105 protein-coding genes, 4 tRNA genes and 1 riboswitch (1 of these 110 running past the window's edge) are annotated in these 110,705 nt (G+C 72.6%); of the genes, 50 read left to right on the top strand and 59 right to left on the bottom strand.

From position 1 onward, the window contains the following. From ACFWAR_RS12970 to ACFWAR_RS12960, 3 genes are all read right to left on the bottom strand, one after another. On the bottom strand, positions 1-957 hold the 5' portion of the coding sequence (locus tag ACFWAR_RS12970; protein WP_385776183.1) for an NAD(P)/FAD-dependent oxidoreductase. Its footprint begins 324 nt before the window's first position; only the first 957 of its 1,281 coding nucleotides appear in the window; it begins with the start codon at positions 955-957; the stop codon falls past the left edge of the window. Between the two features lie 93 nt (positions 958-1,050). After that, complete coding sequence (locus ACFWAR_RS12965) at positions 1,051-2,376, bottom strand: deoxyguanosinetriphosphate triphosphohydrolase (protein ID WP_385776180.1); 1,326 nt, start codon at positions 2,374-2,376, stop codon at positions 1,051-1,053. A gap of 88 nt (positions 2,377-2,464) precedes the next feature. Next, positions 2,465-3,226, bottom strand: a complete 762-nt coding sequence (locus tag ACFWAR_RS12960; RefSeq protein ID WP_385776178.1) for a sirohydrochlorin chelatase — start codon at positions 3,224-3,226, stop codon at positions 2,465-2,467. Positions 3,227-3,711: 485 nt separating this feature from the next. Between ACFWAR_RS12960 and ACFWAR_RS12955 the strand changes: the two genes are divergently transcribed. From ACFWAR_RS12955 to ACFWAR_RS12945, 3 genes are all read left to right on the top strand, one after another. Further along, positions 3,712-4,326, top strand: a complete 615-nt coding sequence (locus ACFWAR_RS12955; RefSeq protein ID WP_385776244.1) for a vancomycin high temperature exclusion protein — start codon at positions 3,712-3,714, stop codon at positions 4,324-4,326. 15 nt (positions 4,327-4,341) lie between these two features. Continuing rightward, positions 4,342-5,154, top strand: a complete 813-nt coding sequence (locus ACFWAR_RS12950) for a glucose 1-dehydrogenase (protein WP_385776176.1) — start codon at positions 4,342-4,344, stop codon at positions 5,152-5,154. A gap of 159 nt (positions 5,155-5,313) precedes the next feature. Further along, positions 5,314-7,488, top strand: coding sequence for a molybdopterin oxidoreductase family protein (locus ACFWAR_RS12945; RefSeq protein WP_385776174.1), 2,175 nt, complete (start codon positions 5,314-5,316; stop codon positions 7,486-7,488). Between the two features lie 4 nt (positions 7,489-7,492). Here the strand turns inward: ACFWAR_RS12945 and ACFWAR_RS12940 are convergent, their stop codons facing one another. Next, complete coding sequence (locus tag ACFWAR_RS12940; protein ID WP_385776172.1) at positions 7,493-8,566, bottom strand: nucleotidyl transferase AbiEii/AbiGii toxin family protein; 1,074 nt, start codon at positions 8,564-8,566, stop codon at positions 7,493-7,495. Further along, positions 8,563-9,168, bottom strand: a complete 606-nt coding sequence (locus ACFWAR_RS12935; protein ID WP_385776169.1) for a hypothetical protein — start codon at positions 9,166-9,168, stop codon at positions 8,563-8,565. The genes ACFWAR_RS12940 and ACFWAR_RS12935 overlap by 4 nt, the downstream gene beginning before the upstream one ends. Positions 9,169-9,321: 153 nt before the next feature. Here ACFWAR_RS12935 and ACFWAR_RS12930 point away from each other — a divergent pair, with 153 nt between their 5' ends. Continuing rightward, positions 9,322-10,404, top strand: coding sequence for an RNA polymerase sigma factor (locus ACFWAR_RS12930; RefSeq protein ID WP_354380146.1), 1,083 nt, complete (start codon positions 9,322-9,324; stop codon positions 10,402-10,404). Positions 10,405-10,490: 86 nt separating this feature from the next. Here ACFWAR_RS12930 and ACFWAR_RS12925 read toward each other — a convergent pair whose 3' ends face one another. The 4 genes from ACFWAR_RS12925 to ACFWAR_RS12910 form a co-directional block, all read right to left on the bottom strand. After that, positions 10,491-12,422 (bottom strand): ABC transporter ATP-binding protein, encoded by a 1,932-nt coding sequence (locus ACFWAR_RS12925; RefSeq protein WP_385776167.1) that lies wholly within the window; start codon positions 12,420-12,422, stop codon positions 10,491-10,493. Further along, a complete protein-coding gene (locus ACFWAR_RS12920) occupies positions 12,419-14,152 on the bottom strand; it encodes an ABC transporter ATP-binding protein (protein ID WP_385776165.1) in 1,734 nt (577 codons plus the stop codon). The genes ACFWAR_RS12925 and ACFWAR_RS12920 overlap by 4 nt, the downstream gene beginning before the upstream one ends. 130 nt (positions 14,153-14,282) lie before the next feature. Continuing rightward, positions 14,283-15,755 carry an FGGY family carbohydrate kinase gene (locus ACFWAR_RS12915; RefSeq protein ID WP_385776163.1) on the bottom strand — a complete coding sequence of 491 codons (1,473 nt, stop codon included), beginning with the start codon at positions 15,753-15,755 and terminating at the stop codon, positions 14,283-14,285. An 84-nt stretch (positions 15,756-15,839) separates the two neighbouring features. Then, positions 15,840-16,139 (bottom strand): YtxH domain-containing protein, encoded by a 300-nt coding sequence (locus tag ACFWAR_RS12910; RefSeq protein WP_385776161.1) that lies wholly within the window; start codon positions 16,137-16,139, stop codon positions 15,840-15,842. 153 nt (positions 16,140-16,292) lie between these two features. Between ACFWAR_RS12910 and ACFWAR_RS12905 the strand changes: the two genes are divergently transcribed. The 3 genes from ACFWAR_RS12905 (at position 16,293) to ACFWAR_RS12895 (ending at position 16,697) form a co-directional block, all read left to right on the top strand. After that, a tRNA-Asn gene (locus ACFWAR_RS12905) sits at positions 16,293-16,365 on the top strand. Between the two features lie 5 nt (positions 16,366-16,370). Continuing rightward, positions 16,371-16,443, top strand: a tRNA-Asn gene (locus ACFWAR_RS12900). Between the two features lie 180 nt (positions 16,444-16,623). Beyond that, positions 16,624-16,697: transfer RNA gene (locus tag ACFWAR_RS12895), tRNA-Ile, on the top strand. Positions 16,698-16,802: 105 nt separating this feature from the next. Here ACFWAR_RS12895 and ACFWAR_RS12890 read toward each other — a convergent pair. Both ACFWAR_RS12890 and ACFWAR_RS12885 read right to left on the bottom strand, forming a co-directional pair. Further along, positions 16,803-17,249, bottom strand: coding sequence for a CBS domain-containing protein (locus tag ACFWAR_RS12890; protein ID WP_385776159.1), 447 nt, complete (start codon positions 17,247-17,249; stop codon positions 16,803-16,805). 90 nt (positions 17,250-17,339) lie between these two features. Next, positions 17,340-18,506 carry a glutamate--cysteine ligase gene (locus ACFWAR_RS12885; RefSeq protein ID WP_385776157.1) on the bottom strand — a complete coding sequence of 389 codons (1,167 nt, stop codon included), beginning with the start codon at positions 18,504-18,506 and terminating at the stop codon, positions 17,340-17,342. 325 nt (positions 18,507-18,831) lie between these two features. On the opposite strand from ACFWAR_RS12885, the gene ACFWAR_RS12880 reads away from it, so the two are divergent. Further along, positions 18,832-20,148, top strand: a complete 1,317-nt coding sequence (locus tag ACFWAR_RS12880; protein WP_385776155.1) for an MFS transporter — start codon at positions 18,832-18,834, stop codon at positions 20,146-20,148. A gap of 13 nt (positions 20,149-20,161) precedes the next feature. On the opposite strand, the gene ACFWAR_RS12875 is transcribed toward ACFWAR_RS12880, so the two are convergent. Further along, positions 20,162-20,644, bottom strand: coding sequence for a cupin domain-containing protein (locus tag ACFWAR_RS12875; protein ID WP_385776153.1), 483 nt, complete (start codon positions 20,642-20,644; stop codon positions 20,162-20,164). Between ACFWAR_RS12875 and ACFWAR_RS12870 the strand changes: the two genes are divergently transcribed. Continuing rightward, a complete protein-coding gene (locus tag ACFWAR_RS12870) occupies positions 20,643-21,530 on the top strand; it encodes a helix-turn-helix domain-containing protein (protein ID WP_385776151.1) in 888 nt (295 codons plus the stop codon). The genes ACFWAR_RS12875 and ACFWAR_RS12870 overlap by 2 nt on opposite strands. Before the next feature lie 25 nt (positions 21,531-21,555). Here ACFWAR_RS12870 and ACFWAR_RS12865 read toward each other — a convergent pair whose 3' ends face one another. The 3 genes from ACFWAR_RS12865 to ACFWAR_RS12855 all read right to left on the bottom strand — a co-directional run bounded on the left by ACFWAR_RS12865 (position 21,556) and on the right by ACFWAR_RS12855 (position 24,056). Continuing rightward, positions 21,556-21,906: a hypothetical protein gene (locus tag ACFWAR_RS12865; protein ID WP_385776149.1), complete on the bottom strand. Its 351-nt coding sequence runs from the start codon at positions 21,904-21,906 to the stop codon at positions 21,556-21,558. 78 nt (positions 21,907-21,984) lie between these two features. Then, on the bottom strand, positions 21,985-23,325 hold the full coding sequence (locus tag ACFWAR_RS12860) for a carboxyl transferase domain-containing protein (RefSeq protein ID WP_385776147.1): 1,341 nt from the start codon (positions 23,323-23,325) through the stop codon (positions 21,985-21,987). Between the two features lie 38 nt (positions 23,326-23,363). Continuing rightward, positions 23,364-24,056, bottom strand: a complete 693-nt coding sequence (locus tag ACFWAR_RS12855) for a LysE family transporter (RefSeq protein WP_385776145.1) — start codon at positions 24,054-24,056, stop codon at positions 23,364-23,366. 69 nt (positions 24,057-24,125) lie between these two features. Between ACFWAR_RS12855 and ACFWAR_RS12850 the strand changes: the two genes are divergently transcribed. Further along, a complete protein-coding gene (locus ACFWAR_RS12850) occupies positions 24,126-24,563 on the top strand; it encodes an Lrp/AsnC family transcriptional regulator (protein ID WP_385776143.1) in 438 nt (145 codons plus the stop codon). Between the two features lie 45 nt (positions 24,564-24,608). Here ACFWAR_RS12850 and ACFWAR_RS12845 read toward each other — a convergent pair whose 3' ends face one another. Further along, a complete protein-coding gene (locus ACFWAR_RS12845; protein ID WP_385776141.1) occupies positions 24,609-26,279 on the bottom strand; it encodes a GAF domain-containing protein in 1,671 nt (556 codons plus the stop codon). Continuing rightward, positions 26,276-27,313 (bottom strand): rod shape-determining protein, encoded by a 1,038-nt coding sequence (locus tag ACFWAR_RS12840; protein ID WP_354381889.1) that lies wholly within the window; start codon positions 27,311-27,313, stop codon positions 26,276-26,278. The genes ACFWAR_RS12845 and ACFWAR_RS12840 overlap by 4 nt, the downstream gene beginning before the upstream one ends. A gap of 219 nt (positions 27,314-27,532) precedes the next feature. On the opposite strand from ACFWAR_RS12840, the gene ACFWAR_RS12835 reads away from it, so the two are divergent. Next, positions 27,533-28,255 carry an esterase/lipase family protein gene (locus tag ACFWAR_RS12835; RefSeq protein ID WP_385776138.1) on the top strand — a complete coding sequence of 241 codons (723 nt, stop codon included), beginning with the start codon at positions 27,533-27,535 and terminating at the stop codon, positions 28,253-28,255. Between the two features lie 36 nt (positions 28,256-28,291). Here ACFWAR_RS12835 and ACFWAR_RS12830 read toward each other — a convergent pair whose 3' ends face one another. After that, the gene (locus ACFWAR_RS12830) at positions 28,292-28,909 is read right to left on the bottom strand and encodes a hypothetical protein (protein WP_385776136.1); all 618 of its coding nucleotides are present in this window, start codon (positions 28,907-28,909) and stop codon (positions 28,292-28,294) included. A 78-nt stretch (positions 28,910-28,987) separates the two neighbouring features. On the opposite strand from ACFWAR_RS12830, the gene ACFWAR_RS12825 reads away from it, so the two are divergent. Beyond that, a complete protein-coding gene (locus ACFWAR_RS12825) occupies positions 28,988-29,740 on the top strand; it encodes a hypothetical protein (protein WP_385776134.1) in 753 nt (250 codons plus the stop codon). 26 nt (positions 29,741-29,766) lie between these two features. Here ACFWAR_RS12825 and ACFWAR_RS12820 read toward each other — a convergent pair whose 3' ends face one another. Continuing rightward, the gene (locus tag ACFWAR_RS12820; RefSeq protein WP_385776133.1) at positions 29,767-30,189 is read right to left on the bottom strand and encodes a MarR family winged helix-turn-helix transcriptional regulator; all 423 of its coding nucleotides are present in this window, start codon (positions 30,187-30,189) and stop codon (positions 29,767-29,769) included. A gap of 91 nt (positions 30,190-30,280) precedes the next feature. Between ACFWAR_RS12820 and ACFWAR_RS12815 the strand changes: the two genes are divergently transcribed. The 3 genes from ACFWAR_RS12815 (at position 30,281) to ACFWAR_RS12805 (ending at position 32,791) form a co-directional block, all read left to right on the top strand. Further along, positions 30,281-31,303, top strand: a complete 1,023-nt coding sequence (locus ACFWAR_RS12815; RefSeq protein WP_385776131.1) for an NADP-dependent oxidoreductase — start codon at positions 30,281-30,283, stop codon at positions 31,301-31,303. A gap of 65 nt (positions 31,304-31,368) precedes the next feature. Further along, complete coding sequence (locus ACFWAR_RS12810; protein ID WP_385776129.1) at positions 31,369-31,791, top strand: organic hydroperoxide resistance protein; 423 nt, start codon at positions 31,369-31,371, stop codon at positions 31,789-31,791. Positions 31,792-31,903: 112 nt separating this feature from the next. Further along, a complete protein-coding gene (locus tag ACFWAR_RS12805) occupies positions 31,904-32,791 on the top strand; it encodes an EI24 domain-containing protein (protein ID WP_385776127.1) in 888 nt (295 codons plus the stop codon). Here the strand turns inward: ACFWAR_RS12805 and ACFWAR_RS12800 are convergent. Next, the gene (locus ACFWAR_RS12800; RefSeq protein WP_385776125.1) at positions 32,781-33,677 is read right to left on the bottom strand and encodes an NAD(P)-dependent oxidoreductase; all 897 of its coding nucleotides are present in this window, start codon (positions 33,675-33,677) and stop codon (positions 32,781-32,783) included. The two genes, ACFWAR_RS12805 and ACFWAR_RS12800, sit on opposite strands and share 11 nt — an antisense overlap. A gap of 99 nt (positions 33,678-33,776) precedes the next feature. On the opposite strand from ACFWAR_RS12800, the gene ACFWAR_RS12795 reads away from it, so the two are divergent. Further along, entirely contained in the window at positions 33,777-34,121 is a 345-nt protein-coding gene (locus ACFWAR_RS12795; protein WP_385776123.1) for a winged helix-turn-helix transcriptional regulator, read from the top strand. Here ACFWAR_RS12795 and ACFWAR_RS12790 read toward each other — a convergent pair. After that, positions 34,118-34,711: a TetR/AcrR family transcriptional regulator gene (locus ACFWAR_RS12790; protein ID WP_385776121.1), complete on the bottom strand. Its 594-nt coding sequence runs from the start codon at positions 34,709-34,711 to the stop codon at positions 34,118-34,120. The two genes, ACFWAR_RS12795 and ACFWAR_RS12790, sit on opposite strands and share 4 nt — an antisense overlap. Positions 34,712-34,862: 151 nt before the next feature. On the opposite strand from ACFWAR_RS12790, the gene ACFWAR_RS12785 reads away from it, so the two are divergent. Continuing rightward, positions 34,863-37,337: a beta-glucosidase gene (locus tag ACFWAR_RS12785; RefSeq protein ID WP_385776119.1), complete on the top strand. Its 2,475-nt coding sequence runs from the start codon at positions 34,863-34,865 to the stop codon at positions 37,335-37,337. Between the two features lie 106 nt (positions 37,338-37,443). On the opposite strand, the gene ACFWAR_RS12780 is transcribed toward ACFWAR_RS12785, so the two are convergent. Then, entirely contained in the window at positions 37,444-38,343 is a 900-nt protein-coding gene (locus ACFWAR_RS12780) for an SGNH/GDSL hydrolase family protein (RefSeq protein WP_385776117.1), read from the bottom strand. A 249-nt stretch (positions 38,344-38,592) separates the two neighbouring features. On the opposite strand from ACFWAR_RS12780, the gene ACFWAR_RS12775 reads away from it, so the two are divergent. Beyond that, complete coding sequence (locus ACFWAR_RS12775) at positions 38,593-39,087, top strand: DUF3145 domain-containing protein (RefSeq protein ID WP_385776115.1); 495 nt, start codon at positions 38,593-38,595, stop codon at positions 39,085-39,087. A gap of 146 nt (positions 39,088-39,233) precedes the next feature. On the opposite strand, the gene ACFWAR_RS12770 is transcribed toward ACFWAR_RS12775, so the two are convergent. The 5 genes from ACFWAR_RS12770 to ACFWAR_RS12750 form a co-directional block, all read right to left on the bottom strand. Further along, on the bottom strand, positions 39,234-40,499 hold the full coding sequence (locus ACFWAR_RS12770; RefSeq protein WP_385776113.1) for a beta-ketoacyl-[acyl-carrier-protein] synthase family protein: 1,266 nt from the start codon (positions 40,497-40,499) through the stop codon (positions 39,234-39,236). A 79-nt stretch (positions 40,500-40,578) separates the two neighbouring features. After that, positions 40,579-40,830, bottom strand: coding sequence for an acyl carrier protein (locus ACFWAR_RS12765; RefSeq protein ID WP_373039061.1), 252 nt, complete (start codon positions 40,828-40,830; stop codon positions 40,579-40,581). A gap of 60 nt (positions 40,831-40,890) precedes the next feature. After that, a complete protein-coding gene (locus ACFWAR_RS12760; protein WP_385776110.1) occupies positions 40,891-41,895 on the bottom strand; it encodes a ketoacyl-ACP synthase III in 1,005 nt (334 codons plus the stop codon). Positions 41,896-41,914: 19 nt separating this feature from the next. Further along, positions 41,915-42,832, bottom strand: coding sequence for an ACP S-malonyltransferase (locus tag ACFWAR_RS12755; protein ID WP_385776108.1), 918 nt, complete (start codon positions 42,830-42,832; stop codon positions 41,915-41,917). 89 nt (positions 42,833-42,921) lie between these two features. Further along, positions 42,922-44,148, bottom strand: coding sequence for a PucR family transcriptional regulator (locus ACFWAR_RS12750; RefSeq protein ID WP_385776106.1), 1,227 nt, complete (start codon positions 44,146-44,148; stop codon positions 42,922-42,924). 95 nt (positions 44,149-44,243) lie between these two features. Between ACFWAR_RS12750 and ACFWAR_RS12745 the strand changes: the two genes are divergently transcribed. Further along, on the top strand, positions 44,244-44,963 hold the full coding sequence (locus ACFWAR_RS12745) for a pirin family protein (protein WP_385776104.1): 720 nt from the start codon (positions 44,244-44,246) through the stop codon (positions 44,961-44,963). 10 nt (positions 44,964-44,973) lie between these two features. On the opposite strand, the gene ACFWAR_RS12740 is transcribed toward ACFWAR_RS12745, so the two are convergent. Together ACFWAR_RS12740 and ACFWAR_RS12735 are read right to left on the bottom strand one after the other, a co-directional pair. After that, positions 44,974-46,128: a peptidoglycan recognition protein gene (locus tag ACFWAR_RS12740; RefSeq protein ID WP_385776102.1), complete on the bottom strand. Its 1,155-nt coding sequence runs from the start codon at positions 46,126-46,128 to the stop codon at positions 44,974-44,976. A gap of 149 nt (positions 46,129-46,277) precedes the next feature. Beyond that, positions 46,278-47,099, bottom strand: a complete 822-nt coding sequence (locus tag ACFWAR_RS12735) for a serine hydrolase domain-containing protein (RefSeq protein WP_385776242.1) — start codon at positions 47,097-47,099, stop codon at positions 46,278-46,280. Positions 47,100-47,169: 70 nt separating this feature from the next. Between ACFWAR_RS12735 and ACFWAR_RS12730 the strand changes: the two genes are divergently transcribed. Both ACFWAR_RS12730 and ACFWAR_RS12725 read left to right on the top strand, forming a co-directional pair. Then, positions 47,170-47,610, top strand: coding sequence for a MerR family transcriptional regulator (locus ACFWAR_RS12730; protein ID WP_385776100.1), 441 nt, complete (start codon positions 47,170-47,172; stop codon positions 47,608-47,610). Next, positions 47,607-48,641 (top strand): aldo/keto reductase, encoded by a 1,035-nt coding sequence (locus ACFWAR_RS12725; RefSeq protein WP_385776098.1) that lies wholly within the window; start codon positions 47,607-47,609, stop codon positions 48,639-48,641. Before ACFWAR_RS12730 ends, ACFWAR_RS12725 begins: the two co-directional genes overlap by 4 nt. A gap of 16 nt (positions 48,642-48,657) precedes the next feature. Here the strand turns inward: ACFWAR_RS12725 and ACFWAR_RS12720 are convergent, their stop codons facing one another. From ACFWAR_RS12720 to ACFWAR_RS12710, 3 genes are all read right to left on the bottom strand, one after another. Next, on the bottom strand, positions 48,658-49,518 hold the full coding sequence (locus ACFWAR_RS12720; protein ID WP_385776096.1) for a DUF4429 domain-containing protein: 861 nt from the start codon (positions 49,516-49,518) through the stop codon (positions 48,658-48,660). Positions 49,519-49,592: 74 nt separating this feature from the next. Beyond that, positions 49,593-50,732: an alpha/beta hydrolase gene (locus ACFWAR_RS12715; protein WP_385776240.1), complete on the bottom strand. Its 1,140-nt coding sequence runs from the start codon at positions 50,730-50,732 to the stop codon at positions 49,593-49,595. Between the two features lie 199 nt (positions 50,733-50,931). Further along, on the bottom strand, positions 50,932-51,630 hold the full coding sequence (locus ACFWAR_RS12710; RefSeq protein WP_385776094.1) for a TetR/AcrR family transcriptional regulator: 699 nt from the start codon (positions 51,628-51,630) through the stop codon (positions 50,932-50,934). 158 nt (positions 51,631-51,788) lie between these two features. Between ACFWAR_RS12710 and ACFWAR_RS12705 the strand changes: the two genes are divergently transcribed. Together ACFWAR_RS12705 and ACFWAR_RS12700 are read left to right on the top strand one after the other, a co-directional pair. Beyond that, on the top strand, positions 51,789-53,381 hold the full coding sequence (locus tag ACFWAR_RS12705; RefSeq protein WP_385776238.1) for an MFS transporter: 1,593 nt from the start codon (positions 51,789-51,791) through the stop codon (positions 53,379-53,381). 206 nt (positions 53,382-53,587) lie between these two features. Beyond that, on the top strand, positions 53,588-53,971 hold the full coding sequence (locus ACFWAR_RS12700) for a peptidase inhibitor family I36 protein (protein WP_385776092.1): 384 nt from the start codon (positions 53,588-53,590) through the stop codon (positions 53,969-53,971). Here the strand turns inward: ACFWAR_RS12700 and ACFWAR_RS12695 are convergent. Together ACFWAR_RS12695 and aceE are read right to left on the bottom strand one after the other, a co-directional pair. Beyond that, positions 53,952-54,743 (bottom strand): potassium channel family protein, encoded by a 792-nt coding sequence (locus ACFWAR_RS12695; protein WP_385776090.1) that lies wholly within the window; start codon positions 54,741-54,743, stop codon positions 53,952-53,954. The two genes, ACFWAR_RS12700 and ACFWAR_RS12695, sit on opposite strands and share 20 nt — an antisense overlap. A gap of 90 nt (positions 54,744-54,833) precedes the next feature. Further along, positions 54,834-57,566, bottom strand: coding sequence for a pyruvate dehydrogenase (acetyl-transferring), homodimeric type (gene aceE / locus ACFWAR_RS12690; RefSeq protein ID WP_385776089.1), 2,733 nt, complete (start codon positions 57,564-57,566; stop codon positions 54,834-54,836). A gap of 435 nt (positions 57,567-58,001) precedes the next feature. Between aceE and ACFWAR_RS12685 the strand changes: the two genes are divergently transcribed. From ACFWAR_RS12685 to ACFWAR_RS12660, 6 genes are all read left to right on the top strand, one after another. Then, positions 58,002-58,433 carry a DUF3052 domain-containing protein gene (locus tag ACFWAR_RS12685; protein WP_351044148.1) on the top strand — a complete coding sequence of 144 codons (432 nt, stop codon included), beginning with the start codon at positions 58,002-58,004 and terminating at the stop codon, positions 58,431-58,433. A gap of 143 nt (positions 58,434-58,576) precedes the next feature. Then, entirely contained in the window at positions 58,577-59,035 is a 459-nt protein-coding gene (locus tag ACFWAR_RS12680; RefSeq protein WP_330330218.1) for a peroxiredoxin, read from the top strand. A 125-nt stretch (positions 59,036-59,160) separates the two neighbouring features. Then, entirely contained in the window at positions 59,161-59,736 is a 576-nt protein-coding gene (locus ACFWAR_RS12675; protein ID WP_330330217.1) for a TerD family protein, read from the top strand. A 145-nt stretch (positions 59,737-59,881) separates the two neighbouring features. Then, a complete protein-coding gene (locus tag ACFWAR_RS12670) occupies positions 59,882-60,457 on the top strand; it encodes a TerD family protein (RefSeq protein WP_354381862.1) in 576 nt (191 codons plus the stop codon). Positions 60,458-60,482: 25 nt separating this feature from the next. Then, complete coding sequence (locus tag ACFWAR_RS12665; RefSeq protein WP_385776085.1) at positions 60,483-61,598, top strand: DUF475 domain-containing protein; 1,116 nt, start codon at positions 60,483-60,485, stop codon at positions 61,596-61,598. 92 nt (positions 61,599-61,690) lie between these two features. Next, complete coding sequence (locus tag ACFWAR_RS12660; RefSeq protein WP_385776083.1) at positions 61,691-62,440, top strand: Tellurium resistance; 750 nt, start codon at positions 61,691-61,693, stop codon at positions 62,438-62,440. An 82-nt stretch (positions 62,441-62,522) separates the two neighbouring features. Here ACFWAR_RS12660 and ACFWAR_RS12655 read toward each other — a convergent pair whose 3' ends face one another. Next, positions 62,523-63,290, bottom strand: a complete 768-nt coding sequence (locus ACFWAR_RS12655) for a TerD family protein (RefSeq protein ID WP_385776236.1) — start codon at positions 63,288-63,290, stop codon at positions 62,523-62,525. A gap of 206 nt (positions 63,291-63,496) precedes the next feature. Between ACFWAR_RS12655 and ACFWAR_RS12650 the strand changes: the two genes are divergently transcribed. The 4 genes from ACFWAR_RS12650 (at position 63,497) to ACFWAR_RS12635 (ending at position 68,771) form a co-directional block, all read left to right on the top strand. Next, positions 63,497-64,660 carry an HpcH/HpaI aldolase/citrate lyase family protein gene (locus ACFWAR_RS12650; protein WP_385776081.1) on the top strand — a complete coding sequence of 388 codons (1,164 nt, stop codon included), beginning with the start codon at positions 63,497-63,499 and terminating at the stop codon, positions 64,658-64,660. Between the two features lie 69 nt (positions 64,661-64,729). After that, positions 64,730-67,294, top strand: a complete 2,565-nt coding sequence (locus ACFWAR_RS12645) for a phosphoribosyltransferase (protein ID WP_385776234.1) — start codon at positions 64,730-64,732, stop codon at positions 67,292-67,294. Further along, on the top strand, positions 67,291-68,112 hold the full coding sequence (locus tag ACFWAR_RS12640; RefSeq protein ID WP_385776079.1) for an HAD family hydrolase: 822 nt from the start codon (positions 67,291-67,293) through the stop codon (positions 68,110-68,112). Before ACFWAR_RS12645 ends, ACFWAR_RS12640 begins: the two co-directional genes overlap by 4 nt. Next, positions 68,109-68,771, top strand: coding sequence for an O-methyltransferase (locus ACFWAR_RS12635; RefSeq protein WP_385776077.1), 663 nt, complete (start codon positions 68,109-68,111; stop codon positions 68,769-68,771). The genes ACFWAR_RS12640 and ACFWAR_RS12635 overlap by 4 nt, the downstream gene beginning before the upstream one ends. Before the next feature lie 45 nt (positions 68,772-68,816). Here ACFWAR_RS12635 and ACFWAR_RS12630 read toward each other — a convergent pair whose 3' ends face one another. The 3 genes from ACFWAR_RS12630 to ACFWAR_RS12620 form a co-directional block, all read right to left on the bottom strand. Beyond that, a complete protein-coding gene (locus tag ACFWAR_RS12630) occupies positions 68,817-69,032 on the bottom strand; it encodes a zinc ribbon domain-containing protein (RefSeq protein ID WP_385776075.1) in 216 nt (71 codons plus the stop codon). Between the two features lie 9 nt (positions 69,033-69,041). Beyond that, positions 69,042-69,647, bottom strand: coding sequence for a DUF4383 domain-containing protein (locus tag ACFWAR_RS12625; protein ID WP_385776073.1), 606 nt, complete (start codon positions 69,645-69,647; stop codon positions 69,042-69,044). 249 nt (positions 69,648-69,896) lie between these two features. Further along, a complete protein-coding gene (locus ACFWAR_RS12620; protein WP_385776071.1) occupies positions 69,897-71,141 on the bottom strand; it encodes a hypothetical protein in 1,245 nt (414 codons plus the stop codon). A gap of 115 nt (positions 71,142-71,256) precedes the next feature. Between ACFWAR_RS12620 and ACFWAR_RS12615 the strand changes: the two genes are divergently transcribed. The 6 genes from ACFWAR_RS12615 to ACFWAR_RS12590 all read left to right on the top strand — a co-directional run bounded on the left by ACFWAR_RS12615 (position 71,257) and on the right by ACFWAR_RS12590 (position 74,608). Next, a tRNA-Val gene (locus tag ACFWAR_RS12615) sits at positions 71,257-71,328 on the top strand. Between the two features lie 104 nt (positions 71,329-71,432). Next, positions 71,433-72,431: a hypothetical protein gene (locus tag ACFWAR_RS12610; protein ID WP_385776232.1), complete on the top strand. Its 999-nt coding sequence runs from the start codon at positions 71,433-71,435 to the stop codon at positions 72,429-72,431. Between the two features lie 99 nt (positions 72,432-72,530). After that, positions 72,531-72,890, top strand: coding sequence for a VOC family protein (locus tag ACFWAR_RS12605; RefSeq protein WP_385776069.1), 360 nt, complete (start codon positions 72,531-72,533; stop codon positions 72,888-72,890). After that, entirely contained in the window at positions 72,890-73,516 is a 627-nt protein-coding gene (locus ACFWAR_RS12600) for a nucleotidyltransferase domain-containing protein (protein WP_385776067.1), read from the top strand. The genes ACFWAR_RS12605 and ACFWAR_RS12600 overlap by 1 nt, the downstream gene beginning before the upstream one ends. Positions 73,517-73,578: 62 nt before the next feature. Continuing rightward, on the top strand, positions 73,579-74,316 hold the full coding sequence (locus ACFWAR_RS12595; RefSeq protein WP_385776065.1) for a hypothetical protein: 738 nt from the start codon (positions 73,579-73,581) through the stop codon (positions 74,314-74,316). Positions 74,317-74,359: 43 nt separating this feature from the next. Beyond that, positions 74,360-74,608, top strand: coding sequence for a DUF2277 domain-containing protein (locus ACFWAR_RS12590; RefSeq protein ID WP_385776063.1), 249 nt, complete (start codon positions 74,360-74,362; stop codon positions 74,606-74,608). Here the strand turns inward: ACFWAR_RS12590 and ACFWAR_RS12585 are convergent. The 5 genes from ACFWAR_RS12585 to ACFWAR_RS12565 form a co-directional block, all read right to left on the bottom strand. Beyond that, a complete protein-coding gene (locus ACFWAR_RS12585) occupies positions 74,598-75,500 on the bottom strand; it encodes a universal stress protein (protein WP_385776061.1) in 903 nt (300 codons plus the stop codon). The genes ACFWAR_RS12590 and ACFWAR_RS12585 overlap by 11 nt on opposite strands. A gap of 137 nt (positions 75,501-75,637) precedes the next feature. Next, positions 75,638-76,165: a hypothetical protein gene (locus ACFWAR_RS12580; protein WP_385776059.1), complete on the bottom strand. Its 528-nt coding sequence runs from the start codon at positions 76,163-76,165 to the stop codon at positions 75,638-75,640. A gap of 318 nt (positions 76,166-76,483) precedes the next feature. Beyond that, entirely contained in the window at positions 76,484-77,110 is a 627-nt protein-coding gene (locus tag ACFWAR_RS12575; protein ID WP_385776057.1) for a DedA family protein, read from the bottom strand. Between the two features lie 228 nt (positions 77,111-77,338). Beyond that, positions 77,339-79,027 (bottom strand): alkaline phosphatase D family protein, encoded by a 1,689-nt coding sequence (locus ACFWAR_RS12570; RefSeq protein WP_385776055.1) that lies wholly within the window; start codon positions 79,025-79,027, stop codon positions 77,339-77,341. 254 nt (positions 79,028-79,281) lie between these two features. After that, on the bottom strand, positions 79,282-79,926 hold the full coding sequence (locus tag ACFWAR_RS12565) for an HNH endonuclease family protein (RefSeq protein WP_385776053.1): 645 nt from the start codon (positions 79,924-79,926) through the stop codon (positions 79,282-79,284). Between the two features lie 502 nt (positions 79,927-80,428). Between ACFWAR_RS12565 and ACFWAR_RS12560 the strand changes: the two genes are divergently transcribed. After that, on the top strand, positions 80,429-81,010 hold the full coding sequence (locus ACFWAR_RS12560; RefSeq protein ID WP_354381844.1) for a TMEM165/GDT1 family protein: 582 nt from the start codon (positions 80,429-80,431) through the stop codon (positions 81,008-81,010). 554 nt (positions 81,011-81,564) lie between these two features. Here ACFWAR_RS12560 and ACFWAR_RS12555 read toward each other — a convergent pair. After that, positions 81,565-82,260, bottom strand: a complete 696-nt coding sequence (locus ACFWAR_RS12555; RefSeq protein ID WP_385776051.1) for an HAD-IA family hydrolase — start codon at positions 82,258-82,260, stop codon at positions 81,565-81,567. A gap of 217 nt (positions 82,261-82,477) precedes the next feature. Between ACFWAR_RS12555 and ACFWAR_RS12550 the strand changes: the two genes are divergently transcribed. Then, positions 82,478-84,529, top strand: a complete 2,052-nt coding sequence (locus ACFWAR_RS12550) for a DHA2 family efflux MFS transporter permease subunit (RefSeq protein ID WP_385776049.1) — start codon at positions 82,478-82,480, stop codon at positions 84,527-84,529. 89 nt (positions 84,530-84,618) lie between these two features. On the opposite strand, the gene ACFWAR_RS12545 is transcribed toward ACFWAR_RS12550, so the two are convergent. Then, entirely contained in the window at positions 84,619-85,155 is a 537-nt protein-coding gene (locus tag ACFWAR_RS12545; RefSeq protein ID WP_385776047.1) for a GNAT family N-acetyltransferase, read from the bottom strand. 119 nt (positions 85,156-85,274) lie between these two features. On the opposite strand from ACFWAR_RS12545, the gene ACFWAR_RS12540 reads away from it, so the two are divergent. Continuing rightward, positions 85,275-85,670 (top strand): nuclear transport factor 2 family protein, encoded by a 396-nt coding sequence (locus ACFWAR_RS12540; RefSeq protein WP_385776045.1) that lies wholly within the window; start codon positions 85,275-85,277, stop codon positions 85,668-85,670. 56 nt (positions 85,671-85,726) lie between these two features. Here ACFWAR_RS12540 and ACFWAR_RS12535 read toward each other — a convergent pair whose 3' ends face one another. Next, entirely contained in the window at positions 85,727-86,062 is a 336-nt protein-coding gene (locus ACFWAR_RS12535; RefSeq protein WP_385776043.1) for an antibiotic biosynthesis monooxygenase family protein, read from the bottom strand. Positions 86,063-86,171: 109 nt separating this feature from the next. Between ACFWAR_RS12535 and ACFWAR_RS12530 the strand changes: the two genes are divergently transcribed. Beyond that, positions 86,172-88,250: a bifunctional glycosyltransferase 87/phosphatase PAP2 family protein gene (locus ACFWAR_RS12530; RefSeq protein WP_385776041.1), complete on the top strand. Its 2,079-nt coding sequence runs from the start codon at positions 86,172-86,174 to the stop codon at positions 88,248-88,250. Positions 88,251-88,659: 409 nt separating this feature from the next. Here ACFWAR_RS12530 and ACFWAR_RS12525 read toward each other — a convergent pair whose 3' ends face one another. After that, complete coding sequence (locus ACFWAR_RS12525; RefSeq protein WP_385776039.1) at positions 88,660-89,913, bottom strand: cytochrome P450; 1,254 nt, start codon at positions 89,911-89,913, stop codon at positions 88,660-88,662. 231 nt (positions 89,914-90,144) lie between these two features. Between ACFWAR_RS12525 and ACFWAR_RS12520 the strand changes: the two genes are divergently transcribed. After that, positions 90,145-91,314 (top strand): steroid 3-ketoacyl-CoA thiolase, encoded by a 1,170-nt coding sequence (locus ACFWAR_RS12520; RefSeq protein ID WP_351044217.1) that lies wholly within the window; start codon positions 90,145-90,147, stop codon positions 91,312-91,314. A 136-nt stretch (positions 91,315-91,450) separates the two neighbouring features. On the opposite strand, the gene ACFWAR_RS12515 is transcribed toward ACFWAR_RS12520, so the two are convergent. The 7 genes from ACFWAR_RS12515 to ACFWAR_RS12485 all read right to left on the bottom strand — a co-directional run bounded on the left by ACFWAR_RS12515 (position 91,451) and on the right by ACFWAR_RS12485 (position 99,577). Beyond that, positions 91,451-91,855, bottom strand: a complete 405-nt coding sequence (locus ACFWAR_RS12515; RefSeq protein WP_354381836.1) for a transglycosylase SLT domain-containing protein — start codon at positions 91,853-91,855, stop codon at positions 91,451-91,453. Positions 91,856-92,192: 337 nt separating this feature from the next. After that, complete coding sequence (locus ACFWAR_RS12510; protein WP_385776035.1) at positions 92,193-93,050, bottom strand: ECF transporter S component; 858 nt, start codon at positions 93,048-93,050, stop codon at positions 92,193-92,195. After that, positions 93,047-94,918 (bottom strand): ABC transporter ATP-binding protein, encoded by a 1,872-nt coding sequence (locus tag ACFWAR_RS12505; RefSeq protein WP_385776033.1) that lies wholly within the window; start codon positions 94,916-94,918, stop codon positions 93,047-93,049. Before ACFWAR_RS12505 ends, ACFWAR_RS12510 begins: the two co-directional genes overlap by 4 nt. A gap of 1 nt (position 94,919) precedes the next feature. Next, on the bottom strand, positions 94,920-96,056 hold the full coding sequence (locus ACFWAR_RS12500) for an energy-coupling factor transporter transmembrane component T (RefSeq protein ID WP_385776230.1): 1,137 nt from the start codon (positions 96,054-96,056) through the stop codon (positions 94,920-94,922). Between the two features lie 38 nt (positions 96,057-96,094). Further along, positions 96,095-96,838, bottom strand: a complete 744-nt coding sequence (locus ACFWAR_RS12495; RefSeq protein ID WP_385776031.1) for an SCO2322 family protein — start codon at positions 96,836-96,838, stop codon at positions 96,095-96,097. Further along, positions 96,835-98,091: a prenyltransferase/squalene oxidase repeat-containing protein gene (locus ACFWAR_RS12490; RefSeq protein WP_385776029.1), complete on the bottom strand. Its 1,257-nt coding sequence runs from the start codon at positions 98,089-98,091 to the stop codon at positions 96,835-96,837. The genes ACFWAR_RS12495 and ACFWAR_RS12490 overlap by 4 nt, the downstream gene beginning before the upstream one ends. A 130-nt stretch (positions 98,092-98,221) precedes the next feature. Continuing rightward, a riboswitch (cobalamin riboswitch) is annotated at positions 98,222-98,301 on the bottom strand. A gap of 172 nt (positions 98,302-98,473) precedes the next feature. Continuing rightward, positions 98,474-99,577: an MBL fold metallo-hydrolase gene (locus ACFWAR_RS12485; RefSeq protein ID WP_385776027.1), complete on the bottom strand. Its 1,104-nt coding sequence runs from the start codon at positions 99,575-99,577 to the stop codon at positions 98,474-98,476. A gap of 227 nt (positions 99,578-99,804) precedes the next feature. Here ACFWAR_RS12485 and ACFWAR_RS12480 point away from each other — a divergent pair, with 227 nt between their 5' ends. Both ACFWAR_RS12480 and ACFWAR_RS12475 read left to right on the top strand, forming a co-directional pair. Further along, the gene (locus tag ACFWAR_RS12480; protein ID WP_385776025.1) at positions 99,805-101,310 is read left to right on the top strand and encodes an aldehyde dehydrogenase; all 1,506 of its coding nucleotides are present in this window, start codon (positions 99,805-99,807) and stop codon (positions 101,308-101,310) included. After that, positions 101,310-101,543 (top strand): ferredoxin, encoded by a 234-nt coding sequence (locus ACFWAR_RS12475; protein WP_354381829.1) that lies wholly within the window; start codon positions 101,310-101,312, stop codon positions 101,541-101,543. The genes ACFWAR_RS12480 and ACFWAR_RS12475 overlap by 1 nt, the downstream gene beginning before the upstream one ends. Positions 101,544-102,568: 1,025 nt before the next feature. On the opposite strand, the gene ACFWAR_RS12470 is transcribed toward ACFWAR_RS12475, so the two are convergent. Then, positions 102,569-103,189, bottom strand: coding sequence for a TetR family transcriptional regulator (locus ACFWAR_RS12470; RefSeq protein ID WP_354384267.1), 621 nt, complete (start codon positions 103,187-103,189; stop codon positions 102,569-102,571). Between the two features lie 229 nt (positions 103,190-103,418). On the opposite strand from ACFWAR_RS12470, the gene ACFWAR_RS12465 reads away from it, so the two are divergent. The 3 genes from ACFWAR_RS12465 (at position 103,419) to ACFWAR_RS12455 (ending at position 106,631) form a co-directional block, all read left to right on the top strand. Next, a complete protein-coding gene (locus tag ACFWAR_RS12465; protein ID WP_385776023.1) occupies positions 103,419-104,726 on the top strand; it encodes a glycosyltransferase family 4 protein in 1,308 nt (435 codons plus the stop codon). 94 nt (positions 104,727-104,820) lie between these two features. Further along, positions 104,821-105,555, top strand: a complete 735-nt coding sequence (locus ACFWAR_RS12460) for a class I SAM-dependent methyltransferase (protein ID WP_385776021.1) — start codon at positions 104,821-104,823, stop codon at positions 105,553-105,555. Continuing rightward, positions 105,552-106,631, top strand: a complete 1,080-nt coding sequence (locus ACFWAR_RS12455; RefSeq protein ID WP_385776019.1) for a prenyltransferase — start codon at positions 105,552-105,554, stop codon at positions 106,629-106,631. The genes ACFWAR_RS12460 and ACFWAR_RS12455 overlap by 4 nt, the downstream gene beginning before the upstream one ends. Positions 106,632-106,665: 34 nt before the next feature. On the opposite strand, the gene ACFWAR_RS12450 is transcribed toward ACFWAR_RS12455, so the two are convergent. Then, the gene (locus ACFWAR_RS12450) at positions 106,666-106,956 is read right to left on the bottom strand and encodes a hypothetical protein (RefSeq protein ID WP_385776017.1); all 291 of its coding nucleotides are present in this window, start codon (positions 106,954-106,956) and stop codon (positions 106,666-106,668) included. Between the two features lie 142 nt (positions 106,957-107,098). On the opposite strand from ACFWAR_RS12450, the gene ACFWAR_RS12445 reads away from it, so the two are divergent. Further along, entirely contained in the window at positions 107,099-107,731 is a 633-nt protein-coding gene (locus ACFWAR_RS12445; RefSeq protein ID WP_385776228.1) for a hypothetical protein, read from the top strand. Between the two features lie 80 nt (positions 107,732-107,811). On the opposite strand, the gene ACFWAR_RS12440 is transcribed toward ACFWAR_RS12445, so the two are convergent. The 3 genes from ACFWAR_RS12440 to ACFWAR_RS12430 all read right to left on the bottom strand — a co-directional run bounded on the left by ACFWAR_RS12440 (position 107,812) and on the right by ACFWAR_RS12430 (position 110,513). Then, positions 107,812-108,588 carry an ABC transporter permease gene (locus ACFWAR_RS12440; RefSeq protein ID WP_385776015.1) on the bottom strand — a complete coding sequence of 259 codons (777 nt, stop codon included), beginning with the start codon at positions 108,586-108,588 and terminating at the stop codon, positions 107,812-107,814. Then, on the bottom strand, positions 108,585-109,562 hold the full coding sequence (locus ACFWAR_RS12435; protein ID WP_385776013.1) for an ATP-binding cassette domain-containing protein: 978 nt from the start codon (positions 109,560-109,562) through the stop codon (positions 108,585-108,587). The genes ACFWAR_RS12440 and ACFWAR_RS12435 overlap by 4 nt, the downstream gene beginning before the upstream one ends. Positions 109,563-109,649: 87 nt before the next feature. Continuing rightward, positions 109,650-110,513, bottom strand: coding sequence for a DUF4097 domain-containing protein (locus ACFWAR_RS12430; RefSeq protein ID WP_385776010.1), 864 nt, complete (start codon positions 110,511-110,513; stop codon positions 109,650-109,652). Between the last annotated feature and the right edge of the window lie 192 nt (positions 110,514-110,705).

Below are 110,705 nucleotides of genomic sequence, written 5' to 3'. Positions count from 1 at the left end.
CCGGGCCGCGGCCGGTCCGCCGTTGAGCGCGTTCGCCCAGTGCTCGACCCGCAGCCGGGTCCCCATCAACGGGTGGTGGGCGGCGGCCACGTCACCGGCGGCGAAGACGTCCGGGTCCGAGGTCCGCAGCGAGGCGTCCACCGCGATGCCGCCCCCGTGCTCGCGGTCGACCAGGGCGAGCCCGGAGGTCTCGGCGAGCGCCGTGCGCGGCGCGGCGCCGATCGCGGCGAGCACCGCGTGCGCCGGGTGCTCCTCGCCGTCGTCGGTGTGGGCGGCGAGCACCATGCCGTCGCGGCCGCTGATCTCGGTGAGGCGGCCGCCGAAGTGGAAGCGGACGCCGTGCTCGGCGTGCAGGTCGGCGAAGACCCGGCCCAGCTCCGGGCCGAGCACCCCGTGCAGGGGGGTCGCCTCCGGTTCCACGATGGTGACCTCGGCGCCGTAGCCGCGGGCGGCGGCCGCGACCTCCAGGCCGATCCAGCCCGCCCCGGCGATCAGGAGGTGGCCGTTCTCCCGGCCCAGGGTGGCCAGCACCCCGCGCAGCCGCTCCGCGTGGGCGAGGCGGCGCAGGTGGTAGACCCCGGCCAGATCGGTGCCCGGGATGTCGAGGCGGCGCGGCTCGGAGCCGGTGGCCAGCAGCAGCCGGTCGTAGTGCACCACGGTGCCGTCGCCGAGGACGACCTTCTTGGCGTCCCGGTCCAGCTGGACGGCGGGCTGGCCGAGGTGGAGTTCGACGTCCGCACGGGCGTACCAGGCCGCCTCGTGCACGAAGACGCTCTCGCGCTCCTCCTTGCCCGCGAGGTACCCCTTCGAGAGGGGCGGCCGTTCATAGGGGTGGTCGCGCTCGTCACCGATCAGGATGACCCTGCCGGTGAACCCTTCTGACCTCAGCGTCTCAGCCGCTTTCGCTCCGGCCAGCCCTCCGCCGACGATGACAAACGTCCGGTGTGCGTCGACCACCTGATGCCTCCTCATAACCTCTCCGCCACATGCGACCACATGCGAGCGTCCCGCACTGAGCCTGCCGCGTGAAGGGGGAGTGGCCCGATCGGCTCACCTCCCGGCGCGTCGCGGGCGCAGCGCGATGCGGGAGTGCAAGGAGCGGGCCGCGGCGTCCGTGAGGCAGGCGATCTGGTCGATGACCGCGCGTTTGCGGGCCTTGTCGTCCGGCGCGGCGTCGAAGATCGCCCGGAACTGGGGGTCCAGTCCCTCGGGCGCGCGGGCACTGAGCGCCTCGGCGAGTTCGGCCAGGACGATGCGCTGGTCCGCCCGCAGGCGCTCCTGTTCGTCGCGCTGCATCACGTACAGGTCGGCGACCGCCTTCAGGACGGCGCACTCGTAGCGCGCCTCGCGGGGGACCACCAGTTCGGCGGCGTACCGGGTGAGCCGGCCGGTGCCGTAGGCGGCGCGGGTGGCGCCTTCGGCGGCCAGGCAGAAGCGGCCGATCAGCTGGCTGGTGGCGTCCTTGAGCCGGGCCTGGGCGACCGCCGAGCCGTCGTAGCCGTGCGGCCACCACTCCTGTTCCATCAAACGGTCGAGGGCCGCGCGCAGTTCCTCGGGATCGGTGTCCGCGGGGACGTAGCGCCCGATGGCGACCCGCCAGATCTCGTCCCGCTCGGGCTCGGCGAAGAGCAGGTTGGGGTCGAGGTGGCCCGCGTGCAGGCCGTCCTCGAAGTCGTGGACGGAGTAGGCCACGTCGTCGGCCCAGTCCATGACCTGGGCCTCGAAGCACTTGCGGTCGGCCGGCGCGCCGCGCCGCAGCCACTCGAAGACCGGCAGGTCGTCCTCGTAGGCGCCGAACTTCACCGAGCCGGGGTCGGTGGGGTGGTCGCCGCGGGCCCACGGGTACTTGGTGGCGGCGTCGAGGCAGGCCCGGGTGAGGTTCAGGCCGACGCTGACCAGTTCGCCCGTGTCCGGATGCGGGGCGAACCGCTTGGGCTCCAGCCGGGTCAGCAGGCGCAGGGACTGCGCGTTGCCCTCGAAGCCGCCGCAGTCCTTGGCGAACTCGTTGAGCGCTTCCTCGCCGTTGTGCCCGAAGGGCGGGTGGCCCATGTCGTGCGAGAGGCAGGCGGCTTCGACGAGGTCGGGGTCGCAGCCCAGCGCCCAGCCGAGCTCCCGACCGACCTGGGCGCATTCCAGGGAGTGCGTGAGGCGGGTGCGGGGGCTGGCGTCCCAGTCGTAGGAACGGGTGCCGGGGGTGACCACCTGGGTCTTCCCGGCGAGGCGGCGCAGCGCGGCGGAGTGCAGCACGCGGGCCCGGTCGCGCTGGAAGGCCGTACGGCCCGGGCGTTTGTCGGGCTCGGCGGCCCAGCGCTCGATCGCGGCGGGATCGTACGAGACGGGTGAGGGGACGGGGGTGGTGCCTTCCATGCCTTCCATGCTCAGACGTTAACCGGAGACACCGACAATCGGAGCAATCCGAACGAACCCGGTCCCGCGGTGGTGCTGCGGCGACCCCGTGGTGGTCCTACGCGGTGGCCAGTTCTCGCGGGTCCGGGCGGCCGGAGCGGTGGTCGGCGGCGGTGCGCGCGCGGTCCGCGAGCCGCCCGGCCAGGGCCTCGTCGTAGCGCCGCAGGACGAGCCGGGCGAGCGCCGGGTGGGCGCCCAGCGGGTCGGCGGCCGGGCCGGGGGCGGCCGCCGCGCACTGGGCGGCGAAGCGGCCCGGCGCGGCGAAGTACGAGGCCACGGCGGCCCGGTGGTGGCCGCGGGCGGCGAGGGCGCGCAGCGCCTCGGGCACGCTCGGCGCGGCGGCGGAGGCGTGGGCGGCGATGACGGGGACCCCGCCGAGGCGCTCGGAGAGCAGCGCGGCGGCGGCCCGGGTGTCGGCGGCCGAGTCCGGGTCGCGGGATCCGGCGGCGGCCAGGACGGCGGCGGTGCCCGGGGTCCAGCCCGCTTCGAGCAGCCGGTCGCGCAGCACTTCGACGAGCAGCGGGTGCGGACCGAGCGGGGCGGCGACGCGCACGTGCAGGTGGGGGGCGCGGGCGGCGGCCGCCGGCAGGTCGTGCTTGACGTGGTGACCGCGGCCGAGGAGCAGCGGTACGAGCACCGCCGCGCCGGGGTCGAGGGCGTCGAGCACGGTGTCCAGCAGGGGTTCGTTCAGTTCGATGTGGCCGAGCCGGACCCGCAGTCGCGGGCGGAGGTCGCGGACGCGGTCGAGCAGGGCCGAGACGGTGTGCAGGGCGCGGGGGTCGCGGCTGCCGTGGGCCACGGCGACGAGGGTGGGCTGCATGGGTGGGCTCCGTGGGGCCGGGCCCGCGGCGGTCGCACGCCGCGGAGCTGGGTGCCGAGCTGGGCCGTGATCCGGGTCAGCAGATCCGTGGTGGAGGCGGGGGGAAACGATTCGGGAGGGTGCGCGGGCTCCGTCATGGACCGATCCTGACGGGTGCAGGTTGCCGGGTCGTTGCGTCGGAGTGACGGACGTTTTCCAGGTGCTCACCCGCTCATTCGTACGAGTGAAAGGCGTGGTGGGCGGAACTGGGGTGCCGGTCCGGTTCGTCAACCTGTGCGAATGGTGTGGATCGCAGGGAGCGGCCCGCAGGGAGCAGATGGCACGGAGAGGGCACGGGGGGATCGGTCATGGGGTTCAAGGCGAGGTTCGGTTCGGGGTCGGGGTCGGGGTCGGGTTCGGGTTCGGGGTCCGGGGCGGGTGCCGGGTCGGGTGCCGGATCGGGATGGGGCGCGGTGCGGACGCGGCGCAGGGTGGTCCAGGGGGTGATGCTCGGGTGCGTGCTGGCGCTGTTGCCCTCGGCGTGGACCCACGCGGTGGCGGGGGACCGGCTGCGCACGACGGCGGACGCGCCCGCCGCCGAGGTGGCCGTGGTCTTCGGGGCGGGCCTGTGGGACGGGCAGCCGACGCCCTACCTGGCGAACCGGCTGGACGCGGCCGCCGCGCTGTACCGGGCGGGCCGGGTCAAGGTGGTGCTGGTGACGGGGGACAACAGCCGCAGCGACTATGACGAGCCGGACGCGATGCGCGCCTACCTCACGCGGCACGGGGTGCCGGACGGGCGGATCGTGAGCGATTTCGCGGGCTTCGACACCTGGGACTCCTGCGTGCGGACCCGGGAGATCTTCGGGGTGCACCGGGCCGTGTTGATCAGCCAGGGCTTCCACATACGCCGGGCGGTGGCGCTCTGCGAGTCGGCGGGCGTCGAGTCCTACGGGGTGGGGGTCGACCAGGCGCACGACGCGACCTGGTACTACGGCGGCGTCCGCGAGGTGTTCGCCTCGGGCAAGGCGGCGCTGGACGCCGTGTTCAAGCCGCAGCCGCACTTCCTGGGACCCAAGGAGGAGGGGGTGTCGCGGGCCCTGACCGCTCTGGCAGACTGACGCCGCTCGGCAGTTATGCCGATTAGTCATATCCCTATCTGTAAGAGGTGTGGAACCGTGGCTGTTGTGGATCTGAGCGGCAAGGTCGTCGTCATCACCGGTGGGGCCCGCGGGCTGGGCGCCGCGGCGGCGCGGGCCGTGGTGGACGGCGGCGGCCGGGTGGTGATCACCGACGTGCTGGAGGCCGAGGGCGCCGCCACGGCGGAGGAGCTGGGCGAGGCGGCGCGGTTCGTGCGGCACGACGTGACCAGCGAGAGCGACTGGCGGGACGCGCTGGACCACGCGCTCACCGAGTTCGGCCGGATCGACGGGCTCGTCAACAACGCGGGGATATCCACCGGCCAGTTCCTGGAACACGAGAGCGTCGAGCACTTCCGTCAGGTCGTCGAGATCAACCTGGTCGGCGTCTTCATCGGCATCAAGACCGCGATCCCGCTGCTCCGGGCCCAGGGCGGCGGCTCCATCGTCAACATCTCCTCGGCCGCGGGCCTCACCGGCCTCGCGCTCACCGCCGGGTACGGCGCTTCCAAGTGGGGGGTGCGCGGCCTGTCGAAGATCGGCGCGGTCGAGCTGGCCGAGGCGAAGATCCGGGTGAACTCCGTCCACCCCGGCATGACGCTCACCCCGATGACCGCCCCCGTCGGCATCGAAGCGGGCGAGGGCAACTACCCCGGCACCCCGATGGGCCGGGTCGGCGCCCCCGAGGAGATAGCCGCGGCCATCGCCTTCCTGCTCTCCGACGCCGCCGGCTACATGACCGGAGCCGAGCTGGCCGTGGACGGCGGATGGACGGCCGGGCTCACCGTCCGCTACCTCACCGGGCAGTGACCGGGCTGCGCTGATCGGGCCGTGGTGACCGGGCTGCGGTGCGCGGGCCGTGGTGATCGGGCCGCCTCACCGGGCGGTGGGGCGGGCGCTGAGGTCGACGTACCCGACGCGTAACGGGGAGCGGCGGCCCGCGTAACAGCCCGCCCGCAAGGTGGGCCCATGCACCCTCGGGAACCCGCCACCGCCACGCACTGTCCGTACTGCGCCCTGCAGTGCGGCATGAACCTCCGCCCCGGGCCGGGCGCGGAGGGCGAGGGCGCCACCGTGACGGTGGAGGAACGGGCGGACTTCCCCGTCAACCGGGGCGCGCTGTGCGGCAAGGGCCGCACCGCCCCCGCCGTGCTCTCCTCCCGGGTGCGCCTGACCCAGCCGCTCATCCGCACCCATGCCGGGCAGCTGGAACCGGCCACCTGGGAGGAGGCCCTCGACGCCGTCGCCGAGGGCCTGGCCCGCACGGGGCGTACGCACGGGCCGGACGCGGTCGGCGTGTTCGGCGGCGGCGGGCTCACCAACGAAAAGGCCTACGCGCTCGGCAAGTTCGCCCGGGTCGCCCTGGGCACCTCGCAGATCGACTACAACGGCCGCTTCTGCATGTCCTCGGCCGCCGCCGCCCACCAGCGCGCCTTCGGCCTCGACCGGGGTCTCCCCTTCCCCCTGGAGGACATCCCGCGCACCGGCTGCGTGATCCTGGTCGGTTCCAACCTCGCCGAGACCATGCCGCCCGCCCTGCGCTACCTCACCGAGCTGAAGGAGAACGGCGGCACGCTGATCGTCATCGACCCGCGGCGCACCCGCACCGCCGAACAGGCCGACCTGCACCTCGCCCCGCGCCCCGGCACCGACCTCGCGCTCGCCCTCGGCCTGCTGCACCTGGTCGTCGCGGAAGGGCGCACCGACGACGCCTTCATCGCCGCCCGCACCACCGGCTGGTCCGAAGCCCGGGCCGGTGCCATGGCCCACTGGCCGGAGCTGGTGGAGCGCCTCACCGGGGTGCCGGTGCCCCGGCTGCGCGAGGCGGTCCGGATGTTCTGCGCGCCGGAAACCGCCATGGTGCTCACCGCGCGCGGCCCCGAGCAGCAGTCCAAGGGCACCGACACCGTCGGCGCGTGGATCAACCTGTGCCTGGCGACGGGCCGCGCGGGGCGCCCGTACTCCGGCTACGGCTGCCTCACCGGCCAGGGCAACGGCCAGGGCGGCCGGGAACACGGCCAGAAGGCCGACCAGCTCCCCGGCTACCGCAAGCTCACCGATCCCGCCGCCCGCGCGCACGTCGCCGGGGTGTGGGGCGTGGACCCGGACAGCCTGCCCGGGCCCGGGCGCAGCGCGTACGAGCTCCTCGACGCGCTCGGCACCGACGTCCGGGCCCTGCTCCTCATGGGCTCGAACCCGGTGGTCTCCGCCCCGCGCGCCGCCCACATAGAGGAACGCGTGCGCGCCCTGGACTTCCTGGCCGTCGCCGACGTGGTGCTGTCGGAGACGGCGGCCCTGGCGGACGTGGTCCTGCCGGTCACCCAGTGGGCCGAGGAGAGCGGCACCACCACGAACCTGGAGGGCCGCGTCCTGCTGCGCCGCCAGGCCCTCACCCCGCCACCGGGGGTCCGCAGCGACCTTCACGTCCTGCACGGACTCGCCGGTCGACTCGGGGTGGAGAAGGGGTTCCCCACGGACCCCGAGGAGGTCTTCGAGGAGCTGCGCCGCGCCTCCTCCGGCGGCCCGGCGGACTACGCGGGCATCTCCTACGCCCGCATCGAGGCGGAACAGGGCGTCTTCTGGCCCTGCCCCGCCACCCCGGAACCGGACGCCGGGACCACCGCCACCGCCAACGCCGCCGACACCCCCACCGCGCCGCATCCCGGGACGCCGCGGCTCTTCCTCGACCGCTTCGCCACGGACGACGGGCGGGCGCGGTTCGTCGCCGTCTCGCACCGGGACGCCGCCGAGGTGCCGGACGAGGAGTACCCGGTCCTGCTCACCACCGGGCGGGTGGTGGCCCAGTACCAGTCGGGCGCCCAGACCCGGCGGGTCGCCGAGCTGAACGAGGCCGCCCCCGGGCCCTTCGTCGAACTCCACCCGCGGCTCGCGGCCCGCGTCGGCGCGCAGGAGGGCCGTCCGCTGGCCGTGGTCTCCCGGCGCGGCCGGGTGGTCGCCCCGGCCCGCATCACCGACGCCATCCGCGCGGACACCGTCTTCATGCCCTTCCACTGGCCGGGCGAGGGACGGGCCAACACCCTCACCAACGACGCCCTGGACCCCGTCTCCCGGATGCCGGAGTTCAAGGTCTGCGCGGTCCGCGTCGAAGCCCTCACCGACCCGCCGGCCGCGCGGACGGGTTGAGCCCCTACCGGGCCGCGCCCTGCGCGAACACCGGTGCCAGGAGGGCGAGCAGGCGCCGGGCGTGCCCCTGCGCGCTGGCGTCGGGTCCGGCGGTGAGCGCGGGGTACTCCGCGCGGAACTCGGCCCAGTCCGCCTCCGCGAGCCCCGCGAAGGCCTCCGCGGTGACGGGCAGCAGGACGCCCCCGGCCCCTTCCCACTCCCCGGACCGGCGGAGGACGTCCTCCAGCAGCGCGTGCGGCAGGGAGCAGTGCTCGGCCAGCAGCGTCGCGTCGTAGAGGTCCTTGCCCTGCGGGTACAGGTCGCAGGCCAGCCACATCAGCTTCCAGGCCAGCGAGAGTTCCTTGGTGGCCCCGAGCAGCCGCACCCCGGCGACCCGCACCGGTTCGGGTACGACCGGCAGCGCCTCGTTGAAGACGAAGTCCAACTGGACCTGCCCGCCGGGCAGGCCGGGCGCGGACCAGGGCAGCACCAGGCGGCGGCCCGGGACGCGTTCGTAGGTCCAGATGTACTCCGAGACGGCGTCGGAGGCCGCGATCACCGGTGCGCCGCCCGCTTCCCGCGCCAACTCCTCGGCCGCCGCCGCGACGGCGTCGAGCATCCGGTCCGTCCGCTCCTCCTCGATCTGCCAGTCGACCGGGACGACGACGAAGTCGAGGTCGTGCGGCTCCCGCGCGGCCGGGCCGAACCACTGCTTCATCAGCATGCTGCCGCGCAGGACGAGCGAGTCCGCCCACCCGCTGGCGCCGACGGCCCGCAGCGCGATCTCCATCGCGGCGCGCCGGGTCCCCTGCCAGGCCTCGTGCGCCGCGGGGTCGGAGATCCGCGGGTCGAGCGGGCGGAAGGCGCTCGCGAAGTGCTTGAGCGCCGGGTCGAAGCCCAGGCCGCGCTCGCTCCTGCTCCCGCCGGCGCCGATGCCCGCGTCGGCGCCTGCGTCGGTGCCGGTGCCGGTGCCGGTGTTCGAGCGTCCCGTCGCCAGCGTCCGGGGGTAGCTGTCCGCCCGTCGCCACCGCTCCGACTCCGGCTCCGCCGGGTCGTCCGGCCCGCCGCGGATCGACGGCTTCCACTCGGTACCGCTCATCGCGCGTCCCCTTCCTCGATCCACCCGTCGTCCACCGACAGGTCGCTGTCGTACAGCACGAACTCCCGCTCCCGCGCGCGGATCTCGTACCCCGCCCCGACCAGTTCGGCGGCCAGCGCGTCGCAGGCCGCCGCGGCCGCCCGCCGCGAGCCGCGCCACCGCTGGGTCACGAACCGCTCGTGGTGCTCCGCGTCGACCAGCAACTGCCGCGCGTTCCACGACAGGTGGGCCCCGTGCGGGACGACCAGCGCCTCCAGGGCCGGGCGGTCGAAGCCGGTCGGCAGGCGCAGCTTGAGGTGGTGCTCGAAGTACCCGCCCCCCGGGCCCGGGAGGTCGGTGGTCCAGGGCACCGTCTCCACCTTCACCCGCACCGGGTCGAAGCCGGCCGCCCGCAGCGCGGGCAGCAGGGTCCGGTGGCCCGTGCGGTCGGGCAGGGTCAGCATCGGCTGCGACACCATCCGGCCCCGGGCCAGGACGATGTGGGTCACCTTCAACCGCCGCTCGCCGGACCAGGTTTCGAGGCGGGCCAGGGTCGCCGGATCCGGGCAGCGCACCGTCACGTGGGTCTCGTACGAGGACATGGCGTCGATCATCTCGGACATGCGTCCGATCCGCATCGGGGTTCTCGTCGGGGGGTAACCATCCGGTCACGCACCGGACTCAGAAAGTGTCCGCACGCCCCTCGTGGCAGCGATGTGTCGTACCCCACACTGAGTTGCGGTGCCTGAGTCCTCGGAGCCCTGGAGGTCGCCCCCGTGCAGACCCAGACCCTGTCCGTGACCGAACCCGCGGCGGCGCCGGAAGCCGCAGGCGCCGCGGAAGAGCCCGAGCCCGAGGTCGAGGCCGTGGACGAAGAGCCCGAGGCGCCGGAGCTGATCGACCTGGTGCCGACGCAGCGCAGGCGCAACGACAGCAGCGCCGGAAGCGGGCCGTCCGCCGACCTGTTCCGGCAGTACCTGCGCGAGATAGGCAGGATCCAACTGCTCACGGCGGAGGAGGAGGTCGAACTCGCCCGGGCCGTGGAGGCGGGGCTGTTCGCCGAGGAGAAGCTGGGCACCGCGACCGGCCTCGACACCCGCCTCGTCCTGGACCTCGACAAACTCGTCGTCATGGGCCGGATGGCCAAGCGCCGCCTGATCGAGGCGAACCTGCGGCTGGTCGTCTCCGTCGCGAAGCGGTACGTGGGCCGCGGGCTCACCATGCTCGACCTCGTGCAGGAGGGGAACCTCGGGCTCATCCGGGCCGTTGAGAAGTTCGACTACGCCCGCGGGTACAAGTTCTCCACCTACGCCACCTGGTGGATCCGCCAAGCCATGTCCCGCGCGCTGGCCGACCAGGCCCGCACCATCCGCGTGCCCGTCCACGTGGTGGAGCTGATCAACCGGGTCGTCCGCGTGCAGCGCCGCATGCTGCAGGAGCGCGGGTACGAGCCCACGGCCGAAGAGGTCGCCGTCCACCTGGAGCTGACGCCCGAGCGGGTCCTGGAGGTGCTGCGGCTCGCCCAGGAGCCGGTCTCGCTGCACGCCCCCGTGGGCGAGGAGGACGACGTGGCCCTCGGCGACCTGATCGAGGACGGGGACGCCGCCTCGCCCGTGGAGTCCGCCGCGTTCTTCCTGCTGCGCGAACACCTGGAGGCCGTGCTCTCCACCCTCGGCGAGCGCGAGCGCAAGGTGGTCCAGCTGCGGTACGGGCTCGCCGACGGCCGCCCCCGGACCCTGGAGGAGATCGGGCGGATCTTCGGCGTGACCCGCGAGCGGATCCGCCAGATCGAGTCCAAGACCCTCAACAAGCTGCGCGACCACGCCTTCGCCGACCAGCTGCGCGGCTACCTGGACTGACGCGGCGACGCCCGGGACGGACGGAGGGGGCGCCCCGAAGGACGCCCCCTGGCCCACCGCACCCCGCGCCGGTCCGGCGCGCCGGGTCAGTCGACCTCGGCCACCGCCTGCGCGAACTGCGCCGCGTACAGGCGCGCGTACGCACCCTCCGCCGCCAGCAGCTCCTCGTGCGTGCCCTGTTCCACGATCGAACCGTTCTCCATCACGAGGATCACGTCGGCGTCGCGGATCGTGGAGAGCCGGTGCGCGATCACGAAGGACGTGCGACCGGCCGCAAGCCGGGCCATCGCCTTCTGGATCAGCACCTCCGTACGCGTGTCGACCGAGCTGGTCGCCTCGTCCAGCACCAGGATCACCGGATCCGACAGGAACGCCCGCGCGATCGTGATCAGCTGCTTCTCGCCCGCGCTGACGCCCGCGCCCTCGTCGTCCAGCACGGTGTCGTAGCCGTCCGGCAGGGTGCGGATGAAGCGGTCGGCGTGCGCGGCGCGCGCGGCCTCCTCGATCTCCGCGCGCGTCACCTCGCGGGCGGAGGAGGCGCCGTAGGCGATGTTCTCGGCGATGGTGCCGCCGAAGAGCCAGGTGTCCTGGAGCACCATGCCGATGCCGGAGCGCAGCTGCTCGCGGCTCATCTTCGCGATGTCCACCCCGTCGAGGGCGATCCGGCCGCCCGTGACCTCGTAGAACCGCATCAGCAGATTGACCAGCGTGGTCTTGCCCGCACCCGTGGGGCCGACGATCGCGACCGTGTGCCCCGGCTCGACGGACAGCGACAGGTTCTCGATGAGCGGCTTGTCCGGGTCGTAGCGGAAGGAGACCTTCTCCAGCGAGACCGCCCCGCGGACCTCCTCCGGAAGGTCCTGGACCACCGTGTCGGCCTCCTGCTCCTCGGCGTCGAGCAGCTCGTAGACCCGCTCCGCCGAGGCCACGCCCGACTGCACCAGGTTCGCCATCGACGCGAGCTGCGTCAGCGGCATCGAGAACTGGCGCGAGTACTGGATGAAGGCCTGCACGTCACCGATCGACAGGTTGCCCGAGGCGACCCGGAGCCCGCCGACGACCGCGACCAGCACGTAGTTGATGTTCGAGACGAAGAACATCACGGGCTGCATGATCCCGCTGACGAACTGCGCCTTGAAGGAGGCCCGGTACAGCGCCTCGTTCTGCTCGGCGAAGGTGGCCGCGGACTCCTGCTGGCGCCCGAAGACCTTCACCAGCGTGTGCCCCGAGTACATCTCCTCGATGTGCGCGTTGAGCGTGCCGGTGACCTTCCACTGCGCCACGAACTGCGGCTGCGACTTCTTGCCGATCTTCGCCGCGATGAAGATCGCCATCGGCACCGTCACCAGCGCGACCAGCGCCAGCAGCGGTGATATCCAGAACATCATCGCCAGCACGCCGACGATGGTCAGCAGCGAGTTCAGCAGCTGCCCCATCGTCTGCTGGAGCGTCTGACCGATGTTGTCGATGTCGTTCGTGGCCCGGCTGAGCACCTCGCCGCGCTTCTGCCGGTCGAAGTACGCCAGCGGCAGCCGCGAGAGCTTGTCCTGCAGCTCCTCGCGCATCCGGTACAGGGTGCCGTTCATCACGCGGTTCGCCAGCCGGGTCGCGACCAGCATCAGCAGACCGGCCGCCGTGAAGGCGGCCAGCGCCCAGAGCGCGACCGTGCCGACGCCGCCGAAGTCGATGCCCTGACCCGGCGTGAAGTCGGTCCCGGACAGCATGTCCGCCATGCCGCCCTCACCCTTGGCGCGCAGCCCCTCCAGGGCCTGCTCCTTGGTGATGCCGCGCGGCATGTTCCGGCCCACGAGCCCGGCGAACACCAGGTCGGTCGCCTTGCCGAGGATCTTCGGCCCGATCACCGAGCAGGCGACGCTGCCGATGACCGCGATCACCATGCCCCACAGCGGGGCCCGGTCCTTCGTCAGCTGCGCCAGCAGCCGCTTGCCGGAGTTCTTGAAGTCCAGGGACCGCGTCGTCGGCGGTCCCATCATCATCCGTCCACCGGGCCCGCTCATGCGGCCTCCGCCTCCGTCAGCTGGGAGAGCACGATCTCCCGGTAGGTCTCGTTGCCGGCCATCAGTTCGTGGTGGCGCCCCTCGCCCACCACCCGGCCCTCGTCCAGCACGATGATCCGGTCCGCGTCGCGGATCGTGGACACGCGCTGGGCGACGATGACGACGGTCGCGTCCTCGGTCTCACGGGCGAGCGCCGCGCGCAGCGCCGCGTCCGTCGCGTAGTCCAGGGCCGAGAAGGAGTCGTCGAAGAGGTAGATCTCGGGGCGCTGCACCAGCGTGCGGGCGATCGCCAACCGCTGGCGCTGGCCGCCGGAGACGTTCGTTCCGCCCTGGGTGATGGGAGCCTCCAGGCCGCCCTCCAGCTCGGACACGAACCCCTTGGCCTGCGCCACTTCCAGGGCCTGCCACAGCTCCTCGTCGCTCGCCCCGGGGCGCCCGTAGCGCAGGTTGGAGGCGACGGTTCCGGAGAAGAGGTACGGCTTCTGCGGCACCATGCCGACCGTCTTGGCCAGCAGCGCCGGATCGAGGCTCCGGACGTCCTCGCCGTCGACCAGCACCTCGCCGCCCGTCACGTCGAACAGTCGCGGTACGAGCCCCAGCAGCGTGGACTTGCCGCTGCCCGTGGACCCGATCACCGCGGTCGTCTCGCCGGGCCGCGCCACGAGGTCCACCCCGCGCAGCACGGACGCCTCGGCGCCCGGGTAGCGGAAGTCGGCTCCGCGCAGCTCCAACTGCCCGTGCCGGGCCAGCTCGCGCACCGGGTCGGCCGGCGGCGTCACGCTGGTCTCGGTGTCCAGGACCTCCTGGACGCGCTCCGCGCAGACCTCGGCGCGCGGCACCATCATGAACATGAAGGTGGCCATCATCACGGACATGACGATCTGCATCAGGTAGGCGAGGAAGGCGGTCAGCTGACCGATCTCCATCCCGCCGCTGTCGATGCGCATCGCGCCGAACCAGATCACGGCCACGCTGGAGATGTTCACGACGAGGATGACCGTCGGGAACATCAGCGCGAGCAGCTTGCCCGACGCCAGGGAGACCGCGGTCAGGTCGGCGTTGGCCTGCCGGAAGCGGCCCTTCTCGTAGTCGTCGCGGACGAAGGCGCGGATCACCCGGTTGCCGGTGATCTGCTCGCGCAGCACCCGGTTCACCGTGTCCAGCCGCGTCTGCATGAGGCGGAAGAGCGGACGCGTCTTCCAGACGATCGCGCCCACCGCGACGCCGAGCACCGGCACGACCGCCGCCAGCACGCTCGACAGCTTCAGGTCCAGGGACAGGGCCATCCCGATGCCGCCGACGCACATGATCGGCGCCGAGACCATCAGGGTGAAGGACATCAGGACCAGCATCTGGATCTGCTGGACGTCATTGGTCGTACGGGTGATCAGCGAGGGCGCACCGAAGTGGCCCAGTTCCCGTGCGGAGAAGCTCTGCACCCGGTCGAAGACCGCGCCGCGGATGTCGCGGCCGACGGCGGCCGCGGTGCGGGCACCGAAGTACACCGCGCCGACGTTGCACACCAGCTGCACGAGCGACACACCGAGCATCAGTGCGCCGAAGGACAGGATGTAGCCGGTGTCGCCGTTGACGACACCGTTGTCGATGATGTCCGCGTTGAGCGTGGGGAGGTACAGGCTGGCGCTGGTCTGCAGCAGCTGGAGCAGGACCAACAAGGCGATGGGTTTCCGGTACGGACCCAAATGGGTCCGCAGAAGTCGTATGAGCACGCGCAGGCTCCGGTCGGCAAGATCGAGGGGGTTCACTCCATCTTCGGCCAACCGGGGACGTGATCCCCACCCTTTTTCGCAAAGCCGGGTCAAAAGGAGTACGCCGGGGCCGCGGGCCCTACGCCGCCCCTCAGGCCTGGAAGGCTCCGGGGTGGATCTGCTCGCGCGTCGCGACGTACTGCTGGCGCACGGCCTGCCACACCGCGAGGTCCTCGCCCGGTTCGAAGACCTGCCCCGCGGGGGCGGGCCACACCGGCGGGGTGTGCGGGGCCAGCGTGCCCTGCGCCACACCGAGCGCCCACGCCGCCTGGCGCGCCGCACCCAGCGCCGCGTAGTCCGCGGGCTGCGGTACGACGACCTGCGTGCCGAACAGTCCCGGCGCGGCCGCCTGCACCGCGGGCAGTTCGGCCGCCGCGCCCAGCAGGAAGACCCGACGGATCTCCACGCCCCGCGTGCGCAGCACGTCGAGGGCGTCCACCAGGCCGCACAGCATGCCCTCGAAGGCCGCCCGCGCCAGGTGCTCCGGCTTCATCGAGTCGCGGCGCAGCCCCGACAGGGTCCCGGCGGCGTGCGGCAGGTTCGGGGTCCGCTCGCCCTCCAGGTACGGCAGGAGCACGAGTCCGTGCGCGCCCGGCGTCGACTTCAGGGCCAGCTCGGACAGCTCTTCCAGGTCGGTGCCCAGCATCTCGGCGGTGCCGCGCAGGGCCCGTACCGCGTTGGAGGTGTTCACCACCGGCAGGTGCATCCCGGCGGCGTCGGCGAGCGAGGTGATCAGGCCGTCCGGCTCGGACAGCGCCTCGTGGTGCACGGCCATCACGGAACCGGACGCGCCCAGGGAGACCACCGCGTCGCCCGGGCCGAGCCCGAGGCCGAGGGCGGCGGCCATGGTCTCGCCCGTACCGGCGGAGATCAGCAGGCCCTCGGGGGTGGTGCCCGCGGCGTCGGACGGGCCGAGCACCTCGGGCAGCATCGCCCGGTGACCGAGCGCCAGCTCGACGAGGTCCGGGCGGTAGGAACCGGTGGCCGTCGACCACCAGCCGGTGCCGGAGGCGCCGCCGCGGTCGGTGGTGCGCCGCGCCGGGCGGCCCAGCAACTGCCAGACGAGCCAGTCGTGCGGGGACATCAGGAGCGCGACGCGCCGCGCCGCCTCGGGCTCGGTGCGCGCCAGCCAGGCCAGTTTGGCGATCGGCTGCGCGGCGTGCGGGACGGATCCGACGGCTTCCGCCCAGACCCGGCGCCCGCCGTGGCCCTCGGTGGCGAGCGCCTCGATGAGATCGGCGGCGGCGACCTGGCCGCGCTTGTCGTTGCCGACGAGGGCCGGACGTACGAGCGCGCCCTTGTTGTCCAGCGCGAGCAGCCCGTGCTGCTGCGCGGAGACGCCGATGGCCTGGACCCCTTCGAGCAGCCCGCCGCCCGCGGCCTCGCCGAGCGAGAGCAGCCAGGCCTGGGGGTCGGTCTCGTGGGGGTTCGCGCCGTCGGGTTCGGCCCCGCCGTGCTGCGGATGGGGTGCGTACCCCTGGCGCAGCACGGCGCCCGTGTCGGTGTCGCAGACGACGATGCGAGTGAAGGTGGAAGAGCTGTCCAGCCCGGCGACTATCCCCATGGGCTGAATTCTGCCGCACCGCCGGACGGTCGTGTCCGGCGCGGTCCGGTGGGCCCCGCTCCGCTTCGGCCGCGGCGGTCCCCGTCAGGTGTTGCTGGTGCCCCACTCGTCGTCGGCGCCGGAGCCCCGGCCGCGCAGCCCCCGCACCCGGTCGGCCAGCGCGTCGGGCACGGCGCCCCCGACCTTGTCGCTCACCGCGGCGAACGCCTTGCCCGCGAACTGCCGGCCGCTCTGCCCGGCGGTCTCGGCCGCGTTGCGCACGGCGGGGTTCTGGGCGAGCTCCCGCGCCGACTTCTTGAGCTGCTCGTAACGCTCGCGCCCGGCCCGGGTGCCCAGCACGTAGCCGAGGGCCAGTCCCGCGACGAACGTGACCTTGTACCGCATGTCTGCCGCCCTTCGAAGTGTCGGTGCCCGGCCCGCCCGGCCCTGCGCGATACCGATTGGCGGAGCACCCCCCTGCTTGCGCTAATCTATGTCTCGCAACGAACGAGCGCCCCTCGGCAACACCGATGGTCGGCTGTTTGGCGCACGCAGCAATCCCCTGTAGCTCAATTGGCAGAGCAGCCGACTGTTAATCGGCAGGTTACTGGTTCGAGTCCAGTCGGGGGAGCGCGATCCCCTGTAGCTCAATTGGCAGAGCAGCCGACTGTTAATCGGCAGGTTACTGGTTCGAGTCCAGTCGGGGGAGCGATCAAGAAGAGGACCCGGTGGGTCCTCTTCTTTTTTGTCCCGATCGGGAACCGGGCAGCCCTCGGCGCGGTCTCTCTGAGCAGGCGAAGCCGATCATGCGAGGCATCCGAGGCAGGAGATCGTATGAGCGGCTATGCTGCGGCAGACGGCGCGTACAAATGTGCGCGACGCGCCGTGAGGGGCGGTAGCTCAGCCGGTTAGAGCAGCGGACTCATAATCCGTCGGCCGTGGGTTCGAGTCCCACCCGCCCCACTGCGAGCCGCAGGTCAGAAGAAACGTTCTGACCTGCTCAAGCGTTTTCCGTGCGGCCATGGAGCCGCGGTGCGCACCCCGAGGCGCCGTCGCGGCGGGACGGGTTCAGGTCGGCTTCGGGGCGGGGGGCCACACGCCCGGTGCCGCCGCCGAGATCGAGGACAGCGGCGACCCCGGGTCGCGTTCGACCTCCAGGTCGCCCAGGGCCACGATGCCGACCAGTTCCCCGGACGCGGTTTCCACCGGCAGGCGTCGCAGTGCGTGCCGGCGCATGAGATCGAGGGCGCGGTCGACGCCGTCGTCGGGGCCCACGGTGACCGGGTCGTCGCTGCACACGGCCCGCACCGTCGTCTCCGTGGGGTCCCTGCCCTCCGCCAGGGCGCGCACGACGATGTCGCGGTCCGTGAGGATGCCGCGCAGGCGCCCCTCCGCGACGACGAGCACGTCCCCGATGCCCGCGTCCCGCATCACGCGCGCGGCCTCGGCCAAGGAGGTCAGCTGCTCGACGGTCACCGGATTCCCGGTCATCACCTCGTGCACTCGCCGGATCATGGATCCTCCCGCTGGCCGGAAGCCGCACCTGCACGCGGCGCCTACCCGTCCTCGCACCGGGTAAGCGTCACGGGCGTCGAAGGGTGCTGGTCAGAAGTCCTCCGTCTCGTCGGCCAGCTGGCGCAGCACGTCGTCCAGGTTCTCGCGGCGGGCGAAGGCGACGCGCTGGCGCTGGGCGCCCGAGCCGTCGCGCAGGAGTCCGGCCAGGGCCTTGGCCGCGTGGTCGAGGTCGCCCGCGGCCGCCAGTTCCGGGGCGATCAGGTCGAGCATCGCCTCCGCCAGGTCGGCCGCCGGCACCTCCGCCCCGCTGTAGGGGTCCAGGCCGAAGCCCTCCAGCCCGTCGTGGGCCGCCCGCCAGCGCGCGAGGCGCAGTACGTCCTCCCGGACCACCGGGTCGGGGCGGCCCTCGGCCAGCTCGCGCAGGGCGGTGGCGACCAGGGCGCGGGCCAGCTCGGCCTGGAGGACGGCGCCGTCGACGTCCGGGGACATGTCGGGGGCCCGGATCTCCAAGGTCGGCCAGTTCCCCGAGGGGCGCAGGTCCCAATAGACCATCTTGGTGTCGAGGGCCGCCCCGGAGCCGAGCAGGGACTGGACCGAGCGCCGGTAGTGCGCGGTCGAGCTGAAGTGCGGGGGCAGCCCGGCCGAGGGCCAGGTGGACCAGGCCATCGCGCGCCAGCTGGCGTGACCGGTGTCCCGGCCGTCCCAGAAGGGCGAGTTGGCCGCCAGCGCGATCAGCGTGGGCAGCCAGGGCCGGACCCGGTTGGCCACCGCCACCGCCGTGTCCACGTCCAGCGTGCCGACGTGGATGTGGCGACCGCAGCTGACCAGGGTCTGGGTGAGGGAGCCGTAGCGGCGGGCCTGTTCGCGCTGGCGCGGCTCGTCGTCGCTCAGGTGCAGCGGACCCGACGCGGCCATGACGGGCGAGGGGCTGGCCAGCAACCGGCAGCCGTGCGCGCGGGCCGCCTTCGCGAGGCTGCGCCGCAGCGCGGTGAGGTCCTCGCGCAGCCCGGTGGCCGAGTCGGCGATCGGCGAGGAGATCTCCACCTGGTAGCGGGTGCCCTCGGCGTGCAGGTGGGTCGGATCACCGCCGGCCGTCGCGAGGACCAGAGGGGCGGTCGGGGCCAGTCGGAACGTGCGGGCGTCGACGAGGAGGAACTCCTCCTCGACACCGATCGTCAGGGGGACCGTCCCGGTGCGCCCCAGTACCCCGGGGCCGCGGACGGTGTTGCTCGGTGTGCTCTTGCCAGGTTCGATCACTGCGCCTCCCTGGACATTCGAGTCGTTTCATCATGAGCTGAACGACAGGGGGTGAGCGCACGTCGATTCGGTCAAATGTCCGGTGATAGTGGCGAGTTAGCGGCCGGGACGCGGGTCCCGCGGGGGCCCGGAGCCCGGTGGTGACGAAGGGGAGGGAGGGGCTCCGCGACGCCGTCACCGTGGCGCCCGGGCGGCGCGTTCGGAGTGCGGCGGGAGCGCGGCGGGAGCGCGGGTCGGCACCGGGGCGGGAACGGGGTGGACCCGGTGCGCGTCCACGGGCCGGAAATCGATCGAGCGCCGCGGGGGCGGGCGGTTAGCATCCGATGTGACCCGTACGACCCCACGGACCCAGTCCGAAAACGCGGCCCCCGACGGCCCGGGCCCCGGCCCCGGTCCCGCCGCGGGCCCGAAGCGGCGCATATTCGCCGACCTCACGCCCCTGCGGACCTCCCCGGACTACCGGCGGCTGTGGGCCGGCAACACCATCTCCTGGATGGGCCAGGCGATGACCGCCCTGGCGATCTCGCTCCAGGTCTACGACATCACCCGCTCCAGCTTCTACGTCGGGCTCGTCGGGCTCTTCTCGCTGGTCCCGCTCGTGGTCTTCGGCCTCTACGGCGGCGCCGTCGCGGACACCGTCGACCGGCGCAAGCTGGGCCTCTACAGCTCCTCGGCCGCCGCCGTCCTGTCGGTGGCCCTGGCCACCGCGGCGCTGCTCGACTACCACCGGGTCTGGTTCCTCTACCTGGTGGTCGCGCTCCAGGCGGTCTGCGGGGCGCTCACCTCGCCCGCACGGTCCGCGATGATCCCCAAGCTGCTGCCGCCGGAGCAACTGCCCGCCGCGAACGCGCTGACCTCCCTGACCACCACGTTCGGCTTCACCGCGGGCCCGATGCTCGGCGGCCTGATCGTCGGCTGGTGGGGGTACCAGGCGGCGTACCTGATCGACGCCGTCGCCTTCTCCGCCGCGCTCTACGCGATGTGGCGGCTGCCCGCCATGCGCCCCGAGCGGACGGACGACGGCCGGGGGCGCGCCTCCGTCATGGACGGGCTGCGCTTCCTCGGCACCCGCCCCAACATCCGGATGACCTTCTTCTCCGACCTGTGCGCGATGGTGCTGGCCCAGCCCAAGGCGCTCTTCCCGGCCATCGCCCTGCTCTGGTACGGCGGCGACGCCAAGACCGTCGGTCTGCTGGTGGCCGCGCCCGCGATCGGCTCGCTGCTCGGCGGGCTCCTGTCCGGCTGGCAGGGCCGGATCAGGCGGCACGGTCTGGCCATCCTGCTCTCCGTGGGCGCCTGGGGCCTGGCCATCGCCGTCTTCGGGCTCACCCGCAACCTCTGGCTGGGCCTGCTCTTCCTCGGCCTCGCGGGCTGGGCCGACACCATCTCGATGGTGTTCCGCACCACGATGCTCCAGGCCGCCACCCCCGACGACATGCGCGGCCGCCTCCAGGGCGTCTTCATCGTCGTCGTCGCGGGCGGCCCGCGCCTCGGCGACTTCCTGGCCGGCTCCGTCGCCCAGCTCACCTCGCCGGGGATCGCGATCACCGGCGGCGGGCTCGCGTGCGTGCTCGGGCTCGTCCTGCTGGGACTGCGCTGGCGCGGTTTCGCCCGCTACGACGCCCGCTCGCCGCAGGCCTGACCGGGACGACCCGTCATGCCGGGACCGGTTCGCGGGTGCGGTCGCCGCCCGTGCCACCGGTGTTGACCGTGGTCGACGGCTCGAACAGCAGGATCGAGACCTCTTCCTCGGCCACCGGGCAGTGCTCCGTCCCGCGCGGTACGACGAAGAGCTCGCCGGGACCGAGCACCACCGAACTCTCGCCCGTGCCCGCACCGTCCGCGTCCCGCAGCAGGAGCGTCAGGGTCCCGCTCACCACGAGGAACAGCTCGTCCGTCTCCTCGTGGGAGTGCCAGACGAAACGGCCGAGCAGCTTGGCCACCCGGACGTCGTAGTCGTTGACGCGGGCGATCCGCCGGGGCGCCCAGTGCTCGTCGAACCCGGCCAGCTTCGCCGCGACATCGACCTTCGCCACCGTCCCCACCTTCCCCACGTCCTCGGTCCGCTCCGCGTTCCCCACCGTCGTACCGGCCGAGTCGCTCGTGCCGGTCCGCTCCGAACTGCCCTGTGTCGTCATGGGGGAAGCCTGCCCGGGCCCCGCGGGAGCCGTCTTGTACGTTGCTGACGTGAGCGTCCACGCGTGGCATCCACCGGTCCCCGGCATCGCCGAGGTGTTCCACGCCCGGTTCACCGCGCACGCCTACCCCGCGCACGTCCACGACACCTGGGCGCTGATGGTCCTCGACGGCGGCCGGGTCGACTTCGCCCTGGAGCGCGAACGGCACGGCGTCGGGGTGCCCCGGGCCGGGGCACCGGACACGGTGGTCCTGCTGCCGCCCGGGGTCGCGCACGACGGGCGGACCGTCACCGAGGCGGGCTTCCGCAAGCGGGTGCTCTACCTCGAGGCCGACGTCCTGGCGCCCGCGCTGACCGGAGCCGCCGTCGGGTCCCCGCTGCTGCGGGACGCGGCGCTGCGGGAGCGGGTGCACGGGCTGCACCTGCTGCTGGGGGAGGCGGCCTCCGCGCACGAAGGTCCCACGGCCGAGCGGCTGGAGGCGGAGTCCCGGCTCGCCTTCATCGCCCAGCGGCTGCGGGAGCGGCTGACCGGGCGGCAGCAGGCGCCGTACGCGCCCCCGGGCGCGGGGCTCGGCGTGCGGTTGCGCGAGCTCCTCGACGCGCGCCTCGTCGAGGGGATCACCCTGGCGGAGGCGACCGCGGTGCTGGGGCACGTACACCCCACGCACCTGATCCGTGTCTTCCGGCAGGCCTACGGGCTGCCCCCGCACGCCTACCTGACCGGGCGGCGGATCGAGTCCGCGCGGCGGCTGCTGCTCGCGGGGATGGCACCGGCCGAGGTGGCGGGGGCGGCGGGCTTCTACGACCAGGCCCACCTGACCCGCCACTTCCGGCGGCACGTGGGGACCACCCCGGCGCGCTTCGCCCGTTCCGGCCGCGCCGGATGAAGCGGCGGCCGCCGTCCGCCGCGGGTCAGGCGAGCCAGAGGGCGCCGCGGCGGTGCCGGGCCGGTCGGACGTCCGGGTCGCCCGCCCCGGCCGTGCGCACCGCGGCGCGCAGGTCCGTACGCAGCCGGGCGCGGGCGCGCCGTTCCTCCTGGGCGGCCCAGCGGGCCACCGAGGGGTCGCGCAGCAGCCGCGGCAGCCGGCGGGTGACGGACCGGTGGCGGACGGCCTCGGGTCGCGCGCGGCGGCCCGCCCGCTGCGCCTCGGCGCGCGAGCGGGCGCTGAAGCGCAGGTCGTAGAGGGTGACGGTGAAGGTGAGCGGCCCGTCCTGGCGGAGGGCCGCGTCCAGGGACCTGCGGTGGTGTGCGGTGCGTGACATGGGGGCTCCCGGGTCGGAGCCGCCGGGCGGTTCCCGGCGGTACCTACCGGAAGCCGCGCGGGCCGCGGCCGGGGCGCGTCACGGCTTCGGGGCGACGATGCCGCGCGCCACGCCCAGGTCCACCAGGTCCTGCGGGCGCAGGCGCAACTGGTCCGCGGTGGCCGGGGCCTGCTCCGCGGGCCGCTTGAGGATGGCCGCCGCCAGCTCCGGCGCGATGACGGAGAAGTAACTGTCCGGGGTGACCCAGGTGTTGCCGGGCGCGGCCAGCGCCAGGGCCCCGCCCGAACCGCCCTCGCCGATCAGCAGGGTGGTCACCGCCACCGTGGCCGCCGCCAGCGCGGCGAAGACGTCCGCGATGGCCGCGCCCGCCCCGGCGTGCTCGGCCGCCGCGTCGTTGGCGGCGCCCGGGGTGTCGATCAGGGTCAGCACCGGCACCCCGAGCCGGTCCGCGAGGCGGATGACGCGGGCGGCCGTCCGGTACCCGGCCGGACGGGTCGCGGTGCCGCACTGGGCGGCGTAGGCGACGGCCCGGCCCGCGCGCAGCCCGAAGCCGCAGAGCATCCCCGGGTCGGTGCCGCCCGCCCGGTCCCCGGAGAGGGGCAGCCGCAGGTCGAAGTGGGCGTCCAGGTACGCGAGCGCGTGCGGCCGCCGCGGATGACGGGCCTGGCGCACGGCGTCCCACCCGGTCGCCGGAGGCGGTACGTCCGCCAGCGCGGCCGGGGGATCGACGGGCCCGGGGTGCGGCGAGCCGAGCAGGCGCAGCCAGTCGCCGACGGTCCGGGCCAGCTCCTCGGCCGGAACGACGGCGTCCACGTGCCCGGCGGCGTACTGGGCCTCGGCGGTGTAGGCCGCCGGATCCGCGTCCGGCGGGCGCACCCGGGACCCGGCGAACCCGACCTGCGCGCCGGGCAGGGCCAGCACGACGTCCGCCCCGGCGCCGAGGGTGGCCCAGCCGCCGCCGGTCGTCGGATCGCGCAGCACGGCGATCTGCGCCAAACCGGCGGCCCGGTTGAGGACGGACTGGCGCGCCACGCGCTGGAGTTGGGTCAGCGCCAGCATGCCCTCCTGCATCCGGGAGCCACCGGTGGCGATCAGGGAGAGCAGGGGGAGGCGGTGGGCCCGGGCGTGGGCGTAGGCGGCTTCGAGGCGGTCGCCGGTGCGCTCGCCGAGGGAGCCGCCGAGGAAGCCGAACTCGAAGGAGATCAGGGCGGTTTCGCGCCCGCCGACGCGGGCCGTGCCGGTGACGACGGACTCCCGCTCGCCGGTGCGGGCGGTCGCGCGGGCCCGGGAGTCGTCGTAACCGTCCCAGCCGAGCGGTCCGTCCGGGCGGGACTCCCGCTCGGGGACCGGGAGTTCGGTGAAGCTGCCGGGGTCGGCGACGGAGTCGATGGCGGCGCGGGCCGAGAGGCGGGTCGTCACGGCGCCAGCGTACTGGGTGGTCGGACGGTCGGGCGGGGTCAGGGGAGGGGCAGGGCGATCTTGACCGCGTAGAGGGCGATCAGGCCGTAGCCGAGCCGGAAGGTCCAGGCGCGGGCGGCGTCGGAGATCCTGCTCCCGGCGAAGGAGCCCACGGCGGCGAGCAGTTGCTGCCACAGGAGGGAGGCGAGGAGCACGCCCCCGACGAAGGCGGCTCCGGCGGGGCCGGTGCCGATGCGGGCGCCCTGGGCGGTGGTGAGGGCGGCGAAGTAGAGGGCGGTGGTGGGGTTCACGGCGGTGAGGCCGACGTACCGGGTGAAGGCCCGGCGCGCGGTGGCCGCGGCGGTGGCTGTGGCGGCTGCGGTGGCGGTGGTCGTGGCCGTGGGCGCGGCCGAGGTCGGGGGAGCGGGTGCTCCGGTTCCGGCAGGGCCCGGGGGCGCGGCGCCGCGGTGGTGGCGCCGGAGGCCGTGGGCGGCGATCGTCAGGAGGATCGCGGCGGACAGCAGGCGCACCCAGGCCTCGACGGGGGCCAGGGACGCCGCGACCCACGGGCCGACCGCCGTGGCCAGGGCGGCGTAGGCGAAGTCGACCAGGGCGATGCCCGCGGCGCCGGCGACCGCCGCGCGGCGCGAGCGCATCGCCTCCTGGAGCAGGAGCACGCTCATGGCGCCCATCGGCATCGCGACGCCCAGTCCGGCGGCCGCTCCGGCGAGGGCGGGGTTCATCAGGTCCATGGGCCGAGCATCGGGCGGCCGGGGTGCGGGACGGCGGTGGATATGGGCCGCGGCTGCGACAATCGCGGTATGGACCGCCTCGACAGGGAGATCCTCGGCATCCTGCAGCAGGATGCGCGGATCTCGTTCCGCGACCTCGGCGTCCGCGTCGGGCTCAGCGCCAACGCCGCCGCCGACCGGGTGCGCCGGATGCGCCGCGACGGGGTGATCCTCGCCTTCACCACCGTCGTGGACCCGGCCGCCGACACGCGCGGCGGCCTCGTCGTCTTCATCGACGTCACGCTGCGGCCCGACACCACCAACGAGGAGTTCGAGCAGCAGGTGACCCGGCTGCCCGGGATCACCGAGGTGGTGCACGTGACGGGCGAGCACGACTACCTCGTCCGGGCCAGGGCCGCCGACCCGGCGGCCCTGGACACCCTGCTGCGCCGACTCAAGCGGGAGGCCGGGGTGGCCCAGTCCAGCACCCGCATCGCCCTGCGCGCCGCCAGCCGGCCGCAGCCCTAGGGCGCATCTCCCTCCGGGGCCCCGCGCGGGGGGAGGGCTTCGGGGTCACAGCGCCGAGCGCCAGGTCACTTCCGTGCCGCGGGCGCCCGGGTCCGTGATGCCGTCGTCCGAGACCGTGAGGGTGACCCGGCCGGGCCCGGCCGCGGTCTCCGCCTCTGCCGTGACGGCGACCTCGATCGAGGTGACCTCGCTGCGCCGGTGCGCCGCCGCCAGCGCTCCGCGCAGGGCCGCCAGCAGGGAGCCCGCCACCGGGTCGGAGAGCAGCGCGTCCACCGCCCCGGTGAAGTGCACCGACGGCTGGAAGCCGAAGAGGACCGCCGCGCCGCCGGTCTCCCGCAGCACCCGGCCCCGGAAGGTGGTCGGCGCGTCGGTGGGCGGCTGCTGGAGGGCGAAGATGGCGGTCCGCACCTCCTGGATGGTGGAGTCCAGCTCGTCCACCGCCCGGCCCAGCTCCTCGCCGACCGTGTCCCCGGACGGCGCGGTGGAGGACCGGCGCCGGGTGCTCTCCAGCATCATCTCCGTCGCGAACAGCCGCTGGACCACCAGGTCGTGCAGGTCGCGGGCGATCCGGTCGCGGTCCTCGTAGACGGCCAGCTGCTCGCGGTCGTACTGCGCGTCCGCGAGGACGAGCGCCAGCGCGGCCTGGGAGGCGAACTGCGAGGCCAGCAGCCGGTCCACGGCGTCGTACGGCTTCCCGCCGCGGTGCCGGGGGAGGGCGAGGGTGCCGATCAGCTGCCCGCCGCTCTGCAGCGGGAGCATCATGCTCGGTCCGAACCGCACCCGGACGTGCGTGGTCATCCGGGGGTCGGTCGCCGAATCGTCTATGAAGACGGGTTCGCCGCCGAGCAGCTGTTCCAGGACGGCCGAGCCCGGCGCGATCGCCGTGCCGACCAGGTCCCCGGGATCGCCCTCGGTGGAGGCGGCCACGATCTCCATGCCGCCCACCGCGGTGGGCTGGAGCACCACACCGGCCGCCGCGTCCGCGAGGATCCGGGCCCGCTCGGCCACGCACATGAGCGCGTCGGCGGCCGGGCGCCCCGCGAGCAGGGTGGTGGTCACGGCGGCCGCGCCCTCGATCCAGCGCTCCCGGCGGCGCGCGGTCTCGTACAGCCGGGCGTTGCCGATCGCTATGCCCGCCTGCGCGGCCAGGACCCGGACGAGCGCGAGGTCGTCCTCGGTGAAGGCTCCGCCGCCGCGCTTCTCGGTGAGGTAGAGGTTGCCGAAGACCTCGGTGTGCACCCGGATGGGCACGCCGAGGAAGGTGCGCATCGGCGGGTGGCCGGGCGGGAAGCCGGCCGCGCGCGGATCCGTGCCGAGGTCGCTGACCAGCAGCGGGCGCGGATCGCTGATGAGCGTGCCGAGCAGGCCCGAGCGGCCGTCCGGCAGCCGGGGGATCGCGCCGCGCTCCGCCTCGGTCATCCCCGCCGTGAACAGCTCGGTGAGCCGGACGTGCTCGGGATCGACGACCCCGAGCGCTCCGTAGCGCGCCGCGCACAGCTCGGCCGCCGAGTCGACGATGTGCTGGAGGGTGGCGTGCAGCTCCAGGTCGGAGCCGACGCTGAGCACCGCCTCCAGCAGGACCGGGAGTCCCGCTTCCGGATCGCCCTGACCGTCCTGACTGCCCGGACCACCCGGATCGACCGGACCACCCGGACCGCCCGCCTGCTCCGGCTGGTCCGCCCGCTCCGGCTGGTCCGCCCGGCTCGTCCGGTTCATTCGGCCAAGGGGTTCAGAACCATGGGGGTGATCTTCCCTTCGAGCATCGCGCCGAGACCGAGTACGGCGCACACGTCCGGCCGTTCCGCGATGTGCACGGGCATCCCGGTGGCGTCGCGCAGCATCTGGTCCAGGCCGGGCAGCAGGGCGCTGCCACCCACCATCATGATCCCCCGGTCCGTCAGGTCGGCGACCAGGTCGGGCGGGCAGTCGCGCAGCACCTTGCCGATGCCGTCCATGACGGCGGTCAGCGGGGTGTGGATGGCGTCGCGCACCGCGGCCGTGTCCACCTGCACGGAACGCGCCAGTCCGGTCGCGACGTCGCGGCCGTGGATCAGGGTGGAGGCGGGGCCGTCCTGGGTGATGCCGTTGCCGTGCAGGGCCAGCTGGAGCGGTCGGACCGCCTGGCTCGGCAGCATCAGCTCGTGCGCGTGGCGCAGGTGCTGGACGACGGCGTGGTCGATGGCGTCGCCGCCCACCGGCACGCGCTCGGCGGTGACGATCGAGCCGAGCGAGAGCACCGCGACCTGGGTCGCCGCGGCCCCGCACACCATGATCATCGTCGCGGTCGGCTGCTCCACGGGCAGGCCGCAGCCGACGGCCGCCGCGATCAGGGTGTCCACCAGCTCGACCCGCCGGGCGCCGAGCCCGACCAGGGTCTCCACGGTCGCCCGCTGGGCCAGCGGGTCCGCGTCGTGCGGGGTGCAGGCGGCGGCGCGCAGCCGGGGCTTGCGGCGCAGGGCGCGGCGCAGTTTCTCGCCGAGGAGGTGACGCAGCATCCGCTGGGCCATCTCGATGTCGACGACGGTTCCGCCGGAGACGGGGCGGACCACCCGGATGTAGTCCGGTGTGCGCCCGGTCATCCGTTCGGCGAAGGTTCCCACGGCGATGAGGGCGCCGGTCCGCGTGTTCACGGCGGCGACACTGGGCTCGTCGACGACCAGGCCGGCGCCCTTGACGTAGACGCGGGTCCTGGCGGCCCCGAGGTCGACGGCGACGTGGCAGCGGCGCAGCTGCTCAAGACTGACGGTCACGACAGGTCCTCCCGAGAGCGCTGATGCGAGGGCCGATGAATACCGGCCGCAATCAGTATCTTCTGGGGTAATTCGGACATATTGCCCGTTGTGATGCTCCGGTCGGGGAGCGATCGAGGGGTTCGAGGGTGCTGCACGGGGGTGGTTTTCTGTACCGACAGGCGACACGATGCCCCCACATTCCGTGCTACCCGTGCGTAACAAGGTAAGGGGGACCCGATGCTGACGGCCCGCCAGAAGTTCCTGACCCTTCTGACGCTCTGCCTGACCTGCTGCCTCGCGCTCGTGGCGCCGCTCCCGGCCCAGGCCGCGCACCGGGCCGAGCGGATGGCCGCCGCACCGGCGGGGCAGCACGTGCCGGTGATCTTCGTCCACGGCTACAACGCGGACCCCGGGGTGTGGGGCGCGCTGCGCGAGGACCTGCGCGCCGCCGGGTACGCGGACTCGGAGCTCTTCTCGTGGGGTTACGACACCCACCAGTCGGTCAACGAGGTGCTCTCCGGCCGGTTCGCCGCCTACGTCGACCAGGTCCGCCGCCAGACCGGCGCCGCGCGGGTCGACGTGGTCGCGCACTCCTTCGGCTCGCTCGTCACCCGCTGGTACGTGAAGTTCGGCGGCGGCGCCCCCGTCGTCGACCACTGGATCTCGCTCGCCGGACCCAACCACGGCACCTACATCAGCTGGGGCTGCGTCATCTGGGATCAGGCCTGCCGCGACATGAGCCCCGGCTCCTACGTGCAGAAGAAGCTCGCGGAGAGCGACGAGACGCCCGGCGCGGTGAAGTACGCGACCTTCTGGTCCTCCTGCGACGAGGTCATCAACCCCGACAGCAGCGTGGCCCTCGCCGGAGCCCTCAACACCCACGCGGGCTGCCTCAAGCACAACGACTTCCTCGGCGACGACGGGGTCTCGGCCGGGGTCCGCGCCTTCCTCGCCACCTGAGGCCCCACCACCTGAGGCCCCGCCACCTGGGCCCCGCTACCCGGGGCCCAGGTCGGCCGGCGGCCCGTACGCGAGGCGCTGGAGCAGGCCGTACGTGAACTCCGCCACGCAGGGGCGCGGCGCCCCGGCGGCGTCGGCCCCGGTGAAGGCCAGCCGCCACCGGGTCGGCGCGGTGCCCTCCATCGGGCGGGCGGGCGCGAAGGCCGCCGCCACCTCGTCCACCGTCGCCGACCACGGCAGCAGGTCGTCCAGGGTCGCCAGTACGGGCCCGGGCGCGCCCGGCGCCCGGACCAGCCACTCGTTCCACACCGCCCCGTCCGGCGCGGCCAGCACCTCGAAGCGCAGGTCCGGCCAGAGCGGTACGGGCCACAGCAGCGCCTCGCACTCCAGGTCCCCGATGCTGCGCCGGGCCACCGACTCGGCCGGGCCCAGCACCGAGCGGTAGCGGGCCAGCGCCCCGCGCGTCCGGGGCGAGCGGACCATCGCCTGCCACCGCTTGTTCGCCTCCCGCTGCTCGGCGAGGGAGGCCCCGAGCCGGATCCGGGCCCGGTCGGCGAGGTCGGGCTGGAAGTCGGACATCCGGCGCAACAGCACCAACTGGAAGTCCTCCGGGCCGAAACGGGACGTCGGGCGGGAGGCGGGGGCGGCGGCCATGCGCCCCAGAATTGCACACAGGATCCTTACACCCCCGCGATACGGATGATGCGGATGACCACGTAGCCTGCGGGCGCCATGGACTATTGCCACGCATGCCGGAGGTACCTCAACGGCGCACTGGCGTGCGCCGGGTGCGGAACCCCGATCGAGCACCTGACCGACGCGTCCGCGCCCGCCGCCCCGCCCGGGGACGCCGACCGGACCGCCCGCTCCGGCGGCCCCGCCGACGGTCCCACCGCGCCGTTCGCCGCCGCGCCCGGCGCCGTTTCGTACGGCGCCCTGCCCTACGGCGCCGCTCCGACGGGGGCCGCGGCGGAGGGTGCGCAGGCGAGCCGCCGGGCCGGAGCCCGCCGTCGGGTGCACCGCCGTCGCCGCCGGACCGCCCTGACCATGGGGCTGGGCCTGGTGCTGGCGGTCGGGGTCACCTTCGCGCTGGCCCGGCTCACGACCGAGGGGCCGCAGGGCTCGTCCAACGTCATGCTCAAGGACGGCGCGGGCGCGCAGCAGCCGCTCTCGACCCGGGACCCCTCGGACACGGGCGCGCCGCAGCCCTCCGCGAGCGCCTCGGCGAAGCCCAGCGCCTCGGCCTCGGCCAGCCCGTCGGCCAGCGCCTCCCGCTCCGCGAGCGCATCGGCGTCGGCGAGCGCGTCGGCCTCGGCCCGGCCGTCGGCCAGCGCCTCCGGGCCGGGCGGCCCGGTGGTCCCGAGCGCGTCGACGCGGGCCCCGCAGAGCCCGTCGGCCTCCACGAAGCCCTCCAAGAAGCCGAAGCCCTCGCCGAGCCCGTCGCAGACCGAGCCGGACGAGTGCTGGCCCTGGTGGTGGTGCTGAGCCGATGCGCGGGGGCGGCCGGGAGGTCAGCCCAGCATCAGCTTGAGCAGGTCCCGCAGGGCCGCCCGCTCGGCCGTGGAGAGTCCGGCCAGCGGCTCCCGCGCGAAGTCGAGCGACTCGCGCAGCCGGTCGGCGGTCTGTAGTCCCTCGTCGGTGGCGGCGGCCAGCTTCACCCGGCGGTCGGCCGGGTCGGGGCGGCGCTCGACCAGGCCCCGGCCCTCGAGCCGGTCGATGATGCCGGTCACGTTCGACGGCTCGCACTTGAGCTTCTGGGCGATCCTGCGCATGGGCATCGGCTCCAGGGAGAGCAGCCCCAGGACGCGTGCCTGGGCGCCGGTCAGCTGGTGGCTGGCGGCCGCGTGCTCGTACTCCTCGTGGTAGCGGGCCACGACGGTGCCGATGAGTTCGACGACCTCGAGGGTCAGTGGGTCCGTGCGACGACTGGGCATGGAACCAGCGTACCCATTTACTTGACAACATGAAATATCCAGGAGCATGGTTGTTTCAGGTCGTTAAGTAATTTCTCTCCGGGAGCGCTTCATGTCTGAGATTCCTGCCGTCAGCCGCGAGTGGCATCTGGTCGCCCGTCCGCAGGGCTGGCCCGTCGCCACCGACTTCGCGCTGCGAGAGGTGCCGCTCTCGGCGACCCCCGGGGCCGGCCGCATCCTCGTCCGCAACCTGCACATGTCGGTGGACCCGTACATGCGCGGCCGGATGAACGACGTGAAGTCGTACATCCCGCCGTTCCAGCTCGACGCCCCGATGGACGGCGGCGCGGTCGGCGAGGTCGTCGCCTCCGCCGCCGAGGGCTTCGAGGTCGGCGACCACGTCCTGCACGGGCTGGGCTGGCGCGAGTACGCGGAGTTCGACGCGAAGCACGCCGTCAAGGTGGACGCCTCGCTCGCCCCGCTCTCCGCCTACCTGGGCGTGCTCGGCATGCCGGGCATGACCGCCTACGCGGGCCTCTTCGAGGTCGCCTCCTTCAAGGAGGGGGACTCCGTCTTCGTCTCCGGCGCGGCGGGCGCGGTCGGCAGCCTCGTGGGCCAGTTCGCGAAGATCAAGGGCGCCTCCCGGGTGATCGGCTCGGCCGGTTCGGACGAGAAGGTGACCACGCTCACGGAGAAGTACGGCTTCGACGCCGCCTTCAACTACAAGAACGGCCCCGTCGCCGAGCAGCTGAAGGAGGCCGCCCCCGAGGGCATCAACGTCTACTTCGACAACGTCGGCGGCGACCACCTGGAAGCGGCCATCAGCTCCCTCAACGTGCACGGCCGGGCCACCCTGTGCGGCGCGATCGCGCAGTACAACGCCACCGAGCCGACCCCCGGCCCGCGCAACCTCGCGCTGGTCATCGGCAAGCGGCTGCGGCTCCAGGGCATCCTCGTCGGCGACCACGCCGGTCTCCAGCAGCAGTTCGTCCAGGACGTGGCCGGATGGCTGCGTTCCGGTGAGCTGACCTACGACGAGACGGTCGTCGAGGGCGTGGAGAACGCGGCCGAGGCGTTCCTGGGTCTGCTGCGCGGTGACAACACCGGGAAGATGATCGTTTCCTTCACCGGTTAGGCTCACCCCAGACCGTCGCGGTCGTGGGCGCGAGCCGCGGCGACTTACCAGGAGGATTTCCTTACATGTCGATCCAGCAGTCCGACGTCGTCTACACCGCTGTCGCCACCGCCGAGAACGGCCGTGACGGCCGCGTCTCCACCAGCGACGGTCAGCTCGACGTCGTCGTGAACCCGCCGAAGGAGATGGGCGGCAGCGGCGCCGGCACCAACCCGGAGGCGCTCTTCGCCGCCGGTTACAGCGCCTGCTTCCAGGGCGCGCTCGGTGTCGTCGCCCGCAACGAGAACGCCGACATCTCCGGCTCCACCGTCACCGCCGAGGTCGGCATCGGCAAGAACGACGAGGGCTTCGGCATCATCGTCAAGATCTCGGCCTCCATCCCGAACGTGGACGCCGCCACCGCCAAGGACCTCATCGAGAAGGCCCACCAGGTCTGCCCGTACTCCAAGGCGACCCGCGGCAACATCACCGTCGAGCTGGCGGTCTGATCCCACCGCGGTGACGCGTGCCGCGCGATGCGATGCGCGCGGTACGCACGCGGTACGCAGCACGGGCCGCACCCCCGCCGAGGGGGTGCGGCCCGCGCCGTAAGCTGGCCCGATGAGTGATCTTGCGGGGGGATTCCGCTATCTGCTGGCCGGACAGCGCTGGGTGCTGGGACACGGGCGCTGGCTCGGCTTCGGCCTGCTGCCGGGACTGGTGTCCCTGGTCCTGTACGCGGGCGCGCTGGTCGGGCTCGGCTTCGGCGCCGACGACTTCGTCGCCTGGGTGACACCCTTCGCCGACGACTGGTCCTCGCCCTGGCTCGCGCTCTTCCGCGGCTTCCTGACGGCCCTGGTCTTCGGGCTCGGCCTCTTCCTCGCGGTGATCACCTTCACCGCGGTGACCCTGCTGATCGGCCAGCCGTTCTACGAGTCCCTCTCCGAGGCGGTCGACCGCGGCGAGGGCGGCGCAGTGCCCGAATCCGGCCTCTCCCTGTGGCGGGAGCTGTGGATCTCGGCCCGCGACAGCGTGCGGCTGCTCGGGCGGGTGCTCCTCTACGGGGTCCTGCTCTTCGCCCTCGGGTTCGTCCCGGTGATCGGGCAGACCGTCGTGCCCGCCATCGGCTTCTGCGTCTCCGGCTACTTCCTCACCCAGGAGCTGACCAGCGTCGCCCTCATGCGCCGCCGGGTGGAGCTCCCCGGGCAGCTCGCCCTGCTGCGCTCGCGCCGGATGCTGGCCCTCGGCTTCGGCGTACCGCTGGTGCTGGCCTTCATCGTGCCGCTGGTGGCGGTGTTCCTGATGCCCGGCGCGGTCGCGGGCGCCACCTTGATGGTCCGGGACCTCACCGCGGACCCGGAGTCCGACTCCGGCGCCGACGCGGGGGAGGGTTTCGGCCCGCCGCCCGAGGGCTACGGTCCGCCGGCCACGGCGTACGGCGCCCCGGCCGCGGGGTACGACCGCCCGACCGGGACCACCGGCGGGGTCGACCGCGGCTTCAACGGCTGAGCAGCCCGATCGCGCCGGCGGTGTCCTCGGCCCCGTGGGCGGGGTCCGCGGCCAGTCGGCGCGCCATCAGCTCCAGGTAGGGGGCGATCAGCTCCGCGCTGACCCCCTGCTCCTCGGCCGTGCGCAGCAGCGTCGGGGCGCCCGCCACCTGCATGGCCAGGTTCGAGACCACCCCCGAGGTGAAGTCGCCCGACTCCAGCCGCCCGGCCGCCCCCTGGACGAAGTGCCCCATCGCGCCCAGCCACTGCGACAGCAGCGGCGCCAGCGACGAGGGCGCGATCCCCTCGCTCCGCACCAGCGCGTAGGCGTGCGAGACCCCGGCGAACAGCCCGTACATCGCGCTCAGCAGTGCCACGTCGTGCAGGGCCGCGTGACCGGGATCCGTACCGACGAACCGGGCCCCGGCCGGGACCTCCAGGGCCGCGCGGTGCTCCTCGTACAGCTCCCGGGAACCGCTGTAGAAGACGTAGCCCCCGGCCCCGGGGACGCCGATCATCGGCGGCACCGCCATGATCCCGCCGTCCAGGTACCGGGCCCCGCGGGCGGCGGCCCAGGTGGCCCGCGCCCGCGCCGCCGCCGGGGTGCCGGTGGTCAGGTCCACCAGGTCCTTGCCCGCCAGGTCGACCCCGTCGAGGGCCTCGCGCACCGAGGCGTCGTCCAGCAGGCACAGGACCACCAGGGTGCCCGCGGCCACCGCGTCGGCGGCTCCGGCGGCCACCGCGGCGCCCTCGGCGGCGAGCGCCGCGGTGCGGGCGGGCGTGCGGTTCCAGACGGTCAGGGGATGCCCGGCGGCGAGCCAGGCGCGGGCCAGGGCGGAGCCCATGGCCCCGGTGCCGAGCAGGGTGACGGGGGCGGGTGCGGACGGTGCGGTGTGTGTCGTGGTCATGCCCCTTAGCCTTGGGGCGGGCCGAAAGATGATCAAGTACGCACTTCGAAGTGGGTGCTTACCCGCAGGTGCGTGCGCGGGCGAGGGGGAGGGCGCGGGATGGCGGCTACGAGCAGGCCGGGATCGAGCCACTGCGGGATCGACGCGGCGATGGACGTCATCGGCGGCAAGTGGAAGGTGCTCATCCTGTGGGCCCTGGGCGAGGCGCCGCAGCGCTTCGGCGCGCTGCGCAGGCTGATCCCCGGAGTCACCGAGAAGGTGCTCGCCGCGCAGCTGCGCGAGCTGGAGGCCGACGGCATCGTGCACCGCGAGGCGCACGACGAGGTGCCGCCCCGGGTCGAGTACTCCCTGACCCCGCTGGGCGTCGAGCTGAACGCGGCGCTGGCCCCGCTGGGCGCATGGGGCCGCAAGCACCTCGTACCGGGCGCCCCCGGAGGGAGCTAGGCCGCCCGGCCCGGCCCGGCTCCGGGCCCCCGCAGCAGGGTCAGGAAGGAGCGGAAGGCCGCCGGCATGTCCACCGATTCCGGGGCCAGCAGCCACTGGTACTGGAGGCCGTCCATGACCGCGGTGAGCAGGGGCGCCGCCTCCTCGGGGGTGAGCCCCGACGGCAGCCGGTCGCCGAACTCGGCGCGCAGCGCAGCGCCCATCTCCCTGCGCACCTGCGCGTAGCGCTCGGTGAAGAACTCCCGCGCCGGGTGCTCGTCCGTCACGCTCTCGCCCAGCAGTGCCGAGAAGGTCTGCACGATCCCCGGGCGCATCGCGTTGTACTCCACCAGCGAGGCCAGCAGGTCCAGGCGCCAGTGCTCGGGCGAGGTCCGCGAGCCGCCGCCGGTGTCCCAGCGGTCGCGCTCCTCCAGGACCGCGACCAGGAGGGACTCCTTGGTGGGGAAGTAGTGCAGCAGGCCCTGCTGGGTGAGGCCCACGCGCTCGGCGACGGAGGCCAGGGACGCGCCCCGGTAGCCGCGTTCCGCGATGACCTCGACCGCGGCGCGCAGGATGTCCCCGCGCCGCTCCTCGCTCCTGGCCCTGGCCATCCGCCCCGCCTTCCTCCGTGTCGATCGCGCCAGCAGGACCGTACGCCATGTCCGTAAAATAACGAACACATCACGAACCCTACCGTTCACCAGGGAACAGGTCCACGATGGGGTCACCCGCACCCAGCAGCACCCGACGAGGAGGCAGGCCGTGGCAGGCGACGCCCTCACCACCCCCCATGAATCCCGAGCCGACCGGACCCGCGAGGACGCGGTCGAAGCCGCACTCGGCAAGCTCGATCTCGACACCAAGGCCCGGCTGCTCGCCGGCCAGGACATGTGGACGCTGCCCGCCCTCCCCGAGATCGGGCTGGGCTCCCTGGTGTTCTCCGACGGACCGATCGGCGTCCGCGGCGTCCGCTGGACCGCGGACGACCCGTCCGTCGCCCTGCCCTCGCCGACCGCGCTCGCCGCCGCCTGGGACCCGGCGCTGGCCCGCCGGGCCGGTCGACTGCTCGCCCAGGAGGCCCGCCGCAAGGGCGTGCACGTCCTGCTCGCGCCCACCGTCAACCTGCACCGCTCCCCGCTGGGCGGGCGCCACTTCGAGTGCTACTCCGAGGACCCGTACCTGACCGGCGCCATCGGCACCGGCTACGTCCAGGGCGTCCAGGACGGCGGGGTCGGCACCACCGTCAAGCACTTCGTCGGCAACGACGCCGAGACGGACCGCTTCACCGTCGACAGCGTGATCGCCCCGCGCCCGCTGCGCGAGCTGTACCTGGCGCCCTTCGAGGCCATCGTCGCCAATGCCCACCCGTGGGGCATCATGACGGCCTACAACAAGGTCAACGGCACCTTCATGTCCGAGCACCGCTACCTCGTCAACGAGGTGCTGCGCGGCGAGTGGGGCTTCGACGGCGCCAACGTCTCCGACTGGATGGCCGCCCGCTCCACCACCGGCGACATCCTCGGCGGCCTCGACGTCGTCATGCCGGGACCGCAGACCGTCTACGGGCCCCCGCTCGCCGAAGCCGTACGGGCCGGAGAGGTCCCCGAGTCCGCCGTCGACGACGCCGTGCGCAACGTCCTGCGCCTCGCCGCCCGCGTCGGCCTGCTCGAAGGCGCCCCGGCCGTCGTCACCACGGCCCCGGCCGCCGTCGACGGCCACGCCCTGGCCCGCGAACTGGCCGCCCGCGGCTTCGTCCTCGTGCGCAACGAGAACGCCGCGCTGCCGCTGGCGACCGGGCAGCGCGCCAGGATCGCCCTGTCCGGAGCCGCCGCCCGCGACGCCCGGATCCTCGGCGGCGGCAGCGCCACCGTCTTCCCCGAGCGGATCGTCTCCCCGCTCGTCGGCCTGACCGCGGCCCTCCCGCAGGGCGCGCTGACCTTCAGCGTCGGCGCCGACCCCAGCGAGGAGCCCACCCCCGCCGACGCCGGTTTCGAGCTGCGCGCGGTCTGCCGCGACGCCTCCGGGGCCGTCATCGGCGAGGGCAGCCTGCCGTCCGGCCAGGTCCAGTGGATCGGCGACGACCTGCCCGCCGGGGTGACGTACGAGACGATGGCCTCCATCGAGGTCACCGGCACCTTCGTCCCCCGCGAGAGCGGCGAGCACGCCTTCGGCACCCGGGGCCTCGGCGCCTTCGACCTCGCGGTCGACGGCGCGCGGGTCTGGGAGGGCGTCCAGCTCCCGGGCGGCGAGGCCGACCCCTTCGAGGCGTTCTTCGGCGCGCCCAACGTACGGGCCCGCGCCGTCCTCGCGGCGGGCGAGCCGGTCGAGGTCTCGCTGACCTACCAGGTCCCGGACATGAGCACGCTGCCGCTGCGCGCGATCATGTTCTCGCTGCTCCACCTCGGGCCGCGGCGCGACGCGGACGAGCTGATCGCCGAGGCCGTGGCCGCGGCGCGGGAGGCGGACACCGCCGTCGTGGTCGTCGCCACCACCGAGCGCGTCGAGTCCGAGGGCTTCGACCGCACGGACCTGGAACTGCCCGGGCGCCAGAACGACCTCGTGCGCGCCGTCGCCGCCGTCAACCCGAACACCGTGGTCGTCATCAACACGGGCTCCCCGGTCGAACTGCCCTGGCGGGACGAGGTGGCGGCGATCCTGCTGACCTGGTTCCCCGGGCAGGAGGGCGGGGCCGCGCTGGCCGACGTGCTCCTCGGCGAGCGCGAGCCCGGCGGGCGCCTGCCCACCACCTGGCCCGCCGAGTTCGCGGACGTACCGGTCACCGAAGTGGTCCCGCAGGAGGGGCGGCTGGAGTACCGCGAAGGGCTCCACATCGGCTACCGGGCCTACGAGAAGGCCGGTGTGAGCCCCGCCTTCGGCTTCGGGCACGGCCTCGGCTACACCGACTGGGCGTACGAGTCCCTGGAGGTGACCGCCGACGCGGCCCGGGTCCGGATCCGCAACACCGGTGCCCGCCGCGGCCGCGAGGTCGTCCAGGTCTACCTGGCGCCCGTGGGCGACCCGGTGGAACGCCCGGCGAGCTGGCTGGCGGGCTTCGTGAGCCTGGAAGCGGAAGCCGGTGAGAGCGTCGAGGTCGACATCGCGCTGCCCGCGCGGGCCTTCGAGATCTGGGACGAGGAGGCCGGGGCCTGGCGGCGCGTGGGCGGGACGTACGAAGTGCGCGCGAGCCGTTCCCACGCCGACGCGCGGCTGACCGCCACCCTTGAGGTCGACGCCTGATTTCCACCGACGGCCGGCTGGCCGGAAATCATCCATGAACCGGACCGGGGGCGGGCCCTGACACCCGCCCCCGGTCCACTTGTCCGACCATCGCCCGGTCGTAGGATCAGATGGGCGGCTTGGCCGAGGTCACCTGGCGGTGCGCCAGCTCCGCCAGTCGCGCCTGGCCGTCCTTGCCCGGGTGGAACCAGTCCCAGTGGCTCAACTGCTCGGTCGTGAAGGGGTACTGGAAGACGGCGCCGCCGTCGTAGCGGCACAGCTCGTCCTTCGCGCAGACCTGCCGCAGCGCCTCGTTGTACTCCACCACGCGCGCCCGCACCTTCTCGCGCCGCGCCGTCGCCGCGGGGGTCACCGACTCGGCGTCCGCCAGCATCGACTGGCAGATCCCGAGCTTCCAGATCTGCCGGCCCATCGCGCTGCCCTTGCCCTGCTCCCACAGCCGTTGCAGGTCCGGCACGCTCGACACGTACACCTGGGTCGTGGGCGCGGCCGCGCGCAGCCCCGCCAGGGCCTTCTCGAAGCCCTCCCGGAAATCGGCGACCGAGGTCATCGACGAAGCCGTGGGCCGGCAGGCGTCGTTCGACCCCACCATCACCGTGACCAGGTCGGGACGGTGCGCGGCCGCGGCCGTCAGCTGCCCGCCCAGGTCCGCCATCCGGGCCCCGGTGACCGCGTAGTTCCAACTGCGCTCGGGGGTCAGCGCCTCGCCGACCAGCCGGGTCGCCAGCGAGTGCACCTCGGGATCGTTGCCGGTGGCCCACGAGACCTCGGGGCAGTCCGCCAGTACCGAACAGGCGTCGAACCCGCGGGTGATGGAGTCCCCGACGGCGGCGATCGACGCGGGGGCGGTGTTCCAGCGCGGCGGGGCCTGCGCCCCGCGCTCGCCGCCGGCGGAGTCCCCGCCGTCCTGGCAGCCCGCGGCGCCCAGGGTCAGCACGGCCGCCGCCGCGCCCGCGCGCAGAACGGACTTCCGACTGCGGCGGCGCGCGGAGGTGGTGGTGCGCATGGGTGAGGTCCCTCCCTCGTCGCCCGGCGTACCCGGGGGCGTCCTGCTGAGTGAAAGCTGTGTGATTACGGGGCTCGGAGCGACCGTACGTCACGCCACGACCCCCGGCGCACGGTAGCTTTTTCCCGTGGCGTTTCGGCCGCACGTCCCTTGCCGCAATGTCAGATCATTTCCGGTAAATTACATCACGTCACAATCTGTCCGTTTTCAGGAGTTTATTCCCGACCTCGTCCCACACTGGAGGTCCCGGTGACGACACGTGGAGTTCTGTACGTGCATTCCGCACCGCGCGCGCTCTGCCCGCACGTGGAATGGGCGGTCGCGGGCGTACTCGGGGTGCGGGTGAACCTCGACTGGATCAGGCAGCCCGCCTCTCCCGGCACATGGAGATCCGAGTTCTCCTGGCAGGCCGAACCGGGCACCGCCTCGAAGCTCGCCTCCGCGCTGCGCGGCTGGCACCTGTTGCGCTTCGAGGTGACCGCCGAACCCTGTCCCACCGCCGAGGGGGAGCGCTACAGCTCCACCCCCGAACTCGGCATCTTCCACGCCGTCACCGGCATGCACGGGGACATCCTCATCCCGGAGGACCGGCTGCGCGCCGCGCTCGCCCGGTCCGTCCTCGGCGAGAGCGACCTGGAGGCGGAGGTCGCCGCCCTGCTCGGCAAGGCCTGGGACGACGAACTGGAACCCTTCCGCTACGCGGGCGAGGGCGCTCCGGTGCGCTGGCTCCACCAGGTCGTCTGAGCCCCGCTCGGCGACCGCCACGCAGAAGGCCCACCCGGATACCGGGTGGGCCTTCTGTCGTTCGACCCGCGAACACCGCGACCATCAATCGAGCGGCCACGGCGGCGAGCAACCGGGTCCGCGCGAGCGGAGCCGGTCCAGCCGCACTAAACGGAACGGAAGGCGAGCGACACGTTGTGGCCGCCGAAACCGAACGAGTTGTTGATCGCGGAGATCGGACCGTCCACGGGCAGCTTGCGCGGCTCGTCGCGGACGATGTCCGCCGTGATGTCGTCGTCCAGGTCGTCGACGTTGATCGTCGGCGGGGCGATGCGGTGGTACAGCGCCAGCACCGTCGCGACGGTCTCGACACCGCCCGCGCCGCCCAGCAGGTGACCCGTCATCGACTTGGTCGCCGAGATCGCGATGTGGTCGAGGTCGTCGCCCAGGACCTTGCGCAGCGCCTTCAGCTCGGCCGTGTCACCCTGCGGGGTCGACGTGGCGTGCGCGTTCAGGTGGACCAGCTCGGCCGGGTCCAGACCGGTGTTGTCCAGCAGGTTGCGCAGCGCGGCCGCGACACCGCGACCGGTGGGCTCGGGCTGCGCGATGTGGTGGCTGTCCGCGGACAGGCCCTGGCCCAGCACCTCGCAGTAGACCCGGGCGCCGCGCGCGGCGGCGTGCTCGGCGGACTCCAGGACCACCACGCCCGCGCCCTCGCCGAGGACGAAGCCGTCGCGGGCCTTGTCGTACGGTCGGGAGGCCGTGGTGGGGTTGTCGTTGTTCTTGGACATCGCCATCATGTTGGCGAACGCGGCGATCGGCAGCGGGTGGATCGCCGCCTCGGTGCCGCCCGCGATGACCACGTCGGCGCGGCCGGTGCGGATCATCTCGACGGCGTAGCCGATGGCCTCGGCGCCGGAGGCGCAGGCGCTGACCGGGGTGTGCACACCGGCCTGGGCGTTGACCTCCAGGCCGACGTTGGCCGCCGGGCCGTTCGGCATGAGCATGGGGACCGTGTGCGGGGAGACCCGCCGCACGCCCTTCTCCTTCAGTACGTCGTACTGGTCGAGCAGGGTGGTGACGCCGCCGATGCCGGAGGCGATCACGGTGCCGAGGCGCACGGGATCGACCGCGGGGTCCTCACCGGCCGGGCCGGTGTACCCCGCGTCGGCCCAGGCCTCGCGGCCCGCGATCAGCGCGAACTGCGCCGAGCGGTCCAGCTTGCGGGCGAGCGGGCGGGGCAGTACCTCGCCCGGATCCACGGCGGCCAGCGCCGCGATGCGGACCGGGAGTTCGGCGAAGCGCTCGCCTTCGAGGGGCTTGACCCCGGAACGACCGGAAAGCAGACCTTCCCAGGTCGAAGCGCTGTCGCCACCCAGCGGAGTGGTTGCGCCGATACCGGTGACGACCACGGTGCGATTGGTCGGGCTCACAGGAATTCTTTCTCCACGTGTAAGAGGGTGCTGAATTGTCACGGCGCCACCGCCGGGTGGCGACAAACGCTCGTCAGGCTCAGGCAGCCTGGTGCTTCAGGATGTAGTCCGCGGCGTCGCCGACCGTCTTGAGGTTCTTGACGTCCTCGTCCGGGATCTTGACGTCGAAGCGCTCTTCGGCGGCGACGACGACCTCGACCATGGACAGGGAGTCGACGTCCAGGTCGTCCGTGAAGGACTTCTCGATGGCGACGTCTTCGGTCGGGATACCGGCGATCTCGTTGACGATCTCCGCGAGACCCTCGACGATCTCTTCCTGCGTGGCGGCCATGTGGCGCTCCTTCTTAGATAGCTAACTCTGGTGGTACAGGTCGGGAAAGGATCCCGGGCCCTAGGGGAGGGTAACGACCGTGGCTGCGTAGACGAGGCCCGCCCCGAAGCCGATGACGAGCGCCGTGTCGCCGCTCTTCGCCGCCCCGGTCGCCAGGAGCCGCTCCATCGCGAGCGGGATCGAGGCGGCCGAGGTGTTGCCGGTGGTCTCGACGTCACGGGCGACCGTGACGTGCTCCGGCAGCTTCAGAGTCTTCACCATCGAGTCGATGATCCGCATGTTCGCCTGGTGCGGGATGAAGACGTCCAGGTCGTCGGCGGTGATCCCGGCCGCGTCGAGCGCCTGCTGGGCCACCTTGGCCATCTCGAAGACGGCCCAGCGGAAGACCGCCTGACCCTCCTGCGTGATGGCCGGGAACTTGTTGCCGCCGTCCTTGCCGAGCCACTCGTCCCACGGCACGGTCTGCTTGATGGTGTCGGACTTGTCGCCCTCCGAACCCCACACGGTGGGGCCGATGGCCGGCTCGTCCGAGGGGCCGATGACCACGGCGCCCGCTCCGTCACCGAAGAGGAAGGCCGTCGCGCGGTCCTCCAGGTCGGTCAGATCGGACAGCCGCTCGACACCGATGACCAGGACGTACTGCGCCGAACCCTCGACGACCAGGCTCTTGGCCAGGGTCAGTCCGTAGCCGAAACCGGCACAACCGGCGGAGATGTCGAAGGCGGCGGGCTTGCCCGCGCCGATCCGGTGCGCGATCTCGGTCGCGACGGCCGGGGTCTGCTTGAAGTGCGAGACCGTCGAGACGATCACGGCGCCGATCTGCTCCGGCGAGACCCCGGCGTCGGCCAGCGCCTTGCCGGAGGCCTCGACCGACATCGCGGCGACGGTCTCCTGCGGCGAGGCCCAGTGCCGGGTCGCGATGCCGGAGCGCGAGCGGATCCACTCGTCGGACGAGTCGATCGTCTCCAGGATCACCTCGTTGGGGACGACCCGCGTGGGGCGGTAGCCGCCGACACCGAGGATGCGCGCGTACGGGGAACCCTTTGCAGGCTTGATCTTCGACATGCTGTGTGGGCTCCTTCTCTCAGACCGCGTGCTCAGCGATGAGCGCAGCGGCCTTCTCGAGATCGTCGGGCGTCTTCAGCGCCACGGTCGGTACGCCCTTGAGGGCGCGCTTGGCCAGCCCCGTCAGGGTGCCGCCCGGGCACAGCTCGATGATCCCGGTGACGCCTTGTGCGGCGAACGTCTCCATGCACAGGTCCCAGCGGACCGGGTTGGCGACCTGGCCGACGAGGCGGGCGACGACGTCGGCGCCCTTGGTGACGATCTGCCCGTCCTTGTTGGACACGTACGTCAGCACCGGGTCGGCCGGAGCGAGGGCCTGGGCGGCCTTCTCCAGCGTGGCGACCGCGGGTGCCATGTGGTGCGTGTGGAAGGCGCCCGCGACCTTGAGGGCGACGACCTTCATGGTGCCTTCGGGCTTGTCGGCCACCAGGGCTTCGATCTGCTCCGCGGTGCCCGCGGCCACGATCTGGCCGGCTCCGTTGACGTTGGCCGGGGTGAGGCCCATCGCGGTCAGGTGTGCGACGACCACGTCCGGGTCACCACCGAGCACGGCGGCCATGCCGGTCTCGGTGACCGCGGCGGCCTCCGCCATCGCCAGCCCGCGGGTGCGGACGAAGGACAGCGCGTCCGCCTCGCCCAGCACACCGGCGTACGCGGCGGCGGTGATCTCGCCGACGCTGTGACCGGCGACCGCGCCGAAGGCGGCCGGGGAGCCCAGCGCGGAAGCGGACAGCAGACCCGCCGCCACCAGCAGCGGCTGGGCCACGGCGGTGTCGCGGATCTCGTCCGCGTCGGCCTTGGTGCCGTAGTGGGCAAGGTCGAGCTCGATGGCGTCCGACCATGCGGCGACGCGGTCAGCGGCACCGGGGAGGTCGAGCCAGGAAGTCAGGAAGCCGGGCGTCTGAGCGCCTTGGCCGGGAGCGACGAGTACGAGCACCCTCACACTCTCTCTTGAGTTCGGCCTGCGCCGCCCGTGGGGACAGGGACGAAGAACCGTCGGGGTAATTGTTGATGTCCGACAAAAGTCTAGGACGGCTGTTCGCCGTCGGCCAGACGCCCCAGGATCAGGGCGATCCGCAGAGTGAACGCCGAGCGGACATCTGACGGCGACCAACCGGTGACGTCGGTCACACGTCGGAGCCGGTACCGCACCGTATTCGGGTGCACGAACAACATCCGGGCCGCCCCTTCGAGGCTGCTCGCCTGCTCCAGGTAGACGCTCAGCGTCTCCAACAGGGCGGATCCGGCTTCTTCGAGCGGTCTGTAGATCTCCTCCACCAACTGCTCCCGCGCAGAAGGGTCGGAGGCGATCGCGCGCTCTGGAAGGAGATCATCCGCGAGGACCGGGCGCGGGGCGTCCTGCCACGCCGTGCACGCCTTCAGTCCGGCCGCGGCGGCCTGCGCCGACTTCGTCGCGTTGAGCAGGTCCGAGACCACCGGACCGGCCACCACCGCCCCCGCCGCGAACGGCCCGATCAGGGACTTCGCGACCTGCATCGGGTTGTCGCTGCCGCCCGCGATCACGACCAGCCGGTCGCCGAGGACCCCGGTCAACACCTGGAGCTTGTGGTGCCGCGCGGCCCGCCGGATCGCCTCCACCGTCAGCTCGCTGTCCCCCTCCGGGGCGGTTCCCAGCACCACGCACACGTGGTCGGGGGAGCTCCAGCCGAGCGCCGCGGCACGCGAGAGCGCGCCCTCGTCCGCCTCGCCGGACAGCACCGCGTTGACCACGAGGGACTCCAGCCGGGCGTCCCAGGCGCCGCGCGCCTCGGCCGCCTGCGCGTACACCTGGGCGGTCGCGAAGGCGATCTCCCGGGCGTACACCAGCAGCGCCTCGCGCAGGATCGACTCGTCGCCCGGGGCGGCCACCTCCTCGATGGCGGCCTCCATGACCTCGATCGTCGTACGGACCATCTCGACGGTCTGGCGCAGGGTGATCGCCCTGGTCAGCTCGCGCGGGGCCGTACCGAAGACGTCGGTGGAGATCGCCTGGGGGGTCTCGGGGTGCCGGAACCACTCGGTGAAGGCGGCGATGCCCGCCTGCGCGACCAGGCCGATCCACGAGCGGTTCTCCGGGGGCATCGCCCGGTACCACGACAGCGTCTCGTCCATGCGGGCGATCGCGTTCGCGGCGAGGCGCCCGGAGGACTTCTCCAGCCGCCGCAGGGTCGCCGCATGGGGATGGGCGGGTTGCACCTGGTGGGCGGGATGCGTGGGATGCGCGGGGGGCTGCTCACGTTCGGGTTGGGGCACGGGACAAGACTGCCCTATCCGGACCCCGCCGCGGAGTGCCGGGTCGGCGGCCCGGCCCCGGGGCCGGGAGCGGCCGGGCCGCTACGGTGGCCCCCATGATGGAAGTACGACGCGGCGCGGACCGGTACCCGGGCGGGGACGAGGAGGCCGGGATCAGCACCCGGCACGCCTTCTCCTTCGGTGGTTTCTACGATCCGGACAACCTCGGCTTCGGCCCGGTCCGGGCCTGCAACGAGGAGTTCCTCGCCCCCGGCGCGGGCTTCGAGGAGCACTCCCACCGGCACACCGAGATCGTCACCTGGGTCGCCGAGGGCGAGCTCACCCACCGGGACAGCACCGGGCACGCCACCGTGGTGCGGGCCGGGGACGTGCAGCGGCTCAGCGCGGGCGACGGCGTCCGCCACGTCGAACGCAACGACGCGCAGGTGCCGCTGCGCTTCGTCCAGATGTGGCTGTCCCCGACGAACGCCTTCGACCCGGACGGCGCGGGCGACGGCGGGACCGGCGACCCGGACGGGCAGGGGCCCGCGTACGAGATCGTCCGCGACGTCGCCGACGACGCGCCCTACGCGGTCCCCGCCGCCGGTGCGGTGCTGCGGGTGCGCAGGCCCGGCGCGGGCGAGCGGATCGCCGTACCGGCCGCGCCCCGGGTTTACCTGCACGTGGTCCGCGGGGACCTGCGGCTCGACGGCGCGGACGACGGCGCGCCCGGCGTGGAGCTGGGCCCCGGGGACTCGGTGCGGATCACCAAGGAGAGCGCCCTGGAGGCCGTCGCGGGATCCCCCGGGGAGCTGCTCCTGTGGGAACTGCCGTAGGGCCCGCCGCTCAGCCGTGGTGCCCGGCGAGGGAACCGATCAGCCCGTCGAGCGAACCGCCCACCGGGTCCCCGGCCTGGTCGGCGGCGCGGGAGCGGATCGCCGGGAGCCGGCGGTAGAGGGCGGTGCCCGGGCACTCGGTGGAGAACGCGTCGCGGTGGCCGGAGATCCGCTCGAAGCGCGCCTGGACACCGGCGCGGAACTTGCCGTTGTCGAGCCCGGACGTCAGCGTGACGCTGCCCTGCGGGTCGTACCCGTACCGGCCCAGCTTCCAGGCGGCGAGCCGGGCCACCGCGCTCATCGCGGCGTCGGAGGGTTCCTGCGCGGAGTACTCGCCGATGACCGCGACGCCCATGGTGTCGGTGTTGAAGCCGAGGGTGTGCGCGCCGGTCACCGGCCGGTCGGCGCCGCCGCGACGGCCCTCGAAGACGGTGCCGCACTTGTCGACGACGAAGTTGTAGCCGAGGTCCTTCCAGCCGTTCGTGCGCACGTGCAGGGTCTGCAGGCCGCGCATCAGGGCCGCCGAGTCGGTGCAGTCGTAGGCGTTGGTCTGCGCGGTGTGGTGCACGAAGACCGCCTTGACCTCCTTGCCGTACACGGGGTCGTTGCCCGGCTGCTCCCGCGCGCCCCACGCGGAACGGGAGACCACGTCGGGGCGGGCGGCGCCGTCGCGCCGGGCGGCGCCGGGGGCGCCCGCCGGGTGCGCGGCGGGTACGGCGTCCCCCGCGTCCGGGTCCGCGGCCGCCGGGTCGGCGCCGGGGTCGACCAGGTCCAGTCGCAGTCCGTCGGGCAGCGCGGCGCCGTGGCCCGCGACCCGGACCTCGACCCCGGTGGAGGGCCCGGCCCACAGCGGCTCGGACACCCCGCGCACGCCCTCGCCCCGCTCGGTGCCCAACACGGTCCAGGGCGACCAGGCCCCGGTCCGCGCGGACTTCGTCCGGACCCGGATCTCCCCGTCGAGGGCCCGGTCGGGCTCGTCCCAGGAGACGGCGAGCATGCTGAAACCGGCGGTGTCCCCGTCCTCGAAGGAGGCGCCGGACCCGTTCGCCCGCAGGGGTTCGGTGCGCAGGGCGGCGCCGGGCGCCCCCCGTACGGCGAGCAGTCCGACGATGCCGGTGGTGAGGGCGGCGGTGGCGGCCGTCACCACGATGCTGCGGGTGCGCACCCGGTTCTCCCCGAAGATCAACGGTGGATGGGAACCGGAATCTATCGATGCGGCGGGGCCGGAACCGGGACGCGGGCCACGGCAATCGGGTCGGATGGGGGCATAGCCCCGGCGGCGTCACCCGTTCGACACCGCCGTCGAACGTCCTTTCAGCGGCGCCCGGCCAGCGCGGCGAGCACCCCGTCGGTGAAGGGCGGCCAGGCCTGGACCGCCCACGGCCCGAAGGGCCGGTCGGTCAGCGCCACGCAGGCGGCGCGGGCGTCCGGGTCCACCCAGAGGAAGGTGCCGGCCTGCCCGAAGTGGCCGAAGGTGCGCGGGGAGGAACCGGCGCCCGTCCAGTGCGGGGACTTCCCGTCGCGGATCTCCAGGCCGAGGCCCCAGTCGTTGGGGGACTGGTGACCGTAGCCGGGCAGGACGCCCTTGAGGCCGGGGTGCACCACGGCGGTGGCCTCGGCGACCGTGCGGACGTCCAGCAGCCGGGGGGCCTGGAGCTCGGCGGCGAAGCGGACGAGGTCGGCGACCGTGGAGACGCCGTCCTTGGCGGGGGAGCCCTCCAGGGTGGTCGAGGTCATGCCCAGCGGCTCCAGCACCGCCTGATGCAGGTACTCGGCGAAGGCGATGCCGGTGGCCTTGGTGATGTGGTCGCCGAGCACCTCGAAACCGGCGTTGGAGTACAGTCGCCGCTCCCCGGCCGGGGCCATCGCGCGGTGCTCGTCGAAGGCGAGGCCGCTGGTGTGCGCGAGCAGGTGGCGCACGGTCGACCCCTCGGGGCCGGCCGGTTCGTCCAGCTCGATCGCCCCCTCCTCGTACGCGACGAGCGCGGCGTAGGCGGCGAGCGGCTTGGTGACGGAGGCCAACGCGAAGCGGTGCTCGACCGGGCCGTGGGCGCCGGCGAGGGTCCCGTCGGCGCGTACGACGGCCGCCGCGGCGGTCGGTACCGGCCAGGTGTCGACGATCCGCAGGCTGTCCATGATCTCCGTGCTCTCCATGGGGCCGAGCCTACTTGCTTGGAGTGCACTCAAGGGTTTTAGCGTGGTGGTCATGAGCCTGACGCAGATGCAGTCGCAGTCGCAGACGCGGTACACGATCAGCGAGGTCGAGGCCCGGACCGGGCTGACCCAGCACACCTTGCGCTGGTACGAGCGGATCGGGCTGATGCCGCACGTGGACCGCTCGCACTCGGGCCAGCGCCGGTTCAGCGACAAGGACCTCGACTGGCTCGCCTTCGTGGGCAAGCTGCGCGCCACCGGGATGTCGGTGGCGGACATGGTCCGCTACGCGGAACTGGTCCGCGAGGGGCAGCACACCTTCCGGGAGCGGCGGGAACTGCTGGAGCGGACGCGCCGGGAGGTGCGGGCGCGGATCGACGAGCTGACGGACGCGCTGGCCGTACTGGACTACAAGATCGGCTTCTACGCGGACACCGCGGACCCCGCGGACACCGGGCACGCGCACAAGGGACAGGGGAAGGCACAGTCATGACGAACACCGCAGGCACCTCCGAGAACAAGATCGCCCGGGTCGAACTGGGCAAGGGCGGCCCGCTGGTCGGCGTGCAGGGGCTCGGCTGCATGGGCATCAGCGAGTTCTACGGCGACACCGACGAGGCGGCGGCCCGCGACACCCTGGGCGCCGCCCTGGAGGCCGGGATCACCCTCTTCGACACCGCCGACGTCTACGGGCGGGGGCGCAACGAGGAGTTCCTCGCGCCCTTCGTCGCCGCGCACCGGGACGAGATCACCCTGGCCACGAAGTTCGCGATCGAGCGCACCGACGACCCGCAGTACCGGGGCGTGCGCAACGACGCGGCGTACGTCCGCCGGGCCGTCGAGGACAGCCTGCGCCGACTCGGCGTGGACGTCATCGACCTCTACTACATGCACCGGCGCGACCCGCTGGTGCCGCTGGCGGAGTCCGTCGGCGCGATGGCGGAGCTCGTGGCGCAGGGCAAGGTCCGCCACCTGGGCCTGAGCGAGGTCACCGGCGCCGAGCTGCGCGAGGCGCACGCGGTGCATCCGATCACCGCGCTCCAGTCGGAGTGGTCCCTCTTCAGCCGGGACGTGGAGCGCAGCGCGGTGGCCGCGGCCGCCGAGCTGGGGGTGGCCTTCGTGCCCTACTCCCCGCTCGGGCGCGGCTTCCTGACCGGGGCGTTCGCGGACGCCGGGGCGGAGCTGGCGGAGGGCGACTTCCGCCGCTACCAGCCGCGCTTCACCGGGGACAACGCCCGCACCAACGCCGCGCTGCTGGAGCCGGTGCGCCAGGTCGCGGCGGCGCACGGGGCCACCGCGGCGCAGGTCGCGCTGGCCTGGGTGCACCAGCGGGCGTCGGTCCACGGCCTGACGGTCGTCCCGATCCCGGGCACCCGCAAGCGCAACCGCCTGGAGGAGAACGCGGCGGCGACCCGGATCGTCTTGACGGAGGCCGAACTGGCCCTGCTGGAGCCGATCGCCTCCCGCGTCGCGGGCGACCGCTACCCGGACATGTCCTCGACCTCGGCGGCCCGCGAGTCCTGATCGCCCTCCCGGCCGCCTACGCCTCCGACGCGTACCGGTCGCGCAGGGCCGCGTACTCGGCGTCGGTCAGCAGGCCCGCGCCGTGCAGCTCGCCGAGGTGGCGCATCCGGTCCGGCTCGGCGGGGGACGGGGCGGTCAGCGGCCCGGCCGCCACCGGCGTCCGGCTGCGCACCGCCGCCAGCACCGCGGCCGCGAACGGCAGCGATTCGTGCACGGCCCCGTAGCCCAGGGAGAACAGCACGGTCGCCGGGTCGTGCTCCGGCGCCCGCTCCTCCGCGTCGTCGTCGCGCGTTCTGAGCCGGAGGTATCCGCCGGGATTCTCCGGCGTGCGCCACTCGACCCCGGTCAGCGCGGCCAGCGGGTAGTGCCGGTCGCCCGACTTCCACTTGGTGCTGGAGGCGCCGGTGCGCGACCAGCGCAGGCCCACCCCGCTCTCGTCGAGGGTCGCCCGGGCGTCGTACGCCTTGAGGTGCAGCGGCGGCTTCGGCGCCTCGACCAGGAAGCGCGGGGCCGGCTCGGCGGGGTCCGGCCCCAGCCGGGCGCGCAGGGCGTCGGCCAGCGCGGTGGCCAGCGGCGCCCGGTCGGCGGGCAGCACCAGCCGGTAGGGGTCGCAGAGGTCCTTCAGCTGTCCCGCCGCGGCGTCCATCAGCGGATCGGCCCCGGGCCGCGGGACGGCACGCAGGACCACCGTGTCCCGCTTCCCCGCGGTCACGGTCACGCTCACCTCGGACAACGCCTCGTGGGGAATGCGGCGCTGGCCCAGCGCATGCCAGAGCCGCGGCATCCGCAGTGCGGACATCCCCCGTTCGAAGCGGATGAGCACCGAGTCCGAGTCGAACTCCCAGACGGCATGGTTTCCGGCCAGTACGTCACCCATGCGGCTCATCGTAAAGGGCGGCGGGCCTGTGCGTCCCCTGACTGAGGGGGTCGTTTTCCAGCCGTCTACGTGCTTCAGCCCGCTTCTGTGCTGGAAATTCCCCGTCGGCAGGAGTCGTCCCCGCTCGCGCACACCGCGGAAGCGTACGAACCGGTTCCGATGAGCGCGAAGTTCTCCAACGAGCCGGTACCCGGCTCGAAATAGCCCGTGTGGCTCTTGGCCCCGGCGGCCGAGAGCCGCCGTGCGCCGAAGGCGGCGGAGACCGGATCGGCCCCGTGGCCCACCCCGCCGAGCTCCAGGTGCGGTACGTCCGCGATCCAGTCCCCGGAGTCCCGCATCGCCCACACGCGGGCCGAGGTGTGCAGCTCGGCCGCGTTCTGCACGCGCATGCCCGGGCTGCCCGAGACCACCACGTCGGTCACCCGGCGCGGCAGGTCGGGGGCGGCGACCCCGCAGACCACCGAGCCGTAGCTGTGGCAGAACAGCGTCACCGGCGCCGCGCCGGGCAGCGCCGCGGCCAGCGAGCGCAGTCGTACGGCGCCCTGCGCGGCCAGTCGGCCGGTGGCCGCGTCCACGCCGAGCCCGTCGGGGCTGACGTAACCGGCCCAGGCGATGACCGCGGTCCGGGTGCCCGGAGCGGCGCTGCGCTCGGCCTCGTAGAGCGACTCGGCCATGCCGACCGGAGCGCTGTAGCGGCGCTGCGAGCGCTCGAAGGTGATCAGGTCGGTGTCGACGCCCGGCACGACGACCGAGACGCGCTGCGCCCGGTCCAGGTCGCCGAAGACCTCGGCCACCAGGCCCTCGCCGGTCGGATCGAAGACGAGGATCTGCCGCGAGGGGTCGGCCAGGGACTCCAGCCGGTGCAGCCGCCGGGTCGCCTCGTCCCGGTCGGCCGGGGTCAGCGCCACGTCCTGGGAGCGGACCTCCTCGGTCCGGCTGGCCTGGACGAGGGAGCGCCGGTTGGCCCGGAAGCGGGTCTGGGCGGGTACCCCGTCGAGGTTGCCGACGACCAGGGGATAGGTGTCGGCGAGCCGACCCCGCTCCGCCCCGTCGAGTTCGGAGAAGAACCGCGCGACGGTCCGTACGGGGGCGTCGGCGGCCGGTACCGGGCGGCCGCCGATCCGGGCTCCGGCCCAGGCGGCCAGGGCCGTCCTGCGGACGGAGACGTTCTCCTCGGGCCGGTGCACGGCCGTCCAACCGGTCGTCGCCAGCATGACGAAGACCACCACGAGCGCGAGCAGGGCGTGCACCGCGCCCGGGCTGGGCGAGGTGGCGGGGGAGGCGGGGCCGTGCAGGCCGGAGAGGTTCACTGGGAGACAGCCTAGGAGACCTTTCCGGCCCGCGGGACGCCGGGTGACAGGGGTCACGGGCCCTCGGGCACAACCGTCACCGAGGGGCTCCGGACCATCTCGTTCAGGTACGAATCGGGCGCCAGTCGGCGGCCATGGCGGGGCCGATCTGGTCGAGGTAGTCCTCGGTCATCCGGCGGATCGCGGCGACGCTCGTGTCCTCGCCCTGCCCCCAGAGCCGCCCGGTCACCCGCATCACCCCGGAGAACGCCGCGACCACGACCCGGGGCCGCGGGTCGGCGTCCACGTCCAGGCCCTCGCGCGCCGCGATCAGCCGGGCGGTGCGCTCCTCCAGCTCGGTGGAGCGGCGCAGGTGGACGGCGAGCAGCGCGGGCGTGGACTCGATGAGCTGGTAGGCCCGCATGTGCAGGTCGACCGGGACCACCTCGCCGACGGCCTCCTCGATGGTGTCCCAGGCGGTGAGCACCGCGTTGCGCAGGGCCGCCAGCGGACCCTCGGCGGCCGGCCGGGCGGCGAGCGCGGCCACGAAGTGGCCCTCCACCAGGTCCTGGACGGCGAAGGCGACCTCCTCCTTGCTGGCGAAGTACCGGAAGAAGGTGCGCTGGGAGACCTCGACGGCGTCGGTGATCTCGTCGACGGTCGTCTCCTCGTAGCCCTGCGTGGTGAAGAGCACGAGGGAGGCGCGCAGCAGGGCGTCGCGGGTGCGGCGCTTCTTGCGTTCGCGCAGGCCGGCGGGGGTGGGCGGCGGCGGGGCGGGGGGCGCGGGGCGCGCCGTCGGTGCGCCGGTCCGCTGGTCGGTCATCACCGCGGGGGTCCTCTTCTTCGGGTTCTTCGGGTTCTTCGGGCTGCTGGGCGGGGTGGGCGGTCAGGGTACCTGTGACCGACGTGACAGCGGCTGTCTTGTTGGGCCGTCTGTGAAGTGTCAGTCGCTGTCACTATCCTGTTCTCATGACTCGTCAGATCAGCCTCGACAAGCAGGTGCCCGACGGGGGCACCGCGGCGAAAAGGCCCTCAGGTCTGCGCGGCCACCCCTGGCTGACCCTCTTCGCCGTCGCGCTCGGCGTCATGATGGTCACCCTCGACGGCACGATCGTCGCGGTCGCCAACCCCGCCATCACCGACGACTTCCACGCCTCCCTCGCCGAGGTGCAGTGGATCACCAACGGCTACCTGCTGGCCCTCGCGGTCTCCCTGATCACCGCCGGCAAGCTCGGCGACCGCTTCGGCCACCGCCAGACCTTCCTCATAGGCATCGCCGGATTCGCCGCGTCCTCCGCCGCGATCGGCCTCTCCTCCAGCGTCGAGTTCGTCATCGGCTTCCGCGTCGCGCAGGGCGTCTTCGGCGCCCTGCTGATGCCCGCCGCGCTCGGCCTGCTGCGCGCCAGCTTCCCCGCCGAGAAGCTCAACATGGCCATCGGCATCTGGAGCATGGTCATCGGCGCCTCGACCGCCGGCGGACCCATCGTCGGCGGGCTGCTCGTCGAGCACGTCAACTGGCAGTCCGTCTTCTTCATCAACGTGCCCGTCGGCATCCTCGCCCTCGGGTTCGGCCTGTTCATCCTGCTCGACCACCGGGCCGAGAACGCCCCCCGGTCCTTCGACGTCGTGGGCATCCTGCTGCTGTCCGCGGCGATGTTCTCGCTGATCTGGTCCCTGATCAAGGCCTCCGAGTGGGGCTGGGGCGGCAGTCGGACCCTGCTCTTCCTCGCCGGGTCGCTCGTCTGCTTCGCGCTCTTCGCCTTCTGGGAGACCCGGGTCGCCGAGCCGCTGGTCCCGCTCGGCATGTTCCGCTCGCTGCCGCTCTCCGCGGGCGTCGTGCTCATGGTCCTGATGGCCTTCGCCTTCATGGGCGGGCTCTTCTTCGTCACCTTCTACCTGCAGAACGTGCACGGCATGAGCCCCGTGGACAGCGGCCTGCACCTGCTGCCGCTCACCGGCATGATGATCGTCGGATCGCCGCTCGCGGGCCTCGCGATCACCAGGATCGGCCCGCGCCTCCCGCTGATCGCGGGCATGGTCGCCACCGCCGTGGCCTGCTTCGGAATGTCCCGGCTCACCCCGGACACCGGCACCCTCACGATGTCCGTCTGGTTCGGCCTCATGGGCCTGGGCCTGGCCCCCGTCATGGTCGGCGCCACCGAGGTCATCGTCGGCAACGCCCCGCTGGAGATCTCCGGGGTCGCCGGCGGGCTCCAGCAGGCCGCCATGCAGGTCGGCGGCAGCCTCGGCACCGCCGTGCTCGGCGCGGTCATGGCCAACGAGGTGTCCTCCTCCTTCGCCGACAAGTGGAGCGCGGCGCAGCTGCCGCCGCTCACCCCCGAACAGGCCGAGCAGGCCGCGGGCGCCGTCACGGTGGGCGCGGCGCCGGTCCCCGAAGGGGCCCCCGAGGCCCTCGCGCGGGCCATCACGGCGGTGGCCCATGACACTTTCGTGTCAGGCATGCACACCGCCTTCGTCGTCGCCGGCTGCGTCGCCGTGGGCGCCGCGGTGGTCGCGGGCTTCACCCGGCGCGGGGAGAACGCGGGCGCGGGCGCGGGAGCGGCCCACATCTGACCCGCGCGGGCGTCAACTCCGCGGCCCGCCCAGCCCCGCCGGACCCGTCCGGCGGGGCTGTCGCCTATCCGGGTGGACCGGCCCGAGAGGTCTTCCGGCCGACCGTCGTCGCAGGTCAGCGTGGTGTCAGCGGCACTCGCCACGGACCTCTCGGCCCACCGGGCCACCCGTACGAGTGCCTTGTGACCACAAGGAGTTGACCCGTCATGCGTACGAGTTCCACCACCGTGCTCGCCGCCGTCTTCCTGGCCGCCACCACCCTGCTCCCCGGCGCGGCCTCCGCCGCCCACGCCGCCGGTCCGCCGCCGCTGGGGGCCTGCGCCACCGGGCAGCTCTGCTTCTGGGCCAAGCCGGACTTCAAGGGCACGAAGCAGATCCACGAACTGACCGACCTGACGACCAACGACTGCGTCTCGCTGCCGCCGGGCAAGAGCGCGCAGGCCCTCGCCAACCGGACCGGACGGCCGGTGACCACCTACCAGTCGGCCGAGTGCATCGAGACCGGCGAGTTCCAGACCTACCCCGGCGACGGCACCTGGCTGCCCCAGTCCCCCTACCAGGTGAGGGCGTTCAAGGTGTGGGAGCGATAGCCGCGGGCTCCGGGTGCGGAGCCGGTACGTCGGCCCCCGCGCCCGGGGTCGCCCCGCCGAGCCGGGCGACCTCGGCGCGCAGGGCCCGTACCTCCTCGGTCAGCTCGAAGAGGGCGGCCGCCTGGAGCCGCTCCGCCTGGTCGTCGCGCTCGAACCGGGAGATGAACCAGGCCGCGATGTTCGCGGTCACCACACCCAGCAGCGCGATCCCCGACAGCATCAGGCCGACCGCGACCAGCCGCCCCAGACCCGTCGTGGGGGAGTGGTCCCCGTATCCCACGGTGGTCATCGTGGTGAAGGACCACCAGACCGCGTCCTGGAGGTTGCGAATGTTGCCGCGCGGGGCGTCGCGCTCCACGCTCAGCACGGCCAGCGAGCCGAACATCAGCAGCCCCACCACCGCCCCCGCCACATAGGTGGTCAGCCGCACCTGCGGGGCCATCCGGGCCCGCCGCCCCACCAGCAGCAGCGTCGACACCAGCCGCAACAGCCGCAGCGGCTGGATCATCGGCAGCAGCACCGCCGCCAGGTCCAGCCAGTGCGTGCGCACGAACAACCGCCGGTCCGCCGCCAACCCCAACCGCACCGCGTAGTCCCCCGCGAACACGCTCCACACCACCCACTCCGTCAGCAGGCACGCCTCGTGCACGGAGCGGTCCGCGTCGGGAACGATGATCGGGACGGCGTACGCGACGCCGAAGGCCACCGCGCACACGAGCAGGGGGAGCTGGGTGCGTCGCTCCCAGCGGAGCTGCGCGGGCTGTTCCTTCATGCGGGGCATCGTAGGGAACGACGGCGGGGCGCCGGGGACCAGCCACCCAAAAGGTCCCCCGCGCCCCGCCGGACAACGCGCCCGTGACGGCTAGGCGTCCCCGCCCGCCGCGCCCGGGTCGGCCGCCGTGACGTCCAGCAGCTGGTAGCGGTCGATGGCCTGCTTGAGCACCGAACGGTCGATCTGCCCGGCCTTGGCCAGCTCGGTCAGCGTCGCCAGCACCACCGACTGGGCGTCGATGTGGAAGAAGCGACGGGCCGCGCCGCGCGTGTCCGCGAAGCCGAAGCCGTCCGCGCCCAGCGAGGTGTACGCACCCGGCACCCAGCGCGAGATCTGGTCCGGGACCGCCCGCATCCAGTCCGAGACGGCCACGAACGGCCCCTCGGCACCGGACAGCTTGCGCGTCACGTACGGGACGCGCTGGTCCTCCTCCGGGTGGAGCAGGTTGTGCGTCTCCACCTCGACCGCGTCGCGGCGCAGCTCGTTCCAGGAGGTCGCCGACCAGACGTCCGCCCGGACGTTCCACTCCGCGGCCAGGATCCGCTGCGCCTCCAGCGCCCACGGCACCGCCACGCCCGAGGCCATGAGCTGCGCCGGGACGCCGCCCTCGGTCCCGCGGGAGATCCGGTGGATGCCCTTGAGGATGCCGTCCACGTCGACGTCCGCCGGCTCGGCCGGGTGCTGGATCGGCTCGTTGTAGACGGTCATGTAGTAGAAGACGTCCTCGGCGGCCGGGCCGTACATCCGGCGCAGGCCGTCCTTGACGATGTGCGCGATCTCGTACCCGTAGGCCGGGTCGTAGGCGACGCAGCCCGGGTTGGTCGAGGCCAGCAGCTGGGAGTGACCGTCGGCGTGCTGGAGGCCCTCACCCGTCAGGGTGGTCCGACCGGCGGTCGCGCCGAGCACGAAACCGCGCGCGAGCTGGTCGGCCATCTGCCAGAACTGGTCACCCGTGCGCTGGAAACCGAACATCGAGTAGAAGACGTAGACCGGGATCAGCGGCTCGCCGTGCGTCGCGTACGCCGAACCCGCGGCGATCAGCGAGGCCGTGCAGCCAGCCTCCGAGATGCCGTCGTGCAGCATCTGGCCGGTCGGGGACTCCTTGTACGCGAGCAGCAGGTCGCGGTCGACCGCCTCGTACTGCTGGCCCAGCGGGTTGTAGATCTTGGCGCTCGGGAAGAACGCGTCCATGCCGAAGGTGCGGTACTCGTCCGGCGCGATCAGCACGAACCGCTTGCCGATCTCCTTGTCCCGCATCAGGTCCTTCAGGATGCGGACGAAGGCCATGGTGGTGGCGATCGACTGCTGTCCCGAGCCCTTCTTGGCGGCCGCGTACGTCTTGTCGTCCGGCAGCTGCAGCGGCTTGGCGCGCACGACGCGGGTCGGCACGTAGCCGCCCAGGGCGCTGCGGCGGTCGTGCATGTACTGGATCTCGGGGGAGTTGCGGCCCGGGTGGTAGTACGGCGGGGCGCCGCCCTCGAGCTGCTGGTCCGTGATCGGGATGTGCAGCCGGTCGCGGAAGCGCTTGAGGTCGTCGACCGTCAGCTTCTTCATCTGGTGGGTCGCGTTGCGGCCCTCGAAGTTCGGGCCCAGCGTCCAGCCCTTGACCGTCTGGGCCAGGATCACGGTCGGCTGGCCCTTGTGCGCCTTGGCCGCCGCGTAGGCCGCGTAGACCTTCTTGTGGTCGTGCCCGCCGCGGCCCAGGTGCTGGATCTGCTGGTCGGACATGTTCTCGACCATCGCGCGCAGCCGGTGGTCGCCGCCGAAGAAGTGGTCACGGATGTACGCGCCCGACTCGGTGGCGTACGTCTGGAACTGCCCGTCGGGGGTGGTGTTCATCTTGTTGACCAGGATGCCGTCGCGGTCCTGGGCCAGCAGCGGGTCCCAGGAACGGTCCCAGATCAGCTTGATGACGTTCCAGCCGGCGCCGCGGAACTGCGACTCCAGCTCCTGCATGATCTTGCCGTTGCCGCGCACCGGGCCGTCGAGGCGCTGGAGGTTGCAGTTGACGACGAAGGTCAGGTTGTCGAGGCCCTCGCGGGCGGCGATGGACAGCTGGCCGAGCGACTCCGGCTCGTCCATCTCGCCGTCACCGAGATACGCCCAAACGTGGGACTTGGAGGTGTCCGCGATCCCGCGCGCCTCCATGTACCGGTTCATCCGGGCCTGGTAGATCGCGCCGAGCGGGCCGAGGCCCATCGAGACGGTGGGGAACTCCCAGAAGTCCGGCATCAGCCGCGGGTGCGGGTAGCTGGAGAGGCCGTACGGCGCCTTCGACTTCTCCTGGCGGAACGCGTCGAGCTGCTGCTCGGAGAGCCGGTCCAGGAGGTAGGCGCGGGCGTAGATGCCGGGGGAGGCGTGGCCCTGGAAGAAGATCTGGTCGCCGCCGTCGCCCTCGTCCTTGCCCCGGAAGAAGTGGTTGAAGCCCACGTCGTAGAGGGAGGCGGAGGAGGCGAAGGTCGCGATGTGGCCGCCGACCCCGATGCCCGGGCGCTGCGCGCGCGAGACCATCACGGCCGCGTTCCAGCGGGTCGCGTTCAGGACCTTGCGCTCGATCTCCTCGTTGCCGGGGAAGAAGGGCTCGTCCTTGGTCGCGATGGTGTTCACGTAGTCCGTGCTGCGCATCTCGGGCACGGCCACGCGCTTCTCGCGGGCCCGCTCGATCAGCCGCAGCATCAGGTAGCGGGCACGCTCACGGCCCCGCTCGTCGACCGCTGAGTCGAGGGAGTCGAGCCACTCCTGAGTCTCCTCCGGATCGAAGTCCGGGACCTGACTCGGCAGGCCGCCAATGATGATCGGGTTGCGATCGGATGCGGAAGCCACGCTGTTCCTTCGCTGTCGGGGGAGTCGTGCCTTGGGGCGCCGGCTCCCATCGTCTACCGCTCGGCCGAAAACGTCATCTGTACCGCTGGGTAACAGCTGGAATATCAGGCCACACTCAAGGGGTGGGGAGCGGGTCCGGCCAAATCGCAACCTTACGCCCAAGTCGTTCGGCACCTTCGTAAGGCCGTTCGTCCTTCAAACAAGTGCCAAAGTCCCCATCGCGTGCCGAATGCGTCCCAATGGTGTGGGATGAATCACGAGGGGTTCGCGCGGGCAGGCTTAAAGTTGCGGCGAGACCGCCGCAATCGTCACCGTTTCGACGGTCTCGGCCACCGGGTACTTGCGCGATCCGCCGCGTCCGTGTGGACTACGCCCAATGCTGCGCGTACGCGCGCCGCCGAAGACATTCACCGATACATGAGCAGGAGGCACCCCGTGAGCGCGACCGCGGACCACGCGGAGACCAGTCTGGTTTCCAGGCTGGGTTTCGAGTCCGAACAGGTGGTCCAGGAGATCGGCTACGACGACGACGTCGATCAGGAATTCCGTGAGGCCATCGAGGACCACATCGGGGGTGATCTCGTCGACGAGGAGTACGACGACGTCGCCGATGCGGTGCTGCTCTGGTTCCGGGACGAAGACGGCGATCTGACGGACACGCTGGTCGACTCCATCAACTTGGTGGAGGACGGCGCACTGATCCTGCTGCTGACCCCCAAGACCGGTCGTCCCGGTTACGTCGAGGCCAGCGACATCAGCGAGGCCGCCCAGACGGCGGGCCTGGCGCAGACCAAGAGCGTCAGCGTCGGCAAGGAGTGGGCCGCCAGCAAGCTGGTCACCCCCAAGGCCGCCAAGTCCAAGCGCTAGCCACGCGCCCAGACAAGTGGAGGAACCCCGTCGGCCCCGGTCGGCGGGGTTTCTGCTGTTCCTACCCCCGGGCGCATACGGTCCTGTGGGGGCCTCGCCTAGGCTGGGCCTCACCCGAACGGCTCAATGAAGGGATACGAGAGATGGCGATCGAGGTCGGCACCAAGGCCCCGGACTTCGTACTGAAGGACAATCACGGCGCCACCGTGCGGCTCGCCGATTTCCGCGGCGAGAAGGCCGTGGTCCTGCTCTTCTACCCCTTCGCCTTCACCGGCGTCTGCACGGGCGAGCTGTGCGAGCTGCGCGACCAGCTGCCGCGGTTCCAGAACGACGACGTACAGCTGCTGGCGGTCTCCAACGACTCCGTGCCGACCCTGCGCGTCTTCGGCGAGCAGGAGGGCCTGGAGTATCCGCTGCTGTCGGACTTCTGGCCGCACGGCGAGACCTCCCGTGCCTACGGCGTCTTCGACGAGGAGAAGGGCTGCGCGGTCCGCGGCACCTTCATCATCGACAAGGACGGCATCGTGCGCTGGACCGTCGTCAACGGGCTGCCCGACGCGCGTGACCTGAACGAGTACATCAAGGCGCTCGACAGCATCTGAGCCGCTATCGCACGTTTCCGTACGAAAACCCCGTACGGGCGGGAACCCGTCACTAGGATCGAAGCGTTGATCCGGTAGCAACCGCACGACGGGGCACCGCCCCACACGAAACCAATGGAGGACCCGTGGGAGTCAGCCTCAGCAAGGGCGGCAACGTCTCGCTGACCAAGGCCGCGCCGAACCTGACGGCGGTCATCGTCGGTCTGGGCTGGGACGCTCGCACCACCACCGGTGTCGACTTCGACCTCGACGCCAGCGCGATCCTGACCAACGACCAGGGCAAGGTCGCCAGCGACGCCAACTTCGTGTTCTTCAACAACCTGAAGAGCCCCGACGGCTCGGTCGAGCACACCGGTGACAACACCACCGGTGAGGGCGAGGGCGACGACGAGGCGATCAAGGTCAACCTCGCCGGCGTCCCGGCCGACGTCAACAAGATCGTCTTCCCGGTCTCGATCTACGAGGCCGAGGCCCGCCAGCAGAGCTTCGGCCAGGTCCGCAACGCCTACATCCGCGTCGTGAACCAGGCCGACAACACCGAGCTCGCCCGCTACGACCTCTCCGAGGACGCCTCGACCGAGACCGCCATGGTCTTCGGCGAGCTGTACCGCAACGGCGCGGAGTGGAAGTTCCGTGCCATCGGCCAGGGCTACGCCTCGGGCCTGCGCGGCATCGCGCAGGACTTCGGCGTCAACGTCTGAGACCGAGCGTGAGCCCGGGCCCGCAGGGGGCCGGGTCCGAGGGGCAAGAGCAGATCACCGTCCGGCGCCGTGCACAGTCGTGTACGGCGCCGGATGTTCTTCATCGGCGTACCGTCGCCGGCACATCTCCGGGGAGGACCACATCATGGGCGTCACACTCGCCAAGGGGGGCAATGTCTCCCTCTCCAAGGCCGCACCGAACCTGACCCGGCTGCTGGTCGGCCTCGGCTGGGACGCGCGCTCGACCACGGGCGCCGACTTCGACCTCGACGCCAGCGCCCTGCTGTGTGCGGGCGGCCGGGTGCTCGGCGACGAGTACTTCGTCTTCTACAACAACCTGAAGAGCCCCGAGGGCTCCGTCGAACACACGGGGGACAACCTCACCGGTGAGGGTGAGGGCGACGACGAGTCGGTGCTGATCGACCTCACCAAGGTGCCGGCGGCCTGCGACAAGATCGTCTTTCCCGTCTCGATCCATGACGCCGATGCCCGCGGGCAGTCGTTCGGCCAGGTCACCAATGCTTTCATCCGCGTCGTGAACCAGGCGGACGGCCAGGAGTTGGCGCGCTACGACCTTTCGGAAGACGCGTCCAGCGAGACCGCGATGATCTTCGGAGAGGTCTACCGCTACGGCGCCGAATGGAAGTTCAGGGCGGTGGGGCAGGGGTACGCGTCGGGCCTGCGGGGCATCGCTCTAGACTTCGGGGTCAACGTTTCGTAAAGCCGTACAAGACGATGGGGTGCCCGTGGTTCTGAAAACCTTCGGCTGGTCGTTCGCAGTTACTGCGCTCGGTCTGGTCGCGGCGGTTCTCTACGGGGGGTGGACCGCGTTCGGGATCGTCGCGATCCTGTCCATCCTGGAGATCTCGCTGTCCTTCGACAATGCGGTGGTCAACGCCGGAATCCTGAAGAAGATGAATGCCTTCTGGCAGAAGATCTTCCTCACCGTGGGCGTCCTCATCGCCGTGTTCGGCATGCGCCTGGTCTTCCCCGTCGTGATCGTGGCGATCACCGCGAGCATCGGCCCCATCGAGGCCGTCGATCTCGCGATGACCGACAAGGACCGCTACCAGCAGCTCGTGACGGACGCCCACCCGTCCATCGCGGCCTTCGGTGGCATGTTCCTGCTGATGATCTTCCTCGACTTCATTTTCGAGGACCGCGACATCAAGTGGCTCGCCTGGCTGGAGCGTCCCCTCGCCAAGCTCGGCAAGATCGACATGCTGTCGGCCTGCATCGCGCTGATCGTCCTGCTGATCACGTCGTTCACCTTCGCCGCCCACGCCCACCAGCACGGCGGCCTGGAGGTCGACAAGGCGCAGACCGTACTGGTCTCCGGCATCGCCGGTCTGATCACGTACATGATCGTCGGCGGTCTCTCCGGCTACTTCGAGAACAAGCTCGAAGAAGAGGAGGAGGCCGAGCACGAGGCCGAGGAAGAGGCCAAGCGGACCGGCAAGAGCGTCTCGGCGGTCGCCATGGCCGGCAAGGCCGCGTTCTTCATGTTCCTCTACCTGGAGGTCCTGGACGCGTCCTTCTCCTTCGACGGGGTCATCGGCGCCTTCGCGATCACCAACGACATCGTGCTGATGGCCCTCGGCCTCGGCATCGGTGCCATGTACGTCCGTTCGCTGACGGTCTACCTGGTCCGCCAGGGCACCCTCGACGACTACGTCTACCTGGAGCACGGCGCGCACTACGCCATCGGCGCGCTCGCCGTCATCCTGCTCGTCACCATCCAGCACGAGATCAACGAGGTCATCACCGGCCTCGTCGGCGTGGTGCTGATCGCCTGGTCCTTCTGGTCCTCGGTGCGCCGGAACAAGCGCATGGAGCTGGAGGAGTCCGCCGCCGAGGCATGATCGCGGCGGTAATGCGGAACGCTCAACTGCGGGGCGGCTCGGGGTACTCCCGCGCCGCCCCGTCCCGTACCGGGCCAGCCAGGGGGATGGACATGGGCTTCACCGATTTCTTCGACGGTCTCAGGGGCGCTCGCGCCTCGCAGTTCCAGTCGGGCAGCGCCTCGTCGAACGCGATAGAGCTGACGAAACGCCACTCCACGGTCTCGCTCACCAAACAGGGGGCGGTGCACGGGAACCTGCGCGTCAACCTGTCCTGGCGGATGCGCACCTCGGACTTCGGGGGGGCGTCCGGCGCCGGGGGACAGCGCCTGCGCCATCCGTTCAAACTCTTCAAACCGGACATGGTGCAGGCGCACACCCAGGGCGTGGTCAACGTCGACCTGGACCTCGGCTGCCTGTACGAACTGACCGACGGCACCCGGGGGGTCGTACAGCCGCTCGGCAAGCTGCTCGGCGACATCAACGACCCGCCGTACGTCAAGCTCAGCGGCGACGACCGGTTCGGCTCGGCCTCGGGGGAGACCCTCTACGTCAACCTCGACCACGCGGACGAGATCAAGCGGCTCCTGGTCTTCGTCTACATCTACGACCAGACCCCGGCCTTCGACCGGACGCACGCCCTGGTCACCCTCTACCCGATCACCGGGCCCCGGATCGAGATCTCCCTCGACGAGCGGCAGCCGCAGGCGCGCTCCTGCGCGGTGGTCCTGCTGGAGAAGGTCAAGGGGGAGCTCGTCGTGCGGCGCGAGGTCAAGTTCGTCTACGGCTTCCAGGCCGAGCTGGACCGGCTGTACGGCTGGGGGCTCCAGTGGGGGCGGGGTTACAAGACCACCAAGGCGTGAGGGCGTCGCCCGCGACGCCCGCGGTGGCCGTGGCCGCCGCGGGGCCCGTGGTCGGAGCCCGGCCCCCGGTCGCAGCCGCGGCTCAGCGGCGGAGGAACTGCGGCCCCTGGACGGGCAGCCGGAAGGAGGGGTCGCCGACCGGCACCGGCGAGACGTGCTGCGGGTAGCCGTAGGCGGGCTGCGCGGCGGGCGGGGCCTGGGTGGGGCCCACCGGGGGCACCGTCGGCGCCGTGGCGGGCGTCTGCGGCCGCATCGCGGAGGTCCGGTCGTCCTGCCCCGTCGGCGCGGCCTGCGCCTCCCCCGCGCCGTCGTCCACCGAGATCCCGTGGTCGGTGGCCAGCCCGACGAGGCCGTTGGAGTACCCCTCGCCCAGCGCGCGGAACTTCCACCCCTCGCCCCGGCGGTAGACCTCCCCGCACATCAGGGCCGTCTCCGCACCCGTCTCGGGCCGCACGTCGAAGTAGGCGAGCGGCTCGGCGCCCCCGCTGACCGTGGCGTCGTAGAGCAGGATCCGCAGGTCCCCGACGCGCTGGAAGGGCACGTCCTCGGCCGAGACGACCACCAGCACCCGGTCCACCCAGGCGGGCACCGAGACCAGGTCCATCTGGACGGCGTCGGTGACCGCGTCGCCGACCCGCTTCTTGCCCAGCCGCCACACCGCGCCGGAGGGGTGCCGGGGCTGGTTGTAGAAGACGAAGTCCTCATCGGAACGCACACGGCCGTCCGCCCCCACGAGCAGCGCCGAGGCGTCCACGTCCGGCACCTCGGGTCCACCGGTCCAGCGCAGCACCGCCCGGACCGCAGCGGCGGTCACCGGGACGTTGGAGCCCTTCTGCATCGCGTGCGTCATGCCGGTCATCCTGCCCTCCCGGGGCGGGCCGGGACAATGCGGGCCCCCTGGAGTGTCGTGCGCGGCCCTTGTGAGCGCTCGTCGAGCTGTGCATGGTGCAAGAGGGTTACCCGAACTTCATGTGCTTGAGGAACTCTTGGAACTCATTCGTACGTACTATTACCGGCCATGCCACTGGGGCCGCCGAGGCAGTACGGGGGAAGCACATGCGTCATTTCGGGCACATATCGCCCACTGTCCGTGAGGGCCTCTTCCATCAGGAGCCGGTCGAGTTCACCGCGGACTCGCCCGCCCGTACCCTCGCGGCGGCGCTGGGGGCCACCCTCTACAGCCCCGCCACCCGACCCCACCTCGCGGCCGACGTGGCCAAGCAGGCGGGCCGCGGAGTCGTCTCCATGGTCCTCTGCCTGGAGGATTCCATCAGCGACGCCGATGTGGCGGGGGGCGAGGAGAACCTCATCCGGCAGTTCGCCGAGATCGACGCGAGCGCCGAGGAGCCCCCGCTGCTCTTCATCCGGATCCGCGAACCCGAACAGATATCCGATCTCGTGCGGCGGCTCGGCCGGTCGGCGCGCCGATTGGCCGGATTCGTACTGCCGAAATTCACGGAGAGTCGCGGAACCGCCTTTCTCGACGCCGTGCGGCAGGCCCAGGAAGAGGGCGGGCGCCACCTCTACGCCATGCCCGTCCTGGAGACCCCCGACCTGCTCCACCTGGAAACCCGGGTGGAGGCCCTCGCGGGCATCTCGCGCACGGTCAACGCCTACCGGGACCAGGTGCTCGCCCTGCGGCTGGGCGTGACCGACTTCTGCTCGGCGTACGGGCTGCGCCGCACCCCCGACATGACCGCCTACGACGTCCAGATCGTCGCGGGCGTGATCGCCGACGTGGTCAACGTGCTGAGCCGGGCCGACGGCACCGGCTTCACCGTCACCGGCCCGGTCTGGGAGTACTTCCGCAGCCAGCAGCGCCTCTTCAAGCCCCAGCTGCGCCGCAGCCCCTTCCTGGAGGAGGGCGTCGAGGAGCTGCGCACCGCGCTCATCGAGCACGACCTGGACGGCCTGCTCCGCGAGATCGAACTCGACCGGGCGAACGGCCTCCTCGGCAAGACCTGCATCCATCCGGCGCACGTCACGCCGGTGCACGCGCTGTCGGTGGTCTCCCACGAGGAGTTCAGCGACGCCCAGGACATCCTGCGCCCCGAGCGCGGTGGTGGTGGAGTGATGCGGTCGGCCTATACGAACAAGATGAACGAAGTGAAGCCCCACCGGGCCTGGGCCGAACGCACCATGCTGCGCGCGGAGGTCTTCGGTGTGGCCAAGGAGGAGGTCGGCTTCGTCGATCTCCTCACCGCCGGACTCAAGGTCTGAACCGGGGTCCGGCCGGTGTCGACGACGAGGAAGGGCAAGAAGATCGAAGCGGTGTGGTCGGGAGCAGGGATGCCGTCGGGAGCGCAGGAGCCGCCGGGAACCGCCGTGTGGTCGGGGACCTGGGTCGCGGACCGGCTGGGCGTCGCCCTGGAGGAGGCGCGGGCCCCGGCCGCTCCCGGCGCCCCGGACGCCCCCGCTCCGGGGCCCCGGCTCGACGAGCTGCTCGGGCTGGCGCTGCGCCGCAACCCCAAGCGGGCGCACCTGCTCGTGTCCCAGGTGCTCGGCAAGCACGTCCCGCAGTCCCCGGCGGTCGTCCACGGCGCCGGCCACGGGCTGGGGCTGCGGGTGCGCGAGCTGCTGGGCGACGCGGCCGCCTCCGCCGTGGTGCTCGGCTACGCCGAGACCGCGACCGGGCTCGGCCACAGCGTCGCCGACGGCCTCGGCGCGGCTCCCTACCTGCACTCCACCCGCCGCCCGGTGCACGGCGTCGCGCCCGCCGGGGGCTTCGAGGAGGCCCACTCGCACGCCACCTCGCACCTGCTGCTGCCGCAGGACCCCGAGCTGCTGGCGGGCACCGGGCCCCTGGTGCTGGTCGACGACGAGTTCTCCACCGGCAACACCGTCCTGAACACCATCCGCGACCTGCACGCACGCCACCCCCGCGGCCACTACGTCGTGGTCGCCCTGGTCGACATGCGCTCGGCGGCCGACCGCGCCCGGCTCACCGCCTTCGCGGAAGGGCTCGGCGCCCGGGTGGACCTGATCGCCCTGGCGAGCGGCACCGTACGGCTCCCGGAAGGGGTCCTGGAGCGGGGCACGCGGCTGGTCGAGGAGTACGAGTCCCGCGCCGCCGACGCGACCCCGGCGACCCCGGCGGCCCCCGCGGCCGCCTTCGCCCCCGCCGACCGGATCCGCCTCGACTGGCCCGCCGGGCTCCCCGACGGGGGCCGGCACGGTTTCACGCCCGCCCACCGGGCCCGCCTGGAGGCGGCGCTGCCCGCCCTCGGGGCGCAGCTCGCCCGCGCCCTGGGCCAGGGATCCGGTCGGGGCCCGGGCCGGGTCCTCGTACTCGGCAACGAAGAGCTGATGTACGCCCCGCTGCGGCTCGCCCTGGCCCTGGAGGAGACCGGCGCCGCCACCGAGGTGCGCTTCTCCACCACCACCCGCTCGCCCGTCCTGGCCGTCGACGACCCCGGCTACGCGATCCGCACCCGGCTGGTCTTCCCCGCCCACGACGACCCGGCCGACGGGCCCGGCGAGCGCTACGCCTACAACGTCGCCGCCGGCTCCGCCGGAGCGCGCTTCGACACCGTGGTCGTGGTCGTGGACTCGGTCGGCGACACCCCGGCCCTGCACGCCCCGGACGGCCTCCTGGCCCGTCTCGCCCCGCACACCGACCGGGTCGCGCTGGCCGTCGTACCGTCCTACACGCCCGTACCCGCCCCCGTACCCGACGACCGGCGGGAGCCGATCATGCTGCCCGAGCCCCTGCGCGGACCCGCGTTCTCCTCCTACCCGGCCGAGGACGTCGGCTGGCTGCTCCAGGACCTCTCGGACCTGGAGCTGGAGGCGCCCACCGAGGAGCGCGAGGAAGCCATCCAGGCGGGCGGCGCGCACTACGCCGAATCCCTGCCCGTCGAGTACCAGCCCAGCCCGCAGTACCAGGAGCTGTACCGGAGCGCGCTGAGCGCCTCCGCCGCCCGCATCGCGCGCGCGGTCGGCACGGTCACCGAGACGGTCCTCGCCGAGCGCTCCCCGCGCCCCGTGCTGGTCTCGCTGGCCCGCGCGGGCACCCCGGTCGGCGTCCTCATGCGCCGCTGGGCGCGGCACCGGCACGGCCTGGACCTGCCGCACTACGCCGTCTCTATCGTGCGCGGCCGGGGCATCGACGCCAACGCCCTGCGCTGGCTGGCCGCCCACCACGACCCGGCCGACGTCGTCTTCGTCGACGGCTGGACCGGCAAGGGCGCCATCACCCGCGAACTCAAGGCGGCCCTCGACGCCCACCGCGAGGAGACCGGCGGCCCCGGCTTCGACCCGGAGATCGTCGTCCTCGCCGACCCCGGCGGCTGCGTGTCGACGTACGGCACCCGCGAGGACTTCCTGATCCCCTCCGCCTGCCTCAACTCGACCGTCTCCGGGCTCATATCCCGGACCGTGCTGCGCTCCGACCTGGTCGGCCCGGACGACTTCCACGGCGCGAAGTTCTACCGCGAGCTGGCCGGGGCCGACGTCTCCGTCGACTTCGTCGACACCGTCGCCGCCCGCTTCGACGAGGTCGCCGACGCGGTCGACGCCGAGGTCAAGGAGCTGCTGGCCGCGGACCGTTCGCCGACCTGGGAGGGGTGGGCCGCGGTGGAACGGATCAGCGAGGAGTACGGCATCCACGACGTGAACCTGGTCAAGCCGGGCGTCGGCGAGACCACCCGGGTGCTGCTGCGCCGCGTGCCGTGGAAGATCCTGGCCCGGCGCGGCGCCGGAGCCGACCTCGACCACGTGCGCCTGCTGGCCGAGCAGCGCGGGGTACCGGTCGAAGAGGCCGACGGCCTGCCCTACACCTGCGTAGGACTCATCCATCCCCGCTTCACACGTGGCGCCACGGGCGCCGACGGAAAGGCCGTGTCCTCCAAGTGACCGTTCTGGTAGCCAGTGATCTCGACCGTACGCTCATCTACTCGGCCGCCGCCCTCGGGCTGACCATGCCGGACCCGGTGGCCCCCCGGCTGCTGTGCGTGGAGGTGCACGAGAGCCGTCCGCTGTCCTTCATGACGGAGACGGCCGCCGCGCTGCTCGCCGAACTCACCGCCGACTCCCGCGTGGTGTTCGTCCCGACCACCACGCGCACGCGCAAGCAGTACCAGCGCATCCGCTTCCCCGGACGCCCCGCGCCCTACGCGATCTGCGCCAACGGCGGGCAGCTGCTGGTGGACGGCGCGCCCGACCGGGACTGGCGGCGCCAGGTCGGCAAGCGGCTCGCGCAGGAGTGCGCACCGCTGGAAGAGGTGCACGGGCACCTGCTGGACACCGCCGATCCGCTGTGGCTGCGCAAGGCCCGGGTGGCGGAGGACCTCTTCGCCTACCTGGTGGTGGAGCGGGACCTGGTGCCCGAGGAGTGGCTCAAGGCGCTGACCGAGTGGGCGGGGACGCGCGGATGGACCGTCTCGCTCCAGGGCCGCAAGATCTACGCCGTCCCGCGCCCGCTGACCAAGAGCGCGGCGATGCGGGAGGTGGCCCGGCGCACGGGCGCCGAGCACACGCTGGCCGCCGGGGACTCGCTGCTGGACGCGGACCTGCTGGAAGCGGCGGACGAGGGGTGGCGGCCGGGCCACGGCGAGCTGGCCGACGCGCAGTGGCACGCTCCGCACGTGCGCGCGCTGACCACCAAGGGAGTCGTGGCGGGTGAGGAGATTGTCCGTCAGTTCGGCCGTGCGGTGGGCAGACTGAGCGCATGAGCAAAGGCAACAGCACCAAGATCACCGATGAGTTGTACGCGTACGTGCTCGCCCACAACCCGCCGCTGGACGAGGTCCAGCGCGGGCTGGTCGTCACCACGGCCGAGAAGTTCCCGGACGACGCCGGAATGCAGTCGGCCGAGGAGCAGGGGCCGCTGCTGGCCTTCCTCGTCCGGCTGACCGGCGCCCGTCACATCGTGGAGGTCGGCACCTTCACCGGGTTCTCGTCGCTGTCGATGGCCCAGGCGCTGCCCCCGGACGGCCGACTGATCGCCTGCGACGTCTCCGAGGAGTGGACGGCGTACGGGCGCGAGGCCTGGGCCGCCGCCGGCGTCGCGGACCGCGTCGAGCTGCGCATCGGGCCCGCCCTGGACACGCTGCGGGCGATGCCGTTCGAGGAGCACATCGACCTCGCGTACCTCGACGCCGACAAGCAGAGCCAGATCTCCTACTGGGAGGAGCTGGTCCCGAGACTGCGTCCGGGCGCCCTGATCGTCACCGACAACACCCTCTTCCACGGCACGGTGCTGGACGAGCACGCGACGGGCTCGGCGGCCGGGGTCCGCGCCTTCAACGAGCACGTGGTGGCGGACAAGCGGATGGAGTCCGTGATGCTCGGCATCTCGGACGGCCTGACGCTGTCGCGCAAGCGGGCCTGATCTTCCGAGGGATGCTGGGCGCGGGGTGCCGGGTGAGCCGGTGGCTCAGCCGCAGCCCCCGCCGCCGCAGCAACCGCCTCCGCCTCCCGCGCGCACCGGCGCGGGGGCGGAGCTGGTACCGCCGACGGCCACGGCCGACAGCAGCTTGACGGTGTCGCCGTGTCCGGCGGGGCAGCTCGCGGGCGCGGCGGACTCGGCCATGGGCCGGCTGACCTCGAAGACGTCCTCGCAGGTCCGGCAGCGGTACTCGTAACGGGGCATGCGCACAGGCTAAGCGCTCCGGGGCGCCCTCGGGGAGACCGGGACGTACGCCCGCGCCCGGTCCTCCCTGGCCGCCTGCTCGGGATGGCGGGCGCGCCAGTACGGATTGTCGTGCGGCAGGGCGCTGCCCACCCGCCCGTACATCCCGAACCACATCAGCATCACGCCGACGACGAAGCTGAAGAGCACGTTCTGGATCCGGAAGGCCAGGAAGTTCAGGCCGGTGTCCAGCAGCGCGAGATTGACGAACCCGCTCGCGATGAACAGCAGGCCCAGCGTGATGTTGAGGGTGGAGGCGAAGCTGCCGCCGATTACCATCCCGAGCACGAGCAGCGCGCCGATGCAGATCGACAGGACGCTCAGCGTGCCGTTGGTGTTCAGGGCGAGCACCGTGTCCCCGCGGGTGCCGAAGAACCCGATCCGGTTGATCAGCCCCAGGATCCCGAAGACGATCAACAACAGCCCGGTGAGCCCCGCGCCGACGCGGTAGACCTTGCTGAGCTTGTGGTCGGCGGGCAGGTGCTCGTCCAGCTGGGCGTTGACGGGATTGAGCAGCCGACGCGCCAGCCCGGGGGAGCCCTGTGGACCGTGGGACGCGTAGGGCTCGTGGGCCACGTACGGCGCGTAGTGCTCGTGGGCCTCGTGGCACCCGTAGAGCGCATGGGGCGCGTAGGACTCATGCGAACCGGGGGGCGCGGGGGACGGGGGTGGCGCGGCGGACGCGGTGGACGTGGCGGACGCGGGGGGCGTTACCTGGGAAGACTTGCGGGGCCTGTGGAAACCGTGGGCGGCCATGACGCCCTCCTCTGCTCCGTTGCGGCACCTCCAGCATCCATCGATGCCCACCGCCGGACAACCGGGGCCTCAGGAGGCGCCGCGCCGCCCCCGCATCTCCAGGACGACCCCGGCCACGGCCGCCCGTACGCCCTCCATCTCCTGGAGGAAGTGCCAGTAGTCGGGGTGGCGCCCCTCCAGCCCGGCCAGCGCCCGCTCCACCCGCGCCACCGCCTCGTCCAGCGGCCGCGCGTGCCGCGGATCGGGCACGCTGCGCCCCTCCATCGCCAGCCGCTGCGCGTCCCGGATCGCGAACCGGGTCCGCTGGACCTCGCCCTCCGGATCCTTGGCCACCGCCTCCAGCCGGGTCAGCCGGTCCTGGGCGGTCGACACGGCCTCGTCCACCGCGTCGAACAGCTCGCGCACCGTGGTGATCAGCGCGCTGGCATCCTCCCAGCGCTGCTCCTGCCGGGCCTGTCCCGCCTCCGTCAGCCGCTGCTCCGCCTGCCGTACGGAGGCCAGCGCCTGCTCCGGCACGTGCTGCAGGTCCTGCCAGCAGTCGGCACTGAAACGGCGCCGCAGCTCGCTCAGGACCGGATCCACCCGGTCCGCCCGGTTGCGCAACGCCTGCGCCCGGGTCCGCAGGCTCACCAGCCGGCGGTCCATCTCCGCAGCCCGCTCCGGCAGCCGCTCCGCCTCCGCCCGCACCGCCTCCGCGTCCCGCAGGATCCGGTCGGCGCGCTGCACCGTGGCGGGCACCCCGTGCTGCGCGGCGCCCTGGTTCAGCATGGTCAACTCCGGGCCGAGCGCCGCGAGCCGCGCGGCCAGATCATCGGCGCGCAGGCCACCGGCCCGTACGGCGTCCAGCGCGTTGGCCGCCGCGAGCAGCGCGGCCTTGGCCCGCTCCCGGGCGGGCGCGACCCGCGCCAGCTGCGACTCGGCGTTGTCCAACAGCGGCCGCAGCCCCTGGTCGAACCGCTCCAGCTCGCCCTTGACCCGCACCAGCTCGTCCCGGGCCCGCTCCAGCTCCCGCTTGGCCCGCGCGGCCACGGCGCCGTCGAGGTCGTCCCGGTCGAGGTCGTGCGCGTCGACGGCCTCGATGTAGACCTGACTGACTTCGTCGATCCGCCGGCCCAGCTCCGCGAACCCCTCGACCGCCCGCCGCCCGGCGGGAGACCCGTCCGCGGCCGTGATCGTCTCTATCGAGATCCGCAGATCCCGCTGAGCGGTGTCCAGCTCGTAGAACGCGGCGGCGGCCGCGTCCTTGGCGGCCTGCGCCTCCGCCCGCCGGCTCTCGTCCCGCCCACCGAACCACCGCCGGGAAGCCGTCGTCACAATCCCTCTCCCGTACCGCGTCCAACCGCGTCCACCATGCCCTCGCCCATTCTCCCCCACGAGATCGCGTTTGCGTCCGGGGTCCGCCCGCCATGTAGGCTGTCCACTCATCCACGGGTGCGTAGCTCAGGGGTAGAGCGCTGCTCTTACAAAGCAGATGTCGGCGGTTCGAAACCGTCCGCGCCCACCGGTCAAAAGGCCCCCCGCCGATCATGGCGGGGGGTCTTTTGCATCCACAAGTGACGGCAACGGCTTGCTGGGATGTCGGTCCAGGTGCTTATGGTCGTGGCCATGACGACGTTTGAGCTTGTGCCCGGAGTGATCACGACGCGTGACGAGGTCGTGGCAGCTTTCGGCGGTGGGAAGTTCCAGGGCATCGAGCCGGCCAGCGCGGCGAAGAAGGTGTTCGTCTACTCCGACCCGTCCGCGGGCGAGGCGTACGGGTACACCTTCGACGGCCGTGCCGAGGATGACGAGTACGGTCCGCTGTACCTGTACACGGGCTACGGCGCCAACGGTGACCAGCAGCTCAAGAGCCGCAACAGGTCCCTGCGCTACCACGTCGAAGACGGCCGTGAGCTGCACTTGTTCGTCGCGCAGGGCAAGGTGCCCGGGGGGAGCGGCGCCATGCGCCAGCGCTACATCGGGCAGATGGTGGTGGACCCGATCAACCCCGTGGAGATCCGCCGCGGACCGGGCCAGGACCACAAGATGCGCAACGCCCTGGTGTTTCGGCTGCGGCCGGTTCCGGGGTCGGCGCCGGCCTGGAAGGAAGAGGACTGGCTCAAGCCGGCAGCGGGCAACGACGTCGAGGACGTCGACACCGTCCCGGTGATCCCGGCGCAGACCAGCGTGAAGGACAAGAAGTCCGAGCAGCACACGACCTCGGAGACGATCGCTGATGTTCCCGGGGGGCCGCGTACCGTTCTGCGTCGCGAAGGCCTACTGATGGAGGCGTTCAAGAAGGACCTCGAAGCTGCCGGCCACGTGCACAAGTCGTTCCAGATCACCATCGCCGGTGAGGTGGGTGCGCTCACCCCGGACCTGTACGACTCCACCGACCACGTGCTGTACGAGGCCAAGGGGCTGACCACCCGCACCAACATCCGCATGGCGATCGGTCAGCTGGCCGACTACCGCAGGCACCTCCCCAATCCGGAGGGCCTGCGCGCCGCCGTGCTGCTGCCCAGTGAGCCGAGCAAGGACGTGAAGGACCTGCTGGCATCGCAGAACGTGCACCTCGTCTACCAGGTCGAGGAAGGCTTTGCCGGCTTCCCCTTGGGGACCTGAGGTCCGAGGGCGGGTTCAGCGTTGCCCGAGGCGTGCTTAGGGTGTCGTCGTAGTCCAGCGAGTGGATCGGTCCGATCGGTCCGGAGAGGTCACGCCCCCATGAAGTTGGTTGCGATTACGCTCGATTGTGCCGATCCGCTCGCTCTGGCGGCCTTCTACCAGGAGGCCACCGGGCTGGAACCGCACCCCAGGTCGGACGCCGAATTCGCGGGCCTCAACGGGGAGCACGGGCTCTTCATCGGCTTCCAGCGGGTCGACGACTACCGGGCCCCGAGCTGGCCCGACCAGGTCGTTCCGCAGCAGCTGCACCTCTGCTTCACGGTGGAGGACGGCCTGGACGCGGCCGAGGCCAGGCTGCTCGGGTTGGGCGCCGGCAAGCCGGAACACCAGCCCCTCGGGGACAAGGGGCGGGTCCTCACGGATCCGGCCGGGCATCCCTTCTGCATCGCGACGAGTTGATGCCGGACGGCGGTGTGCCGATCTCCGAAGCCGAGGCCGCGCGGCGGTGGGCGGGTGCGTGGACGCCCGCGGAAGTGGCCGGGCGGCTGGCGGGAGTTGCGGCGCCCTGGTACGTGGCCGGGGGCTGGGCCGTCGACCTGTTCGTGGGCGAGCGCACCCGCGACCACGCCGACCTGGAGATCGCCGTTCCGGCCGCTCGGTTCCCCGAGGTCCGCGACCGGTTCCCCGAGTTCGCGTTCGACGTCGTCGCCTACGACCGGATCTGGCCGTACGCACCGCAGGTGGCCGACCTGACCCACCAGACCTGGCTGCGCGATCCGTCGAGCGGGAACTACCTCGTGGACGTCTTCCGCGAACCGCACGACGGCTCGACCTGGGTCTGCAGGCGCGATCCGTCGATCCGGCTGCCGTACGCCGAGATCATTCGCCGCACGGCGGACGGGATCCCCTACCTCGCCCCCGAGTTGGTGCTGCTCTTCAAAGCCAAGGCGGTCCGTCCCAAGGACCAGCAGGACTTCACCCGCGCCCTGCCCCTGATGGACGCGGTCCAGCGGCGGACCCTGGCCGAACTCCTCGCCCGGGTGCACCCCGGGCACGGGTGGCTGACGCACCTGAGCCGTTCGTAGGGGGCGGGGCGAGCTCCGGTCGTGGGATTCCCTGCGCGGTTACGGCGTGGGATCGTCGGGGGATGGCCGGGAGCTTCGGATGGGCCGACGCGGGGCTGAGTGCCGCGTTGGTGGTCGGTGTCGGGGTGGGCGGGCTCGCGCTGGCCCTGCGCGACGGGATGCGCTTCGACCGCAAGCGGGACGAGGAGCGGGAGCGGCTGCTCGGCCAGGTCCGCCGGATCGGTCAGGCCGACCAGCCGGGCGGGGACGAGGGCGAGCGTACGGACGAAGCCGGGGCCGAAGCTGGAGACGAAGCCGGGGACGAGAGGCCCAAGTACACGGACGTCGGTGGCCGCCGGCCGGTCGCGCGCAGGCCGGCGGGTCGCCTCGGCGACCGGCGGGACGACTTCACCCCGCTCCTCGTCGAGTACTACGCCTACGGGCTGACCCAGGCGCGCAGCAGCTTCGCCACCAGCCAGCGGTTCGCCGGGTTCGGGGCGACCATCCTGCTGCTCGGGGTGGGGCTGGCGGTGTGGAAGGCCGAGAGCACCGGGGACCTGTACCTGGGGATCGTGACGAGTTCGGTCGGCGCGGTGGTCACGTTGATCGGGCAGCTGTTCCACCGGCGGGCCGACATCGCGCTGCGGCACATGTCCGAGCAGACCGCCTCGCTCCGGGACGACCGGCGGGCCGCCGAGACCACGCAGCAGGCCATCGGGCTGCTGGCGGAGGTGGCGGATCCGGCGCTCCGGGCGCGGTTGCAGGCCGGCTTGATCATGAAGCTGTCCGGCGCGGAGCTGCCGCCGTCGGAAGGCGGGTGAAGGACCCGCGGACATGGGGCTGGGGCGGGGGGATAGTGGAGGCATGTGCCGGAGTATCAAGACGTTGCGACCGCCAGCCATCCCCGAGAAGGCCACCGAGGAGGAGGTCCGGGCCGCGGCATTGCAGTACGTGCGGAAGGTGTCCGGCTTCCGGGTGCCCGCCGCGCACAACCGGGAGGTCTTCGACGCGGCCGTGGCCGCCATCGCCGAGGCGACCCAGGTCCTGCTCGACGGGGTGCACGTACGGGGCCGCCCGCCCCAGCAGCAGGAGGCGGCCGCCGTCACGCCGTGACCGGCACCCCGTCCTCCTCCAGCGGGACCACGGCCGCCGGGCAGGCCGTGTGCAGCAGCACCGCATTGGTCACCGACCCCAGATGCGGTGAGAGCAGCCGCTTGCGGTGGCGGCCGATGACGATCAGGTCCGCCGCCCGGGAGGCCGCGACCAGGTGACCCGCGGCGTCGCCCGGCGCCGTGACCACTTCCACGACCACGTCGGGGTACCGCGCCCGGTGCGGGCCCAGGTGCGCCTCGGCGAGCGCGGTGACCTCGGAACCGGCCGTCGTCTCGTCCCGCACCGCGGCGGCGGTGGTGAGGGTGCCGCCCGGGGCGAAGACGGGACCCGGCCACGTGTGAGCCACCACCACCTGGAGGCGGGCCCCGCGCCGGTGCGCCTCGCGGAAGGCGAAGTGGCTGGTGCTGTCGTCGGGGGCGGCACTGTTGAGACCGAGCACGACCTGGTCGTACGGGTCCCGCAGCGCGGGTTCGCCGCTCGGCACCACCACGACCGGGCAGGCGGCGCGGCTCGCGCACGCCAGACCGTTCGAGCCGAGCAGCAGACTGGCGAAGCCGCCGCGCCCGCGCGAACCCAAGACCATCATCTGCGCGCCCCCGCCCAGCTCCGGCAGCACGTTGTCGGGGGTGCCGGGGTGCGAGGCGTACTCGATCACCGGCAGCCCGGTGCGGCCCGCCAGGGCGGCGCGGACCCGGATCAGCACCGGGTCGTCGTCCTGCCCCGGCTGTTCGAAGGCGCTCGCCATGACCGAGCCGATCGAGGACGCGTAGAGGCGCGCGTGGACGATGCGCAGGGGCGCCCCGGACCTGAGGGACTGCGCGATGGCCCATTCCAGCGCCCTGTTGCCGTTCTCCGAACCGTCTACGGCGGCGATCACTGGGCGCTGGTCCATGGCGGGCTCCTTGCGAGTAGTGCGTGGCCTCAGCCTTGCGGAGCGCGGTGCGGAAGGGGAGGGGGGAAGGTCCCGAAGCGACGGGACCATCGGCCGTGTCCTGCCGGTGCGGGCCGTGCGTCGCCCGCGAGGTCGCTCTACGCTCCGGCTTCGGCGCGGCGCCGCATCACGTGGAACCCCGCGCCGAGCGCGCCCGCGACCAGTGCGCCACCGACCGCGATCTGGCCGGTGCTCGTCGAGCCGATGCTGCCGCCCGAACCGCCGCGCGCCGCGCCGGCGATGACGGTCAACGGGACGGTGACGCGGGTACCGCCCGGGCCCCCGCACTCGAAGGTCACCGGGTGGGATCCGGCGGCCGCGGTGCGCGGGACGTCGGCGCTGCCGACGAGGTTGCCGGTCTCCGGGTGGCCCGGGGTCAGCCGGACCTCGCCGAACGCCCGTGACGTGGCCCGGCCGGTCTTGGTGCCGCAGCCGCTGATGCCGAGGGTGATCCGCTGGCCCGGGGCGGGGGAGCCGGGGGACACGGTCGCGGAGGGGGAGGCGTGCGCGGGGGTGGGCGCGGCGGCGAACACGGCGAACACGGCGAGCGCGCACACGGAGGCGGCCGGGAGGACGGCCGCGGCGGTCGGCGGCAGACGGCGGTGCGCGGCGGGCATGGCGGGCATGTGGGGGGACTCCTCGGCTCCTGGCGCGGCGCAGCCGGTTGCGCACCGTGCTGTGGACGCTAGGAGCCGGGCCCCGGGGCGGCGATCGGGACCGGGTGAACGGGTGAGCGCACTGGTCCGCCCGAGGGAGCCGCGGCGGACGGAGCAGTTGGGGCGCACGGAACGTACGGAGTGGACGGAGGAGCGCACGGAGCGTCCGGAGCACCCGGGGGTGCTTCGGGCGCCCCGGGTGTGCTGGGCACTCCGGGTGCCTCGAGTGCTTCGGGCGCCCCGGGTGCGCGCGGTGGCTTGGGTGCGCCGCGTGCCTCGGTGGCTCGGTCAGGCGGCCGGGGCGTGGACCGGAGCGGGGCGGCGGACCATGTACGCGGCCAGGCCGCCCGCGCCGAAGAGGGCGATCACCGAGACCGCCGTGCCGAGCCAGGTTGCGCCGAGCCACTGGGTGCCGTAGTAGCCGAGCGAGACGCTGTAGCCGGCCCAGGCCATGCCGGCCAGCAGCGACCAGGGCAGGAACTCGCGCACCTCGCGGTTGCGCTTGCCCGCGCCCAGCGACACCACCGAGCGGCCGGCCGGGGCGAAGCGGGCGATCACGACGAGGGCGCCGCCGCCGCGGGCCAGTGCCACGCCGAGTCGCTCCTGGGCGCGGCTGAGTCGGCGCGAGCGGGAGATGGCCCGGTCGAGCCAGTCCCCGCCACGGCGGCCCGCCCGGTACGCGGCCAGGTCGCCCAGCACCGATGCGCTGGTGGCCACGGCGAGTAGCGGCAGGATGTCGGGCACCTGGCCCGGCATCGCCACGGGCGCGCCGCCTCCGGTCGCCGCCGCGGCGGCCGCGGCGATCACCAGGACACCGCTCGGCAGTACAGGCAGAAAGACGTCGAGCAGCACGGAAAGTGCCACCACGGCGTAGATCCACGGGCTCGTGGTCAGCGACCCCACAGTCTCAAACAAAACGGGACTCCCCAGTCCAGTGACGTGCTTCAGCGTTTGAAGCGCCGCGACGTCGCGGGGGAGCGGCAGGGGCGGCTGACAGCCATACAGCGTACGCCGCACGCTGGCACCATGTACCCCCGGGGCACCTCCTGTGTCATGTTTGCTGTCACACCCGTACGTGCCCCGCTGCCACAGAGGGCGTCGGATCCGCGTCAGGAACGGCGCCGGAACCTGGCCGCCACGCCTTTAGCCCCTGGTCGGCCCCGGCTCGGTCAGCTCGCGGTTCAGGACGGTCACCAGCTTGGGCTCGCCCCGCCGTGGCCAGCGCACCTTGTGCGCCTGGTCCAGCCGCAGCCGCGCGGTACGTCCCTCCAGGGCCAGGGTCATCAGCTGGTTGCCGAACCAGGGCCCGCCCGTACGCCGCCAGCTCAGCGGCGGTCGGCCCGTCCGCCCGTGCCGCGACAGCCCGCGCCCGAGCCACCGTCCCGTGCGGGACCAGCCGAGCCGGAAGCCGAGCTTCACCGCGGTGTGGATGGAGTTGTGCACCGGGGAGCAGGTCAGCTGGTAGACCCGGGACGTGGTGGGTATTCGGGGCTCGGCCACATACGCGTGATGTACGTCTCCCGACAGGACGCAGACCGTCGCCGGAGCCCGTGGCCCCGTCCCCACCTGCTCGATGAGGTCGCTCAGCGCCTCGAAGGAGGCCGGGAAGGCGGCCCAGTGCTCCAGATCGGCGCGCCGGCGCAGGTCCTCCGCGATCCGCGCCCAGCGCGGTCCGCGCTCGCCCCGGCACAGCGTGGCGTTCCACACCTCGGCGTCATGGATCAGCGGTGGCATCAGCCAGGGCAGCGAGGAGCCGATCAGGAGGTGGTCGTAGCCTCCGTGCCCCTCCGTCGCGTTGTCCCGGACCCACTCCTGCTCGGCCGGGTCGAGCATCGCCCGCCCGTCCTCCGCCAACACCCGCGCGGCCCGTGTGTCCACCATCAACAGGCGGGTCCGTCCGAAATCCCGGCGGTAGCTCCAGCGGACGGTGGACGGGTCGGCATCGGCCGCGGAGGCGAAGGCGCGCAGGGCCTCCGTTCCGTCAGGGGTCTGTCGAACGGCCGCGTAGAGCGGGTCGGCCTCCAGGTCGTCGGGTGAGAGGTTCCCCAGGTGCTGGTGCACCCAGTACGACATGAGCGCGCTCAGGATGCGCTCGCGCCACCACGGGGTGGCCCGCATCTGGGCGAGCCAGGCGGCGCTGGTGTTCCAGTCGTCGCAGACGTCGTGGTCGTCGAATATCTGGAGGCTGGGCACGGTCGACAGCAGCCAGCGGATCTCGGGGTCCAACCAGGATTCGTAGTAGAGCTGCGTGTACTCCTCGTAGTCGGCGACCTGGGCTCCGGGCGCCTCGCGCAGGTCCCGGCGGGCCGAGAGCCACTGTCTGGTCCGCCGGGACAGCTGGTCGGCGTAGACCTGGTCGCCCAGCAGGAGCAGGAGATCGGGCCGTTCCGCCGCGGGATCGGCGGCGAGCCGCGCGGCGAGGGTGTCGAGGGCGTCCGCGCCGTGCGGGCCGTGGCGGCCGGCGGGCGGGGCGGCCTGGCGGCAGGACCCGAAGGTGACCTTCAACCCGGGACCCGGGCCGGGGCGACCGCGGCCGGCGACGGCCGGGGTGCTGATGGTGCTCGGTGGGAAGCCGCTGTCGGGCTGCGGCCACACCTGGACGCCGTCGAGCACCACTTCGTACGCGGTGGTGGTGCCCGGGGTCAGGCCGGTCACCGGAACCAACGCGTAGTGGTGACCGGCTATCTGGAAGGTGCGCGCGCTCCCGCCCGCGCCGTCGGCGCAGCGCACCTCGGCAGTGGTCGGCCGGTCGGCTTCGACCCAGATCGTCGCCGAACCGCCCGTGTCCCAGTCGACGTACCGCAGCAATGGCCCCAGACGCAGTCCCGCCATCGAACTCCCCCTCCTCCATGTCCCCTTGGATCACAAGGTACGGCGTGGAGGAGGGCGAGCGGTTCCCCCGGGCGGGGGAGATCGATTCCCCGCACGGGGGAGGCGGGCGGTGGCGGCGACGGGCGACTGTTGAGGGACAAGAACGAGAGGTGCCGGGGAAGAAGGGAGGCGTTGGGCATGAGGTACGAAGTGCGCGGTGCGAAGCGCGGACGTGAGGCGCGAAGGGCGCGGGAGGAAGGCGGTGGGGCGAGGGCTCAGCAGCCGTTGAGGACGTTCGTGAGGGCGGTCTTCTCGGCGGAGTCGATGTTCAGACCCCAGTACTGCTTCACGTTCACCCACATACGGACGTAGGTGCAGCGGTAGGCGGTCCGGGACGGCAGCCACGCCGCCGGGTCCTTGTCTCCCTTGGCCTGGTTGACGTTGTCGGTCACGGCTATGAGCTGGGGGCGGGTCAGGTCATTGGCGAACTGCTGGCGCTTGGCGGTCGTCCAGGAGTTGGCACCGGAGCGCCAGGCTTCGGCCAGCGGCACCATGTGGTCGATGTCCAGGTCGGAGGCGGCCGTCCAGGTGGCACCGTCGTATTCGGAGTACCAACTCCCGCTGACGGCCGCGCAGGAGGAGTCCTGGACCACGTTCACGCCGTCGCGCTTGAGCACGACCTCGCGGGTGTTACAGGTACCGGACTGGGTGATCCAGTGCGGGAAGAGGTCGCGGCTGTAGCCGCTGGAGGAGCCTTCCGCCTTGGGGGTCACCGTGGCCAGGTACGCGCGGGCGGCAGCGGCACTGATCGGCGCGGGCGGGGCGGCCTGGGCGGTCGGCGCGTTCACGAGGGCGGCGAGCGACGCGAGGGCGGCGGCTGAGGCGAGCATGCCAATGCGACGCGCGTAGATGCTGGGCATGAGGGACTCCCTTGGTGTGGGGGGACTGGCCGTACGGCCCCGGTGGGGCCCGGCCATGGTTGCGGCGCCGGGTTTCGCGGGGATGGGCGCCAGGTGACAGCGTGGCGACATGGGCACGTCACATCAAGGTGTTCAACGGCCTTGATGGAAAAGGAGGTTGGGATTCCGGATGGGGCAGGAGGTGGTGCGGTGGCGAGAGAGGGGGGTGGTGCGTGCGAGGTGGCGGGGTCCAGAGAGGACCAAGGGCCTATTTCGGGCGGTGCCCGGGGTCGCGTAAGGTGTATCGAGCAGAAGGGGAGTAGCTCTTCGCCGGACCGTCGACATACTGCTGGGTCATCCCAGCCGGCGCCCGGAGGCAGGCCGCGTCAGCGGTCGGCCAGCGAGACCTTCGGCCGCAGTGTCCTGTTTGCACACAGGGCGCCGCCGTGCCGAAGCGACCCCTGAAACACCCCGGTCTCTCGGTTCCGATGGCGTCCTGCCCGACCGATTGAGGTTTCACCCCGTGATCAGCTTCAGCATTCTGGCGATCGCATTCGGCGTCGTCTTCCTCGCCGAACTCCCCGACAAGACGGCCCTCGCCGGACTGATGCTCGGCACCCGCTACCGGGCGTCCTACGTCTTCGTGGGCGTGGCCGCGGCCTTCGCGGTGCACGTGGCGCTCGCCATCGCCGCGGCCAGCGTGTTGACCCTGTTGCCGCACCGTCTCGTCCAGGCGGTCGTGGGCGTCCTGTTCCTGGCGGGCGCGGCGATGCTGCTCCTGAAGAAGAAGGAGGAGGACGAGGAGGTCAAGGAGCCCGCCGACCAGTCCTTCTGGAAGGTGTCGGGGGCGGGCTTCATGCTGATCCTGGTCGCCGAGTTCGGAGACCTGACGCAGATCATGACGGCCAACCTCGCGGCCCGTTACGACGACCCGGTCTCGGTCGGCATCGGAGCGGTCCTGGCGCTGTGGGCGGTCGCGGGCATCGGAATCCTGGGCGGGCGCACGCTGATGAAGTACATCCCGCTGCGCCTGATCACGAAGGTCGCGGCGTGCGTGATGGCCGCGCTGGCCGTGTTCTCGCTGTACGAGGCGATCGCCGGCTGACGGGGGTTCCCGTGGGGGCGGGTGACACGGCGGCCCCGGTCAGGCGCCGGGGCCGCGGCACCCTTGCGTCGGAGGGCCGGGCCTCGGGCCCGGTTCCGGCCCCGGGTGCGGGTCGGGCGCCGGGGCTGGGTCGCCGGGTGCGGGTCTGGCTCCTGGCTCGGCGTCGGCTTGCCGGGCTCGGCCTTCGCGTGGCCTCCGCATTGGAGTGTCGGGCTCGGCGTTGGCGTACCGGCTCGGCGTGCGGGGCCGGGTCTGCCCCGGCTCGGCGTTGGCTCGCCGGGCACCGCCTTGGCTTGCCGGGGCTGAGGCGCGCCTGCGTGCGGGGCCCCGGTGCGGGTCGCCGGGTGCGCGCCGGGCTTGGCCTTGGCTGGCCGGGCTTCATCTTCGCCTCAGCCCTGCCTTCGACCGGTTCGGGGCCCCCTCCGGCAGGGCCGGGTGAGGTTCCTGGGGTCTCGGCCCCGCCCCTGGGCCCGTTCCTGATCAGCTGCGCTTCCGCGCCCCTGGCCCTCACGGGCCGCCGCGACGGCGACCTGCGCGGGCCAGCGGTGGGGGCGTTACGGGGCGAGGGTGAGGGTGAGGCCTGTGGGGGTGGTGGTGAGGGTGAGGGCGGTGAGGTCGGGGACGTGGGCCGTGGGGCCGTGGGCGGCGGCGCGGGGGCCGACGCCGATCACGCGCATGCCGGCCGCGAGGCCCGCTGCGATGCCCGCCTCGGAGTCTTCGAAGACGATGCAGTCGGCCGGGTCGATGCCGAGCTCGGCGGCGCCCTTGAGGAAGCCCTCCGGGTCGGGCTTGCTGGCCGACACCGACTCGGCCGTCACCCGGATCCGCGGCATCGGGAGGCCGGCCGCGGTCATCCGGGCCGTGGCCAGTGCCAGGTCCGCGGAGGTGACCAGGGCGTGCGGGAGTTCCGCGAGGGCCGCCATGAACTCCGCGGCGCCACCGACCGGGACCACGCCCTCGGTGTCGGCGGTCTCGCGGGCGAGCATGACCGTGTTCTCGGCGTAGTTCTCCGCCATCGGGCGCTCCGGGAGGAGGATCGCCATGGTGGCGTAGCCCTGGCGGCCGTGGACCACCTTGATGACCTCGTGCGGATCCAGGCCGTGCGCCACTGCCCACTCGCGCCAGCAGCGTTCGACCACCGCGTCGGAGTTGACGATGGTGCCGTCCATGTCCAGCAGGAGCGCCTTCGCGCTCAGGACGACGGGGGCGGCGGTGGTGGTGGCAGCGGCGGTGGTGGTGCTGGCCGGCATCAGGGGTCTCCAGAGGGGGCGCGGCAGTGGGGAAACAAAAACAAGTGGCTCCGCCTACCGGTCAGGGTATGCAGGCGGAGCCACTTTGTTCCACCAGGATACAAAACACTTCCCCGATTCCGCCAATCCAGTGACCTAGGTCTCCCAGCAGGCCGTAACGGGACGCACCGCTCAGGATGGAGATGTCCTACCGCCGCCCGGTCCCGAGGAGGAGCCGATGGCCCAGGAAGTGACCCCCTCGGTCGCGGATCCCGCGCGCGGGCCGGGCGACGAACACGCCTCCCGCGAAGTCCTCGTCTCCATCGGTGCGCTGCTGCTCGGTCTGCTGATCGCCTCGCTCGACCAGACCATCGTCTCCACCGCCCTGCCGACGATCGTCAGCGACCTCGGCGGGATGGAGCACCTGTCCTGGGTCGTCACCGCCTACATGCTCGCCTCCACCGCCGCCACGCCCCTGTGGGGCAAGCTCGGTGACCAGTACGGGCGCAAGAAGCTCTTCCAGGCGGCCATCGTCCTGTTCCTGATCGGCTCCGCGCTCTGCGGCCTGGCCCAGAACATGCCCCAGCTCATCGGCTTCCGGGCGGTGCAGGGGTTGGGCGGCGGCGGACTGATGGTGCTGTCGATGGCGATCGTCGGCGACATCGTCCCGCCCCGGGAGCGCGGCAAGTACCAAGGGCTCTTCGGGGCGGTGTTCGGCGCGACCAGCGTGCTGGGCCCGCTGCTGGGCGGCCTGTTCGTGGACAACCTGTCCTGGCGGTGGGTCTTCTACATCAACCTCCCCATCGGCCTCGTCGCCCTGGCCGTGATCGCCGCCGTGCTGCACATCCCCAAGCGCTCCTCCCGGCACACGATCGACTACCTCGGTACCTTCCTGATCGCTTCCGTCGCCACCTGCCTGGTGCTGGTCGCCTCCTTCGGCGGCACCTGGGGCTGGAGTTCGACGCGGATCATCGGGCTGGCCGTGCTCGGCCTGGTGCTGCTCGTCGTGTTCCTCCTGGTGGAGCGCCGCGCGGCCGAACCCGTGCTGCCGCTGAAGCTCTTCCGGATCCGGACCTTCACGCTCTGCTCGCTGATCAGCTTCATCGTCGGCTTCGCGATGTTCGGCGCGATGGTCTACCTGCCGACCTTCCTCCAGGTCGTCCAGGGCGTCTCGCCCACCATGTCCGGCGTCCACATGCTGCCGATGGTGCTCGGCCTGCTGATCTCCTCCACGGCCTCGGGCCAGATCGTCAGCCGCACCGGACGGTGGAAGGTCTTCCCCATCGTCGGCACCGCCATCACCGCCGTCGGGCTGCTCCTGCTGCACCAGTTGCACCGCACCAGCTCCACCTGGGAGATGAGCGCCTACTTCTTCGTCTTCGGCGTCGGCCTCGGCCTGGTCATGCAGGTGCTGGTCCTGGCGGTGCAGAACGCGGTCACTTACGCCGACCTCGGCGTCGCCACCTCCGGAGCGACCTTCTTCCGCTCCATCGGGGCTTCCTTCGGCGTGGCCATCTTCGGCACGATCTTCACCAACCGGCTCGACGAGAAGCTCGTCTCCGCCCTCGCCGGCGTCCCGCTGCCGCCCGGCACGGCGGCCCAGTTGAAGGCCGACCCCCGCGCGATCGCCGCCCTGCCCCCGGCCCTGCGCCCACGGGTCCTGGACGCTTACGCGACCTCCATCACCGACGTCTTCCTCTACGCCGTCCCCATCGTGCTCCTGGCCTTCGTGGTCGCCTGGTTCCTGAAGGAGGACAAGCTGCGCGGCTCGGTGACCGCCCCGGACGTGACCGAGACCCTCGCCTCCAACCCCGTCGAGCGCTCCTCGCACGACGAGGTCGCCCGGGCGCTGTCGGTCCTCGGCACCCGGGAGGGCCGTCGGCACGTCTACGAGGACATCACCCGGAAGGCGGGCTTCGACCTGCTCCCCGCCGCGAGCTGGCTGCTGCTGCGGATGAAGAAGTACGGATCGGTCGAGCCCGCGATGCTCGCCGAACGCACCAGCGTGCCGATCAAGGCGATCACCGACGCCGCCCGGCAGGTCGAGGAGCGCGGTCTCGCCGTCCGCGACGGGATCCCGCTGGTCCTGACCGAGCCCGGGCGCTCGGCGGCCGTACGGCTGGCGGACGCGCGGCAGGAGTCCCTCGCGGAGCTGCTCGGTGATTGGTGGGGACCGGACCGGCCCACCGACCTGATCAAGCTGGTCGGCGAGATCAACGCCGAGCTGTGCGGTTCCGACGCGGAGGAGCCATACGACACCCTCCCGCGCCGCGACCACGAGGCCCGCTGAGGGGCCCGCGCGGACGGGCGGCCCGCGCCTGTAGGCACGTACCTGCGGGGGCCCGTGCCTGCGGGGGCCCGTGCCTGCGGGGCACGTGCCTACAGGCGCTTGCCGAACCAGTGCTGGGCGTACTCGCTGTCGTTGTAGGCCGGTATCTCGTCGTACCCGTGCTTCGCGTACAGGCCGCGGGCCTCGACCAGGTCGGAGCGGGTGTCCAGGACGACCCGCCGCGCGCCGAGGGACCGTGCCACGTCCTCCAGCGCCGCGAGGACCGCCGCGCCGCCGCCCGTGCCCCGGGTGCGGGGATCGACGTACACCCGGGTCAGCTCGGCGGTCTCCGGGTCCAGCAGTCGCACGCCGCCGCACGCCAGCGGTACGCCGGCCAGTCGGCCGACCAGGAACTCTCCCGTGGGCGGGACGAGGTCGTCGTCCGGGAAGTCCACGATCAGGGCCTCGTCGATCTCGGCCTCCGTCATCGTGCGGTGGTAGTACCGCCCGGCGAGCTCCGCGTAGTACGCGCGGCGCAGGACCACCGGGTCCGGGGCCGTGTACGGCTCCGGAGCGACCGACCATCCTTCCCCGCCGACGCCCCCCGTGTTCGTGTGCGCGCTCGCCCTCGTGTCCGTGCTGTCCATGGCGACATTCTGGAGGCTGCGGCCGCCCCGCCGCATGGAATATCCACAGCACCGGACCGATGATAGGAAAAAGGGCAAACCACCCGTTCCGTTCCCCATCACCGAAGGGTGTGAACGTCATGTCGGAGCACCCCGACTGCGCCCTGATCCGTCGCGGCTACGCGGCCTTCAGCGCGGGCGACATGGAGACGATGGCCACATTGCTGACGGCCGACGTCGTCCACCACGTTCCCGGCAGCAGCCCGCTGTCCGGGCACCACAAGGGTCGGGAGGCCGTGATCGACCTCTACCGTCGCCTCGGCGCGGAGACGAACGGCACCCTGCGGGTGGACCTGGAGACGCTGCTGGCCGACGGCCGGGGGCACGTGATCGCGGTCCACCGGTCGCGCGGCGACCGCGGCGACCGCGGCATCGAGATGCACGGCGGACTCTTCTTCACCCTCGTCGGCAACAAGATCACCGACATCGACGAGTGCGTCGCGGACATCGAAGAGTCCGACGCCTTCTGGAGCTGAGCGGGCCGAGAGGCCGAGGGGGGAGCCCCAGGGCCGAGGGCCCGGGGCTCTCGTCCCTACTGCTTCGGAGCGGCCTGCTGCACGACCTCGAAGGACCACACCTGGGACGCCGAAGCCGCCGGCTTCGGCCGCTCCCCGCCGCCCTCGGAGCCCTGTCCGCCGCCCTGGTGCGCCGCCTTCATGGGCCCTTCCATCCACGCCTGGAAGTCGGCCTCCGAGCGCCACCGGGTGTACACGAGGTACTGATCGGTGCCCTCGACGGGGCGCAGCAGCTCGAACCACTCGAACCCGTCCGAGTTCTCCACGGAGCCCGCCCGCGAGGCGAACCGCTGCTCCAGTACCTCCCGCTGTTCCGCCGGTACGGACAGTGCGTTGATCTTCACGATGCTCATGCCCGCCATCCTAGGTATCCCATGCGGGATATCGTCGTCCCGGGTAATTCATCGCGGCAGCCAGGCGAAGTCACGGTTGCAGTCAACAAGGGCGGGAGGCCGGCGGGGCGTGGCCAACGCGGCGGAGCACAGCGGTGTCAACGGACATGCCGGAGTCATAGGCGGTGGTGGGAGCGGCAACAGGCTTGGCGCCGCGCGCCTCGTCCTATGGGCGCTGGCGGGCCTCCTGGCCGTCAGACAGGCGTCCGCCGTGCTGCGCGTGCCACCCGGCGAGTGGCTCACCGGCTTCTACCTGCCGGGCCTTCCGGGCTCGCTCTACGACGCCGGACAGTTCACCGGCACCCCCTTCGCGGGCCTCGTCCTCAAGCCCCTGGTCGGGCTGGCCGACCAGTCGCTGGAGGTCGCCTGGACCTGCGTGACCCTGCTGTTCGTCGCCGCCATCGGGCTGGTGGCCGCGCGGGGCCTGCCGGATCCGGTGCCCCGGCGCACCGCGCTGCTGGCCGCGCCCGTGCTGGTCGCCCTGATGATGGTCTCGCTGCCCGTGCGCGAGGCGGCCTCCCCGGGGCAGACCGCCGTGCTGCCGGTGCTGCTGGTGCTGCTCGCCTTCTTCCGGGTGCCGGGCGAGCGTCCTGCGGGGTTCCTGATGGGCCTCGCCGCCGCGCTCCAGCCCGCCCTGCTGCTCTTCGCGCCGCTGCTGTGGCTCACCGAGCGCCGCCCCACCGCGCGCACCGCCCTCACCACCTTCGCCGCCTGCACGGTGCTGTCCTGGGCCGCGCTGCCGCACGACTCCTGGACGTACTGGATCCACCACCTGGCCGGGACCGGCCTCGGCGGCAGCCCCAGCGGCCTCGCCAACCAGTCCGTCCACGGCGCGCTGCTGCGGCTCGGACTCTCCGGCCCCGCCGAGATCCTCCTGTACGTCGCCCTCGCGGCCGGGATCGCCTGGCTCGGCCTGCGCCGCGCGGCGCGGTACGCCCGTGACGGCCAGCTGCTGCTCGCGGTCGCGATCACCGGGTGCGTGGCCGTGGCGGTGTCGCCGACCGGCTGGCGCCACCAGCTGCTGTGGGTGCTGCTCGCGGTGGCGGGCAAGGTCGGCAAGCGGGCCGCCGACCGGCCGGTGTGGCCGGTCGCGGTGATCCTCGCCATGACGCTGCCCAGCGCGATGCTGCTGCCGAACATGGCCGTACTGGCGCCCGTACGGGACAACGTGCTGCTGCTGGCGGCCCTCGCCGCGGCCTGCGCGGTGCCGTTCCTGCCGCGCAGCTCGCCGTACTGGCGCGAGCCCGTCCCGACCGCCTACGCGCGCCCGGCGACCGCACGCTGGGCGCGGATCCCGCTGCTGCCGTTCTGGCGGCGCGTGCTGGCCCGCCCCAACCTGCTGCTGGAGCTGCTGCTGATACGGGTCGGGTACTCGCTGTACTCGCACATCCGCGCCGCCGCGCCCACCAGCCGCTCGCTCGCCGAGGGCAACGGGACCCAGATCCTGTCCATGGAGCGGGCCCTGGGCATCGACATCGAGCACGCCGTGAACCACGCCGTGGTCAGCGTCCGCTGGCTGGAGGCGTTCTTCAACTTCTACTACACGTCCTTCCACTTCGTGGTCCCGCTGACCATCCTGGCCGTCCTGTACTGGCGCCGCCCCGCCGACTACCGCTGGGCCCGCGCCTCGCTGGGGTTGGCGACCGTCCTCGCGCTCGTCGGCTTCTGGCTCTACCCGCTGGCGCCGCCGCGGCTCATGCCGGGGCTCGGGTTCATCGACACCGTGCACGGCGTGCAGGACCTGGCCAACCCGCAGTACGGGGCCATGACCGCGATCTCCAACCAGTACGCGGCGATGCCCTCGCTGCACTTCGGCTGGTCGCTGTGGTGCGGGATCGTGATCGTCACGCTGGCGCCCAAGGGGTGGCAGAAGGTGCTGGGGGCGATGCATCCGCTGATCACGGTGTGCGCGATCATCGCGACCGCCAACCACTGGGTGCTCGACGCGGTGGGCGGGGCGGTGGTCGTGAGTGCGGGGTTCGGGCTCGTGTACCTGCTCTCCGGGCCCCGGGGGGCGGCCGTCCCGGCCGGGGTGGCGGTGCCGCGGCCGCGGGTTCCGGAGCGGGGGGCCGCTGGCGCTGCCGCTGCCGCTGCCGCTGCCGCTGCTGGGGACGGGGATCGCGCGGCGGGGGAGCGGAGTCGGGCGTGAGGTGACGTGCCGGGGCTTGCGGCACGGGTGAGGGGCGTCGGAGCGGTGGGTGTACCCGCTCCGGCGCCCCTTTCGTGGATCGCCGCGTCCTGTCAGGATCCGCCCGGTGGGGGCGTCCCGCCAGTCGGCCCGGGGCGGGGGGTGCGGTTGGGCGCCGGGCGGGCTGGATGTGGGTCGGCCCGGCCCGGCCCGGTTCGGTCGTGTCCGGGCCTGGGCGTGGGTTGGGTGACTGTGCCTCCGGCGGGCCCTCAAACGCCGGGCGGGCTGGATTTGGCTGGGCGGGGTGGATGTGGCTAGGCGGCTGGGTTTGGCCGGGCGGGCGCGATTTAGCCGGGCGGGCTGGAGTTGGCCGGGTGGGGTGGATGTGGTCCGGCGGGCTGGATTTGGCTAGGGGATGTGGCTGGGGTGGTCAGTCGTTGGTTACGCGGAGTTCTTTGATGCCGTTCAGCCAGGCTGCGCGGAGGCGGCGGGGGTGGGGGCCCGTGAGGCGGAGGTTGGGGAGGGCGTCGGCCAGGGCGTTGAAGATCAGGTCGATCTCCATGATCGCCAGGGACTTGCCGAGGCAGAAGTGGGGGCCGCCGCCGCCGAAGCCGAGGTGGGGGTTCGGGTCGCGGGTGATGTCGAAGACGTCCGGGTTCTCGAAGACCTCGGGGTCGTGGTTGGCGGAGGAGTAGAACATCCCCACCCGGTCGCCCGCCTTGATCTTCTGGCCGCCCAGCTCGGTGTCCTGGGTGGCGGTGCGCTGGAAGGACACCACGGGGGTGGCCCAGCGCACGATCTCCTCGGCCGCCGTCGAGGGGCGGGTCGCCTTGTAGAGCTCCCACTGCTCGGGGTGGGTGAGGAAGGCGTGCATGCCGTGGCTGATCGCGTTGCGCGTGGTCTCGTTGCCCGCGACCGCGAGGAGCAGCACGAAGAAGCCGAACTCGTCCGAGCCCAGGTTGCCCTGGCCCTCGGCCGCGACGAGCTGCGTCACGATGTCCTTGGCCGGGCACTCCTTGCGCTCGGCGGAGAGGTTCATGGCGTAGCCGATGAGTTCCATCGCCGCCGTGGAGCCGACCTCCTCGGTGATCGCGTACTCCGGGTCGTCGTAGGCGATCATCTTGTTCGACCAGTCGAAGATCCGCGCGCGGTCCTCCTGCGGTACGCCGATCAGCTCCGCGATGGCCTGGAGGGGCAGCTCGCAGGCGACCTGGGTGACGAAGTCGAAGCTCCCGTCGGCCGAGGCGCCGGCCGCGGCGGCGGCCTCTTCGGCGATCTTCGAGGCGCGGGCGCGCAGGGCGGCCTCCAGGCCGCGGATGGCGCGGGGGGTGAAGCCGCGCTGCACGATCTGGCGGACCCGGGTGTGTTCCGGCGGATCCATGTTCAACATGATCAGGCGCTGGGCATCGATCTGTTCACGCTGGATGTGCTCGTTGAAGCGGATGATCGCGGTGTTGGTGGTGGAGGAGAACAACTCCGGGTGCGTGGAGACGTACTTGACGTCCGCGTGCCGGGTGACGACCCAGTAACCCTCGTCGTCGAAGCCGGTGATGCCCCGGGTCTGCGGGCACCACCACACCGGAGCGGTCTGCCGAAGCCGCGCGAACTCCGGGAAGGGGACGCGGGCTTGGAGCAGGTCGGGGTCGGTGGCGTCGAAGCCGTCGGGCAGTGCGGGGCAGGACATTCGGCAACTCCAAAGTCTGACGGCCCATCAGAAGTTGGCTCGAAGGTAGTAACGAGTTCTAGAAGTGACAAGGGTAGGCGCGGCAACTGTTGCGTGTGGAATCCGTGCAAGCCGTGTGCAAGACCCTTGCGTGCGGGGCCCGCAGGTCATAAAACTGCCAGAGAACTAGAACGCGTACTAGTTCAGGCGCGCCGCCGGGACGGCCCGCCGCAGTGGAGGAGAGGACGGCTCATGGCCGCGGAACCCGTCATCGTCGAAGCCGTACGCACGCCCATCGGCAAGCGGGGTGGCGCGCTCGCCAACCTCCACCCCGCCTACTTGCTCGGTGAGACCTACCGCGAGCTGCTCGCCCGTACGGGGATCCAGCCCGACTGCGTCGAGCAGATCGTCGGCGGCACCGTCACCCACGCGGGCGAACAGTCGATGAACCCGGCCCGCAACGCCTGGCTCGCGATGGGTCTGCCGTACGAGACCGCCGCGACCACGGTGGACTGCCAGTGCGGCAGCTCCCAGCAGGCCAACCACATGGTCGCCAACATGATCTCGGGCGGGGTCATGGACATCGGCATCGCCTGCGGGGTCGAGGCCATGAGCCGGGTGCCGCTCGGCTCCGGTTCCAAGCACGGCCCGGGGAAGCCCTTCCCGGACGAGTGGAACGTCGACCTCCCCAACCAGTTCGAGGCCGCCGAGCGGATCGCCCGGCACCGCGGACTGACCCGCGAGGACGTCGACCGCCTCGGCGTCCTGTCCCAGCAGCGGGCCGCCACCGCCTGGGCCGAGGAGCGCTTCAAGCGCGAGACCTTCGCCGTCCAGGTGCCGACCACCGAGGCCGAGCAGGCCGCGGGACAGGGCATGTGGCGCCTGGTCGACCGGGACGAGGGGCTGCGCGACACCAGCATGGAGGCGCTGGCCCGGCTCAAGCCCGTCATGCCGACCGCCGTGCACACCGCGGGGAACTCCTCGCAGATATCCGACGGCGCCTGCGCCGTGATGTGGGCCTCGCGCAAGATGGCCCGTGCGCTCAAGCTCAAGCCGCGCGCCCGGATCGTCGCCCAGACCCTGGTCGGCGCGGACCCGCACTACCACCTCGACGGACCGATCGACGCGACCCGCGCGGTCCTCGGCAAGGCCGGGATGTCCCTCAAGGACATCGACCTCGTCGAGATCAACGAGGCCTTCGCCTCCGTGGTGCTCAGCTGGGGGCGGGTCTTCGAGCAGGACATGGAGAAGGTCAACGTCAACGGCGGGGCGATCGCGCTGGGTCACCCGGTCGGGGCCACCGGCGCCCGTCTGATCACCACCGCGCTGCACGAGCTGGAGCGCCGCGACAAGGAATTCGCGCTGATCACGATGTGTGCCGGCGGCGCCCTCGCCACCGGCACGATCATTCAGCGCCTCTGAGCCCCGTGGGCTCCCGAGCCCCCGTGGGATGGGAAACAGAAGGCCCCGGCGGCCGGACCTGGGGAGGTCGGCCGTCGGGGCCTTCGCACGCGCGGTCGTCCGGCGCGTGCGGGTGTCTCGTGCGGGTGCTGGTGGCTCAGTACCAGTGGTGCGAGGACCAGAAGTTCCACGCGCCGACGGGGCTGCCGTAGCGGGAGTTCATGTAGTCCAGGCCCCACTTGATCTGGGTGGCCGGGTTGGTCTTCCAGTCCGAGCCCGCCGAGGCCATCTTCGAGGCCGGCAGGGCCTGGACCAGGCCGTACGCACCGGAGGAGGAGTTCGTGGCCGTGTGGTCCCAGCCGCTCTCACGGGAGACGATCTTGGCGAACGCCGCGTACTGGGCCGGGTCCTTGATCATCTGCTGCGCGATGGACTTCGCGTCCATCGGGGCCGCCTGAGCGGGGACCGCGGCGAGCATGGAACCGGCCACACCCAGGGCGAGCACGGTACCGGCGAAGGTCTTCTTGGAGGCGGCGATGCGGCGGATGACGGCGTTGGACACGGAAAGCCTTCCGTAGGGAACAGGGACGGTCGCTCGCACGTCGAGGACGTACGTGAGCCACTCACGCGGTGGAGAGGGGTTCGTCGGGCGGGGGGCGGAGCGCCCCTGCCGCCGTGGCGACAACACCAGTTAGCCAGGCTGCCGAGGGCCTGGCAATGCCCCCCTCTTACTAGTGGAGGTCGCAGCCGGGGCTGAACGACCCCTCCCCGGGCGGAAGGGGATCGGCGCAGGTGGGGGCCGGTTTGGGCGGGTGGATATGGAAGTTTTAAGGACTACTATCCCGGGTCGTATGTGACCAAGGTCCTGTGGGGCGGGTCACCGCTCAGGGGCCCGGATCTCACGTTCCGTGGCTGCCCGTACCCCTTTGGGGCGTGTGTCCGGGGCCACTCGCGGCCCCTGAATCGAAGGAAACGGGGGCGTCGAAGGCAGCTTTCCTCGTCGCCCGGCGCAGTGCCTTCAGCAGGGTGGCGCCCAGCGTCATGGTCAGTACGACGGTCAGCACGGCCCGGCCCAGGTCCCAGCCCAGCGAGGTGGCCAGGCAGTACGCCAGGAACCGCGCGAGGTTCGCGCCGACCGGGTCGCCGGGGTGGAAGGAGATCCCCTGGCCCATGCCCTGCAGGATCACCCAGCCCTGGAGGTTCATGACCGTGCCGTACGCGAAGGACCCGGCGAAGCCGTACGCCGACAGCATCACCAGCTCCGCCCGCCCCCGGATCCGGTCCGGGCCCGGCAGCAGCCCGGCGCCCAGCGAGAACCAGCCCAGCGCCAGCATCTGGAACGGCATCCACGGCCCCACACCGCCCGTGAGCAGCGCGGACGCGAACATCGTCACGGACCCCAGGACGAAGCCGAAGCCCGGCCCGAGCACCCGGCCGCTCAGCACCATCAGGAAGAACATGGGCTCCAGGCCGGCCGTACCCGCCCCCAGCGGCCGCAGCGCGGCGCCCACCGCGGCCAGCACGCCGAGCATCGCCACCGCCTTCGCGTCCATGCCGTTGTCGGCGATCGTCGCGACCACGACGGCCACGAGGAGCGGGAGCAGCGCGGCGAACAGCCACGGGGCGTCCTGCGAGTGCGCGAGCCCCGACTGGCGGTCCGCGAGCAGCGGCCAGCCGAAGGCGGCGATCCCGACGAGGGTGACGAGGACCAGGGCGGCCGCGCCGCGCGGGCCGATCCGGACGGGGCGGGCGCTCACGGGGCGGCCTGCGGGTCTTGTCGCGCGGCCAGGGCGGCGGCCACCTGGGAGACGGTGAGCCAGTGGCCCGGGGCCAGCACCTTCGCGACCTGCGGGGCGAAGGCGGGGGAGGAGACGACCACCTCGGCGGTCGGCCCGTCCGCGACGATCTCGCCGCCGGCCAGGATCACCACCCGGTGGGCCAGCTCGGCGGCCAGTTCCACGTCGTGGGTGGCCAGGACGATCGCGTGGCCGCGCGCGGCGAGGTCCCGCAGGATCTCGATCAGGCGGGCCTTGGCGGCGTAGTCCAGACCGCGGGTCGGCTCGTCCAGGAGCAGCAGGGCGGGTCGGCCGGTGAGGACGAGGGCCAGGGCGAGGGCCAGGCGCTGGCCCTCCGAGAGGTCGCGCGGGTGGGTGTCGTCGGGGACGTCGGGGAGGAGGGACGACACCAGTGCGCGGCAGGTGCCGGGCGCGGCGGCGGCGTCCGCGTCGGCCGCCGCGCACTCGGCGCCGACCGTGTCGGCGTACAGCAGGTCCCGGGGCTCCTGCGGTACGAGGCCCACGCGGCGGACCATCTCCGCGGGCGGGGTGCGGTGCGGGGGCTTGCCGCCGACGCGGAGGTGGCCGGAGGCGGGCTCGATCATGCCGACGAGGGTGGCGAGGAGGGTGGACTTGCCGGCGCCGTTGCGGCCCATGAGGGCGAGGGTTTCGCCGGGGGCGAGGGCGAGGGTGATGTCGTGCAGGACCTCTGCGCGGGCGCGGCGGACGGAGAGGTTCGTGGCGGTGACGGGGCTTGCCGGGGGGGCGGGGGCTGCCGGGGTTGCCTGGGGCGGGGGCGGGGGGGTGCGGCGGAGCAGGTGTCGGAGGGTGCGGGTCCGCGCGGTCCGCGGAGCCTCCGGCGGCGCCTCAAACGCCGGCGGGGCTGGAATTGGCTGGGCCTGGGTCTTTTCGGCGTGCCCGGTGTTCGAGGGCTCGCCAAGAGGGGTGGTGGCCGGTGGTGCCTCCGGCGGCGCCTCAAACGCCGGCGGGGCTGGATTTGGCTGGGCCGGTTCGGTCTGCTCGGTGGTTGAGGGGGAGGTGAGGAGGGTGTGGAGGGGGGTGGAGCGGCGGCGGGCGTCGCGGACCGATAGGGGGAGAGGGGTCCAGTGGGCGAGGCGGCCCAGGGCCACCACCGGGGGGTGGACGGGGGAGACGGCCATCATTTCGGCCGGGGGGCCCAGGAGCGGGGGTGCGCCGGGGGAAGGGATCAGGAGGACCTGGTCGGCGTACTGGACCACCCGTTCCAGGCGGTGCTCCGCCATCAGGACCGTCGTGCCGAGGTCGTGCACCAGGCGCTGGAGCACCGCCAGGACCTCCTCGGCCGCGGCAGGGTCGAGCGCGGACGTCGGCTCGTCCAGGACCAGGACCCGGGGGTGCGGGGTCAGGACCGAGCCGATCGCGACCCGCTGCTGCTGGCCCCCGGAGAGCGTGGCGATGGGGCGGTCGCGGAGCTCGTTGAGGCCCAGCAGGTCCAGGGTCTCCTCCACCCGGCGCCGCATCACCGCGGGCGCGAGCCCCAGGGACTCCATCCCGTAGGCCAGCTCGTCCTCGACCACGTCCGTGACGAAGTGCGCGAGGGGGTCCTGGCCGACCGTGCCGACGACATCGGCCAGCTCGCGCGGCCGGTGGGTGCGGGTGTCGCGCCCGGCGACCGTGACCCGGCCGCGCAGGGTGCCCCCGGTGAAGTGCGGGACCAGCCCGGACACCGCACCGAGCAGGGTCGACTTGCCGACACCGGACGGGCCGACCAGGAGCGTCAGCTCGCCCTCCGGGACGGTGAAGTCCGCGTCGTGCAGCGTCGGCCCGGGCCTGCCGTCGTAGGTGATGGACACCTGGTCGAAGCGGATCACGTTACGAGCCCTCCTTCGGGGGGACGGGGGCCACCACGGCGGGCAGCAGACCGATCAGCACCGCCGCCGCGGGCCACAGCGGCAGTCCGGGCGCGACCAGTGGCACCACACCGGGCCGCAGCCCCTCCGGGTCGACGGACCCGGCGTAGATCATCAGCGCGGCGACGGCCGCACCGGAAGCGGACACCAGCCAGGCGCGCACGCCCCACCGGTCGGGGCGGTAACGGGTGCGCACGCTGCGCCGCCCGCCCATGCGGAGGCCGCCGAGGGCGAGCGCGAGGCCGATCAGGAGGACGGGGAGGCCGTACCCGGCGCCTTCGGCGGCGAGCAGCCCGTACGTTCCGGCGCAGACGCCGAGGAGCCCGCCCAGGGTGAGGACGTTGGTGGTGTGCCGGACGAGGGCCGGCACCCGGGCCGTACGGCCGTACCCGCGCGCGTCCATCGACGCGGCCACGGCCACCGAGCGCTCCAGGGCGCCTTCGAGGACGGGCAGGCCGATCTGCAGGATCGCCCGCACCCCGCCGGTGGGGCGCCCGCGCAGCCGGCGGGCGGTCCGCAGGCGGACCACGTCGGCGACCATGTTCGGCGCGAACGTCATGGCGACGACGACGGCCACGCCCGCCTCGTACAGGGCGGCGGGCAGGGACTTCAGCAGCCGGGCCGGATTGGCCAGGGCGTTCGCGGCGCCCACGCAGATCAGGAGGGCGGCGAGCTTGGCGCCGTCGTAGAAGGCGAAGACCAGCTGCTCGGCGGTGACCCGCCCGCCGAACCGGATGCCCTGCGCCCAGGCCGGCAGCGGGATCTCGGGCAGGGTGAACAGGACGTGCGCCCCGGGGATCGGGGAGCCGAGCAGCATGGAGAAGAGCAGCCGCAGGCCGATCACGACGAGGCCGAGCTTGACGAAGGCGCCGTAGGACCGGGCCCAGGGGGCGGCGGTCCGGCGGGCCGCGACGACGTAACCGGCGACGCCGACGATCAGGCCGAGCAGCAGCGGATTGGTGGTCCGGGACGCCGCCGTGGCCAGCCCCAGCGCCCAGAGCCACCACGCACCGGCGTGCAGCGCGTTGCGCCGCGCGGCTGCCGGCGCCTCCCAGCGGTCCCGCCGCCGGGGGCGGACGTAGGACGGGCCGGGCGGCACCGGCCGCGCCCCGGTCGCGGAGCGTTCGGCCGGATCGGTCACCGGGCGCGGCGGCGGCGGGACTGCCAGACGGCCGCCCCGGCCAGGGCGACGACGGCCAGGACACCGGCGAGGAGACCCACGGAGGGGCCGCCTCCGTCCCCGTCCCCGTCACCGGACGCGGCGGCGCTCGCCGACGAGGACGCCGAGGCGGAAGCGGACGGCTGCGCTTCGTTCGCGCCGACCTGGTCGCCGCAGCCCTGCTTCGGGTATCCGGAGATCGCGCAGAGCAGCGCCGCACTGTTGTACCGCAGCGGCTTCGCGACCTCGGCCAGCGCGTCGGCGGCCGTCGCGTCGGGAGCCACCACCGCGCACGCCGTGCGCGGGGCGTCCTGCGGCGGGCCCTCGCCGGCCGGAGCGTCCGCGGGAAGGCCGAAGTCGACGACCAGGGCCACCCGCTTGCGGCCCTCCACCGGGGCGGTGCCCGAGCAGATCGCCCCGAAATCGGCGGCGGCGCGCGGCTTCGCCGCCTCGTCGGCCGCGTCCTTGCTGACCGCGAAGCGGAAGCCCTGGACGGAGCCGTCCTTGGGTCGGACCAGGGAGGACCCCTGGGTCGCGTACGTCCACGAACCGCTCGTACCGTCCCAGAACGACCAGTACCGGTAACCGGCCGCGAGCGCGGGACCGGCGCCCAGCAGGGTCAGCGCCGCGCCCAGGGCCAGCGCCAGGGACAGGGCCGCCGACAGGGACCGGGAGCGGGCGCGGGAGGAGCGGGTCCGGGCCGGACGGGGCCGGCGGGTCACGGCTGCTGCTTGCGTCGGCTCATGACGAAGCCGATGCCCACGCCGGCCACGGCGCCCAGGCCGATGATCCACCAGATGCCGACGTTCGAGGAGCCGGAGGACTTCGAGGAGTCCGCGGACGGTCCGGCGTCGGCGGCTGCCGACTGCCGGGGCGTCGCCGCCGGGGCGTCGCTCGGGCCGGTCGCGTTCAGCGCGGTCACCAGGTCGGTGGAGCCGAAGGCCTTCGGGTCCGTGCCCGTCGCGTGCGCGGTCAGGACCAGGGTGGCGAGGGCCGCCGGGTTGCCCTTGGACCACTCGGCCGAGTTGGCCTTGAGCCACTCCAGCGCGCCCGCGGCCGACTGCTTGTGCCCGGCGGCGGCCAGGGCGATCACGGCGTCGGCGGTGTTGCCGACGTCCGCGGTGACCGTCTCGGCGCCCGGGGTCTTCACGACCAGGTGGCCGTCCTTCTTGAGGGCCTCGGCCAGGTAGCCGGCCGAGGCCTGGGCGGCCGCCGCCGGGTCCTTCGCTCCGGCCGGGCACTCCAGCGCCGCGGCGGGGGTGTCCGCGGCGGCCGGGGCGACGACCGGACCGGCGCCGAGCCCGGCGAGCACCGAGGCGGCCGAGGCACCGGCGTTCGCCGGGAGCTTGCCGTCCTGCACCTGGTAGCCGAAGGCGCCGCGGTCGGCGGCGGGCTCGGCGGCGCAGCCGAGCTGGAAGGAGAGGAGGGCGTCGTACGCCGACTTGCCCGCCTTCGACTTCACGTCGGCCGGCTTCTCACCGGCCGCGACCAGCGCGCTGATCACGAGCGGGGTGGAGCTGCCCTCGCTCGGGGCGCCGGGGTTGTAGGACCAGCCGCCGTCCTCGTTCTGTACGGACTTCAGCCAGTCGGCGCCCTTCTTGACGGCCGCGTCGTGGCCGCCCAGTGCCTTCAGCGCCTGGACCGCCACGGCGGTGGCGTTCGTGTCGAGCACCGTCTTCGCGTCGCACGCCGCGCCGGAGTCCGCGCGGAACGCGGCGAAGGCGCCGTCCGCGCACTGCTGGCCGGTCAGCCACCCGACGGCCTGCGGCGCGGGCCGCACGCCGACCGCCTGCTGGGCGAGCAGGGCGAAGGACTGGCGCCAGACACCGTCGAAGGTCGGGTCGCCCTTGCCGAACAGGCCGGAGGGGACCACGGGGGCCGGTGAGGGCGAGGGGGCGGCGAAGGCGGCGGGAGCGGCGCCCGCGCAGAGCACGGCGGAGGCGGCGAGCGCGGCGGCGCAGCGGCGGACGTTCATGGTGGGGCGGGTGCCTCTCCTGCTGGGGAGCGGGAGGCAGGCACGTGGAGTACCGGGCTCCGGCTCCGTTTACCTCGACGGTGCCGGCCACCGGAGGATCCGGCGGCGCGAGCCGCGCACCTCCGCCACGGGGCAATCCGGCTCCCCGCCCGGCGGCGCCGGAGGCGGGACACGGTTGCGGGTCAGCGCCGGATTCGCACCGGCTTCCCCCCGTACGGAAGTGTTGACGACCCGGTCACTCTACCGGCCCGTAACCCGCGCCCCCCTTGACGGCGGGCCGGCGCAGCGTCGTACGGGCCCGTCGCGGCCCCGCCGCCGCCCCCTTGCCGCCCCTCCGTGTCCGACCCTCCACGGCCCTTCCGTTTCTCCTGTCGGGGCGCGGCTACAGGGCCCGGTACGTCACCGGGTCGCTGCCGGGGACGGCCTCGGCGCGGCCCTGCTTCACCAGCCGCCGCAGGTGCGCTTCCGCCTCCGAGACGGCGATGTTGCGGGAGCCGTACGGGATCTGCGCCCAGGGGCGGTTCCACTCCATCCGCTCGGCCAGCTGCCAGGCGGTCAGCGGGCGCGCGAGCAGCTCCCACAGGCCGACGAGGCGCTCCTCGTGGTGGGCCAGCAGCTCGCGGACCCGGGCCGGGGCGTCGGTGAAGGCGTGCTGGTGGGCCGGGAGCACCTCGGCGGGGTCCAGGCGCCCGATGCGTTCGAGGGAGTCGAGGTAGTCGCCGAGGGGGTCGGTGGCCATCAGGTCCTCGGGGGCCTCGTACAGCCCGATGTGCGGGGAGATGCCGGGCAGCAGGTGGTCGCCGGAGAAGAGGCGGCCGTTGCCGGGGAGGTGCGCGGGGTGCTCCTCCTCCAGGTGCAGGCACACGTGACCCGGGGTGTGGCCCGGGGTCCAGATCGCCCGGAGCCGGCGCCCGGCCAGCGGCAGCAGCTCGCCGGGGACGATCTCGCGGTCGGGGACGGCCGCGTGCATCCCGGGCAGGGTGCGCATGCGGCCGCTCTCGCGGGCGGCGCGCAGCGGGGCGATGTGTTCGTCGGGGGCGCCCGCGGCGAGGAGCTTCTCGCTCATGTAGTCCAGCCAGACGCCGGGGTCGGAGCCGCGGGTGCGGGTGACGACCTCGGTGTCGGCGGCGTGCATCGCGATCCAGGCCCCGGACGCCTCCCGTACCCGGCCGGACAGGCCGTGGTGGTCGGGGTGGTGGTGGGTGATGACCACGCCGTGGACGTCGGCGACGGGGATGCCGAGCGCGCCGAGGCCGGCGACGAGGGTGTCCCAGGAGGTGGGGTCGTCCCAGCCGGTGTCGACGAGGACCGGACCGCGGTTGGTCTCGACGACGTGGACGAGGGTGTGGCCGAGCGGGTTGTCGGGGATGGGGACCTTGATCCCCCAGACGCCGCCGCCGTGGTCGATGGTGGCGGGGTCGTCGACGCCGGGGTCGCCGCCGCCGTGGTCGCTGACACCGGGCGGTTCGGGTGCGGCTGCTGACATGTGGTGGCCCCCAGACGGAGTGGTGCGGCGAGTACCGTGACGGCTGACGAGAACTCGTTCCATTAGTAGCCCAAGTCGACCATCCGCAAAGCTTTCTGACCAGTCGTCTGTTGCGTTGCCGATCTCTCCATGGTCTCGGGGTGGTCTTCTGTCTGCGCCGTGGACTCCTGGAACTAGAACTGGTATCAGTTCTGGCATCCGGTTCTGAACCGCAGGAGGCATCAGCCATGACCGAGCTCGTGGAACACGGAAAGCTGTTCATCGGCGGGGAGTGGACCGATCCGCTGGGCAGCGACACCATCGACATCGTCTCGCCCCACACCGAGCAGGTCATCGGCCGCGTACCGCACGCTTCCCGGGCGGACGTCGACCGCGCCGTCGCCGTCGCGCGCAAGGCCTTCGACGAAGGCCCCTGGCCCCGCGCGTCCCTGGACGAGCGGATCGCGGTCGTCGCCCGGATCAAGGACGCGATCGCCGTCCGGCACGAGGAGATCGCCCGCTCGATCAGCTCGCAGAACGGATCGCCGTACTCCTGGAGCGTGCTCGCCCAGGCGCTCGGTCCGATGATGGTCTACGACGCCGCCATCACGGTCGCCCGCTCCTTCCCGTACGAGGAACACCGGCAGGGAGCGCTCAGCCCGATCATGGTCCGGCGCGAGCCGGTGGGCGTGGTCGCGGCCGTCATCCCCTGGAACGTCCCGCAGTTCGTGGCCGCGGCGAAGCTCGCGCCCGCGCTGCTCAGCGGCTGCACCGTCATCCTCAAGCCCTCGCCCGAAGCGCCGCTCGACTCCTACATCCTGGCCGACATCGCGCGCGAGGCCGGGCTGCCGGAGGGCGTGCTGTCGATCCTGCCGGCCGACCGCGAGGTCAGCGAGTACCTGGTGGGGCACCCGGGGGTCGACAAGGTCGCCTTCACCGGTTCCGTCGCGGCGGGCAAGCGCGTCATGGAGGTCGCCGCCCGCAACCTCACCCGGGTCACCCTGGAACTCGGCGGCAAGTCCGCGGCCGTGATCCTCCCGGACGCGGACCTGGAGAGCACCATCGCCGGGATCGTCCCGGCCGCCTGGATGAACAACGGGCAGGCGTGCGTGGCCCAGACCCGCGTACTGGCCCCCCGCAGCCGCTACGACGAGATCGCCGAGGCGCTCGCGGCGGCCGCCGGAGCCCTGGTGGTCGGCGACCCCCTGGACCCGGCGACCCAACTCGGCCCGCTGGTGGCCAAGCGGCAGCAGCAGCGCTCCTTCGACTACATCAAGCTCGGCCAGGAGGAGGGCGCCAAGGTCCTCACCGGTGGCGGGCGCCCGGCGGGCCGCGACCAGGGCTGGTACGTCGAGCCGACGCTCTTCGGGGACGTCGACAACTCCATGCGGATCGCGCGCGAGGAGATCTTCGGGCCGGTCGTCTGCCTGATCCCGTACGGGGACGAGGCCGACGCTGTGCGGATAGCCAACGACTCGGACTTCGGGCTGAGCGGCAGCGTGTGGACCGGCGACGTCGAGCACGGCATCGACTTCGGCCGCCGCATCCGCACCGGCGTCTTCAACGTGAACACCTTCAGCCTGGACATGCTCGGACCGTTCGGCGGCTACAAGAACAGCGGCCTAGGCCGCGAGTTCGGCCCGGAGGGTCTGAGCGAGTACCTGGAGGCGAAGATGATCTGCCTCCCGGGCGGCTACCAGCCGCCGGCCGCCGGTGGCTCCGCCGGTGACGGCGCTTCCGCCGGGGGTGAGTGATGGGTGATCGCTGGCACGTCGAGGTGGACAGAGGCGTCTGCATCGGCTCGGGCATGTGCGTGAACCACGCCCCCACGGGCTTCGCCCTCGATTCGGCCCGCCAGTCCCACCCGAGCTCACCGGACACGGACGCGAACGAACCGACCCTGACGGCGGCCGAGGGCTGCCCCGTCGAGGCGATCACCATCACCTTGGCCGCGAGCGGCGAGGTGGTCTTCCCGCCGGAGGAGTGAGGGGGCGGGGGGCTTGGTGAGGGGGGTGGCTGGGCGGTGGGGGGCGCGGCTTCGCCGCGTTTGCCTGTGGCTTCGCTGGGGCGGGGTCGGTGGGGGTCCGGGGGCTGCCCGCCAGTTCAACTGTCTCTCCGCGCCGGGTCACCCTGTCAAGGGCGCTCCCTGCGGTCGCGTCGCTGCGCGATGGCCTTCGGCCACCCTTGACAGGGCGCCCCGACCCGGAAAGCCAAGAACTGTCGGGAAGCCCCCGAAGGAAGGGCAGGGGGGACATGACCCACTTCTCGGGGTTCTGGACGCCTGGGCCGGGGGCTCCGAGTGCGGCCCTGCCGCGCCCTCCGGGCGTACAGACAACAGACACGCCCTCAGATCGCTACGCGCTTCTCCGAGAGAAGCGTCTGCAGGGTGTGCGGGGCTGGTGGGCGGTGCGGGAGGGCTAGATGCTCGGCTTAACCGAGCAGGAGACGGGTCTGGTGGCGGTGGGGGCTCAACACCCCTCCAAACCTCTCCAATTTGCCCCTTTTATAGGCATTTGTGGCGTGCATTCGAGGGGCAGACGGCATCAGACCGGTCCCATGCTCGCCCTCGCCGAGTTCTTGCCTCTCACCCACCCCAAACAGCCCGCAGACGCCGCCCTCGGAGAAGCGCGTAGCGATCTGGAGGCGTGCTTGTGGTCTGTACGCCCGAAGGGCGCGGCAAGGCCGCACTCAGGGCCCTTCCCTCACTGCCCGGAACCCTGGGTGATGGTCTAGGTCCCCCCTGCCGTTCCTTCGGGGGCTTCCCGACAGTTCTTGGCTTTCCGTGACGGGGTGGCCTGTCAAGGGTGGAGCGCAGCGACATCGCGTAGCGACGCGACGAAGGAGCGCCCTTGATAGGTCGCACCGGCACGGAGAGACAGTTGAACTGGCGGGCAGCCCCCGGACCCTCCCCGACCCCGCCCCCGCGAAGCACCCGCCCATCGCGGCGAAGCCGCGCCCCCCGCCGCCAAGCCGCGCCCCCACCGCCCTGTTTCGGCCGATCCTTGGGTGGGGCTACTTCGGGGGGGCCGTGAGGTCGATCAGGCGGCAGACCGTTTCGATGTCGATCTTCACCTGGGCGATCGAGGCGCGGCCCGAGAGCCAGGTGATCAGGGCCGAGTGCCAGGTGTGTTCGATGACGCGGACCGCCGAGAGCTGTTCCGCCGTGGGCGGGGCGTCCAGGCCCATCGCGTCCAGGATGATGGCCGTGGTCAGCCGGGAGACGGTGTCCACCTCGGGGCTCACGCTGCGGTCCGCGAAGGTCAGGGCGCGCACCATGGCGTCGGCCAGGTGCGGTTCGCGCTGGAGGGCGCGGAAGGCGCGCATGAGCGTTTCCGCGACGGCTTCGGCGGGGCTGTCGGCGACCGGGGGGCGCTTGCGCAGCGTCGTGTGCATGTGCTGGAGCTGGTCCTGCATGGTCGCCACCAGGAGGTGGACCTTGGAGGGGAAGTAGCGGTAGAGCGTGCCCAGCGCGACGCTGGACGACTCGGCGACCTCCCGCATCTGGACCGCGTCGAACCCGCCCCGGCTGGCCAACTGCGCGCTGGCGTGCAGGATCCTGCGGCGGCGGGCTTCCTGCCGCTCCGTCAGGGGCGGGGACGCCGGCGTGGCGAGGGCCTTGGCTTCCGCTGTCATGTGTCCCGTTCCGTGGCGTTCCGAGGTATCCATTCGCACCGCTCCGAGGCTGTTCCGTGGTCAGCATGGCAGGCGGGCCTGCCGTGGCGCGAATCACCTGCTCCGGCTCTTACGGTGTGGTTTCCGGCCGGTAGATTCAATGCTCTTCAACGGATCAAGTCTGAAACTTGTTCTACATTATCCGAGCGGGTTACGCTCCGGCGAAAGTGCAGCGAGAAGGGGGCCGGGAGTGACCGCTGAGGCCATGGTGACGAGCCCTTTCCGGGGTTCCGCCACTGACGGCGACCGCCCGTTGCGCATCGCACTCCTCACCTACAAGGGGAACCCGTTCTGCGGTGGCCAGGGCGTCTACGTCCGCCACCTCGCGAGGGAACTGGTACGCCTGGGGCACTCCGTCGAGGTCATCGGCGCGCAGCCCTATCCGGTGCTCGACACCGGCGCCACGCTCACCGAGTTGCCCAGCCTGGACCTCTACCGCCACCCCGATCCCTTCCGCACCCCCAAGCGCGGTGAGTACCGGGACTGGATCGACGCCCTCGAGGTCGCGACCATGTGGACCGGCGGCTTCCCCGAGCCGCTGACCTTCTCGCTGCGGGCCCGCCGCCACCTGGCGGCCCGGCGCGGCGAGTTCGACGTCATCCACGACAACCAGACCCTCGGCTACGGCCTGTTGGCCGACCTGGGCGCGCCCCTCGTCACCACCGTCCACCACCCGATCACGGTGGACCGAAAGCTCGACCTCGCCGCCGCCAAGGACCGCAAGAAGCGCGCCTCGGTGCGCCGTTGGTACGGCTTCACCCGCATGCAGGGCCGCGTCGCGCGCCGGCTGCCCACGGTCCTGACCGTCTCCGGTTCCTCGCAGCAGGAGATCGCCGACCACCTGGGCGTCCGCGACGACCGCATCCACGTCGTGCACATCGGCGCGGACACCGACCTGTGGTCGCCGGACCCGTCCGTCGCCGAGGTCCCGGGCCGGATCGTCACGACCTCCAGCGCGGACGTACCGCTCAAGGGCCTGGTGCACCTCGTGGAGGCGCTCGCCAAGCTGCGCACCGAGCAGCCCGGCGCCCACCTCGTGGTGGTCGGCAAGCGCGCCGAGCGCGGGCCGGTCGCCCGGGCGATCGAGCAGTACGGGCTCCAGGACGCGGTCCAGTTCGTCAAGGGCATCACCGACGCCGAGCTCGTCGACCTGGTGCGCAGCGCCCAGGTCGCCTGCGTGCCCTCCCTCTACGAAGGCTTCTCGCTCCCCGCGGCCGAGGCCATGGCCACCGGCACCCCGCTGGTGGCCACCACCGGCGGGGCGATCCCCGAGGTGACGGGCGCCGACGGCGAGACCTGCCTCGCCGTACCGCCCGGTGACGCGGGGGCCCTGGCCGCCGCGCTGGGCCGGTTGCTCGGCGATGCCGAGCTGCGGGCCCGCCTGGGCAGTGCCGGGCGCGCTCGGGTGCTGGACCGCTTCACCTGGGCCAGAGCCGCCCAGGGCACGGTGGCGCACTACCGGGCCGCCATCGAACGGGCCGCGCGCGCCGGTCGGTGACGGCCGTACGGGCGCCGCACCCCGTGAAGTACCTCGTCAAGTACCTCGTCTCCACCCACCATCACCCCCACCTCGACCGCGAAGGCAGGACCGCGTGCTGACCGTCGATTTCTCCAGGTTCCCGCTGGCCGCAGGCGATCGCGTGCTCGATCTGGGCTGCGGCGCGGGCCGGCACGCCTTCGAGTGCTACCGGCGCGGCGCCCACGTGGTCGCCGTGGACCGCAACGGCGAGGAGATCCGCGAGGTCGCCAAGTGGTTCGCCGCCATGAAGGAGGCCGGTGAGGCCCCCGTCGGTGCCACGGCCACCGCCATGGAGGGCGACGCGCTGGCGCTGCCCTTCCCCGACGACTCCTTCGACGTCGTCATCATCTCCGAGGTGATGGAGCACATCCCCGACGACAAGGGCGTGCTCGCCGAGATGGTCCGGGTCCTCAAGCCGGGCGGCCGCATCGCCATCACCGTCCCGCGCTACGGCCCCGAGAAGATCTGCTGGGCGCTCAGCGACGCCTACCACGAGGTCGAGGGCGGCCACATCCGCATCTACAAGGCCGACGAGCTGCTCGGGAAGATGGAGCAGGCCGGTCTCAAGCCGTACGGCACGCACCACGCCCACGGCCTGCACTCGCCCTACTGGTGGCTCAAGTGCGCCTTCGGCGTGGACAACGACAAGGCGCTGCCGGTGAAGGCGTACCACAAGCTCCTGGTCTGGGACATCATGAAGAAGCCGCTCGCGACCCGGCTCGCCGAGCAGGCCCTCAACCCGGTCATCGGCAAGAGCTTCGTGGCCTACGCGACCAAGCCCCACCTGCCCGTCGGCGCTGCCAAGTGACCTCGCCCGGGCGCACCGAGCACCTCGTCCTGGACGGCGTGCTGACGGCCGAGGAGGCCGCCCGCACCGTCGCCGGGATCCTGGCCGCGCAGCGCGCGGACGGGGCCATCCCGTGGTTCCGCGGTCACCACCTCGATCCGTGGGACCACACCGAGGCCGCGATGGCCCTGGACGTGGCGGGCGAGCACGAGGCCGCGGCGCGGGCGTACGCCTGGCTGGCGGCCCACCAGAACGAGGACGGTTCCTGGTACGCCGCCTACGCGGACCGGCCCGAGGGGGTGGACACCGAGGACCCGCAGGACGCGGGGAAGGAGTCCAACTTCACCGCCTACATAGCGGTCGGGGTCTGGCACCACTACCTGGCGACCGGGGACGACCCCTTCCTGGACCGGATGTGGCCCGTCGTCTTCGCCGCCGTCGAGTTCGTCCTCGGGCTCCAGCAGCCCGGCGGACAGATCGGTTGGAAGCGGGAGGCGGACGGGACGGTCGTCGCCGACGGCCTGCTGACCGGTTCCTCCTCGATCCACCAGGCGCTGCGCTGCGCGCTGGCGATCGCCGAGTGCCGCGAGGAGCCGCAGCCCGACTGGGAGGTGGCGGCGGGCGCGCTCGCGCACGCCGTGCGCCGTCATCCCGAGCGCTTCCTCGACAAGAACCACTACTCGATGGACTGGTACTACCCGGTCCTGGGCGGGGCCCTGACCGGTTCCGAGGCGAAGGCGCGGATCGAGGAGCGCTGGGACGAGTTCGTCGTGCCGGGCCTCGGTGTGCGGTGCGTGCTGCCCAATCCGTGGGTGACGGGCGGCGAGAGCTGTGAACTCGCCCTCGCGCTCTGGGCGATGGGGGAGTCCGACCGGGCGCTGGAGATCCTGCGCTCGATCACCCACCTGCGGGCCGAGAACGGCATGTACTGGACCGGCTACGTCTTCGAGGACGAGAAGGTCTGGCCGGTGGAGCAGACGACCTGGACGGCGGCGTCCCTGCTGCTGGCCGTGGCCGCGCTGGGCGGGGACGAGCCGACCACGGCCGTCTTCGGTGGTACGACCCTGCCGGACGGACTCGACCCGGACTGCTGCTAGTCCGGGTCGTGCCCTCGGGCTCTCGTGGGGTGGCTCAGCGGCGGGCCAGCCAGCCCGCGAGGGCGTGGCCGATGAAGAGGTAGGCGACGGCGGCGATGCCGTAGCCGACGACGACCTGGACCCAGTCGCGGTCGAAGGTGAAGAGGTCGTAGGACCAGGTCGCCAGCCAGGTGGCGGCGTCGTGCACCAGGTCGACCAGGCTGTTGTTCTGGTTGGCGTCCAGCAGGTACAGCAGGATCCACGCGACGATCACGAAGGCCAGTACGTCCGCCACGATCGCGACGATCCGTCCGGCGGAGCTGCTTCCCCGGGTCCTCGCTCGCATGTGTGCTCGACTGTGTGTGGGCATGACCCGCGTCTTGCCGCTGCGGTGCGGGCCAAACCCGAACGGCTTTCCCAAGTGGCGCGGCGGGTGGGCCGGGGTGAGGCTGCCTGGGACACCTCAGTCCCCGGAGGAAACCGTGTCCATACCCAGAACCGCCCGATTCCGTCGTGGCTGCACGGCGCTGATCCTGTCCACCGCGCTGCTCGCCGGAGGCGCCACCGCCTGCGGCAGGGGCGGCGACCGGAGCGACCGGAGTACGGACGTCTCGGTCCAAGGGGCGCCGGCCGCCGTCCAGGTCGACGCGGCCGAGGAGGCCCTGCGGGTCGCGGACGCCGCACCGTCGCCCAGCCCGTCCACCGAGGCCCAGAAGCAGAAGTTCGCCAAGACGCGCTTCGTCGCGAACGCGGGCCTCGCGGCCGGCGCCACCTACCAGTGGATCATCAAGCCGTACCGCGCCGGCAAGTTCAAGAAGGGCGCGAGCGGGCGCAAGTTCGCCTTGGTGAAGGCGGGCCTGGCGGGCGCGTTCGCCTACAACCGCTTGAAGGCGGCGGCCGACAACGCCAAGGGCGACCCGCTGCTCTCCAAGGCGGTGGGCCCGCTCACGGCGGGGATCGACTCCCTCAAGGGACTCGGCAGCAAGCTCCGCAAGGGCGACGCGAACGACGCGGACATCGGCGCCTTCGAGAAGATGATCAACGGGGTCAAGGACGCGGGCAAGAGCGCGGGCGCCCCGGTCACGGACCAGGTTCCGAGCCTTTCGCAGTTGGGCCGCTGAACCCGGGAGACCGGACGCGCGACATGGTGAGGACCCGCCGGGCGACCGGCGGGTCCTCACCACGTGGTGCGTACGGCGCATCAGCGGGTCGTGTCCCGGCCGAAGACGGAGCGCGCCCACAGGTAGCCGACGAGGGCCAGGCCCGCGCACCAGGCGAAGGCGAGGAGCCCGTCGTTCCCGATCGGCGTGCCCATCAGCAGGCCGCGCAGGGTCTCGATGATCGGGGTGAAGGGCTGGTACTCGGCGAACCAGCGCAGCCCGGTCGGCATCGAGTCCGTCGGGACGACCGCGCTGCCGAGGAGCGGCAGGAACTGCAGCGGCATCGGCATGTTGCTCGCGGTCTCGGGGGTCTTGGCGACCAGCCCCATCGCGGCGGCCAGCCAGGTGAGGCCCAGCACGAGTCCGGTCAGCAGCCCGCCCACGGCCAGCCACTCGACGGGGGTGGCGGTGGGCCGGAAGCCCATGAGCAGCGCGATGCCGGTCACCAGGGCGACGCTGATCAGGGTCTGGATCACCCCGCCCACGACGTGCCCCGTCAGGAACGAGGCCCGGGATATCGGCATCGTGCGGAAGCGGTTGACGATGCCCTCGGTCATGTCGACGCAGACCCCGACGGCCGTGGCCACCGCCCCGGCGGTCGCCGACATCAAGATGATGCCCGGGGCGATGTAGTCGATGTAGTGCTCCGAGCCGGTGCCGGTGCCGAGGGCGCCGCCGAAGACGTAGGTGAAGAGGAGCAGCATCAGGACGGGCATCACGGCGACCGAGATGGTCATCGACGGGTAGCGCAGGGCGTGCCTGAGGTTGCGCCGCAGCATCGTCGCCGAGTCGGTGACGGAATGGGCCAGGCTGGTCATCGTGCGTTCTCCCGCTTCGGTCCGGTGAGGGTGAGGAACACGTCGTCGAGGTCGGGGGTGTGCACGGAGAGCTCCTCCGCGCGGACCCCGGCGCTCTCCAGGACGTCCAGGACGGCCCGCAGGGTGTCCGGGCTGCCGTCGCCGGGGAGGTCGAGGGTGAGCGCCTCGCGGTCGAGGTCGAGGGCGGCGAACAGGGCGTCGGCGGCGTCGAGCTCGGCCGTTCCGGCGAACCGCAGCCGGATGTGGCTGCCGGGGATGCGCCGCTTGAGCTCTTCGGCGGTGCCCTCGGCGACCAGCTTCCCGTGGTCGAGGACGGCGATCCGGTCGGCGAGTTGATCGGCCTCGTCCAGGTACTGGGTGGTGAGGAAGATCGTGACGCCCTGCTCGGCGACCAGGTTCCGGATGATCTCCCACATGGTGCGGCGGCTGCGCGGGTCGAGCCCGGTGGTCGGCTCGTCGAGGAAGATGACGCGCGGGTCGCCGACCAGGGTCATCGCCAGGTCGAGCTTGCGCCGCATGCCGCCGGAGAAGGTGGAGACGGGCCCCCGGGCGGCCTCGGTCAGGTCGAAGCGGTCCAGCAGCTCGGCGGCGCGCCGCCTGCCTTCCCGGCGGCCGAGGTGGAGCAGGTCCGCCATGAGGATCAGGTTCTCCTCGGCGGTCAGCAGGTTGTCCACCGCCGAGAACTGGCCGGTCACGCCGATGACCTTGCGGATGGAGGCGGCCTCGCGGGCCAGGTCGTGGCCGCCGACGCGGACCTGGCCGGCGTCCGCGGGTATGAGGGTGGTGAGGATCTGCACGGTGGTGGTCTTGCCCGCGCCGTTCGGCCCGAGGAGGGCGAAGACGGTGCCGGGGGCGACGTGCAGGTCGATGCCGTCCAGCACCTTCTTGTCGCCGTAGGACTTGGCCAGGCCGGTGACGCTGATCGCGGGCGACGTGCGGGAGGCGGCGGTCGCTGTCGCGACGGCTGTGGGCATGGTGGGGTCACTCCTCTGTGGCTGTGGCTGTGGCTGGAGTTGGGGCCGGGGCCGGGCTGCTCTGGGGTGCGCCGTCGGCGCGGTGGGTCAGGCGCGGTGGACCTCGATGTTGCCCGCGCCGCTGCGGGCGCGGACCTCCACGGTCTCGTCGGTGTCGGCGGGGCCGTCGGTGGTGGTGAGGCTGTTGCGCACGCTGCCGATGCGGGTGTTCACGTCGAGCCAGGCGGCGGTGGAGCGGGCGATGCCGACCGAGATGTTCCCGGCGGCGGTCTGGAGCGCGACCTGGCCGCGGGCCACCTGGCCGATCCGGATGTGCCCGTTCGCGGACTTGGCCTCGACTCCGGCGTGTGCGGAGTCCACGGAGACGGACCCGTTGGAGGTGGTGGCCTTGAGGTGGCCGTGGACCTCGCCGAGGGCGATGTCGCCGTTGGCGTTCTTGACGGTCGCGGCGCCGCCGATGGTGTCGGCGCTGATCCGCCCGGACCCGGACAGCTCGGCGTTGCCGGTGACGGTGTCGACGTGGGTGTTGCCATGGCCCGTGGTGAGGTGCGCGGCGGCAGCCTCCTCGACGCGCAGGTCTCCGAGCGAGGTCTTGAGCCGGACCTGCCCGAGCGGTCCCGAGCACAGGTAGTCCGCCATGGGGCAGTCGCCGCGCAGGTCGGAGCCCGCGGGCAGGGCGACGACGATGTCGAGCGAGCCGCCGCGGCCGAACAGGGAGCGCTTGCGCGGCCCCTTCACGAAGAGCTGCCCCGCCGAGTAGCTGATCTTGGTCTGCTGGGCCGCCCGTACGTCGGCTTCCTCGCCCGGGTTGCTCGGCCGGACCTCGACGACGGTGTCGGCGCGCTTGGTGGCGGTGAAGCGAATGGTGCCGATCTCGAACTCGACGGTGGCGGAGATCGGCTCGGGGGTCTGGAAGGTCTCGGTGAGGTGGGAGATCTGGAATGCGGACATGACGGTGCCGTCCTCTTGGCTCGGTGGAGCGGAAGTGGTGGGAGGTGCGCGGGTGTACGGGGCGCGTGGCGCCCGGTGCGATGTCCTAGGGCGTGTTTCGAAAGTAGCGCCTGGCTCGCGACGCCTGGTACCGCGCCTCGCGGCGTTGTCGGAACGCCCGATTACGTCCAGTAGGCGGGCGATCCTCCGCCT

This window comes from Streptomyces sp. NPDC059917, from assembly GCF_042730635.1.
GTDB lineage: Bacteria > Actinomycetota > Actinomycetes > Streptomycetales > Streptomycetaceae > Streptomyces.
Note: the sequence above shows the minus strand (reverse complement) of the source record. Positions and strands in the feature narration are given on the sequence as shown.

Coding starts and splice junctions, on each gene's coding strand:
- ACFWAR_RS12965 (WP_385776180.1), bottom strand. CDS start 2,376: ATGGAAGGCATGGAAGGCACCACCCCCGTCCCCTCACCCGTCTCGTAC.
- ACFWAR_RS12960 (WP_385776178.1), bottom strand. CDS start 3,226: ATGCAGCCCACCCTCGTCGCCGTGGCCCACGGCAGCCGCGACCCCCGC.
- ACFWAR_RS12955 (WP_385776244.1), top strand. CDS start 3,712: ATGCTCGGGTGCGTGCTGGCGCTGTTGCCCTCGGCGTGGACCCACGCG.
- ACFWAR_RS12950 (WP_385776176.1), top strand. CDS start 4,342: ATGCCGATTAGTCATATCCCTATCTGTAAGAGGTGTGGAACCGTGGCT.
- ACFWAR_RS12945 (WP_385776174.1), top strand. CDS start 5,314: ATGCACCCTCGGGAACCCGCCACCGCCACGCACTGTCCGTACTGCGCC.
- ACFWAR_RS12940 (WP_385776172.1), bottom strand. CDS start 8,566: ATGAGCGGTACCGAGTGGAAGCCGTCGATCCGCGGCGGGCCGGACGAC.
- ACFWAR_RS12935 (WP_385776169.1), bottom strand. CDS start 9,168: ATGTCCGAGATGATCGACGCCATGTCCTCGTACGAGACCCACGTGACG.
- ACFWAR_RS12925 (WP_385776167.1), bottom strand. CDS start 12,422: ATGAGCGGGCCCGGTGGACGGATGATGATGGGACCGCCGACGACGCGG.
- ACFWAR_RS12915 (WP_385776163.1), bottom strand. CDS start 15,755: ATGGGGATAGTCGCCGGGCTGGACAGCTCTTCCACCTTCACTCGCATC.
- ACFWAR_RS12910 (WP_385776161.1), bottom strand. CDS start 16,139: ATGCGGTACAAGGTCACGTTCGTCGCGGGACTGGCCCTCGGCTACGTG.
- ACFWAR_RS12890 (WP_385776159.1), bottom strand. CDS start 17,249: ATGATCCGGCGAGTGCACGAGGTGATGACCGGGAATCCGGTGACCGTC.
- ACFWAR_RS12870 (WP_385776151.1), top strand. CDS start 20,643: ATGGGGGAAGCCTGCCCGGGCCCCGCGGGAGCCGTCTTGTACGTTGCT.
- ACFWAR_RS12875 (WP_385776153.1), bottom strand. CDS start 20,644: ATGACGACACAGGGCAGTTCGGAGCGGACCGGCACGAGCGACTCGGCC.
- ACFWAR_RS12865 (WP_385776149.1), bottom strand. CDS start 21,906: ATGTCACGCACCGCACACCACCGCAGGTCCCTGGACGCGGCCCTCCGC.
- ACFWAR_RS12855 (WP_385776145.1), bottom strand. CDS start 24,056: ATGGACCTGATGAACCCCGCCCTCGCCGGAGCGGCCGCCGGACTGGGC.
- ACFWAR_RS12850 (WP_385776143.1), top strand. CDS start 24,126: ATGGACCGCCTCGACAGGGAGATCCTCGGCATCCTGCAGCAGGATGCG.
- ACFWAR_RS12845 (WP_385776141.1), bottom strand. CDS start 26,279: ATGAACCGGACGAGCCGGGCGGACCAGCCGGAGCGGGCGGACCAGCCG.
- ACFWAR_RS12835 (WP_385776138.1), top strand. CDS start 27,533: ATGCTGACGGCCCGCCAGAAGTTCCTGACCCTTCTGACGCTCTGCCTG.
- ACFWAR_RS12830 (WP_385776136.1), bottom strand. CDS start 28,909: ATGGCCGCCGCCCCCGCCTCCCGCCCGACGTCCCGTTTCGGCCCGGAG.
- ACFWAR_RS12825 (WP_385776134.1), top strand. CDS start 28,988: ATGGACTATTGCCACGCATGCCGGAGGTACCTCAACGGCGCACTGGCG.
- ACFWAR_RS12820 (WP_385776133.1), bottom strand. CDS start 30,189: ATGCCCAGTCGTCGCACGGACCCACTGACCCTCGAGGTCGTCGAACTC.
- ACFWAR_RS12815 (WP_385776131.1), top strand. CDS start 30,281: ATGTCTGAGATTCCTGCCGTCAGCCGCGAGTGGCATCTGGTCGCCCGT.
- ACFWAR_RS12810 (WP_385776129.1), top strand. CDS start 31,369: ATGTCGATCCAGCAGTCCGACGTCGTCTACACCGCTGTCGCCACCGCC.
- ACFWAR_RS12805 (WP_385776127.1), top strand. CDS start 31,904: ATGAGTGATCTTGCGGGGGGATTCCGCTATCTGCTGGCCGGACAGCGC.
- ACFWAR_RS12800 (WP_385776125.1), bottom strand. CDS start 33,677: ATGACCACGACACACACCGCACCGTCCGCACCCGCCCCCGTCACCCTG.
- ACFWAR_RS12795 (WP_385776123.1), top strand. CDS start 33,777: ATGGCGGCTACGAGCAGGCCGGGATCGAGCCACTGCGGGATCGACGCG.
- ACFWAR_RS12790 (WP_385776121.1), bottom strand. CDS start 34,711: ATGGCCAGGGCCAGGAGCGAGGAGCGGCGCGGGGACATCCTGCGCGCC.
- ACFWAR_RS12780 (WP_385776117.1), bottom strand. CDS start 38,343: ATGCGCACCACCACCTCCGCGCGCCGCCGCAGTCGGAAGTCCGTTCTG.
- ACFWAR_RS12765 (WP_373039061.1), bottom strand. CDS start 40,830: ATGGCCGCCACGCAGGAAGAGATCGTCGAGGGTCTCGCGGAGATCGTC.
- ACFWAR_RS12760 (WP_385776110.1), bottom strand. CDS start 41,895: ATGTCGAAGATCAAGCCTGCAAAGGGTTCCCCGTACGCGCGCATCCTC.
- ACFWAR_RS12745 (WP_385776104.1), top strand. CDS start 44,244: ATGATGGAAGTACGACGCGGCGCGGACCGGTACCCGGGCGGGGACGAG.
- ACFWAR_RS12735 (WP_385776242.1), bottom strand. CDS start 47,099: ATGGACAGCCTGCGGATCGTCGACACCTGGCCGGTACCGACCGCCGCG.
- ACFWAR_RS12730 (WP_385776100.1), top strand. CDS start 47,170: ATGAGCCTGACGCAGATGCAGTCGCAGTCGCAGACGCGGTACACGATC.
- ACFWAR_RS12725 (WP_385776098.1), top strand. CDS start 47,607: ATGACGAACACCGCAGGCACCTCCGAGAACAAGATCGCCCGGGTCGAA.
- ACFWAR_RS12720 (WP_385776096.1), bottom strand. CDS start 49,518: ATGGGTGACGTACTGGCCGGAAACCATGCCGTCTGGGAGTTCGACTCG.
- ACFWAR_RS12715 (WP_385776240.1), bottom strand. CDS start 50,732: ATGCTGGCGACGACCGGTTGGACGGCCGTGCACCGGCCCGAGGAGAAC.
- ACFWAR_RS12710 (WP_385776094.1), bottom strand. CDS start 51,630: ATGACCGACCAGCGGACCGGCGCACCGACGGCGCGCCCCGCGCCCCCC.
- ACFWAR_RS12700 (WP_385776092.1), top strand. CDS start 53,588: ATGCGTACGAGTTCCACCACCGTGCTCGCCGCCGTCTTCCTGGCCGCC.
- ACFWAR_RS12695 (WP_385776090.1), bottom strand. CDS start 54,743: ATGAAGGAACAGCCCGCGCAGCTCCGCTGGGAGCGACGCACCCAGCTC.
- ACFWAR_RS12680 (WP_330330218.1), top strand. CDS start 58,577: ATGGCGATCGAGGTCGGCACCAAGGCCCCGGACTTCGTACTGAAGGAC.
- ACFWAR_RS12670 (WP_354381862.1), top strand. CDS start 59,882: ATGGGCGTCACACTCGCCAAGGGGGGCAATGTCTCCCTCTCCAAGGCC.
- ACFWAR_RS12660 (WP_385776083.1), top strand. CDS start 61,691: ATGGGCTTCACCGATTTCTTCGACGGTCTCAGGGGCGCTCGCGCCTCG.
- ACFWAR_RS12655 (WP_385776236.1), bottom strand. CDS start 63,290: ATGACGCACGCGATGCAGAAGGGCTCCAACGTCCCGGTGACCGCCGCT.
- ACFWAR_RS12650 (WP_385776081.1), top strand. CDS start 63,497: ATGCGTCATTTCGGGCACATATCGCCCACTGTCCGTGAGGGCCTCTTC.
- ACFWAR_RS12645 (WP_385776234.1), top strand. CDS start 64,730: ATGCCGTCGGGAGCGCAGGAGCCGCCGGGAACCGCCGTGTGGTCGGGG.
- ACFWAR_RS12635 (WP_385776077.1), top strand. CDS start 68,109: ATGAGCAAAGGCAACAGCACCAAGATCACCGATGAGTTGTACGCGTAC.
- ACFWAR_RS12630 (WP_385776075.1), bottom strand. CDS start 69,032: ATGCCCCGTTACGAGTACCGCTGCCGGACCTGCGAGGACGTCTTCGAG.
- ACFWAR_RS12610 (WP_385776232.1), top strand. CDS start 71,433: ATGACGACGTTTGAGCTTGTGCCCGGAGTGATCACGACGCGTGACGAG.
- ACFWAR_RS12605 (WP_385776069.1), top strand. CDS start 72,531: ATGAAGTTGGTTGCGATTACGCTCGATTGTGCCGATCCGCTCGCTCTG.
- ACFWAR_RS12600 (WP_385776067.1), top strand. CDS start 72,890: ATGCCGGACGGCGGTGTGCCGATCTCCGAAGCCGAGGCCGCGCGGCGG.
- ACFWAR_RS12595 (WP_385776065.1), top strand. CDS start 73,579: ATGGCCGGGAGCTTCGGATGGGCCGACGCGGGGCTGAGTGCCGCGTTG.
- ACFWAR_RS12590 (WP_385776063.1), top strand. CDS start 74,360: ATGTGCCGGAGTATCAAGACGTTGCGACCGCCAGCCATCCCCGAGAAG.
- ACFWAR_RS12585 (WP_385776061.1), bottom strand. CDS start 75,500: ATGGACCAGCGCCCAGTGATCGCCGCCGTAGACGGTTCGGAGAACGGC.
- ACFWAR_RS12580 (WP_385776059.1), bottom strand. CDS start 76,165: ATGCCCGCCATGCCCGCCGCGCACCGCCGTCTGCCGCCGACCGCCGCG.
- ACFWAR_RS12570 (WP_385776055.1), bottom strand. CDS start 79,027: ATGGCGGGACTGCGTCTGGGGCCATTGCTGCGGTACGTCGACTGGGAC.
- ACFWAR_RS12565 (WP_385776053.1), bottom strand. CDS start 79,926: ATGCCCAGCATCTACGCGCGTCGCATTGGCATGCTCGCCTCAGCCGCC.
- ACFWAR_RS12555 (WP_385776051.1), bottom strand. CDS start 82,260: ATGCCGGCCAGCACCACCACCGCCGCTGCCACCACCACCGCCGCCCCC.
- ACFWAR_RS12550 (WP_385776049.1), top strand. CDS start 82,478: ATGGCCCAGGAAGTGACCCCCTCGGTCGCGGATCCCGCGCGCGGGCCG.
- ACFWAR_RS12545 (WP_385776047.1), bottom strand. CDS start 85,155: ATGGACAGCACGGACACGAGGGCGAGCGCGCACACGAACACGGGGGGC.
- ACFWAR_RS12540 (WP_385776045.1), top strand. CDS start 85,275: ATGTCGGAGCACCCCGACTGCGCCCTGATCCGTCGCGGCTACGCGGCC.
- ACFWAR_RS12535 (WP_385776043.1), bottom strand. CDS start 86,062: ATGAGCATCGTGAAGATCAACGCACTGTCCGTACCGGCGGAACAGCGG.
- ACFWAR_RS12525 (WP_385776039.1), bottom strand. CDS start 89,913: ATGTCCTGCCCCGCACTGCCCGACGGCTTCGACGCCACCGACCCCGAC.
- ACFWAR_RS12520 (WP_351044217.1), top strand. CDS start 90,145: ATGGCCGCGGAACCCGTCATCGTCGAAGCCGTACGCACGCCCATCGGC.
- ACFWAR_RS12490 (WP_385776029.1), bottom strand. CDS start 98,091: ATGAACGTCCGCCGCTGCGCCGCCGCGCTCGCCGCCTCCGCCGTGCTC.
- ACFWAR_RS12485 (WP_385776027.1), bottom strand. CDS start 99,577: ATGTCAGCAGCCGCACCCGAACCGCCCGGTGTCAGCGACCACGGCGGC.
- ACFWAR_RS12480 (WP_385776025.1), top strand. CDS start 99,805: ATGACCGAGCTCGTGGAACACGGAAAGCTGTTCATCGGCGGGGAGTGG.
- ACFWAR_RS12475 (WP_354381829.1), top strand. CDS start 101,310: ATGGGTGATCGCTGGCACGTCGAGGTGGACAGAGGCGTCTGCATCGGC.
- ACFWAR_RS12470 (WP_354384267.1), bottom strand. CDS start 103,189: ATGACAGCGGAAGCCAAGGCCCTCGCCACGCCGGCGTCCCCGCCCCTG.
- ACFWAR_RS12450 (WP_385776017.1), bottom strand. CDS start 106,956: ATGCGAGCGAGGACCCGGGGAAGCAGCTCCGCCGGACGGATCGTCGCG.
- ACFWAR_RS12440 (WP_385776015.1), bottom strand. CDS start 108,588: ATGACCAGCCTGGCCCATTCCGTCACCGACTCGGCGACGATGCTGCGG.
- ACFWAR_RS12435 (WP_385776013.1), bottom strand. CDS start 109,562: ATGCCCACAGCCGTCGCGACAGCGACCGCCGCCTCCCGCACGTCGCCC.
- ACFWAR_RS12430 (WP_385776010.1), bottom strand. CDS start 110,513: ATGTCCGCATTCCAGATCTCCCACCTCACCGAGACCTTCCAGACCCCC.